The sequence below is a fragment of the Bacillus cereus group sp. BceL291 genome, from assembly GCF_051776705.1.
In the GTDB taxonomy this organism is placed as follows: domain Bacteria; phylum Bacillota; class Bacilli; order Bacillales; family Bacillaceae_G; genus Bacillus_A; species Bacillus_A cereus.
In genome coordinates this window covers 1-115343 of sequence record NZ_JBPWAP010000003.1, presented here as the reverse complement: position 1 = coordinate 115343, position 115343 = coordinate 1, and the positions used below count along the sequence as shown (strand labels likewise).

Here is a 115343-nt window from a genome sequence, read left to right as displayed (position 1 = left end):
CCCAATTCGCATTTCCTTCTTCTACTTCATCAAGGCTTTGCTCCATATTGGCAGTAAATTCAATGTTAATAATTTCTGGGAAAAACTCTAAAATAAGTTCAATTACTATTTCACCAAGTTCAGTCGGAACGAAGCGTTTATTATCCAAGCCTACATACCCACGCTTTTGAATCGTTTCAAGTGTAGGTACATATGTCGACGGTCTTCCAATTCCAAGTTCTTCAAGTGTTCTTACTAGGCGAGCCTCTGTATAGCGCGGAGGAGGTTGTGTAAAATGTTGCTTTGGTTCTAAATCCTTTGAAAATACAGTTTCCCCTACTTCTAAAGGCGGCAACATCTTATCCTTTTCTTCAGCACCATCATCTTTTGACTCTACATACACTTTCATAAATCCCGGGAACTTTACAACCGATCCACTTGCACGGAACTGAACATTGTTATTAATGAGTCTCGCTGTCACAGTATCCATTATAGCAGACGCCATTTGACTTGCAACAAATCGCTCCCAAATCAATTTATATAATCGAAGTTGATCACGACCTAAGAAACTTTTTAGTTCCTCTGGCTTTCTCATTACCGAAGTAGGACGAATTGCCTCATGCGCATCTTGTGCATTTGACTTTTTCGTTTCTTTCTTCTTTTCTGTTCCTATGTATTCCGTACCATACGCTTCAGTGATGTAAGTACGAGCCTCTGTTTGAGCTGTTTCTGAGATACGTGTTGAATCAGTTCTCATATACGTAATAAGACCTACAGTTCCTTGTTTTCCAAGATCTATCCCTTCATACAATTGCTGTGCAAGCATCATTGTTTTCTTTGCTCGCATGTTTAACTTACGGGCTGCTTCTTGTTGCAAGGAAGATGTTGTAAACGGTAATGCAGGGTTACGTTTTCGCTCTTTGCGCGTTACATTTTCAACTGAAAACGCATTGTCTTTCATCTGTTCAATTATTTCATTCACTTGCGTTTCATTTGTTAATTGAACTTTTTCACCATCTACACCGTAAAAGCTTGCTTCAAATGTGTCTTTTCCTTTTACAAATTCTGTTTTAATTGTCCAGAATTCTTCAGGTTCAAAGTTTTGAATTTCCCTTTCACGCTCGATGATTAAACGAACTGCTACAGATTGTACACGTCCTGCACTTAATCCTTTTTTTACTTTCTTCCATAATAAAGGACTAATATTGTAACCAACAAGACGATCAAGTATACGTCTTGCTTGTTGTGCATCCACTAAATCCATATTAATTGCACGAGGATGTTTAAATGATTCTTTGATCGCATCTTTCGTAATCTCATTAAACACAACCCGACAATCTGATTCAACGTCCACATTTAACGTATTCGCTAAATGCCAAGCAATCGCTTCCCCTTCACGGTCTGGATCGGCCGCGAGATAGACTTTCTTTGCTTTTTTGGCCGCTGATTTTAAATCTTTTAAGACGGGACCTTTACCACGAATGGTAATATACTTCGGGGTGAAGTTGTTCTTTACTTCTATCCCCATTTGACTTTTTGGCAAATCGCGAACATGTCCCATAGACGCGACAACTTTGTATTTTTTCCCTAAATATTTCTCAATGGTCTTCGCCTTAGAAGGCGACTCCACGATTACGAGGTAATCTGACATGCTAGTGCCTCCTTAAGAGGTGGATTCAAGTCTTCATTAATCTTATTGATTTCTCTTGTTTTTGTCAATCAAGAATGAATATACCATACAGTGCCAATCTACCATTTGTCAATAATTGTTTAATAAAAACATAAAAATATAAGGTTAATTTAAAATCTCTTCCAAGATATCTTCTGCATTTCTTACTAGTTTTGCTCCTTGCTGAATAAGATGATTCGTTCCCGATGCCCCCTCTATAAATATAGGTCCAGGAAGCGCAAATACCTCTCTACTTTGCTCTAACGCAAGGTCCGCAGTAATAAGTGTTCCACTTCTCGATTTCGCTTCTACAACTAAAACACCTTTACTTATACCACTAATAATCCGGTTTCTTTTTGGAAAATACCATTTTTTCGGTGCATAGTGCGGCGGATACTCTGTCAATAACAATATATATTCCTTCCACATTTCATATAAAGGTCTATTTTCTTTCGGATACATAAAAGACAATCCATGCCCTAATATCGCAATAGTCGGGCAATGATGCCTTACTGTAATCTCATGAGACATTGTATCTATCCCTTTTGCAAACCCACTGACAATAAGCCACTCTCTTTCTAATAAAGGGTGTAAAATAAACTTCAAACTCTCATGACCATATAATGATGGTTCTCTAGTTCCAACAACTGCTAATTTATTTACTTTATTCAGGAAATCTTTCTCTCCTTTTCCATATAAAACGAAGGGAGGGTCTTGTATTTCACGTAATAATTGCGGATAATTTTCATCCCATATCGTTATATAAAAAATACGATTTTTCTCTAAATAAGATATATATTGCGGAAGATTTGAACTTTGAAGAAATTTTACTAGTTCTGAAGATTTTTTCGAGGATATTCCAGTGTAGTGTTCCATTTGTTTTTCGTTAAAATTATATATGTTCTCTAATTCTGGATCGACATATAGTAGCCTCTCCATCGCTTTCCAATAATCTGCTAGCAAGTAATGAAGATGTAATAATCTCTCTCTTTTCATCTTGATTCTCCTTACCCATAATTTTTATTATGTAAACAGAAAAAGTCTAAAAAGACACCCTCAAGTAAGAAGGTGTCTTTCAACAGATTAATAGTTTTTACAAGTCTCAAATAAACCTTTTTCTTTTAAAACAGAGATTAGCGTTTCTCCCATAACTGCTGGAGTTTCAGCTACTTTAATGCCACAAGCTTCCATTGTTTTAATCTTTTCAGCAGCAGTTCCTTTACCGCCAGAAATGATTGCACCAGCATGGCCCATACGTTTGCCAGCAGGCGCTGTTTGACCACCAATGAAGCCTACAACAGGTTTTGTCATATTAGCTTTTACCCATTCAGCTGCCTCTTCTTCTGCTGTACCGCCGATTTCACCAATCATAATTACAGCATGTGTTTCTTCATCTTCATTAAATGCTTTTAAAGCATCAATAAAGTCTGTACCGTTAACAGGGTCTCCGCCGATACCTACAGCAGTAGATTGGCCAATACCTTCTTGTGTTAACTGATGTACAGCTTCATACGTTAATGTACCAGAGCGAGATACGATACCAACATGACCTTTTTTATGAATATATCCTGGCATAATACCAATCTTACATTCATCCGGTGTGATTACACCTGGGCAGTTTGGTCCAAGTAAACGTGTATGTTTACCCGCCATATATCTCTTTACGTTTACCATATCTAATACAGGAATCCCTTCAGTAATACATACTACTAAATCAATTTCTGCATCAACAGCTTCCATAATTGCATCTGCCGCAAAAGCGGGTGGAACGTATACAACTGAAGCGTTTGCGCCTGTTGCTTTCACTGCATCTTCTACTGTATCAAATACTGGTACACCTTCAATATCAGTGCCGCCCTTACCTGGTGTTACACCACCGACAATTTTCGTACCGTATTCAATCATTTGTTTTGTATGGAATAAACCTTGAGAACCTGTAATACCTTGAACAATAACTTTTGTATCTTTATTAACTAATACGCTCATTTTTCTCCCCCGCTTTCTATTAGCCCACTAGTGAAACAATTTTTTGTGCACCGTCTGCCATAGATTCTGCTGCAACAATATTTAAGCCAGACTCATTTAAAATTTTCTTACCTAGTTCTACGTTTGTACCTTCAAGACGTACAACTAAAGGTAACTCAAGACCTACTTGTTTCGTTGCTTCAATAACACCTTCTGCAATAACATCACACTTCATAATGCCACCAAAAATGTTAACAAAGATACCTTTTACATTTTTGTCAGAAAGGATAATTTTGAATGCTTCTGTAACTTTTTCTGCAGTTGCACCGCCACCAACATCTAAGAAGTTAGCTGGGTCACCGTGGTAATGTTTAATGATATCCATTGTAGCCATCGCTAAACCTGCACCATTAACCATACAACCGATATTTCCATCTAAAGGAATGTAGTTTAAGTCGTATTTTGAAGCTTCAATTTCTTTTGAATCCTCTTCATCAAGATCACGAAGCTCTAAAATGTCTTTATGGCGATATAATGCATTAGAATCAAAGTTTAATTTTGCATCTAATGCCATAACTTTACCTTCACCTGTTGTAACAAGTGGGTTAATCTCAGCAATAGAGCAATCTTTTTCGATAAACGCACGGTATAAGCCCATCATAAACTTCACAGCTTGTCCTACAAGCTCTTTTGGAATATTGATGTTAAATGCGATTCGGCGCGCTTGGAAACCTTGTAAGCCTACTGCTGGATCAATATATTCTTTAAAGATTTTTTCAGGTGTTTTTTCTGCTACTTCTTCAATTTCTGTTCCGCCTTCTTCAGACGCCATTAAAACAACTTGAGAAGTTGCACGATCTAAAACTAGACCTACATAATATTCTTTTTTAATATCGCAACCTTCTTCGATAAGTAAGCGTTTTACTTCCTTACCTTCAGGACCTGTTTGATGTGTCACAAGTGTAGTTCCTAAAATGCTTTCTGCATATGTACGAACTTCATCTAAATTTTTTGCAACTTTTACTCCGCCAGCTTTGCCGCGTCCACCAGCGTGAATTTGTGCTTTCACTACACATACATCTGTTCCTAATTCTTTCGCCGCTTCTACAGCTTCTTCTACTGTAAATGCAACCTTCCCGTTCGGAACGCTAACCCCATAGCTTCTAAGGACTGCCTTACCTTGGTACTCATGGATATTCATGGTCCCATCCTCCCCTGTTTTCCTGTTTTACTCGAAAAGTTTTTTAATGTTTAAAAAACATTACATTGCCATTGTATAAGATGATTGGCACGCTGTCTACAATAAAGTGTCAGAAAACTGAAATCGCTTTATTCTTTTTCGGAAATAGTAATGTTTATATGCCAAAATAAAAAAATAAGCTGTATATTTACAGCTTATTTTTGAATCATATCTTTAATTGGCGCGAATGACTTTCGGTGTTCATCTAATACTCCATGCACTTGAATTGCCTCTAAATGTTGCTTTGTGCCATATCCCATATGTTGCTCAAATCCATATTGAGGATACTTCTCTCCCAGTTCTTTCATCATACGATCTCTCGTTACTTTTGCGATAATGGATGCGGCTGAAATCGAAACACATTTCGCATCACCTTTAATAATTGATGTTTGCGGAATTGGTGTAGGAAGTTTCATCGCATCAATTAATAAATGTTGGGGTGTACAAGATAAATTCGCAACTGCATCTAACATCGCTTGTTTCGTTGCTTGGTAAATATTAATGTCATCAATAACTTGCGGCGATACAATTCCTACTCCAATTGCAATTGCTTGTACTTTTATTTCATCATAAAAACGCTCACGTTTCGCTTCACTCAACTTTTTCGAGTCATTTAACCCTGGAATATAAAAATCCTCAGGAAGAACGACAGCTGCCGTCACAACAGGCCCAGCCAATGGCCCGCGCCCTACTTCATCAATACCCGCGATATATGTGACCCCTTTTTCACGCAAAGCATTTTCATACTTGGACATTTCAAAAAACTTCTCTTTTTCTTTCTGTTCTAACTCTTTTTGTTTATACCACTTCAAAACGAGCTTTTGAACACCTTTTCGATCATCTTTCATTAACAGTTGAAAGCGATCATCTTCTTCATTCATAATTTCTTTCAATACATTTTCTGCTTCTTTTATCGTCATAGTTTGCATTTATACAAGCTCCTTTTTAAACATATCCAAAAAGAAAAGACGCACAAACGCACGTCTTATACTTCTTCTATTTTTTCCACATCTTCTACTTGCTCTGCAAACTCTTCCGGTGTTTCAAACGTCATTTTTCCAAGTTTGCCACCACGAAGCTCACGAAGCACAAGCTCAGATGTCTTATCATAATCAATCATTCCGCCGCCCATTAAGCAGCCTCTATTTTTTCCAATTGCATCGAATAATTCCACAATATCTTCTGGAATCTCATTTAAATTATAGCGTTCTTTCAAGCGTTCTGGATAATGTTTCTCCATAAAACGTAATGCGTAAACAGCTACATCTTGTAAATTTAAAATTGAATCTTTAATTGCACCCGTTGTCGCTAAGCGAAGACCCACTAATTGATCTTCAAATTTAGGCCACAGAATACCTGGTGTATCTAACAATTCCATTTCCTTCCCAACTTTAATCCATTGTTGAGCTGTTGTCACACCTGGACGATCTCCTGTTTTAGCAATATTTTTCTTTGCCAATTTATTAATCAATGTAGATTTACCAACATTTGGTATACCTACAATTAATGCACGAATCGCTCTCGGTCTAATACCTTTTGCAACCATTTTATCAAATTTTTCTTTAACAAGCACTTTACAAGCTACTGCAATTTCCTTCATACCTTGTCCAGCTTGCGCGTTAATCGAAATTGCCATATGGCCTTTTTCTTTAAAATATGCGATCCATTGTTTTGTTAAACGATCATCCGCCATATCCGCTTTATTTAAAACAACAAGCCTTGGCTTATGTGTAATGATTTCATCAATCATTGGGTTTCGAGATGATAATGGTAATCGAGCATCTACAAGTTCAATTACAACATCAATTAATTTTAATTTCTCCGTTACTTGGCGTCTAGCCTTCGCCATATGCCCTGGAAACCATTGAATTACCATGTTGCCACCTTCTTTTTCATTTATTTCACAATACGTGCGTCTTCTAACGGCCAATATAACATATTAGCTTTACCAATTACTTGATCCATTGAAATCGTACCGATTGAACGGCTATCTTTACTAAAACGACGATTATCACCTAAAACAAATAATTGATCTTTTGGAACGGTTTTCTTGCCTGTCATTTCTTCAAGATTAAAATCATATGTAAGCGGTCCGTCAGCAATTTGCTTTTTCTGCTTGTCTAAATACGGCTCCTCATAAGCCTTTCCGTTAATATACAGTTTATCATTACGATACTCTATTTCATCGCCTGGCAGGCCTATAATGCGCTTAATGTAATCTTTATCTTCTGTTGCTCGAAATACGATAATATCAAAGCGTTTTGGATCTCCAATGTGATAACCAATTTTATTCACAATCATTCGATCACGATCATGTAAAGTAGGTGCCATCGATACCCCGTCTACGAGAATTGGCGCAAAGAAAAACTGTCTAATAACACCAGCTAATACAACAGCAATCAAAATTGCTTTAATCCATTCCCAAAGTGAACTCTTCTCTTTTTTCATGCATTTCCCCTCCACGGTTATGTAAACTGCTCGTATTATACCAAAATTTCATATAGATTGGAAAAAGGGAGCTTGTGCATTTACAAGCTCCCATACATGTCTTATCGAATTTCTTTAATACGTGCTTTTTTACCGCGAAGGTTACGTAAGTAGTATAACTTAGCACGACGTACTTTACCACGGCGAAGTACTTCGATTTTCGCGATTCTTGGCGTGTGAACTGGGAATGTACGCTCAACACCTACACCGTAAGAAATCTTACGAACTGTGAATGTTTCACTGATTCCGCCACCACGACGTTTAATTACAACACCTTCGAAAAGCTGAATTCTTTCACGAGTTCCCTCAACAACTTTTACGTGTACACGTAAAGTGTCACCAGGACGGAATGAAGGAAGGTCAGTTTTTAATTGGCCTTTTGTAATTTCTGCGATTAATTGTTGCATATTAAATTCTCTCCTTTAAACAGATGCTCTTATAAAGTCTTAATAAATTACAGCGGAACATCGTTAATACGGCTACTGATTTCAGTAGCACAAATGTTATAATAGCATATTACTAGGCCTGTTGCAATAGCAAATATATGAAGTTATTACTGCTCTCGCTTTATTTCCTCAAGCCATTTTTTCTCTTGTTTAGATAGCTCTCTCTCATCTAATAAATCAGGTCTACGCGTATACGTTCGGCGCAAAGATTCCTTATGTCGCCATTCATCAATGTTTTTATGATTCCCTGACATTAATACATCCGGTACCTTCATACCACGAAAATCAGCTGGACGTGTATAATGAGGATGCTCTAATAAACCTGTACTAAACGAATCCTCTACTTGTGAAGCATGATTTCCTAGCACACCTGGCAAGAGACGTACCACACTATCAGTAATAACCATAGAGGCTAATTCTCCGCCCGTTAATACATAGTCACCAATAGAAATCTCATCCGTTACGAGATGCTCACGAATTCGTTCGTCATATCCTTCATAATGCCCACATACGAAGATTAAATGTTCTTCCCCTGCAAGCTCTTCCGCTTTCTTCTGCGTAAATCTTTCGCCCTGCGGACACATTAAGACAACTCTCGGCTTACGCTCTGTCTCTTTCGTCAAATCCTCTACAGCATCAAAAATAGGCTGAGGAGTAAGCACCATACCAGCTCCTCCGCCGTAAGGATAATCGTCTACGCTATTATGCTTACTTGTTGTATAATCACGAAAGTTAACAACACGAAGGTTTACCGCTTCTTTTTCTTGCGCCTTCTTTAATATAGAAGATCCAAATACACCGGTAAACATGTCTGGGAACAACGTTAAAATATCAATTTTCATTATAGCAGCCCTTCCATTACATGAATGGTTACTAATTTATTTTCAATATTAACTTGAAGTACAACATCATCGATATAAGGAATTAAGAGATCTTGACCCTTCGGGCGTTTAATTACCCAAACATCATTTGCACCAGGAGATAGAATCTCTTTGATTGTCCCTAGCGCTTCTCCTTCTTCCGTTACAACACTGCAACCAATAATTTCATGATAGTAGTATTCACCTTCAGCAAGTTCGCCTAACTGCTCTTCTGGTACTTTTATTAAAGAACCTTTAAACTTCTCTACTTCATCTACATTGTTATATCCTTCAAATGTTAATAAATCGAATGTCTTATGTTGGCGATGAGAAGTTACCTTCACCGGAAGATAGTCTGTGCCTTTCTCATTCGATATGTATAGCGTGTTTCCTACTTTATATCGCTCTTCTGGAAAATCAGTACGAGAAATAACACGGATTTCTCCTCTTACGCCATGAGTATTTACAATTTTCCCTACGTTAAACCATTTTGTCATAAATAGTATGTCACCCCTGGTTTCTATATAAATTAAGCATCTCCATTTCGCAGATGGAACATGCAATCTCTATTTAAATGTTAAAAAAGGGAGAGGAATAACTCCTCGCCCTTTTTACGTTTATTGAATCTCCAGTGTTACTTTTTCATCATTATGATGTCCCACTGAATACAAGAGCATTCGAATCGCTTTCGCAACTCTCCCTTGCTTTCCAATGACTTTTCCAACATCCTCAGGATGTACAGTTAATCGATACTTTATCTCTCCGTTGCAAAGTTCCTGTGTAACTTTTACATCTTCAGGATAATCGACAAGAGGCTTGACAATCGTCTCGACTAACTTCTTCATAGTCATTGCCTCAATTACTTACCTTGTTTAGATAAGTGGAATTTCTCCATGATACCTTGGTTAGAGAATAAGTTACGAACTGTATCAGATGGTTTAGCACCATTTCCTAACCATTTTAATGCTGCTTCTTCGTTGATCTTAACTTCAGCTGGTTGAGCAACTGGATTGTAAGTTCCGATTTCCTCAATGAAACGTCCGTCACGAGGAGAACGAGAATCTGCAACAACTACACGATAGAAAGGAGTTTTTTTAGCTCCCATACGTTTTAAACGAATTTTAACTGCCATTTATAAAGCACCTCCGAATTTATTTCACACAGATAATTATATTAGCAAAAAGACTATTGCTTTGTAAAGTATTTTTTCTTAACAGAGCCATCTTTTTTCCTTACATGAATGGAAACTTCAATCCACCTAGTCCTTTTTTCTTACCTTTTTGCATTCCCGTCATCGTCTTCATCATTTTTTTCATGTCATCGAATTGCTTAATTAGACGATTGATTTCTTGTACAGTTGTACCGCTACCTTTGGCAATGCGCTTTTTGCGACTAGCATTGATTATTTCCGGTTGTTCTCGTTCTAATTTAGTCATAGAACGAATAATTGCCTCAATATGCCCAATTTGTTTTTCATCAACTTGCGCATTTTTCAGCCCTTTAATTTTATTTGCACCAGGAAGCATTCCTAACAATTCATCAAGCGGCCCAAGTTGGCGCACTTGTCCAAGTTGTTCTAGGAAATCGTCAAGCGTAAACGAAAGCGTACGCATTTTTTGCTCAAGTTCTTTTGCTTTCTCTTCATCAACTGTAGCTTGCGCTTTTTCAATTAACGTTAAGACATCGCCCATCCCTAAAATACGGGATGCCATACGCTCTGGATGGAACGCTTCAATTGCATCTAGTTTTTCACCCATACCAGCAAATTTAATCGGCGTGTTTGTTACAGCCTTAATAGATAATGCAGCACCACCGCGCGTATCACCATCTAATTTCGTTAATACAACACCTGTTAAACCTAACTGTTCATGGAAACTTTGTGCAACATTTACCGCGTCTTGCCCCGTCATCGCATCGACAACAAGGAAAATTTCATCCGGTTTCGCAACTTCTTTCACTTTCGCTAATTCATCCATTAATTCTTCATCAATATGCAGGCGACCCGCTGTATCGATTAAAACATAATCGTGATGATCTTCTTTTGCTTTTGCAATCGCTTGTTTCGCAATTTCAACAGGACTTACTTGATCTCCTAAAGAAAATACAGGCATGTCCAATTGCTTCCCTAATGTTTCAAGCTGTTTAATCGCTGCTGGACGGTAAATATCCGCTGCAACAAGCATCGGTTTACGATTATGCTTTTTACGAAGCAAATTCGCAAGCTTACCTGTCGTCGTTGTTTTACCCGCACCTTGCAGACCAACCATCATAATAACAGTCGGTGGCTTATTAGCAACAGCAATTTTGCTTTGCTCTCCGCCCATAAGTTCTGTAAGTTCTTCCTGTACAACTTTAATTACTTGTTGTCCAGGTGTCAAACTTTTCATTACATCTTGTCCGACAGCACGTTCAGACACACGCTTCACAAAATCTTTTACTACTTTAAAGTTAACATCCGCTTCTAAAAGAGCTAGACGAACTTCTCTCATCATTTCTTTCACATCGGCTTCAGAAACTTTTCCTTTGCCGCGGATTTTTTGCATTGTCTGTTGAAGTCGGTCGGCTAATCCTTCAAATGCCATATTGCCGCCCTCCTAATCTAATTTTTCGATAGCTTCAACAACTTGTTTCATTTCTTCATTCACATGCTCTTCTTCGCTGATTAGCTGTTTTAGCTTTGCAACAAGTCGCTGTCGCTCTTGAAACTTTTGAAGTAATACTAATTTTTCTTCATATTCTTCAAGCATCGCTTCAGTCCGTTTAATGTTATCATACACGGCTTGGCGACTTACATCAAATTCTTCCGCAATTTCACCAAGAGATAAATCATCTAGATAATAAAGCGACATATAACTTCTTTGTTTTTGCGTTAACAACGATTGATAAAAATCAAATAAATAGTTCATTCTCGTTGTTTTTTCGAGCATGTTGGATCATCCTTTGTTAAGTGATTTCCCTTTACATGAATTAGTTTACATGTAGTCCAAAAGAGTGTCAAGTTTTTTTCTTAACATCATATATTTTTTATAGAAAAAGAAGCGGAAATACCGCTTCTTTCGCTTATACTTCTTCTGTTTCTACTAAGTCCGCAAATAAACCATACACATATTGTTCTGGATCAAACTGCTGCAAGTCATCCATTTGCTCTCCTAATCCAACAAACTTCACCGGTACATCCATTTCGTTACGAATCGCTAATACAATACCACCTTTAGCAGTTCCATCTAACTTCGTTAAAACAATACCAGTTACATTCGTTGCTTCACGGAATGTTTTCGCTTGGCTTAAACCGTTTTGTCCTGTTGTTGCATCAATAACAAGCAATACTTCATGAGGAGCACCTGGTACTTCACGCTCAATTACACGCTTCACCTTCTCTAACTCTTTCATTAAGTTCACTTTATTTTGCAAGCGTCCTGCTGTGTCACATAGTAATACATCTACCTTACGTGCTTTCGCTGCTTGTACAGCGTCATACATAACCGCCGCTGGATCAGATCCAGATCCTTGTTTAATCACTTCTACACCAACGCGATCGCCCCATACTTCTAATTGTTCAATCGCTCCAGCACGGAATGTGTCTCCTGCCGCCAATAGGACTGACTTACCTTCTGATTTAAACTTATGCGCCAGTTTACCAATTGTCGTCGTTTTTCCTACACCATTAACACCAACAAATAAAACGACCGTTAATTGGTCCTCTTGCATATTAATTTCGTTACTAAAATCGCTGTCACCTTTGTAAATTCCTACTAGTTTTTCTGAAATAACAGCTTGTACTTCTTTTGGATCTTGAATGTTACGACGTTGTACTTCTTCTTTCAATTGGTCAATTAATTCCATTACCGTCGCAACGCCAACGTCTGCACCGATTAAAATTTCTTCTAACTCTTCGAAGAAATCTTCGTCCACTTTACGGTAACGATACACTAAATCATTCACTTTATCCGCAAATGAATTTCTCGTTTTTTCTAATCCTTGTTTAAATTTCTCTGTAACTGTATCCGTTTGTTTTGAAATTTTTTCTTTTAGTTTTTTAAAAAAACTCATACTTTCCCATCCTTCCTATTCACTTGCAATAAGTTCTTCTCCGGCGTCTAAACGAACCGAAACAAGTTTAGATACCCCCGATTCTTGCATTGTTACACCGTACAACACATCAGACTCTTCCATTGTACCTTTTCTATGTGTAATTACAATAAACTGCGTCTCATCACTGAATTTCTTTAAATACTGTGCAAAACGAGCTACATTCGCCTCATCAAGGGCTGCCTCTACCTCATCTAGTACACAGAACGGTACTGGGCGTACTTTTAAAATACCAAATAAAAGCGCAATTGCTGTTAAAGCACGCTCTCCACCTGAAAGTAAACCTAAGTTCTGCAGTTTCTTCCCTGGCGGTTGTGCTACAATATCAATACCCGTATTTAGTAAATCCTCTGGATTAGTCATTACTAAATCCGCTCTACCGCCTCCAAATAATTCAGAGAATACCGATTGAAACTCCATTCTAATGCCTTCAAACGTAGTAGAAAAGCGTTTTTTCATTTCTTCATCCATTTCGGTAATAAGCTGGTGCAATGTCGCTTTCGCTTCTTCTAAGTCGTCTCTCTGCTCTAGTAAGAATGTATGACGCTCCGCTACACGTTCATATTCATCAATTGCCCCTAGGTTCACTGTACCTAACTCTTCTATGGATAATTTGATTAATTTTACTTTCTTACGCGCATCTTCTGCAGGCATTGTCATTGTATATTTTAGTTTTGCCGCTTCAAATGAAATCGTATATGTTTCACGTAAATGTTGTAATCTATTTTCCAACTCTACATCCAGTCGATTTATTCTCACTTCTTGATCTTTCAACATTTCAAGAACATATTTATGTTTACCTGTCGTTTCTTTCAAATTGCGCTCTAAATGTTCTACTCTCTCTTGCAACGATACACGTTGTTCACGACGAGAGCGAATTAATTCTGAAGTTTGATTACGATCATATGCTTTCTTCTCAATCATATTCGTAATTTGCTCTTCACCACTTGAATTAGATGTCATTTCTTGTTTTAAGAACGCTAAATCCTCTTTCGTTTTTACAAGTGTCGCATCCGTTTCTTCTTTTTCCTTCGTCAATCGTTCAACTTTTTCTTTTTGATTAGATAAGCGTTGTTGCTTTTCAGCTGCCAGCACTTTTAACTCAGTCATTTCTTTTTGAACTTTTTCTTTCGAAGAATGTTGCTCACTTTTTTGTTTTGTTAAAGCTACAATTTTACTATCTAACTTAGTGATTTCAGCTTGAAGATTCGTTAAAACCCCTTCTAACTCCTCTTTACGCCCTTGCATTTTTACTCGATCTTGTAAAAACCCTTCAATCTCTAAATCATAAATAGACAACCGATCATTAATACGATGTTCTTCTAATTCTAAACGATTAATCTCTTCTCTTAATTTCTGCTCATCTACACGATCTGCTTCTACAGTTTGCCTTAGTTCGCGTATTTTCACTTCTTTTTCTTGAATCTCTTGTTTTACTGCTTTAACAAAGTTTTCTAACTTCGTTGTTTTTTCTTCCATATCAGTTAACTTGCGAGTCCACTCTTCCAGTTCACGTTGGCGTCCTAATAAAGAAGATTTCGCTTGCTTTACCGCCCCACCAGTCATAGAACCGCCAGGATTCACTACGTCACCTTCGATTGTTACAATGCGATAACGGTATTGCAGTTGTTTCGCCAACTCATTTGCTCCACGTAAATCTTTCGCAACAATAACAGTACCTAATAAATTTGAAACTACATTTTCATATTTATTGTTGTACTGCACAAGTTCTGCCGCCACACCTACAAACGATGGGTGTTGATTTGCAATGCGTAATTGCTCAAATGATAACGATCTGCTTTTAATAACAGCTTGCGGTAAAAACGTTGCACGTCCATGTTTATTTTGCTTTAGAAATGCAATCGCATTACGAGCATGTTCCTCTGTTTGTACAACAATATGCTGCATCGCTGCACCTAGAGCGATTTCCATTGCAACTTCGTATTCTTTCGGTACCGTTAACAGTTCCGCAACAGCACCCTCGATACCTTGCAACCTATTTTCTCTAGCTTTCAATACTTCACGTACACCTTGATAGAATCCAGAATAATCTTCTTGCATCTCTTCAAGCATTTCTTTTCGAGAACGTGCCTGTTGCACAAATTGATATGCTTGATACAGTTTTGTTTCATTTTCACTATACTGCGTCTTACATTTCCCAAGCGCCGCCTCTGTCTTCTGTATATTTGAGAGAATGCCAGCTACTTTTTCTTTCGCTTGTTCGTAACTTTCTACAAGTTTCGTCTTTTTCGCTGTAATTTCCATACGCATTTCTACATATTTCGCATTCTCTTCATCTAGACGCTCGTTTTTAGACGTTTGCTGTTTCGATTGTTCTTCAATCATAGATAATTCATTACGATGACTAGCTTGTTGATTTAAAAGCTCAATATAGTCACCTTTTAAATTCTCAATCTGTTCCTCTAAATTGTCAGCAAAAGTAGCAAGCAGTTGCTCATTATCATGCAATTTTTGCTCCAACTCTTTTACTTCATTCACAAATTGCATTAAAGATTCTGTACTTGACTCAATCTCACCATCGTAACTTTTAGCTTTCTCAGTTAATTCAACAATTAACTGCTCAAGTTGCGCACAATGCGTCGTAGCATTTTGCTTTCTTTCTTTTAACAACTCACGCTGCCCTTCTAGTTTTTCTAGCTCTTTACTAGAAAGAAGAAGTACTTCTTGCAACGAGTCTACAGACTCGTCTACCGCTTGTAATTGTCCTCGTAATTCCTCAAGCTCTTCTTCACTTTTTTGTAAATCCGTTGACATTTTAGCTTCTTCGTTTTTATTATGCCCAAACTGATTTCGAAGCGCTTCCCATTTCTCATGCAATTCTTCAATTTCATGAACAATAAGCGCAGCTTCTACTTTCTCTAATTCTTCTTTATTCTCAAGATAATCTTTCGCAATAGAAGCTTGTCTTTCTAAAGGTTCTACTTGACTACTTAATTCATGAATTATATCTTGTACACGATTTAAGTTTTCTTGTGTTTCTGCTAGTTTCCCTTCAGCTTTCTTTTTGCGAAGTTTGTATTTTAGTACGCCTGCCGCTTCTTCAAATACACCTCGACGCTCTTCTGACTTACTACTTAAAATCTCTTCCACTTTCCCCTGGCTAATAATTGAAAAAGCTTCTCTTCCCATACCAGAGTCCATAAATAAATCGATAATATCTTTCAATCTACATGATTGTTTATTAATATAAAAATCACTATCACCTGAACGAGATACACGACGTGTTACACACACCTCATTGTATTCAATTGGTAAACGTTGATCTTCATTATTTAAAGTTATTGTTACTTCAGCAACATTAACCGCTCTCCTCGTATCACTGCCTGCAAAAATAATATCCTCCATCTTTGCACCACGTAATGATTTTGCAGATTGTTCACCAAGTACCCAGCGAATTGCATCAGTAATATTACTTTTCCCGCTTCCATTAGGTCCTACTACAGAAGTTACACCTGGGACAAAATCAACAGATACACGCTCAGCAAAAGACTTAAACCCTGCTATTTCTAATCTTTTTAAAAACACGAAAGGCCTTCCTCCTATTCTCCGTCGTTATAAATGTTCTCTATACAAAAACAAGTATTATACGGATTTACCTTCTTTTTCTTTATAAACAAAAAGAAAGTTTCATTCTATGCATAAGGAATCCCCCTCATTCAAAGGGGGATTCCTTATAGTTGTTCTTTTAATTTTTTCAATGCTTCTGCAGCAGCTTGTTGCTCTGCTTCTTTTTTCGACTTACCACTACCAAGACCTAAAGCTACGTTATTTAACGTAACACGTGACACAAATTCTCGATTGTGAGCTGGTCCTTTTTCTTGCAAAATTTGATACTCAACATTGCCACTGCCATCACGCTGAATCAATTCTTGCAACTGACTCTTATAATCCATCACATGAGAAAAAGCACCCTCATTAATTTTCGGATATACAATTTCTTTTAAGAATTCCCAAACTGTTTCTAGCCCTTGATCAAGATAAAGGGCACCAATAAACGCTTCAAAGACATCCGCTAATAAAGCTGGTCGTTCACGTCCACCTGTCATTTCTTCACCTTTTCCTAATAAAACGAGGCTGCCAAATGACAATTCGTTCGCAAAACGAACAAGAGATGGCTCACATACAATAGCTGCACGTAGTTTTGTTAACTCTCCTTCGCTCATTGTCGGATATTTTTGAAACAGATACTGTGATACAGTCAGTTCCAATACTGCATCTCCAAGAAATTCAAGACGCTCATTATCTTCATGCGGTTTTTTTCGATGCTCATTCACATACGATGAATGCGTAAATGCTTGAATCAATAATTTTTCATCTGTAAACGTAATACCTATCTTTTCTTGAAACACTTTAAATGCTTCACGATATTTTGTTTCGTATTTTTTTTCTCTATATTTTCGGTACGGCATAGGTCCCTCCAGATATAAGCCAGAAAGCCCCGCTAAAAAACGGGACTTCACTTAAGCATTATAGATGACTCTCTATGTAAGTCACAGCATCGCCAACAGTAGCAATCTTTTCAGCATCTTCATCAGAAATTTCCATTTCGAATTCATCTTCTAATTGCATTACAAGTTCTACTACATCTAGGGAGTCTGCTCCTAAATCTTCCTTGAAGCTTGCAGCTGGTACTACCTCAGTCTCTTCTACTCCTAAACGATCAACGATGATTTTTGTTACGCGCTCTAAAACATCTGCCATTCCATTCACCTCCCCTCAAATATTATATTAAATATTGACCAAAAAAACTAGGTGAAATCGATTCTTTTATTACATTACCATACCGCCATCAACATTTAACGTTTGACCTGTAACATATTTGCTTTGATCAGAAGCAAAAAACGTTACAGCATTCGCGATATCTTTCGCTTCACCAAATTGAGCAGCTGGAATAACTTTTAACATTTCAGCTTTAATATTCTCATCTAGTACATCCGTCATATCAGTCGCAATAAAGCCCGGCGCAATTGCATTCACAGTAATATTTCGACTTGCTAACTCTTTTGCAGATGTTTTTGTTAATCCAATAACACCCGCTTTAGCAGCAACATAATTAGCTTGCCCTGGGTTTCCTATAACACCCACAACAGAAGCGATATTTATAATTCTACCGTGACGTTGACGCATCATATAACGAGATACTGCTTTTGTACATAAGAATACACCTTTTAAGTTTGTATTAATAACTGTATCCCATTCTTCTTCTTTCATACGCATTAATAAATTATCTTTTGTTACACCAGCATTATTTACAAGAATATCAACTTGTCCAAATGTATCTACTGTTTGTTTCACCATATTTGTAACATCATCAGCATTTGCAACATCTGCTTTTACCGCAATTGCATCAGAACCTAATTTCTTAATTTCATCTACTACTTCATTTGCTTTTTGTTCATTACCTGCATAATTTACTACTACATTTGCCCCTTGTTTCGCTAAATCGATCGCAATCGCGCGACCAATTCCACGTGAAGCGCCAGTTACTAATGCTACCTTCCCTTTTAACATCAGTTTTCTCCTCTCAAATTTGAAATGGTATCTTTTAATGTCTCTTCATCATATATCGCATATGCTTTCACTGATGAATCAATTGACTTCATAAGTCCAGCAAGTACTTTTCCAGGCCCAATTTCAATAAATGTATCTACTCCCTGCTTCACCATACATTCAATAGACGGGTACCATAATACAGGCGAATAAAGCTGTTCGATTAACTTTTCTTGAATGTCGGCACCACGTGTAATAACATCCGCCGTAACATTTGCAATAACAGGAATGTTCGTATCATGAATTGTAATTTCATTCAAAACACTTTGAAACTTCTCAGCTGCCGGCTTCATGAGTGAAGAATGGAATGGCCCACTTACTTTTAGTGGAATTGCTCTCTTTGCACCATTTTCTTTCGCTCTTTGAGAAGCAACCTCTACGCCTTGCTTCGTTCCAGAAATTACAATTTGCTTCGTACTATTCATATTAGCGATTTGCACTGCATATCCTTCACTTGTTACTTCTTCTGTAACTTGTTTCAGCATATGTGGGTCAGCACCTAATATAGCTGCCATTGCACCTTCCCCGCCCGGAACAGCTTCTTCCATATATTCCCCGCGTTTCCTTACAGCATATACCGCATCTTCAAAAGTTAATGCACCAGCTGCTACAAGAGCGCTATATTCACCTAAACTATGACCAGCGACAAAGTCAGGTGTAATGTCATACTCTTTCAAAGCTGTCAAAATAGCAAAACTCGTTGTTAATAATGCAGGCTGAGCATTTGTTGTTAATGTAAGCTTTTCCTGCGGGCCTTCAAAAATCACTTCTGAAAGTGACTCTTGTAACACCTCATCTGCTTTTGCAAACACTTTTGCAACCTCTTTATTATTCTCTGCTAATTGTTTACCCATTCCAACTGCCTGTGAACCTTGGCCCGGAAAAAGAAATGCTATTTTTCCCATTTCAAATCCTCCTCTTATTGGAGTGACTCTTTCTCCATTACGCTTGAAATTGTAGGAATTACTTCTTTCGCTACCATTTCTCTCGTTTGACGAATCGCACTAAATATCGACTGGTCATTAGAAGAACCGTGAGCCTTAATGACAGGTGCTTTCAATCCAAATAATGCAGCTCCCCCATACTCCGAATAATCCATTTTATCTTTTAATACCATAAGTTTTGGCTTTAATACCGCCGCTGCTAATTTACTCGTAAATGAACTCATTAGTTGTTCTTTCAACATAGAGAATAGCGCAAGTGCTGTTCCTTCTAATGATTTCAACGCTACATTCCCTGTAAAACCATCACATACAACAACATCTGCTACACCTTGCAATAAATCTCTCGATTCAACGTTCCCAACGAAATTAATTGGCGCATCTTTAAGCATTGCAAATACTTGCTTTGAAAGCTCGTTTCCTTTTCCATCCTCTGTTCCAACGTTTAATAGTCCAACGCGAGGATTTTCAATTCCTCTTACCTTCTCAGCATAAACAGATCCCATTACTGCATATTGATATAAATGAATTGGTTTTGCATCAACATTTGCTCCAACATCTAACATAACAAAACCTTTTCCATCTACAGTCGGCATTGTAGGCGATAAAGCTGGTCGCTCAATTCCTTCCATACGACCGACAACAAATAATCCAGCTGCCATTAAAGCTCCTGTACTACCTGCGGATATACAAGCGTCTGCTTCTCCATCCTTTACTTGTTGTGCCGCAAGCACCATTGAAGCTTGTTTTTTTCGACGAACCGCTCTTACTGGTTCCTCCGTTGATTCTATTTTTTCGTCTGTATGAAGAATAGTAATTCGTTCATCACTCGTTAAGTATTGACGAATTTCCTCTTCTTTCCCTACTAACGTAATATGTAAATCAGAATATTCCTTAATAGCTTTCATTGCCCCTAATACTACAGCCTTTGGAGCGTGATCTCCGCCCATTGCATCTATTGCGATTTTCATAAGTTGTTACCTTCCTCACTATAATTACTAGATCGATACATTTCAAAAGTGCCTGTAAAAACAAGTTCTTCTCCAACGAAGCTACGCACTTTGACAACCGTCCGTCCCTTATCATTCTCTACATCTTCAACGCGCGCTTTTGCAACAACACGCTCTCCTAATTTTACAGGGCGAATGTATCGAATGGTAGACTTTGCAGTTAAAGCTAATTCTTCATCAATAACCGCAACAGCTAGTGAGTTTGCTTGCGCAAACAGATGATGCCCACGGGCAATTTGATTTCTTTTAAATACATGTTCTACCTTTACTTCAAAGATAGAGATTGCATGTCTATCTAATTCAATATCGATAATTTCTCCAACAACCTCTTCTAACGGTAAAGATTTCACATCTTCTTCATGTTGCTTTGTAGCTACATGTTTAATTCTCTCTCTTAATTCAGGAATAGACAATTCCATACGATCAAGTCGTACTGTCTGTATACTCACTTGAAATTTTTCCGCTAAATCTTCATCCGTAATAAAAGGATTTGATTCGATTGTTTGTTGTAATAACTCTTGTCTTTCTTTTTTACTTCTTCTTTTTTTCATACCGCACCATCCATTTTATGACTAGGTACTAACAGTAGTATATAATCATTAAAAGTAGAATGCAACAAAAACTTTTGTTGACTCCCTTTAATCGAGCTTCTCTCCTTGGAACACACCTGTCCCATCAAGATACGTACGCAAGGCAGCGTACTGATCATTGTGCCAAAACGCTTCTGAATCTACTAGTATCGCCGCATCTTGCCTTGCTGTTTCTAACGCTCGATAATCATGTACCATGTCAGCAACCTTAAATTCTGGTAAGCCACTTTGCTTACTCCCAAAGAAATCTCCAGGACCTCGTAATTCTAAATCTTTTTCTGACAATACAAATCCATCATTTGTTTCAGTCATTATGCGCATTCTTTCTTTCCCTGTTTCTGATTTAGGGTCTGCTATTAATAAACAATATGATTGCTCACTACCACGGCCGACACGCCCTCTAAGCTGATGAAGCTGCGATAAACCGAAACGTTCTGCATCATAAATAACCATTACAGTCGCATTCGGTACGTTCACACCTACTTCAACAACTGTTGTCGATACAAGAATTTGCACTTTATTTTCACTAAACTGTCCCATTATCTCTTCTTTTTCCTGAGACGATAATCTCCCATGCATCAATCCAACTTGGCATTTCCCTTGGTAATGATGCGTCAGCATACTATGTAAGTCGATAGCATTTTGCACATCAAGTTTCTCAGATTCTTCAATTAGAGGACAAATAACGTATGCCTGTCTTCCTTTTTTTATCTCCTTTTCAACAAAACCGAGAACGCGATCTAACATATCATGTTTTGCCCAATATGTTTCAATCACCTTTCTACCTGCTGGCATCTCATCGATTATCGAAACATCCACCTCTCCAAATGCAGTAATTGCAAGCGTACGCGGAATTGGTGTCGCTGTCATAAATAATACATCTGGACTTTCACCTTTCTCCCGTAAAACTCGGCGCTGCGCTACACCAAATCGATGCTGTTCATCTGTAATAACGAGACCCAACCTATGAAATATAACTTCATCTTGAATTAAGGCATGCGTTCCAACAAGAATATCTATTTCTCCTTGTTCTAACTTCGCTAAAATTTCTCGACGTCTCGCACCTTTAACAGAACTTGTTAATAGTTCCACCTTCATACCAAAATGCGAAAACGTTTCAGCAAGCGACTGATAATGTTGCTCAGCTAAAATTTCTGTAGGAACCATTAAAGCACCTTGATAATGAGCTAATTTCGATGCATAAAGGCCAATCGCAGCAACAACTGTTTTCCCAGAACCAACGTCACCTTGCAATAGTCGGTTCATCCGATAAGGAGATGTCATATCTTTCAAAATTTCATCTACAACTCGGCGCTGCGCACCCGTTAATGGAAACGGCAGTGCATCGATAAATTCTTGTAATTCTACTGACGGAATCTCTTTCTTCGTCCCTTTTGAATTTTCCCTCTCCATTTTCCGGAGCGTTTGCATTTTCAGCTGAAATAAGAAAAATTCTTCATATACAAAACGGCGACGCGCTTGCTTCAAATCTTCCTGTCCTACCGGAAAATGCAATGCCCTAAGCGCTTCATATCTTGGTAATAATTTATATCGCCCTAACAAACCATCCGGTAACACTTCGACTATAGAATCTCCATATTCCTTTAACGCTTGAGCAATAAAACGACGCATCTGTTTTACTGTAAGTTTCCCCTTTACTGAATAAACAGGTTCCACTTCTTGTTGACGTACAACCGGCCCAAAATGAAGTTCTGATACAGCAATTGTTTGACGATGTTGATCCCATTTACCAGTAATCGTTACCGTTTCATCTAACTTTAATTTTTGCTTATAGTAAGGCCTATTAAAACATACCGCCGTAATTAAATAACGACCGACGAGAACACGAACTGTTAAACGCGATTTCTTCTTACCATAATATTGCAGCAAAGGAGCACTATGAATCTTCCCTTCAACCGTTACACGTTCATCATGCTTTACTTCAGCAAGATCTTTCATCGCATAATCTTCATAACGGTATGGAAAATGTTCTAATAGATGAGAAACTGTATAAATACCCATCTCATGTAGTAACTCAGATGTTTCTCCTCCGATCCCCTTTACATCCGTAACAGGAACTTGTACAACATCATTCAAGATTCTCACACCCCGTCACATTATTTTCTTTATTGCATTTTATTTGAGTACCAATTAGCATCTGTAATCGCTCTCTTTCACCTTATATATTCTATCATAGGCATTCTAAGAGAAACTACTCAAATCCCTTATATAAAACAAGTAAAAAAGAGCCTCACTATTAGCAGCAAGGCTCTTTTCTCTCTTCAATATGCTAGCCTTTTGAATAAAAACTAGTAATAAACTTCATATTACTACTTCTTATCCATTAGCAAGTAAGTAATCCATTTATTTTCAAAACGAATCTTATCTTATTCTACAGAGAAGATGAAAGAATACACTGGCTGGTTTCCAGCATGCACTTCTACTTCTGCATCTTCAAATTTCTCTTCTACAAATTCAACTAACTCCGCTACTTCTTCGTCAGTTGCATCCTCACCTTGTAGAATCGTTACGATTTCAGAATCTTCATCAATAAGCGCTTCTAGTAATTGCTTCGCAGCTCCTACTTTTTCAGCATTTGTAGATACAATTTTCCCATCTGCAATACACATGAAGTCATCTTTTTGAATTGCTACACCATCAATTTCCGTATCACGTACAGCATACGTAATTTGACCTGTTTTCACATGAGATAAAGCTTCTTGCATGTTTTCTTCATTCTCTTCTAACGTTCCAACTGGGTTAAATGCTAACATTGCTGCCATACCTTGAGGAACTGTTTTCGAACGAACAACAATAACTTCTTGATCTACAACTGATGCCGCTTGTTCTGCTGCCATTACAATATTTCCGTTATTCGGTAAAATAATGATTTTTTCAGCATTTGCTTCTTCAATTGCCTTCACGATATCCTCCGTACTTGGATTCATCGTTTGACCACCTTCGATAACTTTCGTTGCGCCGATGCTCTCAAATAAAGTTTTAATACCAGACCCCATAGCTACAGTTACGATACCATATGGTTGTTTTTCTTTCGATTGAGCTGGTTGTTCAGGAACCATAGTAGGTTCATCTAATAAAGCAGTATGCTGTTCACGCATATTTTCTACTTTAATCTTAATTAAACTACCGTATTTTTGCCCGTAGTTCATAGCGTCTCCAGGATGTTCTGCATGGATATGAACTTTTACAATTTCATCATCAGACACAACTAGTAGAGAATCACCATATACACTAATATCTTCACGGAATTTTTGTTCAGAGAAATTATGCTCTTTCACCTTTTCAGCCTCTAATTTCACCATGAACTCCGTACAATATCCATACTTAATATCTTCTGTACTCAATTGGCTTTGTACACTACGGTGATGTTCTGCGCGTACCATTTCATTCATAGATGGTTGCGTCGGTGCATCAGAAGAAATCGTTTCTCCTTTTAAGTCAGCTAAAAATCCTTCGTATACCACTACAAGACCTTTACCACCGCTATCTACAACGCCAACTTGTTTTAATACAGGTAATAAATCTGGCGTACGATTTAACGATGCGTTTGCTTCTTTCACAACGTCTTCCATAAACAAAACAAAGTCGCGCTGTTTTTTCGCAACTGTTACTGCATATTTACCCGTTTCTCTTGCAACCGTTAAAATCGTTCCTTCAATCGGTTTCATAACCGCTTTATAAGCCGCCTCTACTCCAGCTTCTAGTGCTGCAGCAAAATCAACTGTTGTTAATTCTTCTTTTTGTTCAATGGATTTAGAGAAACCACGGAACAACTGAGATAAAATAACTCCAGAGTTACCACGAGCTCCCATTAATAATCCTTTGGCTAAACTTACGCCGACTTTACCAGCATGCTGTGAAGGGTTTGCTTTCACTTCACGCGCACCTGAAGTCATAGATAAGTTCATGTTTGTACCGGTATCGCCATCTGGAACTGGAAATACGTTTAATGCATCAACAAGCTGAACATTGTTTGTTAAATTATTCGCTCCTTGCATGATCATTTGTGATAAACGTTTTCCATCAATTTTTTGAATTGACACAGATTTTCCTCCTTAATGCACATTACAAGTTTATTACTTTAACTCCTTGTACGTAGATGTTTACAGAATCTACTGCTAGTCCTACAGTTTGATCTAATGTATATTTCACTTTCGTCTGCACATTATGTGCCACTTCTGAAATTTTCGTACCATAGCTCACAATAATATACATATCAATATGTACTTCATCTTCATCTTTACGAACAATAACACCTCTAGTGAAGTTTTCTTTTCGTAAAATGTCTGTTAATCCATCTTTTAACTGATTTTTTGATGCCATACCTACGATACCGTAGCAATCTACCGCGGCACCTCCAGCAATTGTTGCAATTACATCTGTACTAATATCAATTTGACCGTACTTCGTTTTAATTTCAATTGACATCTCGTTTCCCCCTTCATAAATGGTGAAAGTGAGCTAGACTACTTTAGTTACTATCATATAATCTTTTTAAAGAAAATTCCATCGTTCTTTCTTTTCACTCTCATATTTTATGTTTTAAATTACACTTTTTTATGATGAGCAAAATAGTCCATTGTTATTATACAACATGTACCACTATAATATGTCAAGCAATTTTTATGGATTTCAACTTTTCTTCATTGACATATAGTGTCAAGTAAATTTTCTTGATTTCTTTTTTCTACGGTGTTGCATTCTCTTTTTAGTTGTGTTAAATTATAGTAGTGTTTTTAGCATCGCATAAAAGACTAACATTGAAAAATTACGTATGGTAAGGTATCAAGGGAGGGAAATATAAATGGCTCGTGTTTGTGCTATTACTGGAAGAAAAGCTCGTTCTGGTAACTCTCGTTCTCACGCAATGAACGCTACAAAACGTAAGTGGGGCGCTAACCTTCAAAAAGTTCGCGTACGCATCGACGGAAAAGTTCAACGTGTTTACGTTTCTGCTAGAGCATTAAAATCTGGCAAAATCGAACGTGTTTAATAATAAAAAAAAGAGCCGATAGGCTCTTTTTTTACTATAACAATGGAAAAAGCACCGGTGATAGGTGCTTTTTTTAATCTTTTTTGAAGGTATTTAACATTGCACGAACTATTCCACCAAGAAATTTAGGTAACTTAATTGTATAAAATCTCATGGTTTCCCTCCTAATCCCCATTACTCCACTTGGTCACTATATGATGTAAGGAGCAAAATTGTTTCTTCAATCAGTGCTTCTTATCAACATTAATATGCCAGAAGTAAATGAAAAAGTACCTTTTTCCTCAACGAGTTCGTTACTAATACAAAGTGTTGATCCCCACTCTATTGTTTTATTAGTAAGAGGGTACTTAAAACCAAACAATGTAATCCCTTCCACTATTTCAGTAACTGGTACAAAAGATACATAAGGAAAATTTTTATTTTCTTCAATTATATGTGTACCCATTTTTTTAACTGTTATTTCATTTTTATTGTCCACAATACACATTTCTATCTCTACTTCTAACCCTTTTAAAAGCATCTGTATATTTGCCAAACCGTGATCAAGCCTTCCACCAGTAGCACCAAAAATACGAATTAGTGCCGGCTTCTGTTCTAATGCCCAGTTGATTGCAATTTCTAAATCCGTTTGATCTTTTTCCCGCGGAACAATATGTAATTCGTTCGTTTGCTGTCCCATCCATACTAATTCTTCTTCAGTAACTGAATCGTAATCTCCAAACGCAACAGCCGGGGTAATCCCTTTCTTTAATAGACGGTATACTCCCCTATCAACCGCTGCCCACACTACTTCCTCATTCTCGTATCGAGCAAAATCTGCGCAATATTCCGAAGGTCCTCCTGCCAAAATATGAATAATCATTTTTTCTTCTCCTTCCATTGTAAAAAGGCAATCTGCCATTCGGTAGATTGCCTTTTTACATATTTTTATCCTATCCTATAAATGCCTTACTAGGATAAAAGTTCATCACTACCCACGAATTACGCGAATTGCTTCACCGCGGTCTTTTTGATTGTATACTGCTGACCCAGCTACAAGTACATTTGCTCCTGCTTCCACACAAAGTCTTGCTGTTTCAGCATTTACACCACCATCAACTTCAATTTCCACTTCTAGATTGTGCTCTTTCACCATGTCTGCAACTTGTTTAATTTTCGGTAATACAGAATGGATAAACTTCTGTCCACCAAATCCAGGGTTTACTGTCATAAGTAATACCATATCTATATCTTCTAATACATGCTCAATCACTGAAACTGGCGTATGTGGATTTAATACAACGCCCGCTTTAATACCATGAGATTTAATTAACTGAATTGTACGATGTAGATGCGGACACGCCTCTACGTGAACAGTAATAATATCCGCTCCCGCTTGTGCGAAAGTCGGGATATAGTTATCAGGATTTTCAATCATTAAATGTACATCTAATGGTAATGATGTAATCGGACGGATTGCTTCTACAATTAACGGTCCAATCGTAATATTTGGTACGAAATGTCCATCCATTACGTCAACGTGAATGTAATCCGCTCCGCCCTTTTCTACATCTTTAATCTCTTCCCCTAATTTTGAAAAATCTGCTGATAAAATCGATGGTGCAATTTTAATCATAACTAATACCTCGGCTTTCTCTCTCTAATTTCTTCTACGAATTGTTTATAGTTCTTATAGCGATATTCTGTAATCTTCCCTTCTTCAACCGCAGCTTTCACCGCACATTTCGGTTCAGAAAGATGTGTACACCCTCTAAATTTACAGTATTGGCTCGCTTCTTTCAACTCTGGAAAACAATATGTAAGATCTTCTACTTCTATATCAATGAAATCTAGTGAACTAAAACCCGGTGTATCTGCTACTAGTCCACTCCCAATTGCAATTAATTCTACGTGTCTTGTCGTATGCTTCCCGCGTCCTAAATGGGAAGAAATATCATTTGTTTTCAGCTCTAATTCTGGACGTAGCACATTAAGCATTGAAGATTTCCCAACACCAGATTGGCCCGCAACGACAGAAACACAATTTTCTAAGTATGGTTTTAATATATCAATACTTTCTGAAGTATTAATAGAAGTAAATAAAACATCATAACCCATCTCACGATAATCATTCGCATAAGCTTCAACAGTTGCTTTCATCTTTTCATCTACTAAATCCATCTTGCTAATACAAATAATTGGCTTAATGTTATGATATTCAATCAGCACTAAAAATCGATCTAACAGTCCAGGATTAAAATCTGGTTCTACTGCAGAGAACACAAGGATCGCTTGATCGACATTAGCAATAGGAGGTCTAACAAGTTCATTTTTTCGATCAAACACTTCAAGCACATAACCTTCAGTTGGATTATCTGCCTGAAAAACAACTTGGTCTCCTACAAGTGGTGTAATTTTATTTTTTCTAAATACACCTCGCCCACGACATTGCGTAACCCCTTCTTCATGCTGCACGTAATAAAACCCACTTAAAGCTTTTATAATTTTTCCTTCTGGCATAGAATTCTCCTTTTTTGTATAAGGTGATGCTGAATTTAAAAATGAATGGATTTAAATTTTCCAAATAACGATTTCAAAACCTACCATATATACTTTCGCTAATATACATTGAATTTCCCATTAAATGCAAAAAAATATTTACAGCTGCATCACTTTACTAGCTTTTTGAATCATATATTTTTGCCTGCTATACCGTCCACTTTGTAGACAGCATAACAGGCAATAATAATAAGTAGACTTTCACTATTATTGAGTTGGATATGGTACTTCTTTATCAATAATCGTTACTCCATCCCGTACAATTTTATAGTGTCCCTTTGAACCTTCTTGAATTACAAATTCTAAAGAAATAGTCGCTGATTCAGTAATTGTTCTCGTTTCAACCGGTCTATCCATTTTTTGCTGCATGTCTTCTTTATAAATTTCTATTGTTTGCGGCTTTTTTTCACCTGTTACAGCAGGCTCATATGGGATAGAGATATTGTCCACTTTTACCGTTTTAGTCACTTTAGGCTTTTGACCATCAGAGATAATAATAGTTACTTTATCTCCCTCTTTTAATGGTGTACCTGGTTTTGGAAATTGCGAAATTACAAGTCCTTTTTCGACTGTATCTGAATACTCTCGTTTTATATCTGACGTTAGTTTTCTCTCATTCAAATAACCAGTTACACTATTTTCAGTCCACCCCGAAAAGTCACCTGGTCTAATTTGATAAGGCCCTTTACTTACCCAGATTTTCAGTTCTTGCTCCGCTTCTATAACCATCTGATCAGGCGTCGGAATTTGTTCTACAATTTCACCTTTCGGCTTATCATTTTCAATATAATTTACCGTAACTTGTTTATATTTTTCTTCTAACTCAGCTTTTACACTCTCAAAGTTTTGACCTGTGAAATTTGCCATCTTACTTTTCTTTTTTCCACCTGATTGATAGATAGTAATTTTAGCGTTTTCTTTTACGACTCTTCCTGCTACAGGGTCCGTTTTTATTACATCCCCAACTTCAACATCATCTGTATATACAATATTAGGCTCCGTCACCTCAAAGCCCTTTTCTACTAATGTATTTACAGCTGTCGTGTATTTCATACCAGCCACATCAGGAACTTTCACATCTTTCGGAATAAATAATCCTGGAATAACCGTAAGTGCTAATGTTATTCCTATTGCTAAAAATAAAAATGTTGAAATTAAAACTTTAAGCCACTTGTTACTCCGTTTTTTCTTCTTATCTAACTCAGCTGCTTCTGCTCTTATCGGTTCTTCCACCTTACTCCCTTTTAAAACAATCGTTTCATCACTTACATTTTCAAATAATTGTTCTTGTTGAATAATCGGAATCGCTTTCGTCGCTTCCATATCTTCCGGTATGTAAAATGGTTGCTCATTTATCCTCTCTGGATATAGCGCAGTTTCAATATCTCGCTTCATCGCATTGGCAGATTGATATCGGTGAAACGGATCTTTTGCAGTTGCCTTTAATATAATATTTTCAACACTTTGCGGAATATTTTCATTCCATCTTTTTGGTGATGGGATTTCACTTTGTAAATGTTTTAAAGCTATAGCAACAGCAGATTCGCCAGAAAACGGTTGTCTTCCTGTTAACAATTCAAACATAACTATTCCAAGAGAATAGATATCTGATTGTTTATTTGCTATCCCGCCACGTGCCTGTTCTGGTGATAAATAATGGACTGAACCGAGCACTGAATTTGTATGTGTAATTGTTGTTGCACTTGTAGCTGTCGCAATTCCAAAATCTGTTACTTTTATTATTCCATCAGCTCGAATTAAAATATTGTGCGGCTTTATATCACGATGCACAATTTCAAAATGATGGGCATGTGCCATAGCGGATGTTAACTGCTCCATAATATCAAGAGCTTCTCCTATAGGTAACATCCCTCGCTCAATTATGTATTGCTTCAATGTTTGCCCTGGTACATATTCCATGACAAGATAGTATATACCATCTTCTTCTCCGACATCATACATATTCACAATATTTGGATGCGACAACGTTGTAACAGACTGCGCTTCTCGATGGAAACGTTTAATAAACTCTTCGTTATTTGAGTAGTCGAGTCTTAATATTTTTACCGCTACATCTCGGCCAAGTATATCATCATGAGCTAAATATACATTGGCCATTCCGCCACCACCAATCATTTTCAGCAGCTTATAACGGTCATTTAAGCGTTTTCCAATCAGCACGTTGCACTTCACCTACTTTCGTTTGTCGAACCCGCATAATCAATAAGAACAAGTGTGATATTATCTTCTCCACCGCGATCATTTGCCAATTGAATGAGACACTGCCCTTTACCTTCAAGCTGTTCATTTAACTGTAAAATTTGTCGCATATCATCAATAGAAACTTTGTTTGATAACCCATCAGAGCAAAGAAGTAATTGATCATCTTCCTCAATCACCAACGTTTTAACATCTAACCCAACTTTTTCTTCTGTTCCTAATGCTCTTAATAACACATTCTTTTTCGGATGATACTCTGCGTCTTCCTTTGAAATTTCACCATGTTTCACAAGCTCATTTACAAGTGAATGATCTTCCGTTACTAGCGTCATTTCTCCTTCTGATACCATATAGCAACGACTATCTCCTATATGCCCTATTGTCACAAAGCTTGGTGTACAAACAGCTATTATAAGCGTTGTTCCCATACCATTACATTCTGCATTTTGCTGAGCGTATTCATATATACGCTCATTAATAATCCCAACACTAGTATGTAACCATTGTTCTACTTTTTTCGGCTCATTCATATTATGTGTTTGCTTCCAATAATCATGGAATAATTGAATGGCCATCGAGCTAGCTACATCACCAGCTCGATGACCTCCCATTCCATCTGCTACTACCGCTAATACATTTCCATCTAAATTGTGAAAAACTCCTGCACTATCTTCATTATGTTGACGAACTTTTCCTTTATCCGATAGAAATACGGCTTTCATCTCGTCACCTCGTCTCTTCTTTGCGCTCCTTCGCACGCAACTGACCGCAGGCTGCATCAATATCATGACCTTGTTCACGGCGAATCGTTACATTCACTCCACGATCTTTTAACGTTTTCTCGAACAAGAAAATTTGTTCACGTGGCGTACGTACATAATCACGTTCAGGTACGTAGTTTACCGGAATCAAGTTCACATGACATTTTACACCTTTTAAGAGCGCAGCAAGCTCTTCAGCATGCTCTACTTGGTCATTTTCTCCTCCAAATAATCCATATTCAAAAGTAATACGACGCCCTGTTCTATTTACATAGTATTTAATAGCTTCCATTAAATCTGGTAATTTATAAGCACGGTTAATCGGCATTAATTTTGAACGTAATTCTGAGTTTGGAGCATGCAATGAAATCGCAAAATTAATTTGTAGATCTTCTTCAGCAAACTTATAAATTTTCGGGATAATTCCACTCGTCGAAACAGTCATATGTCTCGCACCAATATGAAGTCCTTTTTCATGGTTAATGATGCGTAAGAATCCCATTAAATTATCATAGTTATCAAATGGTTCTCCAATCCCCATAACAACAAGAGAACTTACACGTTCTTCCGTTTCATCAAGCGCACGCTGAACTTCTACTACTTGCGCTACGATTTCTCCAGCTTCTAGGTTTCGCTTTAATCCACCAAGTGTCGAAGCACAGAACGTACACCCAATACGACAACCAACTTGCGTTGTTACACAAATGGAATTTCCATATTCGTGTCGCATTAATACCGTTTCAATAGAATATCCGTCATATAATTGGAATAAGAATTTAATTGTTCCATCCGAAGACGTTTGTTTTACTAACGTGTTTAAAGTAGTAATATCAAAGGAATTCGACAATTTATCACGCAATCCTTTAGAAAGGTTTGACATATCCTCATAATTTTTTACACGTTTTTTATATAACCAATCAAAAATTTGTCCAGCACGGAACTTCGGTTCTCCTTGTTCCTTTAACCAATCTTGCATTTCATGAAGTTGTAAAGAGTAAATTGATGGTTTCTTCGTTTCTAAATTTTTCTTTTGTTTTCTTACAGTCGTTTCCATGATGCTACACCTTCTTCCTTAAACAAGCAATATAAAAGCCATCCGTCGCAAAATAATGCGGTAAAATTTGTACTTGACCTTCATCAATATACGGAGTTAATTTTTCTGGCATACGCTCTTTAAGCGTAGTATCCCATTCAAATTCAGGATGTTCTTGTAAAAATTTCTCTATTACTTGTTCATTTTCTATTTTCTCAATTGTGCACGTACTATAAACAAGACGACCGCCTTGTTTTAATAATGGTGCTATTTTTTCTAGTATTGCAATTTGAATCGTCGATAATCTTTCACTATCGCCTTTATCTTTTCCTAACTTAATATCAGGCTTACGTCTAATTACACCAAATCCAGAACACGGTGCATCTACCAATATTTTATCAAACGTTTCATTTGCAAAGTGCTCTTGCACTTTTCTAGCATCTAGCGCTTTAGTTTCGACATTTTCTAGACCAAGTCGCTCTGCTTGCTGTTTAATTAAACGTACTTTGTGTGCATGTAAATCAAGGGACATGACCTTACCAGTTCCCTTTAATCGTTCCGCGATATGCGTTGTTTTTCCGCCTGGAGCAGCACAACTATCAAGAACTGCATCTCCCGTATTCGGTTCTAAAGCGCGTGCTACAAGCATAGAACTTTCATCTTGAATAGAAAGAAATCCTTTTTTAAACGCTTCTGTATGCGCTACATTTCCTCTTTCAATCTGAATTGCATCATCTGATAAGTCACCACTTTTTGCTTCTATACCTTCACTTGCCAACAACTCAATCGCTTCTTCTACCGTTACCTTATCAACATTCACACGCGCTGTTGGTACAGGGGGTAACATGTTTACTTCGCACATTTTTTCTGCAGTTTCTAAACCGTATTCTGAAGTCCACTCTTGGACAAGCCAAACTGGATGACTTGTTGTAATTGCAAGACGTTCTACTGGATCCTTGATTTCATCTACAGAAGGTACACCTTCTCTCTGAATCGAACGTAATACACCGTTCACCATACCAGCAATTCCTTTATGCCCGCGACGCTTTGCAATCTCAACCGCTTCATGAATAGCCGCTCTTTCTGGCACTCGGTCTAAATAAATCATTTGATATAAAGATAAGCGAAGCAATACTCTTACCCACGCCTCAACCTTCTTTTTTAAAAAAGGCTGTAAATAATAATCTAATGTGTCACGACGTTGAATCGTTCCATATACAATTTCAGTTAATAAACCAATATCTTTTCTATCAATTGCACTTTTTTCAATTAGGTTATTTAAAAGTAAGTTGCTATATGCACCACTTTTTTCCACTTGAATTAAACCATCAAGAGCTAATTCACGAACATTTTGTCTCATGCATTTTCTCCTAACTTCGTTCCAATTTCAGGTTTTGTTCCACGTAAAAATTGTGAACAACTCATACGCTTTTTACCAGAAGGTTGCAATTCAGTAATTTTAACACCTGTTTCATTACTCGTTGCTACAACAAAACCATCTTCTTCGATTGCAACAATCGTACCTGCTTCAGCCGGTTCAGTTATAGGCACTTTTTCTCCCCACCATACTTTAACAACTTGTCCCGCTAAAGTTGTATAAGCAACTGGCCATGGATTCAATCCGCGAATGTGATTGTATACTTCTTCACCTGTTTTTGTCCAATCAATTTTCTCTTGCTCACGTTTTATATTGTACGCAAACGTTACTTCTTCTTCGTTTTGTTTAATCGGTTCTAACTTACCTTGGATTAATAAAGGTACTGTTTTAGATAGAAGGTGTGCTCCTGCTTCACTTAATTTATCAAATAATGAGCCTGTCGTTTCACGCTCTTCAATTTCAACTTCCACTTGCGTTAAGATATCACCAGCATCCAATTTTTCTACCATATACATAATTGTAATACCTGTTTTTTCTTTACCTTCCATAATTGCATAATGAATTGGTGCACCACCACGAAGTTCAGGAAGTAAAGAAGCGTGAACATTAATACATCCATACTTCGGTGCTTCTAAAATTTCATTTGGTACAATCTGCCCAAATGCAGCTGTTACAATTAAATCTGGCTCTAATGCCAATACTTTTTCATATTCATCTTTTTCACGAATTTTTAACGGCTGTAACACAGGGATACCATGTTTTTCCGCTTCAACTTTAACAGGTGTAGGTGTTAATACTTTTTTTCTACCTACTGGACGATCAGGTTGCGTCACAACACCTACTACCTCATAGCCATCTTCAATAAGACGACGAAGCACCGGCACTGAAAAGTCCGGTGTTCCCATAAACACTACTTTTATCATTTAAAAACCGCTCCTTTTAACACCTATTCTAGTTCGTTTTCTTCATAATATCTTGTCACTTTCGATGTAAATAAAACACCGTGTAAATGATCAATTTCATGTTGAATTGCACGCGCTAAAAATCCTTCCGCTTCTAATAAGAATACTTTCCCACGGCGATTTTGCGCTCTTACTTTAATATAATCGGCACGTTCTACTTCACCATAAAGTCCCGGGAAGCTTAAACAGCCTTCGGGACCTACTTGTTCACCACGTTTTTCTAATATCGATGGATTGATTAACTCGATTTTCCCAGTATCATCATCGACATCAACAACCGCTACTTGCAAGCTTACACCTACTTGAGGCGCAGCTAAACCGACTCCGTCCGCAATTAACATTGTTTCATGCATATCTTTCAACAATTTCACTAACTTTTTATCAAAGTTAATTACTCTTTCGCATGGTGTTTCTAACACTTCATTTGGATGCTTTATTATTTCTAAAACTGCCATATTTCCCTCCGCTACATTAACATTGTTGGATTAAAATCAATTGAGATTTGTAGCTCTTTTTGCATTTCTGCTTGATAATGTTCATTTACCATTTTGAGCACGTTCTTTAAGTTTGGTTCCCGTTTGTATTTTATCATGCATTGATAACGATATCTATCTTTTATCCTTGGAATCGCTGAAGCAACTGGTCCTAGCACCATTGTTTGCTGTGAGCAATGCGTTCGTAAATACGAGGCAATTTTTTCCGTCACTTGTACCGCTTTTAATAATTCAGGATGAGATACAGTTACGAGTACAACATAGTAATATGGGGGATATTGTCTTGTTCGTCTCATTTGCATTTCTTGGTCAAAAAACACATCATATTGTTGGTTCTTCGCTAACTCTATACTGTAATGTTCTGGCGTATACGTTTGAATCACAACTTCCCCTGGCAATTCATGTCTACCCGCTCGTCCACTTACTTGCGTCAATAGCTGATATGTCTTTTCACTCGCCCAAAAATCAGGTAAGTGAAGCATCGTATCTGCAGTTAACACCCCAACGAGCGTTACTTTCGGAAAATCTAATCCTTTAGCAATCATTTGTGTTCCGAGTAATATATCTGCTTTTTCTTCCCCGAACGCCTTTAATAATTTTTCATGCATTCCTTTTCGACTTGTCGTATCTACATCCATTCGAATGACTCGTGCCTCTGGAAATAGTTTTGTAATTTCTTCTTCTACCTTTTGTGTACCTGTACCAAAGAAACGAATGTATGTACTTTGACAAGCTGGACACTCAGTTGGCATATTCTCTTCGTAACTACAATAATGACATTTTAAACGATGATTCATTTTATGATATGTCAATGAAATATCACAATGCGGACATTGAACAACATACCCACAATCACGGCACATAACAAATGTAGAATGACCTCTTCTATTTAAAAAGAGTACCATTTGTTCTTTCTTTTCTAATCGATCTGCTATTTTTTCATGCAGCGCCTTAGAAAACATTGATCGATTCCCGTCACGAAGTTCTTCTCGCATGTCAACAATCTCTACCGTTGGTAAAGCTTGTTCATTCATACGTTTTTCCATTGTTAATAGTTCATAAACACCTTTTTTCGCCCTTGCAAACGATTCAAGTGTTGGTGTCGCACTACCAAGAACGATAGGACATTTATGATATTGTCCTCTCCAGACAGCTACATCTCTTGCATGATACCTCGGATTATCTTCTTGTTTGTAACTTGATTCATGCTCTTCATCAATAATAATAATCCCTAAATTCTCAAAAGGCGCAAAAACAGCTGAACGCGCACCAACTACAACTTTCACTTCTTTTCTTAAAATCTTACGCCACTCGTCATACTTTTCTCCAACAGACAACGCACTATGAAGAACTGCAACTTGTGAGCCAAACCTACCTTTAAAACGATCCACCATTTGGGGCGTTAGTGCAATTTCAGGAACAAGAACGATAGCTTCTTTTCCTTTCTTGAGCACTGCTGCTATAGATTGTAAATATACTTCTGTCTTTCCACTTCCTGTAACACCATATAGTAAAAATGGATTATAAGTTTCATTTGTAATTGATGATAAAATCGGTGTAATAACTTGTTTTTGTTCCTCCGTAAGTGGAAATGGTTTTGTTTGTTCAAAATCATCATCGTCATACGGATTTCGGTATACTTCCACATACTTTTCTGAAATGAATCCCTTTTTAACAAGTGCTTTTATTGGAGCATCTGTTATTTGTAACTCTTCTGTAATTACTTTCAACGGTGCACTTTTATAATTTTCCACAAAATAATAAAGTACATCTTGTTGTTTTTTACTTTTCAGTTCAAATGCCGCTAATTCCAATTTATCTTCTGGCAACTCCGGCTGAACCACTCTTTGCTTCTTCTTTTGTACTTTATCTTTCACTTGATAAACGACTTCAACCGTACCATTTTTAATTTCTTGTTGAATAGTTCGGTATAAATGTGGCTGTTGCTCGATTACTTCAAAATCAATTGCTTCTTTATCCTGAAATAAATATAGTATTTCAGGTGCTATTTCTTCCTGTTTACAAAGTTGTAGACGTTTTTTATACGTTGCTTTTATCGCAGTTGGAAGCATCACTTGAAAAGCTGAAATCATGTAGCATAACGTTTCACTTGTAAGCCAATATCCAAGCTTTAATAATTCATCATTTAAAACCGGTGTTACATCTAATATTTCATGGATTGTCTTTAACTTCTTACTTTCTACATCCACCGAATCTTTAATCCCAATAATAAAACCTTGCAATTTTCTTGGGCCAAACGGAACTACTACACGCATTCCTGTCTGTACAATATCTTCCCATTTTTTAGGGATAATGTAATCAAATGGTCGATCTGTCTGACGGGCAGGTACATCAACAATTACACTTGCAAATTTCATAAACGATCATCTTCTAACATCATTTCAATTTGCTTCAATATTTCACGAGCTACCTCTTTTTTCATTAAAATTGGCAACTCAATAACTTTTCCATCTTTTCTATACATTGTTACAATATTCGTATCCGTGCCAAATCCAGCTCCTTGCGCTTTTACATCATTCGCGACAATCATATCTGCATTTTTCTCACGTAGTTTTTTCGTTGCATATTCCTCTACATTTGTCGTTTCAGCAGCAAAACCGATAAGTAACTGTTTATCCTTTTTCTGACCTAACGTTTTTAAAATATCCACCGTTCTTTCAAGTTCAATGACAGCATCACCATTTTGCTTTTTCATTTTATTCTCATGAACATATTTCGGACGATAATCTGCAACTGCTGCTGTTTTAATGACAACGTCTACGTTTTGATAATGTTGAAGAACCGCTTCTAACATATCTTGTGCAGATTCCACTTGCACTGTCGTTACATGTAACGGTGTATTTAATGCTGTCGGTCCTGAAACGAGTATAACATCAGCGCCTAAATTCGCTGCCACTTCCGCAATCGCATACCCCATTTTTCCAGAAGAAAAATTTGTCATAAAACGAACTGGATCAACCTTTTCACGTGTTGGGCCAGCAGTTATTAATATTCTTTTTCCCTGCAATGGTTTGTGTTCTGAGAAAGCTTCCTCTAACCGTGCAATAATTGCTTCAGGTTCTTCTAGTCGTCCCTTCGCCACATATCCACATGCTAAAAAGCCTTCCCCAGGCTCAATAAATGTATATCCTAGCGTTTTCAATGTCATCATATTTTTTTGAACTATTTTATTTTCATACATATGCACATTCATAGCAGGCGCAATCCATACCGGAGCTGTAGTAGCTAACAAAGTAGTTGTAATCATATCATCTGCAATACCACCAGCTAACTTTCCAATACAATTGGCAGTAGCAGGTGCGACAAGTACAACATCCGCCCAATCTGCTAAATCAATATGAGCAATAACAGCTGAGTCTTTCTCATCAAATGTATCCGTATATACATCATGGCGAGAAAGCGCTTGGAATGTAAGAGGCGTAACAAACTTCATTGCCGACTCACTCATCATTACTTTTACAATCGCGCCAGATTGTGTCAATTTACTCGTTAACGCAGCTGCTTTAAAAACCGCAATGCCTCCTGTTACACATAGAAGTATCTTTTTCCCTTTTAGCATATGACTCGTCCTCTTTCTTTTTCAAACTTATAATACTGAAATAGAATCCTCAGCTCGTCAGTACCAATATTTCATTCCTTTCGTAAAAAAATAACAACCTACTTGTAAATAGGTTGTTACCGTTACATAGAAAATTATAAAGTCTATGTTTTATTTTGTCGAAGGCAAAGGCTTATTCAGCTACTTTATCTTCACTTGGTACGTAGCTTAATGCTTCTGCATCGATTTCTTCTAATGCTTTACCTACACATTTATGAGAAACAGGTTTTTCTACAACACAGTTATTAGCAAGTTGCATTTCACGCGCGCGTTTTGCAGCTACTGTTACTAATGTGTACTTAGAATCGATTTTTTGTAGTAATGAGTCAATTGATGGATTTAACATAATTATAGACCCTCCGTCATTTCTTTATAATATTTTGCTACCCTTTCGCGGCGGCAATGTTCGCCAACCACAATTGCTTTAATTCTATCACAAGCTAATTCAACTTGATCGTTTTCTACTACATAGTCGTAAGCGTCCATCATCTCGATTTCTTCTTTCGCTACAGTTAAACGATTTTCAATAACATCTTCAGTCTCTGTACCACGTCCGACAATACGGCTCTTTAGTTCAGATAAACTTGGAGGTGCTAAGAAAATAAATACACCTTCTGGGAAAGCTTTCTTAACTTGAATTGCTCCTTGCACTTCAATTTCTAAGAATACATCTTTTCCTTCTTGTAATGTTTTTTCAACATAGTCAATCGGTGTTCCGTAATAATTACCTACGAACTCAGCCCACTCAAGTAATTTTTCATTACGAATCATTTCCTCGAATTCTTCTCTTTCTTTAAAGAAATAATCCACACCATCTACTTCACCTTCACGCGGCTTACGTGTCGTTACTGAAATAGAGTACTGAAAACGTGTATCCTCATGGCTAAACAGCTCTTTACGAACCGTCCCTTTTCCAACCCCAGAAGGCCCTGAAAGAACGATGAGCAATCCTCTTCTACTTCTCATAAATATGTAAAACCTACCCTTCCTCACTTAAATCTTCTTTATTATTCAAACGATGTGCAATCGTCTCTGGTTGAATTGGACTTAATACAACATGCCCATCATCCATAACAATAACCGCCCTTGTTTTTCTCCCATACGTAGCATCAAGCAAAGCATTATGTTCGCGTGCTTCCTGTACTGTTCGTTTAATAGGAGCTGACTCCGGACTTACAATAGCAATAATTCGATGAGCAGATACAATATTTCCGTATCCAATATTTAAAAACCGCATGGCCATAGTTTGCGCCTCCTAGTAAGTCTATCCGATTTCTCCACCACGTATAACTTTATATATTTTTTGAAAGCTACTCAATATTTTGTACTTGTTCACGAATTTTTTCAAGGTTATTTTTCATTTCTACAACATATTTTGAAATTGTTAAGTCATTTGCCTTAGAACCAATCGTATTAATTTCTCTATGCATCTCTTGCACGATGAAATCCATTTTCCTTCCAACAGGCTCTTCAATCTGCAATGTTTCACGAAATTGCTCTAAATGACTTTGCAAACGAACTAACTCTTCATGAATATCACAACGCTCTGCAAAGATTGCGACTTCTGTTAGCAATCTTTGTTCATCTAGATCTTGATTATGTAATTCTTTTAAGCGATTTTCTAATCGTTCACGATATTTTTGTGTAACAATTGGTGCATGTGGAATAATTGCATTTACACAATTGCTAATCTCTTGTAAACGATACGCTATATCTTTATGTAATCGTTCTCCTTCGCCATCTCTCATCGTTTTCAACATATGAGCAGCTTGACGAACAGCCTCATATAAACTGTTCTCAAAATGCTCATTTACATTTTCTATTTCTTCAATTGCTGTTACTTCTGGCATTGCCATTAATTGCTGAAGTGTAATAGAATCTTGTAATTGAAATTTCCCTTTTATATCTTCCATCATCGATTGGTACTGCTCAAGAAGTGACCAATTCACACTTAATTTTCTTTCAACAAGTCCTTCACCCGCTATACTAATAGACACTTCAATGCGTCCACGTCGAACTTGCTGTGCAATTATTTTACGAATTTTGTCCTCAAATACCATCATTTGCTTAGGAAGTCGAATACTCATCTCTAAAAAACGGTGGTTCACCGATTTCATTTCTACTGTAATTTGAAAAGTATCACTTTCTACTTTCGATCTTCCAAACCCTGTCATACTAGAAATCATTTTTATCACATCCAAGCCATAAAATAACTCAATGAAAAAGGTAATAGAGACAAGGCTCTACTACCTTCTGTAAATTATATCACATTTTCATAACATTGACTATTTCAAGTTTAATCCCTTCTTATATAATATCGGCTTTTTCTTCTTAGCCTTTTTCCCTGTTAATAAAGAACCTACTAGTAAGAAAGTCGGAATTGATGACAAACCTCCAATTAATAACCAATCTCTTGCTTGTATCGGCATTGTGCTAAAGATTGGTTGTAACGGTGGATAATATATAACCACTAGCATGAGTAGTAACGAAATAATAACCGCCCCTACTAAATACACGTTCCCAAATGGATTACGGTGAAAGACAGAATGCTCACTACGACAATCAAATACATGAATAAGCTGAGCAAGTACCAACGTCGCGAACGCTACAGTTTGTGCATATTTCAGTTCATTTGGATGTTGGTTATACGCAATAATAAACGCCACTAACGTCACTGCTCCAATTAAAAACCCTCGACTTATTATTTTCCACGCAAGCCCTCTAGCGAATACCCCTTCTTTCGGGTGACGCGGTGTTCTCTTCATCACATCTCCTTCAGCCTTATCCAAACCTAATGCCATCGCTGGTAAACCATCAGTAACTAAGTTCACCCATAAAATTTGAATAGGAACCATCGGCAGTGGTAATGCAAGTAACATCGCAAATAACATAACTAAAATTTCTCCAACATTTGACGCCAATAAGTAGCGAATGAACTTACGTATGTTCTCATATATATTTCTTCCTTCTTTAATTGCTGATTTAATTGTAGCAAAATTATCGTCTAGTAAAACAAGTGAAGAGGCTTCTTTCGCAACATCTGTCCCTGTAATTCCCATCGCTATCCCAATATCCGCTGTTTTTATCGCTGGAGCATCGTTCACTCCATCACCTGTCATCGCTACTATATGTCCTTGATTTTGCAGTGCCTTAACAATTTTCAATTTATGCTCAGGTGATACACGAGCGAATACATACGTATCTTCTACAACATTTTCTAATTCCTCCACATCCATATTCGCGAGTTCTACTCCTTCAACAACGCGTCCATCTGGTGGTAAAACTCCTAATTGTTCAGCAATCGCCATTGCTGTCACTTTATGATCACCTGTAATCATTACTGTTCGAATACCAGCTTCTTTACACTCTTTTACCGCCTGCGCCACTTCTGGCCTTGGCGGGTCAATCATACCTTGTATTCCAACCAACATAAAATCTTTTTCAACGTCTCTTTCATGTTCAATAGAATCCGTGACTTTTAAAGGTTTAAACGCAACTGCAATTGTTCGAAGCGCTTGACTACCTAAGCTATGAATAGCCGCCTGTACTTCTTTTCTATATAGCTCACTTAACGGCTGCTGCTTATCCCCCCATAAGATTGTTTGACTCAGTTGCAAAAGAACATCCGGTGCTCCTTTCGTAACAATAAACTTTTTCCCCTCTCGATCTCGTACAATAACACTCATCATTTTTCGAGTTGAATCAAAGGGGAATTCACGAATAATTTCAAATTTCCCTTTTAATGCCTCACGTGTTATCCCAGCTTTCATTGCTGCAGCTACAAGCGCTCCCTCTGTCGGATCTCCATCTAATACGTACGCCTTTTTCTTTTGAATAATATTTGCATTGTTACATAGTGAACCAAATGTAAGTAGCTGATAAAGTGATTTTGTCTTAGCTGGATTCACTTCTTTTTCACCTTTCATAAAAGAGCCATTAGGTTCATATCCTTGCCCTGTCACTTTCCACAATTCTCCGCCTGACCACATATGTGTTACCATCATTTTGTTTTGCGTCATTGTTCCCGTTTTATCAGAGCATATAACAGAAGCGCAGCCTAACGTTTCTACGGCCGGTAACTTCCTTACAATTGCTCTCTTTTTTATCATACGCTGTACACCAAGTGATAAAGCTACTGTAACAATTGCTGGCAATCCTTCTGGAATAGCCGCAACAGCTAGCGATACGCCAGCTAAAAACATATGATATACTTCATTCCCTTGATACACACCAGCCAATACAACGAGCGCTGTCAAAATAAGAGCTACAATAATTAATATTTTTCCGAGCTGTTCTAACCTTCTTTGCAGTGGCGTTTCCATTTGCTCTGCATTTTGCAACATATTTGCAATTTGCCCCATCGCTGTATTCATACCAGTTGCTACAACAACTCCTGTACCAGATCCTCGCGTAATCATTGTCCCCATAAAAGCCATATTTTTTTGATCCCCAATTGCAACATCTTGCCCTTGCAATGCTTCTACCTTCTTTTGTACAGGTACGGACTCCCCTGTCAAAGCAGACTCTTCAATATATAAACTTGATGCCTCAACAAGACGCACATCAGCCCCAATACGATCACCACTGGAAAACTTAATAATATCTCCTAAAACAAGTGCTTTAGATGGTGCTTTTACCCACTTTCCATTCCGCATTACAGTAACTTGTGGAGCGGCTAGTTCCTTTAAAGCTTCCAATGATTTTTCAGCTTTTCTTTCTTGAAAAAAGCCGAGAATACCATTGATAATAACAATGGCAACAATAGCAATAGAATCAATGTATTCACCTAAAAACGCAGAAACAATTGTTGCTCCAAACAAAACGAGTACCATGAAATCTTTAAACTGTGCTAAAAATACCATTAGTGCAGAAGGCCTTTTTGCTTCTTCTAATTCATTAGTACCAAATTTCTTTACTCGCCCTTCTGCTTCTTTCTCTGTAAGTCCAACCTTTACATTCGTATTCGTTCTTTCTTCCACTTCATGTGCTCGCATTCCATACCAGTTCATCCTGCTATCGACCTCCTGATTCCAGACATACTCTATTGAAAGCTTATTCAGCCTCGTCCAAAAAAATGCTATAATTAACATTTAGTTAGAAAGGAGTGTTCATTTATGGCATTCGATGGATTATTTACAAGAGCGATTACACATGAAATTGAAAATTCTCTTTACACAGGAAGAATTTCCAAAATATATCAACCTTCAAAATACGAGATTTTATTACATATTCGAGCGAATGGAAAGAACCAAAAACTAATTCTTTCATCTCATCCTACATATGCGCGTATGCACTTAACGAATCAAAACTACGATTCGCCAGCAATACCGCCGATGTTCTGTATGCTTCTTCGCAAACATTTAGAAGGTGGATTTATTGAAAAAATTGAACAAATCAACTTAGAACGCATTATTCAAATTACAGTTCGCAGTCGTAATGAAATCGGAGACGAATCATTAAAAACATTAGTAATTGAAATAATGGGACGACATAGTAACATTATCTTATTAGATACGAAAACAAACGTGATTTTAGATAGCTTAAAACACGTTTCATTAGCAGTAAACCGTCACCGAACTGTATATGCTGGTGCTGAGTACGTCGCGCCACCAGCCCAACATAAAATCAATCCTCTGCAAATTGAAACCGCAGATGATTTTATTAGACCGCTAGACTTTCTATCTGGAAATATGGATAAACAACTCGTCGGTGCTTTCATGGGAATATCCCCATTATTTGCAAAAGAAGTAGTAAAGAAAGCCGGTATGGCAAACGAGAAAGCATTATCAGAAGCATTTTTCTCTATACAAACACCATTACTATCTCATGCATATACACCTACAATGATTACTGCAAATGGAAAAGAATTCTTTTATCTTTTCCCTCTTACACACTTGCAAGGAGAAGAAAAAACATTCTCATCAGTGAGCGAATTGTTAGATCGTTTCTTCTTTGGCAAAGCAGAACGTGATCGTGTAAAACAACAAGCTCATGATTTAGAACGCTTTATGCAAAACGAAAAAAATAAAAACGAGAAAAAACTCATTAAACTCGAAAAAACACTGCAAGATGCTGGAAAAGCAGATAAATATCAACTATTTGGAGAGCTACTTACAGCCAATATGTACGCTTTAAAAAAGGGCGATAAAGATATTGAGGTCGTTAATTATTACGATGAGAATGGTGGAACTGTAAAAATTACATTAGATCCTTTAAAAACACCATCTGAAAATGCACAACGCTATTTCCAAAAGTATCAAAAAGCAAAAAATTCAGTTGTTGTTGTAGAAGAACAAATCGAAAAAACAAATGAAGAAATTCTTTATTTTGATAGCTTACTTCAACAAATGGAAGCTGCTTCTTCAAAAGATATTGAAGAAATTCGTGAGGAATTAGCTGAAGAAGGTTATGTGCGCAATCGCAAAACGAAAAACGCAAAGAAAAAGCCTACTAAACCAGTATTAGATAAATATGTAGCAAGTGATGGCACAGAGATTTTCGTTGGTAAAAACAATAAACAAAATGATTATTTAACAACGAAGTTTGCCCGCCGTGATGAAATTTGGTTACATACGAAAGACATACCTGGCTCTCACGTTGTCATTCGTTCTTTAGAGCCTGCTGAAGAAACTTTACTAGAAGCTGCCAAAATTGCTGCCTATTACAGTAAAGCGAAAGAGTCTAGCTCTGTACCTGTTGATTTCACCAAAATACGCCATGTCAAAAAACCGAGTGGTGCAAAACTTGGTTTTGTTACGTACGACAATCAGCAAACCGTATATGTAACACCAGATGCTGATATTGTAATGAAATTAAAAGCGTAAATAAAAAATGCGTTGCTTGTATGCAGCGCATTTTTTATATGTTTTCAATTTCGTTGCTATATTCATTCAATATTGTCAAAAAAATTGACAGTATCATTTCACATTTGTATAAAATTTTTTACAGCATGTAAATAAAGTACAAGTGTAACTCCAATCATTATTTTTCCCCATCCCCCTGCTATTCATTGAAGCAATCTAGATTTTATGAACAAACCGCCTCCCACAAATTACGGGCTATTTTTTTATCTCCCCTAAAATATATGTTGTCCCTACTATCCTTTCTTCAAATATACATTTTGGCACGCTATTTGCTTTATTCAATACTGTGAATAGGAGGAATTAACATGACTTTAAAAATTAATAAAATCCAAAATCAATTACAAAACTATGAAATTGACGGGTTACTTATTACCAAAAAAGAAAACCGCCAATATGCAACAGGCTTTACAGGTAGTGCTGGCGTCGTCTTAATCTCTGCCGATCAAGCTGTTTTTATCACTGATTTCCGCTATGTAGATCAAGCGAAATCACAAATAAAAGATGCTGAAATTATTATGCATAAAGGAAATTTAGAAAAAGAAATTGCACATCAAGTATCGAAATTAAACATTCAAAAACTTGGAATTGAAGAAAACAACATGACATTGCAACAATATAAAAACTTGCAAAAATACGTACAGGCGGAAATGATTCAAGTGTGCGAAATTATCGAAAATATTCGTATCATTAAAGACACGCCTGAAATAGAAACAATGAAAATTGCAGCTAATATCGCGGACGAAGCATTTCACCACATTCTTACGTTTCTAAAACCAGGAATAAGTGAAAATGCTGTACGAGATGAATTAGAATTTTTCATGCGAAAAAAAGGGGCTACATCTTCTTCATTCCAAATCATTGTAGCCTCAGGCGTTCGTTCTTCACTTCCCCATGGAGTTGCATCAAATAAAATAATCGAACGAGGGGATATCGTTACATTAGACTTCGGTGCACTTTACGACGGATATTGTTCCGATATAACACGTACTGTAGCAATAGGGGAACCATCGGAAGAATTCAAAAAAATATACAATGTTGTACGAGAAGCGTTAAAACGTGGGACTGAAGCGATTAAGCCTGGAGAAACTGCGAAAAGTATCGATGATATAACGAGGGATTACATTACAGAACATGGATACGGTCAATACTTTGGCCACTCTACTGGGCACGGTCTTGGGTTAGAAATACATGAACCGCTTCGCCTATCCCAAGAAAGTAAGGTAACTTTACAAGAAGGTATGGTTGTTACAGTTGAGCCGGGCATTTACATACCGAACTGGGGCGGTTGTAGAATTGAAGACGATATCGTCATTACAAAAGAAGGCTATGAAGTTATTACAAAATCAAATCGGGAACTAATTGTTATTCCTTGTTGAAATCATAGAAAAAAATGCCACCGAATAAGGTGGCATTTTCTTTTATTCATTAACGAATAACTTTTCGTTTACTTTTTTAACGATTACCACTACCGACATTAATATACATATTAAATACAGCATTTTCGCAATAAATAACCACCCTTGAAACATTACAATTCCATCTATTATCTCATTTCCTTTCAATAGAAAAAACGGAATTGTGCTAATAATAATGACAAACTCGATACTGAAAACAAATTTCTTTTTTCGGCTATATGCTTTCCATTCATTCCAACGATACATAGATGCAAAAATCAATACTCCTATACATAATATAGCTGGTACCCAGTCACTGTTAAGGAATTGTCCTGAAATAACTGATAATAGTAAACAAACGAGCACACCATAATATCCTATTTTCTCTCTCATTCGTACTCCCCCATTCTACTTCTCCTTTAATACGTAACTTGCTATGCTTATAATAATTCTTAGAAAAATAACAGCTATAATTACAATATAAAGACCTTTTGCAGACGACATCCATTCTTGAAAAATAGACGTTTTCTCTATTTGTTTCTGCCCTTCTATTAAAATAAACCCTACGAAAAATGAGCAAACAACAATGACACCTATCATAATTCCGATACTTTTCTTACTATATTGTTTCATATCATCCCAGTTATATAACAGTATAAAAACAAAGCCGAAAACAGGTATGATACTGATCCATTCATTGTTTGTAAACAAATTTAAAGTGATTAATAGACTACAAGATATGGTAAATCCCCAAAACCCAATTTTTTTGCGCATAAGTTCTCCTTAAATTCCATTTTTAGGATTATTTGTATTGTAACATCCATTTATCTTTCTTACCATTACAGTACATGAAATTTCATTTTTTCTTTTTCCTATACTCACATACTTTCACTGCTTTCATACAATACACTACACGAATGCCTAAAGGATGTGAATGTTATGGGAGTTGAATTAACGCTATTACACGCTCTCTACATTATTTGTTTACTCACTATTATTACCTTTTTTATTCTCCGAAAAGATACGACTATCATTTGTATCGTTTTTATCTTTTTATTAGCATTAACTGCAACAAGTTCTATCCCTCTTGCCATTAGCGGAATTTTTCAAAGTTTCATTTACGCCATTACTGAGCTATTACCAACTATATTAATCATCTCCATTATCGTATCAATGAGCAATTTACTCGTTCATACTGGCATAAATGATACGATGATTTCACCATTTACAAAAATGATTCGTACACCTACACTCGCCTACTGGATTATCGGCCTTTTAATGATGACCATTTCTTTCTTCTTTTGGCCTTCTCCAGCTGTCGCCTTAATGGGAGCTATTTTATTACCGGTTGCTGTACGTGTCGGCCTTCCTCCAATTGGGGTTGCAATTGCTATGAACTTATTTGGACACGGCATCGCCTTATCTGGAGACTTCGTTATTCAAGGTGCACCGAAATTAACTGCAGACGCGGCTGGTCTCCCTGTTTCCAGCATCGTATCTGCAAGTGTTCCACTCGTTATCGTTATGGGCATTGTGACAACTTCTGTCGCTTTTTTCTTCTTACGAAAAGAGTTTCATACAGGCTTATCTATACAAGAAGCTATTCCATCAACTGAGTCTTCTAAAACGCTCACTTCATTATCTTCTCGCATAAAAAAATGGCTCGCTATTTGTATCCCTATCATATATATCATTGATATCCTTTGCATGATTCAATTTAAATTACAAGGAAGCGACGCAACTGCACTTATCGGCGGAACGACTGTTATTATGATTATCATCATTTCCCTCATCGCCTACAAAGGAAATGGACTGAATAAAACGACCGATTATTTCATAGAAGGGCTCCAATTTGGCTTTAAAATTTTCGGACCAGTTATTCCTATCGCTGCACTCTTTTATTTAGGAGATAGTGGATTTGTAAAAATTATCGGGGACTATTTACCGAAAGGTTCACACGGAATCATTAACGACTTAGGCATCGCTTTATCTCAAACTGTTCCTTTAAATCAATATGTATCGGCAGGGACATTAACCATCGTTGGTGTCATTACCGGCTTAGATGGATCAGGTTTTTCAGGTATATCACTTGCTGGTTCCATTGCCAATCTTTTTGGAACAGCACTTGGCCATGGAACAGCTACATTAACAGCACTCGGGCAAATTGCAGCTATATGGACCGGGGGCGGGACGTTAATTCCTTGGGCACTTATTCCTGCTGCTGCGATTTGTAAAGTCGATCCATTTGAACTTGCACGCCGAAACTTTTTACCGGTTGTTATCGGTTTAATTGTCACCACGATCGTTGCGATGTTTATCCTATAACGTAAGCAAGTGTTCTCTTGCTTACGTTTTTTGCTTGTAAAATTCATCATGAATTATCAGTTTTCAAGAGGGATTCGTTATTACTTAGCGAAATTATATTAGGAGAGTAATTATTTCAAAACGTTTACGAGAAACAGATTACTGCAATTAGAAAAGGGGACATACCTATGAATGAATTGATTTTCGTCTTATTAATTTGTCCATTACTTATCTTTATCGTTTCTGTTATTGGAACGCGCAAGACGAAAACGTATTACGTAATGCCGATTGTAACGTTTGCTAGTTTTTTAATAATAGGTGTTATCGCCTTTACTCCAAAATTTTTCTTTTGGGTTGGCATGTACAGCATCTTCTCATTTATTGTTTCTTATATGACTTTATTGTTTTTAAGAGGATATGAGCTTGCAGAAAGCGCTAAGTAGTTAAGGAGATTGTAATATGATTTTCTTTGATATTGATGGAACTTTACTTGAAGTTTTAACAATGATATAAAAAACGACCGCGTTCCCCCGCGGTCGTCTTTTTTCGTGTTACGCTGTGATCCAAGCTTCGTTAGCTGGATTTTTACGCCACTCTTGTAATTTCTTCGTTTCAGCTTGTCCAATCATACCTTTTTCTGCTGCAACTTCAGTTAATGTACTGTAATCACTTAAAGAATATGATGCTACGTTAGCTGCTTCTAGTTTTTCTTTTCCTGCTTCAAGCTCGTATGTGAAGATTGATACGATCCCTAATACTTCACATCCAGCTTCGCGAAGTGCTTCTACACATGTAATTGCACTACCGCCAGTTGAAATTAAGTCTTCTACTACTACGACTTTTTGACCTTTTTCAGCTTTTCCTTCGATTTGGTTCCCTTTACCGTGACCTTTTGCTTTACTACGTACGTAGCACATTGGTAAATCCATACGATCGCTTACCCATGCAGCGTGCGCAATACCAGCAGTTGCAGTTCCTGCAATAATTTCTACAGTTGGGAAGTGCTCTTTAATTAACTCTTCTAATCCAGCTGCAATCGCTTGACGTACTTTTGGATAAGATAAAGTTAAACGGTTATCACAATAAATTGGCGATTTCATACCTGAAGACCAAGTGAATGGATCATTCGGTTGTAAAAATACTGCTCCAATTTCTAATAAATGCGATGCGATTTCTTTTTTCATACTGTTACACCTTCCCACTGTTGTTTTACTGTTTTATACGCTTCAAGCGGATTTTCTGCTTTTGTAATACTACGTCCAACTACAATGTAGCTTGAGCCAAGTTCCCTCGCACGTTTCGGTGTCGCTACGCGCACTTGGTCATTTACATCATCGCTTGCAAGACGAATCCCCGGTGTTACCGTTACAAATTCATTTCCGCATACTTCACGTAATTTTGGAACTTCAAGTGTTGAACAAACAACGCCATCAAGTCCACTTTCTTTCGTTAGTTTTGCATAATGAGCAACCGCTTCTTCTAACGTTTTCTCAATGCCGATCTCTTTTTTCATCATAGCTTCCGAAGTGCTTGTTAGTTGTGTAACTGCAATACAAATCGGTCTCTCTTTTCCTTCTTGCTTACCTTCCTCTAATCCCTCAATCGCAGCTTTCATCATACTGCTTCCCCCAGCAGCATGAACATTTACCATATCAACATCTAGACTAGCTAGGCTACGCATAGCGCTTTTTACCGTATTTGGAATATCATGAAGTTTTAAATCTAGAAAGATCTTATGCCCTTTTTCTTTTAAGTACGTAATAATCGCAGGGCCTTCTTTGTAAAATAACTCCATACCAACTTTGACAAATAACTCTTCCCCTTCAAAGTGGCGCAAGAATTGTTCTACATCTTGTTTCCCTGGAAAATCTAATGCAACGATTAACGACTGTGACATGTTTGCTTCCAGCTCCTTCCTTGACATTCCGAAATGTGATCAAATCCTAATTCATCTAGTAATGCTGGTAACTCTTCAATAATTGTCGGACATACGAACGGATCAATAAAGTTCGCTGTACCTACTGCAACTGCGCTTGCGCCAGCATAGAAGAATTCAATTACATCTTCCGCTGTCTCAATACCACCCATTCCGATAATCGGAATGTTTACCGCTTGGCTTACTTCATGTACCATACGAATTGCTACTGGCTTAATCGCAGGACCTGATAATCCACCTGTACGGTTTGCTAAAATTGGTTTAGCTGTTTTTAAATCTAGACGCATACCAAGCAATGTATTAATCATCGTTAAACCATCTGCACCTGCATTTTCAATCGCTTTTGCAATTTCCACAATGTTTGCCACGTTCGGTGACAACTTCACGTATACAGGTACTTCAGAAACCTCTTTTACTCGCTTCGTTAAATCAGCAGCAATTTCAGGATTTGTACCAAAGGCGATACCACCTGTTTTTACGTTCGGACAAGAAATATTTAATTCGAGTGCATGGACATTAGGCGCTTTAGAAATTTCCTTCGCAACCGCTACGTAATCCTCAGCTTGTGAGCCTGCAACGTTCGCAATAATTGGAAGGTCAAATTGTTCTAACCATGGTAATTCCGAATTCATTACTTTGTCTAATCCCGGGTTTTGAAGTCCGATTGCATTTAGCATGCCGCCTGGTGTTTCAGCAACACGAGGCGTCGGATTTCCATAACGTGGTTGTTCTGTCGTCGCTTTAATCATGATTGATCCTAGTACACTTAAATCGTAAAACTGTGCATATTCACGACCAAACCCAAAGCATCCAGATGCCGGTATAATTGGATTTTTTAATGATAATCCTGGTAATTCAACTTGCAATCTGTTCATAGTACAACCTCCCCGATTGGAAATACTGGTCCGTCGCTACACACCTTCTTGTAAGAATGTCCACTTGGATCTTCTTGTAAGTGGCATACACATGCGAAACAAGCTCCAATACCACAGCCCATACGTTCTTCTAATGAAATATAGGCTTTTTTCTCTTTGTAACGTCCTTCTAATGCACGAAGCATCGCTAACGGACCACATGAATAAAGAATATCAAAGTCAATTCCGTAATTATCAATTACATCTGTGACAAATCCTTTTGTACCGTGTGTACCGTCTACTGTTGCAACGTACGTATCACCAAGTTCTGCAAATTTTTCTTCATAGAAAACTACATCTTTCGTTTGAAAGCCTAAGATGTGAATAACACGTACACCTTTTGCAACGAGGCGCTGTGATAATTCATAAAGTGGTGGTACACCAATTCCCCCGCCTACTAGTAAAGCTGTTTGACCAGCTTCTGCTTCTTCTACAGGAAAACCGTGTCCTAATGGTCCTAGTACATCTACCATTTCACCTTGTTTTCTAGTTGCTAATGTTTTTGTCCCTTGTCCTTCGGCACGATATAGCATTGTAAATTCGTTCTTCTCTTGATCTACATTACAAATACTAATTGGGCGGCGCAGAAGGGGCGCAATGCCCTCTGCTACCTTAATGTGTACAAACTGCCCTGGTTCGTTCATTTGCTGTACTAACGTTCCTTGAAGCACTAATTCGTAAATATTTTTTGCGATTTCTTTTTGATTAACGACGATCATATTTTGCTTTTGCATCATGCATGTACCACCTCGTGACGCTTTGTTTGCGTAATTTCTTTCATTGAATGAGCTGAGAATGTCATAGATTCTAATACTCGTAAGATTGCTCTCGTTGTATCAAGTGATGTTAAGCAAGCCACACCATTTTCTACTGATTCACGGCGAATGCGGAAACCATCACGCGCTGGTTGTTTACCTTTTGTTAATGTGTTAATTACAAACTGTGCTTTTCCTTGACGGATAATATCTAGTAAGTTGTAGTCTTCAGAATCAATTTTGTTTACAACTTGTACTGGGATATTTTGCTCTTCTAATGATTGTGCTGTTCCAGCTGTTGCTAATAAGTTATAGCCGATTTCGTGGAAACGTTTTGCAATTTCCATCGCTTCTTCTTTATCTTTATCAGCTACAGTAATGATTACTGAGCCGTGCGTTGGGATGTTAATTCCAGAAGCAACTAATCCTTTATATAATGCTTTTTCAAGCGTTAAGTCTTTACCCATTACTTCCCCTGTTGATTTCATTTCAGGTCCTAATGTTGTATCAACTGAGCGTAGTTTCGCGAATGAGAATACCGGAGCTTTTACATATACTTCTTTCTCTTCTGGGTGATAGCCAGTTCCGTATCCTTGCTCTACTAGGTCTTGCCCTAAAATAACTTTCGTTGCAACATTCGCCATCGGTACGCCTGTAATTTTACTTAAGAACGGTACTGTACGGCTTGCACGTGGATTTACTTCAATTACGTACACTTGATCTTTGAATACTACAAACTGGATATTTAGTAATCCAACAATGTTTAATCCTTTTCCAAGTGCAATTGTATGTTCAATGATTTGTTCTTTTAGTTTTTCAGATAAACTTTGTGGTGGATATACTCCAATTGAGTCACCAGAGTGAACTCCAGCGCGTTCAATATGTTCCATAATACCTGGAATGAATACATTCTCACCATCCGAAATTGCATCTACTTCAATTTCTTTACCAACCATGTAACGGTCGATTAATACTGGGTGATCTGCATGAACTTTAACTGCATTTTTCATGTAGTGCAGCAGTTCTTCTTGACGATATACGATTTCCATTGCACGTCCACCTAGTACGTAAGATGGTCTTACTAATACTGGGTAACCAATTTCTTCTGCGATTGCTACCGCTTGTTCTACAGTCGTTGCTGTTTTACCAACTGGTTGCGGGATGCCAAGTTTTGTTAAAGCAGCTTCGAATTTATCACGATCTTCTGCACGGTCTAAGTCTTCAAGTGATGTTCCTAAAATTTTCACACCGTGTTCTTCTAGTTTCGCTGCTAAGTTAATTGCCGTTTGTCCACCGAACTGAACGATAACACCTTCTGGTTTTTCTAAATCGATAATGTGCATTACATCTTCAATCGTTAATGGTTCAAAGTATAATTTGTCAGAAATACTGAAGTCTGTTGAAACTGTTTCTGGGTTGTTGTTAATGATAATTGCTTCATATCCAGCTTCTTTAATTGCCCATACTGAGTGAACTGTTGCGTAATCAAACTCAACACCTTGACCAATTCGGATCGGACCAGATCCTAGAACTACTACACTCTTACGATCTGTTACAATCGATTCATTTTCGTCCGCATATGTGCTGTAGTAATATGGCGTTGCAGATTCAAACTCTGCCGCACAAGTATCTACCATTTTGAATACTGGCATCATATTATTTTCTTTACGCATATCGTAAATTTCACGCTCCGTTTTGTTCCAAGCTGCTGCAATGTAGTGATCGCTGAAGCCCATTTCTTTTGCAGTTTGTAGTACTTCTATATTTCCTACATTCGCTTTTACTTCACATTCCATATTTACGATGTTTTCAACTTTTTGTAAGAAGAAGAAGTCCATTTCACACCATTCATTGATTTCTTCTTTCGTTACACCTTGGCGAATTGCTTCTGCTACAATAAACAGTCGTTCATCATCCGCTTTAATGATACGTTTTTTCATCGTTTCTTTATCAAGTTCTTTTAAGTGGTCTAATTCTAAGTGATAAATGCCAAGCTCTAAAGAACGAACTGCTTTTAGTAATGATTCTTCTAAGTTACGTCCGATTGACATAACTTCACCAGTTGCTTTCATTTGTGTTCCAAGCGTTCTGTTCGCTGATTCAAACTTATCAAACGGCCAACGTGGAATTTTTGAAACAACATAGTCTAACGCTGGCTCGAAGCAAGCGTAAGTTTTTTGTGTTACTGGGTTTACAATTTCATCTAACGTTAAGCCGACTGCAATTTTTGCTGCTAATTTCGCAATTGGATATCCAGTTGCTTTAGATGCTAGTGCAGATGAACGACTTACACGTGGATTTACTTCGATTACATAGTATTGGAAGCTATATGGATCAAGCGCAAGCTGAACGTTACATCCACCTTCAATTCCTAGTGCACGAATAATTCGTAATGAAGTGTTACGTAACATTTGATATTCACGGTCGCTTAGCGTTTGGCTCGGTGCTACTACAATCGAATCACCTGTGTGAACACCAACTGGATCGATGTTTTCCATGTTACATACTACAATCGCGTTATCATTTGAATCACGCATTACTTCATATTCAATTTCCTTACAGCCAGCAATACTTTTCTCTAATAAACATTGTGTTACTGGACTATGTTTTAAACCACTTGTTACGATTTCAATTAGCTCTTCTTCGTTATGGCAAATTCCCCCGCCCGTTCCTCCTAATGTGAACGCTGGTCGAACGATTACTGGATAACCAATTTCATTTACAAATCCATATGCTTCATCAAGGTTATGAATAATTTCACTTGGTGGTGTTGGTTCATTTAAATCTTGCATTAATGTACGGAATAAATCACGATCTTCCGCTTGCTCGATTGCTGATAATTTTGTTCCTAAAATTTCAACTCCGCACTCGTCAAGTACGCCTGATTTTGCAAGTTCAACAGCCATGTTTAAACCTGTTTGACCACCTAATGTTGGTAGGATTGCATCAGGACGTTCTTTACGAATAATACGGCTTACGAATTCTAATGTTAATGGCTCGATGTATACTTTATCTGCTGTTGCAGTATCCGTCATAATTGTTGCTGGGTTAGAGTTAACAAGGATTACTTTGTAACCTTCCTCTTTAAGAGATTGACAAGCTTGTGTACCAGAGTAGTCAAACTCCGCTGCTTGCCCAATTACAATTGGTCCTGATCCGATTACTAAAATTGTGTTAATGTCTAGGCGTTTTGGCATAACTCTTCCCCTTCTTTCTTGAAGTTTTCAATCATTGTTAAGAAATCTTCGAATAAATCATTTGCATCTTCTGGTCCCGCTGAAGCTTCTGGATGGTATTGTACTGTAAATGCTGGGAACTTCTTATGACGAAGACCTTCTACCGTTCCATCGTTTAAAGCAACATGTGTAATTTCAAGATCTGTATTTTCAACTGATTCTTCTTCTACTGCGTATCCGTGATTTTGAGATGTAATTGCTACTTTTCCAGTTGCAAGATTTTTTACTGGATGGTTTAAACCACGGTGACCAAATTTCAACTTACTTGTATTTGCACCTGATGCTAGAGCGAACAATTGATGTCCTAGGCAAATTCCGAATAAAGGAACTTTACCGATAATGTCTTTTAACATTTCAATTGCTTCTGATACATCTTTCGGATCTCCAGGTCCATTACTTAACATAATTCCATCTGGGCTAAGGCGTAAAATTTCTTCTGCTGTTGTGTTGTAAGGAACTACAATTACATCACAGTCACGCTTATTTAATTCTCGTAAAATACCATGTTTCATACCGAAGTCTACTAGTACAACTCGGTGACCACGACCTGGGCTTGGGTATGGATCTTTCGTTGATACGCGTTTTACATGATCTGTAAATACTGTCGCTTTTAATTGACTTACAATGTACTCTACATCTGCATCCATATTACAAAGGCGTCCGCGTAATGTACCGTATTGACGAATTTTTCTCGTTAATTTTCTCGTATCAATCCCTGCTAATCCTGGGATATTTCTTTCTTTCAAGTAATCATTTAACGAAATTTCATTACGGAAGTTTGATGGATGATCACAAATTTCGTTTACGATTAAACCATTTACAGATGGGTGAATGGATTCAAAATCGTCACGGTTAATGCCGTAGTTTCCGATTAATGGGTACGTGAATGTTACGATTTGACCGCAATATGATGGATCAGATAATGTTTCTTGATATCCAGTCATTCCTGTTGTAAATACAACCTCACCTGACTTTTCGATTTCGCCTCCGAAACCTGTTCCAATTAATACTGTTCCATCTTCTAAGATAAGTTGTCTTTTCATACTAATGCACTCTCCTTTTGCCATGCGATCTTACCACCAACGATTGTCATTACCGGCCATCCTTGGCATTTCCAACCTGCGAATGGTGTATTTTTTCCTTTTGATAAGAATGTTGTTGGGTCAATCTCTTCTTCTTGTTCTAAATCAATGATTGTAATATCAGCTGCTCTACCTTCTTTTAGGCGACCTGCTTCTAAGCCGAATGTATCAGCTGGCTTTTCTGTTAAGAATTGAATTAACTGTTCTAGCGTAATAACTCCCTTTTTCGCAAGGTTTGTGTATAGAAGCGGGAATGCTGTTTCAAAACCAGTAATTCCAAACGGTGCTCTTTCAATTCCTTGTGCTTTCTCTTCCGCTGTATGCGGTGCATGGTCAGTTGCAATCATATCGATCGTTCCATCTAATAAACCTTCAATTAATGCTGCATGGTCTTCTTTTCCACGAAGCGGTGGGTTCATTTTAAAGTTAGGATCAGCTGATGGGATATCATCTTCACATAACACTAGGTGATGCGGTGTTACTTCTGCTGTTACTTTAATTCCAGCGCGTTTCGCATCACGGATTACACGTACCGAACCTTTCGTACTTACATGACATACGTGATAGTGGCAATCTGCTGCTTCAGCAAGCAGTATATCCCTTGCAATATGTACAGATTCACATACTGATGGGATACCGTTTAATGCGTGTTTCTCAGAAAACTTCCCTTCATGTACACAACCTTTATTAATAAGCGTATTCTCTTCACAGTGCGCAACTACTGCCATATCTAATTTTGCTGCACGTTTCATAGCCGCTAACATCATGCTCGCATCTTGTACGCCTACGCCGTCATCTGTGAAAGCAAATGCTCCAAGTTCTTTTAATGTTTCGAAATCTGTCATTTCAGAACCAGCTTGACGTACTGTAATTGCTCCGTATGGTAGTACGTTAACATGAGCTTTTTCTTCAATACGTTTTTGCAAGTCTTCCATATGTTCTCTGCAATCTGGTACCGGGCGTGTATTTGGCATTGCGCAAATTGTAGTGAATCCACCTTTTGCCGCTGCTAGTGTACCTGTTTCAATTGTTTCTTTATGTTCACCACCTGGTTCACGAAGATGTACGTGTACATCTACTAATCCAGGTGCGATTAACTTTCCGTTCACATCGATTACTTCAGCATTATCTGCCGTAATATTTTCTGCTACCTTAGCGATTTTACCGTCTTGTACGAGAAGATCCGTTGCTACGATTTTTCCTTCTTCATTCATATAACGACCATTTTTAAACAAATAATTCATGTTTCATTCCTCCTAATACATTTGGTAAGGCGCGTTTTAGTACAGCCATTCTTACGTAAACTCCATTTTCCATTTGTTTAAATATGCGTGAACGCTCACACTCAACAAGTTCACTTGCAATTTCAACATCACGGTTTACAGGAGCTGGATGCATAATAATGCTTCCTTCTTTCATACGCTTTTCTCTTTCTACTGTTAATCCGTGTTTCTCATGATATTCTTTCATAATGTCTGTTTCATAATGATCATGACGCTCATGTTGTACACGGAGTAACATCATTACATCAACTTCTGGAACAAGTTCATCTAATGGTTTGTATGTTCCAAATGTGTTGTCTTCATCTTTCCACTCTTCTGGACTTGCAAAGTAAATTGTTGCACCAAGCTTCGTTAATGCTTCTGCATTAGAACGTGCTACTCGGCTATGACGAACATCTCCTACTATTGCAATCTTCAAACCTTCAAATCTTCCAAACTCTTGTTTAATTGTAAGAAGATCGAGTAGGCACTGCGTTGGGTGGTTTCCGCATCCATCTCCAGCGTTTAAGATTGGAATATTCACCTGATCTTTTAGTTCATCGAAGTAGCGATCTTGCTCGTGGCGGATGACCACTGCTTTTGTTCCGATTGATTCTAGTGTTCTTATCGTATCGTATAAAGTTTCTCCTTTTTGTACGCTAGATGCATCAGCTGAAAAGTTTAAAACATCAAGTCCTAATCTCTTCTCAGCAACTTCAAAGCTAAATCTCGTTCTCGTACTATTCTCAAAGAACAAGTTCGCAACAAAAGTTTGCTCTGTCGTTTTGCTCTCTTTTCCATTCGCAAAATCTTCTGCATCTTTTAGGATTTCTGAAATTTCTACTTCCGATAATTCACTCATCGTTAACAAATGGCTCATCGTCATCCCTCATCTTTCTGATTTTTATGTTACCACTTTTGAATTTTTATAACAACCTTTGCATAAAAATACCCTAGTCATGTGAGACTAGGGTGCAAGAAAGAAGCCACCCTTTCCGGTCTCACAGGACTGAATTAAAAGGTTATTATTATGAAGCAATCTGCTTAGATTGTTTTATTTGTTTCGTTTCCGGTAGTAGTAGATTTAACAGTACACCTACAATTGCTGCTAGTGCCATTCCTTCTACTTGGAATGATTCTCCTACGTGAAGTACCGCTCCACCAATACCGATTACTAATATTACTGATGCAATCATTAAGTTTCGTTTGTCACTTAAATCTGTTTTATCATCTACCATCATGCGTAATCCGCTTGATGCGATTACACCGAATAGTAAGATTGATACACCACCCATAACTGGTGTTGGGATCGAATGAATCAGTGCAGAAATCTTACCGATAAACCCGAACATGATTGCGAATACTGCTGAACCGATGAATAAGTATACACTGTATGCTCTCGTAATTGCTAGCACACCGATGTTTTCACCATACGTTGTATTCGGTGGCCCACCGATTAGTGACGCAATTAATGTTGCTACTCCGTCACCGAAGATTGAACGGTGTAAACCTGGTTTTTCAATTAAATCTCTTTTAATAACATTTCCAAGAACAATTTGATGTCCGATATGTTCTGATATTGTTACTAGTGCAACTGGTACCATCAAGAGTACAATCTTCCATGAAAACTCTGGTGTATATGTTACAAATGGTACTGTGAAATCTGGTACAACAAACCATTTTGCCTCAGCTACCGGCTTTAAGTCTACTAGCCCTTGGAAGTAAGCGAAGATATATCCGCCGATAATGCCAAGTAACACTGGTATTATACTGAAAAATCCTTTTCCAAATATCGAGCATATAATTGTAATTGCTAATGTTACTAATGCTACTGAAAAGTGTGTAAAGCTATATTTGCCATCCGCACCGTTCATCGCCATGTTAACTGCTGTATGTGCTAAAGCTAGACCGATTACCATTACTACTGGACCAACTACGATTGGTGGTAGTAATTTCATAATCCACTCTGATCCTGATTTCTTAATTCCGAGTGAGATTAAGATGTACACAAGTCCTGCTAGCAAACCACCAAGCATTGCTGCTCCCGGTCCACCTGCCGTTTTCGCTGTTATAATCGGTGCGATAAAGGCGAATGATGATCCTAGATAGGCAGGTACTTGACCTTTCGTTATAAGAAGGAACGCTAACGTTCCTAATCCACTTGATATTAATGCTACTGATGGATTCAATCCTGTTAAAAACGGAACAAGCACTGTTGATCCAAACATCGCGAACAAATGTTGTATACTTAAAAATAACCATTTTCCCGGTTTCGGTACTTCATTAACGTCTAACACTGGCTTTTGTTCCATTGTTACATCCTCCTTCAGTTTAAATCTTTGCAATAAAAAAACTCTTTGTGCCTGTGCACAAAGAGTCCTACACTTTCGTATGCCAAATTTGACATATGAAAGCCAAGACCCTTTGGCAGCCTCACAGGACTACATTTAAAAGGGCTTTACTTATCGTATATGCTTACTCGATCTTGTTGATCTGTCTCTTGCAAATCAACTTCGATACGCTCTTCACTTGATGTTGGAATGTTCTTCCCTACATAATCAGCGCGAATTGGTAATTCGCGATGACCTCTATCAACAAGAACCGCCAATTGGATTTGAGATGGTCTACCTAAATCCATAAGAGCATCCATTGCTGCTCGAACTGTTCTTCCTGTATATAATACGTCATCCACAAGGATAACTTTCTTCTTCGTAATATCTACAGGGATATCAGAACCTTTTACAAGTGGTTCTTTATTTTTCGATTGTAGTGTTAAATCATCACGATATAACGTAATGTCTAACTCTCCAACTTCCATTTCTTTTCCTTCAATTTGACCAATTCGTTCTGCCAAACGTTGTGCAATAAAAATTCCACGAGTTTTAATTCCGACAAGAACACAATTATCGACACCTTTATTTCGTTCCACGATTTCATGACTAATTCGTGTTAAAGCGCGGCGAATCATTTGGTCATCTAAAACGACAGCTTTCTCTTGCATGCTCTACACCTCCAAGCTTTTTTCTTGCGTGAGAGTAATGGTATAAAAAAAGTCCTCTCAGCGTGTGCGAGAGGACTTTTGAAAAAAGGGTACAACATACCCTAAGTATTTCAAACCGTTACCTTCTCAACCTCACTGGGCTGTGTTAAAGGATCATTATTTAACTGTTGTCAGTATCTCAGTTTTCTTATGATTTGTCAATACTATTTTCGTAAAATATTTAATACGTCTTCAAACACTTCTGGAATCGGTGCCTCAAACTGAATATATTCACCAGTACGAGGATGATCAAAGCCTAAAATACCCGCATGAAGTGCTTGTCCATTCATATCTAACGTTTTCTTCGGACCATACTTCGGATCTCCTGCAAGTGGATAGCCAATATATTTCATATGAACACGAATTTGGTGCGTACGTCCCGTTTCTAAGCGACATTCTACAAGCGTAAAGTCTTTAAAGCGTTCTAACACTTGGAAGTGCGTAACAGCGTTCTTACCATTTTCATCAACTGTCATACTTTGACGCTCTTTCTTATCACGAGCAATCGGAGCATCAATCGTTCCCTTATCATGCGGAATCACACCGTATACAATCGCTTTGTAACGTCTCGTTACTGTTTTTGCTACAAGCTGATTTACAAGCGATTCATGTGCCATATCATTTTTAGCAACCATTAATAGTCCAGATGTATCTTTATCAATACGATGCACGATACCTGGACGCATTACACCGTTAATGCCTGATAAGTCTGTACAATGGTGCATAAGGCCGTTTACAAGTGTACCACTTGTATGCCCTGGTGCTGGATGTACAACCATACCACGTGGCTTATTTACAACAAGCACATCTGCATCTTCATAATAAATTTCTAAATTTAAATCCTCTGGTTGAATATCTAACTCTTCTGGTTCAGGAATTGTTACTGTAATTTCATCTTCTTCTTTTACTTTATAATTCCCTTTTACCGCTTTTCCGTTTACTGTCACAACGTCATCTTTAATCCATTGCTGCACTTGCGTACGTGACCATTCGTTATTTATCCCTGCAACGAATTTATCAATTCGCTCGTTTTTTTGCTCTGCTGCAACTGTTACTTGTACTACTTCACTCATTCAATTACTCCTTCGCTTTCTTGCCTTCTAATAATGTTTGAATAATAATTAATACAACACCAATACATAATGCTGAATCAGCTATATTGAATACTGGATAGTTGTACGAGAAAATATACACGTGAATGAAATCCACTACTTCTTGTCTAAATACACGATCAATAAAGTTACCAATTGCCCCGCCCAAAATTAGGCTTAACGAAATACCTAGAAGCTTGTCTGTTTTCGCATACTTTTTCATATAAAATACAATAAACACTACAAAAACAACTGTAATAATGTAGAAGAACCACATTTTATTTTCTAAAATACCCCAAGCAGCGCCTCTATTTCGATGTGATGTTATGTATAATACATTGTCGATAATCGGAATACTCGTACCCAATTCCATGTTCTTTACAATTAACCACTTCGATATTTGATCGATAGCAATGACGAATAACGCTATTACATAATATATCATTTTCATTTCCCCCACAAAGACAGTGTACCTCAAAATTTTAGCATAGCTGCTACCTTTTCACAATGAACCTTTATAGAAGAATAAAATAAATTAAAAAAAGGTAATATAATATCGTTGTGCGTATTCATACATTTACCTTTTCGTAGAAGAATTCATGAATCGTACGGGCAGTCGGCATTGTCTTCATTTGCTTTGTGGAAATTAATCTCCCCGTCTCTTCACAAATACCATACATGTCTATTTCCATTTTAAATAATGCGCGTTCTACATCCTTTAAATCCTCTTTTATATCATGTAATAGCAATTTTTTCTTTATCTCTTCCTTAATTTCATATCCAAGCTCTTGGCTGAACTCGACATCATATTTGTGCATTACTTCTTTAGCTAGTCTCTCTTGCAACTCTTTTCTCATCAATTGCAATTCTTCTTTTATTTCCATGTAAATTTCATTCACGTGTACATTCCTCCTAGCTGTAATGTACAGTTAGTGTGTCCGAAATTTATTTGCTTACCTCACACACATTTTTCCTTCACAGGAAAGAGTCTGAAAGTGATCTTGATATACCATCAACAAAAAAACTGACCGCATCAATAGCAGTCAGTTTTTTATTATTTTACATAGTTTTCTTTAACAACTGTTGCACAACGCTCACATAATGTTTCATGTTCAGCATCTTTACCAATTGTTTCTGAAACTACCCAACAACGTTCACATGTTTCACCAGTTGCTTGAACAACAACAACCGCTGTATGTTCATACTTCGGTGCATCTGCTGGCGCTTCATCCATCATACCACCAAGTTTATACTCAGAAACGATGAATAATTGCTTTAAGTCTTCGCTAATAGACTCTAACATAGCTTTCATTTCTGCAGTTGGATATAGCGTAATGCTTGCATTTAATGACTTACCGATTACTTTTTCATTACGAGCTACTTCTAGTGCTTTTAACACGTCATCACGTAATGTCATAAATGCATCCCATTTTGTTTTTAACGCTTCCGCGTCATCTAATTGTACAGCTTCTGGCATATCAGTTAATTGTACACTTTCTTCTGTTACGCCTGGAATATATGGCCATACTTCATCAGCTGTGTGCGGTAAGATTGGTGTTACAAGTTTCGTTAACGCAACAAGAACATCATATAATACAGTTTGAATTGCACGACGATCTTCGTGGTTTGCACCTTCAATGTATAAGATGTCTTTTGCAAAGTCTAAGTAGAATGAACTTAAATCAATTGTACAGAAGTTATGAATTGCATGATACACAGCAGCGAAATCGTATGTCTCATATGCTTCTTTAACTTTTGTAATTAAGTCATTTAATTTTACTAACATGTAACGATCTACTTCACGAAGTTCAGCTACAGCTACTGCATTTTCACTTGGCTTAAAGTCGTCTAAGTTTCCTAATAAGAAACGGAATGTGTTACGGATTTTACGATACACTTCTGCTACTTGTTTTAAAATATCATCTGAAATACGTACGTCAGATTGATAGTCAACAGAAGATACCCATAAGCGTAAAATGTCTCCGCCTAATTGATCCATGATTTTCTTCGGTACGACGATGTTTCCAATCGACTTACTCATTTTACGTCCTTCACCATCTAGTACGAAACCGTGGCTTAGTACGCCTTTATATGGAGCTTTACCTGTTACAGCAACTGCTGTTGATAATGAAGAGTTAAACCAACCACGATACTGGTCAGATCCTTCTAAATATAAATCAGCTGGACGCTGTAAATCTTCGCGCTCTTCTAATACCGCTTGGTGAGAAGAACCTGAATCGAACCATACATCCATGATGTCTGTTTCTTTACGGAATTCACCATTTGGACTACCTGGATGTGTAAATCCTTCTGGTAATAGATCTTTCGCTTCACGCTCGAACCATACGTTAGAACCGTGTTCACGGAATAAATCTGCTACATGGTTAATTGTTTCATCCGTAATAATTGGATCACCATTCTCAGCATAGAATACCGGAATTGGCACACCCCATGCACGCTGACGAGAAATACACCAGTCACCACGGTCACGAACCATATTATGAAGACGAGTTTCTCCCCATGCTGGTACCCATTTTGTTTCTGCTACAGCTTCTATTAATTCTTTACGGAATGCTTCAATAGATGCAAACCACTGTGCTGTCGCACGGAAAATAATTGGTTTTTTCGTTCTCCAATCATGTGGGTATGAATGTGTAATGAATGTTAGTTTCAGTAACGCGCCTACTTCTTCTAATTTTTCTGTAATTGGTTTGTTAGCTTTATCATAGAATAAGCCTTCAAATCCAGGTGCCTCATTTGTTAATACACCTTTATCATCGACTGGGCAAAGTACTTCTAATCCATACTTTTTACCAACAACGAAGTCATCTTCCCCGTGTCCTGGTGCTGTATGAACACAACCTGTACCTGCATCTGTTGTTACGTGATCTCCTAGCATAACTAATGAATCACGATCGTAGAATGGATGTTTTGCAACTGTATACTCAAGTTCGCTACCTTTTACTGTTTTCACAACTTCAGCATTTTCCCACTCTAACGTTTTTGCAACTGTCTCAAACAGCTCAGAAGCAATGATATATTTCTCATCATTTACTTTTACAATGCTATATTCAAGCTCTGGATGAACAGAAATACCTAAGTTTGCAGGTAATGTCCAAGGTGTTGTTGTCCAAATGATGTACTTTTCATCACCTTCTAATACGTTCTTTCCATCTTTTACAGGGAATGCTACGTAAATAGATGCTGATTTTTTATCTTGATATTCAATTTCAGCTTCTGCTAAAGCAGATTCACTCGTTGGAGACCAGTAAACTGGTTTTTGACCTTTATAGATATAACCTTTTTTCGCCATGTCACCAAACACTTTAATTTGTTGTGCTTCATAAGCTGGCTCTAAAGTAATATATGGATTATCCCAATCTGCACGTACACCTAGACGCTTAAATTGCTCACGTTGACGTTCTACTTGTTCATATGCATACTCTGCACATAACTTACGGAACTCAGCAACTGTCATTTCTTTACGTTTTACACCTTTATTTGTTAAAGCTTGTTCAATTGGTAAACCGTGCGTATCCCATCCCGGAACATATGGCGCACTAAAACCAGTCATTGATTTATAACGAACAATAAAGTCTTTTAATACTTTATTTAATGCATGTCCCATATGAATGTCACCATTCGCATATGGAGGTCCATCATGCAATACAAATAAAGGACGACCTTTTGTATGTTCTTGTACTTTTTCGTAAATATTCATTTCAGCCCATTTTTCTTGCATTGCAGGCTCACGTTTTGGTAAATTCCCACGCATTGGGAACTCTGTTTTTGGCATCAGTAATGTATTTTTGTACTCCATGCTCAATTCCTCCTTACATGTATAAAAGAAATACTTAAAAAACGGAATAAAAAAGAGACCTTCTCATCCCCAAAAGGGACGAGAAAGTCTCCCGCGGTACCACCCTAGTAGATTCTATACATATGTATAGAATCCTCTTTATATTCTTAACGCGAATACACGCCTACGCTTACTCTATTTGTTCAGCGCGGAACTCCAGGGTGATATTCCCACTATCTCCTTATCCTGAGCTTACACCATCCTCAGTTCGCTATATAAGGTTTGAAAAGGTACTTATCCCTATCTTCGTTTTTCTTAATAAATATGTTGTTTAAAATTATATGTAATAATGAGAAAAACGTCAAGCTTACACTGTTTCTTCTTTTTTCAACAGTTCATCTACTTCGTCTTCTAATTCAATTAGTTTATCCCAATCATCGTTGTTTAACATCTCAAGCTGTGTTTCTAATAACATACGGAAACGAGTTCGGAATACTTTCGCTTGTTTCTTTAGCTCTTCAATATCAAAAGCAACTTTTCTTGATTTTACTAATGCTTCGTTAATAATACGATCAGCATTCTTTTCAGCTTCACGCACAATTAATTTCGCTTCTTTTTGCGCATTACGTTTTACTTCTTCCGCTGCTTCTTGTGCAACAACGATAGATTTGTTTAACGTATCTTCAATATTAGAGAAATGATCTAACTTCCCTTCTAACTGCGCAACTTTTTCTTCTAAAGCTTTTTTCTCACGAATGACCAATTCATAATCTTTGATAATTTGATCAAGAAACTCATTTACTTGATCTTCATCATAGCCACGGAATCCGCGACCAAATTCTTTGTTATGAATATCTAATGGTGTTAACGGCACAACGCCACCTCCAAGTAGTTATCTAAATTTCCTCTTTCAATTATATCTTTTCTTCGACAAAATAGGAGGATTTCCTTCTAAAAAACCAATCATTTTAGTATACCATACAAAATTCTCCATTTGTCGCGTTTTGTTCTACCTTCTACAGAAAATAATTTACTTCGGCCATATCCTCTAACAGAAAAAACATCTCCTGGATAACATTCATAAGAAGTTTGCTCCACTGTTTTCCAATTGACTTTTACTAAACCATTTTTTATGAAAGGTTGTACTTTCTGTCTAGATAAATGTAACATTTCAGCTAACATAACATCTAAACGAAGTGAAGAAACCGTTCCAGATTTCTCTCCCCACGTTTCATGTATCTGTAGAATTTGTTCTCCTTGCACTGACGCTAAAGAGACTTTTACTTTCCCTATTGATTGTAAGTTCATCTCAATATACGATACAATTTCTTTCGCAACTACAATTTGGGCACGATTTTCTTGCAGCAAAATATCACCACATTTTTCTCTTGTTAAACCAAGAGACATAAATGTACCTAATATTTGCCTATGTTCTAGCGTATAAAACTTGGAAGGATAGTCAATTTCTAATACTTCTACTTGAAATTCTTCTTCATTTAATTCTAGATAGTCTGGATAAATAAGTGCTCTTTTACGCTCTGCATTAGGCGTTGCACCACCAAATTGCACAGCAACATCACCTTGTCCTATTACCATAGAAACAATTTGTTGTTGCCTAGGATCAAGAAAATCCATTAACTTCACTTGATGGTACTCCGCCGCTCGCTTCCACTCTAGCACTTTATCCACAAAGACCTCCTCATCAGGCCTAAAATGTTCGTAGATGCTCATGTATTTACCTTCTTACTATAAGAAATAGCTTAATAAACTGAACAAACCAGTTTTAGCAAGTTTCAACGCAAAGATTGCAACGATTGGAGAAATATCAATCATTCCAAGCGGCGGAATAAAGCGGCGGAATGGTTCTAAATACGGTTCACAAATACGTGCCAGGAACTCTCCAAAAGATGATTCCTTTGCACCAGGAAACCATGATAGGAGAATGTAAATAATAAGTGCCCACGAGTAAATCTCGATAGCATAACTTAACACTATAAAAACTGTTGTCATGGCGTATTACCACCTCTTTATATTTGTTTCTTCTTCTTCACCGAATAACTCTGAAATCGCACCAACAATATCTACATTTTCAGGTGTACACATAAATGTTTTCGGCCCTATTTTTTGAATGTCCCCGCCTATAGCGTATACAGTACCACTTAAAAAGTCAACGATACGTACCGCTTGATCAGTAGACATTCTCTGCAAATTAATTACAACAGCTCGTCTACCTTTTAAGTGGTCCGCAATCCCTTGTGCTTCCGAATATGTGCGTGGTTCTAATAAAACAACTTTTGAAGATTGTTTTGCTGTTTCAATACTCACAACATTTTGCTTCGGTTGCGCTTTCGGAAACGTAACGTCTTGTTGTTCTGGTGGATCTTGCTGCTTTTTCATGTCTGTTTGCTCCTTTTCATAACCATATTGAGCTGCTTCTTTTTCTTCCGGTGTATCAAAAAAGAAGTATTTTACTTTTGACCAACTCATAATAAGATTCTCCTTCCTTTTACGCTTTTCCTACTAAAATCGTTCCCAAACGAATATATGTAGCCCCTTCTTCAATTGCAATCTTGTAATCGTTGGACATTCCCATTGATAATTCTTTACATGGCGCATGTAATAACTCTAGCTCCTGCACCTCTGTTTGCAGCATACGTAATTCCTTAAAACAGCGTCTGATTTCTTCCTCTTCTTCTGTAAATGGAGCCATCGTCATTAGTCCAACCACTTCAATTTTATCGAATTCTTGCAAACTTTGAATAAAAGAAACAACCTCTTCTATTGCCAATCCTTGCTTCGATTCTTCAGATGAGGTTTTCACTTGAATAAAGCATTTCACTTTCTTATCAGCACGTTTCTGAATTTCTTTCGCCAGTGAAAGACGATCTAACGAATGTAAATAATCAATTTCATTAATGATTTCTTTTACTTTTCTCGTTTGTAATGAGCCAATAAAGTGCCAATTAACTTTTGAACCGAAATGCTCGTATTTCTGTAAGAAACCTTCATTTCTATTTTCACCTAAATCGATAACTCCAGCTTCAATTACTTCATTTGTTTTTTCAATCCCTACAGTTTTTGTAACTGCAACAAGTTTAATATCTTGCAACGAACGTCCAGCTCGAGCGCAAGATTCTTTAATAGCTTCGTTTACAATTTCTAAATTTTCTTGTACTGTCACTTGCTTTCTTCCTCCTTAAAACCTATGAAACTCAACATTCTTCCTGTCTTACCTTGATCACGACGATGAGAGAAAAATAGTTGCTCTTCACAGCTTGTACAAAGAGATGACATTACAATATGCTCTTCTTTTATGCCTGCTTGTACACATAATATACGATTAATTTCTTTTAAATTAATTGCGTACTGCCCGTCAGAAATTTTTTGATGAGGAACAGCACCCCTAACTACTTCCTGTGCTGCTGTTAATACACGATCATCCACAACATAACAACAAGATCCGATCGACGGCCCAATTGCAACATGAATTTCATCACTTGAAATACCTTCTGCATTCCACTTTTGAATCATTTCCTTTGCAATCTCTTGTACAGTGCCTTTCCATCCAGCATGCGCAAGTCCTATCATACCATGTGATGGTGCATAAAAATAGAGCGGAACACAATCCGCGTAACAAGACGTTAACAGAACATCTTCATTACTCGTATAAATGCCATCTGTTTTTGAAATGCCGTCCTCATATGAATAGACACCACTTCCCTTTTCCTGTTGCCCTACTTTTTCAACATGATGAGCATGAACTTGTTCAGAGCAAATCCAATTTTCTAATGGTTTTTGTAACTTATTTGCTAAAATGCGTCTGTTTTCATGAACGTTCTCCACGATATCATTCACATGTAATCCTAAATTCATCGCATGAAAGGAGCCCGTACTTATCCCACCATCTTTTGTCGTAAATCCAGCAGTAATGTTTCCAAGTTCTTTCCACGCTTGTAAATACAGTATACCGTCCACATATTTAAATGGTTCTCTCATAATAAAGCGGCTCCTTTTAATTAAAATAACAGAAAAAAGCATGGTACTTCCTGTCTATTTTACCATACTTTTATTTTTTCATAATCCTAACAGAAAAAAAAGAGGAATTTGTAATATTCTTTATGAAATTGTCGGTGTTTGTATTGATTCTGTTACAGAATTAACAGGATTTACTCTTACAAGTATGACATCTTCCCCAATTTTCACAATTTCCTTCCAAGGAATTACAATCTCAACATCTTTTCCAAAAATACCTAGCATACGTGTCTGTTTTGAAATAATAACAGAACAAATTTTCCCTGTGTTCATATCAATTTCAATATCTCCAATATTCCCAATCCTTTTTCCATCTGAAATATTTATAACATCCTTCATCTGTAACTCTGAAATTCGTATCACCATTTTTATCCTCTCCCTTATATGACAAATTGGAAACTGTTTCTCATATTTACAGGAAGCCACCTACACGAAACACCATGCTAGTTTCATTATATGAACACAAATCCCCTACTATGAGCACAAACCATATTACATATAAAAAGGTCTCACCATAATTGGTGAGACCTTATCCTTGAATCGTTTTATTCATTTGTTTAATGGCTGACTTCTCTAAACGTGATACTTGCGCTTGGGAAATCCCAATTTCTTCTGCAACTTCCATCTGTGTCTTTCCTTGGAAGAAACGTTTTCTAATAATCATTTTCTCTCTATCATTTAAACGCTTCATTCCTTCTTTCAATGCTAATTCTTCAACCCACTGCTCGTCCTTTTGTTTTTCATCACTTAACTGATCCATAACAAAGATAGGATCTCCCCCATCATTATAAATCGGTTCAAATAATGAAACTGGATCTTGAATTGCATCTAAAGCAAATACTATCTCTTCATGAGTTACTTCTAGCACTTTTGCAATATCCATTGCTGTTGGTTCTTTTGAATTTTCTGCAATCAACTTTTCTCTTACTTGCAAAGCTTTATACGCAATATCTCGCAATGAGCGCGATACGCGAATCGGATTATTATCACGCAAATATCTGCGTATTTCCCCAATAATCATCGGCACAGCATACGTTGAAAATTTTACATTTTGGCCTAAATCAAAATTATCAATTGATTTCATAAGTCCGATGCAACCAACTTGAAATAAATCGTCAACATATTCTCCTCTGTTATTAAATCTTTGGATGACGCTCAGTACAAGACGTAAGTTTCCATTCACTAATTTTTCTCTTGCGCTTATCTCTCCACTTTGCATTTCACGAAATAATTTACGCATCTCTTCATTTTTTAATACTGGAAGTTTAGCTGTATCAACACCGCAAATTTCTACTTTGTTTCTCGTCAAAGTGTTCCCTCCTATCGGGAGTTGCTGTACAGTGTAAAGTATTTCCTTTGAAGGGGATTTTATGCATGTGGTTTTTTCACGATTTGTTATTTAAATTATCTTTCCTAATACAACTAAATAGAATAAGACCAGCCTACATAACGGCTGGTCTTATTCTTTACACCATTTTATTAAATTCTTTTCGTAATCTTTTTATAATTCTTTTTTCTAAACGCGAAATGTATGACTGTGAAATCCCAAGCATATCAGCCACATCTTTTTGCGTCTTTTCCTCTCCTCCAGCAAGCCCAAACCGAAGTTCCATAATTTGTTTTTCACGATCATTTAATTGGTGTAATGCTTTCATTAAAAGGTGACGATCTACAGTAGCTTCTAAATCTTTTGTAATAATATCATCATCTGTACCTAACACGTCAGACAATAACAGTTCATTCCCATCCCAATCAATGTTTAGTGGTTCATCAAAAGAAACTTCCGAACGATTTTTGTTATTTCGACGTAAATGCATTAAAATTTCATTTTCTATACAACGCGATGCATATGTTGCTAATTTTATTTTCTTTTCTGGATTAAATGTATTTACCGCTTTAATAAGGCCGATTGTTCCTATACTAATCAAATCTTCAATATTTATCCCTGTATTTTCAAACTTTCTTGCTATATATACAACGAGCCTTAAGTTACGTTCAATAAGTAATGACCTTGCTGCCTGATCTCCTTTTGGCAATTTATTCAAAAGAACTTCCTCTTCTTCTTTTGTTAACGGTGGTGGCAACGCTTCACTTCCACCAATATAATAAATTTCATCGGTCTTAATTCCTAATTTCAGCAATACTTTATACCAAAGGTATACTAAATAAAATTTTAATTTCATCATATTATCCCGCCTCTCATTATTAAGCAATTACCATTTTTTGTGAAATCAACATTTTTGGATGCACAATACATTGATACTCCCCATTAGTAGAAAGCTGTTGTGTATTTAATCCAATTAATACTTTGTTTACAACAATAGAACTACCTTCATGGTCAACTTGCACACTGTCAGGCTTAATTGCCCACAAAAATTGACTCTCTACCCCTACTGCACGGAAAGGAATTAAGCGTAATTTTGTCGCCCAACCAGAATCATTTTCTGGTATTTGAGGAATTTCTGTTTTGGAATAAATTTGTTCTGTTAACCAAGATGGTAAGCAATGTTCTAATGATGAAACATGCATAATCATAACGGGTGTTTTTGTTAATGGGTCATAAAGTTGGTTCCCACTGTCAATAAGACCTGCCAGTTCTAGTTCTTCTTCTGCTAATTGAATTTTTACTTTCACAATTTGATCATAGTGTATTTTCGTGACCTCTACACTTTCAATACGCTTTTTAGAAAAATAATAAATTACTGGAAAACCAAAAATAACAAATAACCAACTAATTGGATCACCGTAAGAAATTGACTGAGATTGAACCAATCCATTTACCATTTCATTCGTTTGCAAAAAGAAATGAGTTCCAATTAATCCTCCGCCAACCATAAAGGTTACAAAGTAAAAAGTAAAAACAGTTTGTGCATAATTTCTAAATGTTGTAAACCCAAATGCTGTATACACAATAAGTAACGAGTACAGTAGTTTCATAATTGGATGTGTCATCATAGAAGCAAAAGGAGTAAAGGCAAAAATAACAATAGTTGAACCTATAAATGCCCCTAACACAAGCCTCCATTTTTTGATTTTCTTTTTTAACACGGTAGCTGTTAATAAAAGCAAAAGAAAATCAATGCAGGCGTTTAACAACCAAACAACGTCGGCGTAAACAACCAAACAATTCACCTCTTTTTTCAAGTTGAGACTAGTATAATGCATATCCAATAGGAAAGTGTGTCAATTTGCGGAGGTGTTTTTTTGTTATTTTGTGATTTCTAGACATAATCTGTCGGTAAAAAATAAAAGTACAAATTCATAGAATGATATACTCTTATTTTCACCAACAAAATATACCAAATAAAAAAAAGACCTGCTTAGCAGGTCTTTTCCATTTAAAAAACAAAAAAGGAGCATGAAAGCTCCTTTTTTTATCGTCTACGACGGTTACGTAAAAATGCTGGAATATCGATATCATCTGAATCTGAATGACGCTCATGTACAACTGGCTCTTCACGCTTCATTTCACGTTTTACTTCACGTTGTTTTGAAGGTTGAGCTACTGGTTGTTGCTGTTGTTGCGTGTGGTTCGCATTCGGGCGAATAATTGGTTTTGGTGGTTGAGTTGCAATGCTATCATCAAAACCAGTTGCAATTACAGTTACAACGATATCATCTTTTAATCCTTCGTTAATAACAGAACCGAAGATCATATTTACTTCTGGATCTGAAGCTGAAGCTACGATATCTGCCGCTTCTTGTACTTCATATAAGCTTAAGTTAGCGCCACCCGTAATGTTCATGATAACACCTTGAGCTCCATCAATAGATGTTTCTAGTAATGGACTAGAAATCGCTTTTTTCGCAGCTTCTGCAGCACGATTTTCCCCGTTACCAGAACCAATACCCATTAAAGCAGAACCTCTATTAGACATAATTGTCTTTACGTCTGCAAAGTCTAAGTTAATTAAACCTGGCGTTGCAATTAAATCCGAAATACCTTGAACACCTTGACGTAATACGTTATCAGCTTCACGGAATGCTTCTAACATTGGCGTATTTTTATCAACAATCTCTAATAAGCGATCGTTTGGAATTACAATAAGAGTATCTACATTTTCTTTAAATGCTGCAATACCAGATGCTGCTTGCGTCGCACGCTTACGTCCTTCAAAAGTAAATGGACGTGTTACAACACCAACTGTTAAAGCACCTAATTCTTTTGCAACTTGAGCAACAACTGGAGCTGCACCAGTTCCAGTTCCACCGCCCATACCGGCAGTTACGAAGACCATATCCGCACCACGAAGTGCTTCTTGGATCTGTTCTTTACTTTCTTCTGCAGCTTTTTTCCCTACTTCAGGGTTTGCGCCTGCACCAAGTCCACGCGTTAATTTTCCACCAATTTGCATTTTTGTTTCAGCTTTTGATAGATTTAATGCTTGTGCATCAGTGTTCACAGCGATAAAGTCTACACCTTGTACACCGTGTTCAATCATACGGTTTACAGCATTGTTTCCGCCACCGCCGACACCGATAACTTTTATATTCGCTAATTGATCTTGAGTAGTATCAAACTCTAACATGTCGAAATCCCCCTAGAACCTCATTTTTCGTGTCCAATTTTAATCCCATAAATAACGGAATACACGTTTTACTTTTGACATCATGCGGTCATCATTTTGATTATTATTGTTTTGATTACGAGTTTTTTGTTTCGCGGGTTGCTGTTGTACCGGCGTTGGTGCTGGTGCTGGTACTGGTTCAAAATGCTCTTGCTTTTCCTGCACATTTTTCCCACGTAATTTAGCTTTTTGATAAGAATGTTTAATTAATCCAACTCCACTTGTATATTGGGGCTCACGCACACCAATATAATCAGGAGTTGCTACACGAACATTTTCATGTAAAATATCATATGCAAGATCAAGAACACCTGGCATAGAAGCAATTCCGCCAGTTAGTACATAACCAGAAGCCACTTGCTTTACTCCTAACTTACGCACTTCATCTTGAACAAACATTAAAATTTCCTCTACACGAGCCTCTATTATATCCGATAATTCCAACTGAGAATATTGTTCTGTTTGATCACTTCCCATAATAGGAACCGTAAACATCTCTTCTTCAGATGCTGTATCATAAAAAGCATGTCCATATTTCAACTTAATTTGATCTGCATTTTCTGTTGAAGTTTTCAACCCAATCGCAATATCTTTCGTTATATGGTCTCCACCTAATGGTAATACGCTCGTCGCTTGTAACTCTCCATCTTTAAAAATAGATAAAGTTGTAGATCCTCCCCCCATATCAACAAGGGCTACTCCTCTATTTTTTTCATCTGAAGATATAGCAACTGTTGCAGCCGCTAAAGGTTGAAGACAAATATCAACAATTTCAAGACCTGCTTTTTCTACACAACGAAGTAGGTTATGTAGTAAAGTTCTCGAGCCTGTAATAAGTGTACCTTCCATTTCTAATCTTACACCGATCATCCCGCGTGGATCGTTAATCTCGTCAAGACCGTCTACGATGAACTGTCGAGGTACCACATCAATAAACTCACGCTCTGGAGCAATTGACACAACTTGTGCTGCATCTAGAACGCGTAAGACATCTTCATTCCCGATTTCACGATCTTCATTTGAAACAGCGACTACTCCGTGACAAGGAAGTAGCTGTACCTGGTTTGCATTGACACCTACTACAACTTGCTCAATGTGGATTCCCACCATGCGCTCAGCTTGTTCAATTGCTTTTTTAATTGATCGAACAGTCTCGTCTATATCAACTATCGATCCCTTCTTTAAACCATTTGATTTTACATTTCCAACACCAATAATGTTTAAGCTGTCATTAACCATTTCACCAATGATGACTTTAACATTGGATGTACCGATGTCAAGACTAACATATATTTCATTGCTGTTCATTCTTTGGCACCTCCTTCTTTATTTATACCATACAACTCAATATATGGAACAACAATCGCAACTTTACTATTTATAAGAAAAATATTCAACGTCTTTATACGTTTCCCTTTTTTAACCCTATATTTTTCTTATTTTTATTTAGCATTCAATTAAGAATATCGCAGTAAACTATGAATAACTGCTTATCTTGAAATAATTCTATTTCCAGTGTAAAGTTTACCGCCAAGTATAAGTCTACACTAAGATGTACTCATAGAAAAGTGAAACTTGTACCAATACTAGTATGAATCTAAGAATTTTTACATATTTTTCATCAAATGAACCATTCTTCTAAATTCGTATACATATAATAGAACATTCGTTTCGTTTTTTCTGCTATAAGCAACGAAAACTACCATTCTATTCTTTTTTGTCTTCCGCACCTAATTCTTTCGTATATGCACCTACTTCTAAGTCAATTAATACCTTCTTACCTGGCTCAATTGTTTTTAAAATAAGTGGATAGGCTTCCATACGTTTTGCGAAATTTTGAATCGTAGTGCTCACTTCATAACCTTCATTCATATATAAAGTAAGATGATCTTCATTCGCATTCGTTGGTGAATAGCGAATCTCCGAAATAGATTTTAAAATAGCTGGTGTTAATTTTTCTAATTCAGCGATTAACTCCTTCATTTTCTCTTCTTTAAAAGGTTCGAAAATCGGTGCTGCAACAGGAAGTTTTCCATTAGGTAGTACATCAAGCGTTTTTCCATTTTCTAATAACGGTTGTAGTTTTCCCTCTTTATTTATATAACCAATCGTTAAATATTCTTCGATATGAATATCAATCTTGTTTGGAAAACGTTTTTTTACATTTACTGCTTTAATTTCTTTTCGCTTCGTTAAGTTTTCTTCAGCTTTATGTGCTGTCACTCGGAAATAACTTGTATCATATGTCACGCCTGAATCCTTCATTACTTGCTCATCCGTCATATAGTGATTTCCAAACACACTAATCTTTTTTATATTACTAAGCGGAGACCGAAAATAAATTAAAAAGAGCACTAATAAAAATAAAATTGATATGTATAAAATCAATCGATGATTAACATTTTTTTTGTTTTTTTTCTTTTGATTTTTCAATTTTGGTACACGATCTTGTAGTTTAATCACTTTACTATTATTCATGTACGATCCCCCTATGTAACATAAAGAACGGCATGTTCCTCATGCCGTTCTTATCTTCTTATTATAACATAAATGATAATGAGCGGAACGAATAACCGTTATCTTCCAATGATTTCTACTTCTGTGTGCATATCTACATCAAATTTATCCTTAATTGTATGTTTTATTAATTCAATTAAAGACAATACATCTTGCGCTGAAGCTCCCCCGGTATTAACAATAAAATTGCCATGCATTTCAGAAATTTGAGCTCCACCAATCCTATAACCACGAAGCCCTGCTTTTTCTACTAAATCTCCTGCAAAATGTGGGATTGGATTCCGAAATATACTTCCTGCACACGGATGATTCCATGGTTGCGTTTCACGGCGGTAGTCTTTATTATTTTGCATGCTACGTACAATTTCTTCACGTTTTCCCGCCTGTAATTGAAACTCCGCCTCTAAAACAATACCAGGACGTTTCGTTTGCAATACAGATGACCGATAAGAAAACTCCAGTTCTTTATTCGTTAACCAGGCAATTGTACCGTCTTCAAACAGAATGAGAGCCTTCGATAATACACTCGATATATCCGATTTATGTGCACCTGCATTCATATATACTGCACCACCGACACTTCCTGGAATACCGCTCGCAAACTCCAATCCAGCTAACCCTTGACGACTAAGTAAAGTTGACAATTTAATAAGAGGATATCCACTACCAACTCTTACCTTATGTTTTTCGACCTCTAAGTGATCTAATCCTTCTCCTAAACGAATAACAACACCTTCTATGCCTTGATCAGATACAAGAAGGTTTGAACCGCGACCAATTACAGTCCACTTCGTTTTGTATTGCTTTACTAACTGTAATGTTTTTTCAATACCGGCTACATGCTTTGGCACAATTAAAATATCCGCTGGTCCACCTATTTTCATAGTTGTATAACGTGCTAACGGCTCGTTAACTAAAACACGACCAACGTCTGCTTCTATAAGCTCATTTACTAATTGTTCCATAGACAATCTCCCCCATATTAAGTCTCCTTATGACAATAATATGCAGGGCGTTCACCTAACGTTATCCCTCTATTTACGGGCAGTACAGCTCCTAAATCAAAATTCGGCGATAACAAAGAAATTAGGCGGAATCAGGATGTCAGTAAACATCCGATTAGTGAAAGATAATAATCAACGAGAGAGAATCACTCCCCACTAATTAAAGCCTCACTTTATTTTTTTACAAGCTTATTCATTACTTCATACAGCTTATTTGCTGCATCTGGAATACCTAGTTGCTTAGCCGCTAGCTTCATATTTTGTAATGTTTGTGCATTCAATAAAATCTCATCAATATCACGAATAAGCGTTTCAGCTGTTAAATCTTTTTCAAGTAACATTTTTGCCGCTCCTTTATCAACAACTGAACGTGCATTCTTTTCCTGATGATTATTTGTTACATACGGACTCGGTATTAACACACTTGGTTTTCCTAACGCTGTTAATTCTGCAAGTGTTGTTGCCCCAGCCCTTGAAACAACAAGGTCTACACCAGTTAGTACCTCTGGCATATTATGAATGAACGGCTTAATAATAACATTGCTTGGGTTCCCTTTTTGCTTCACGGCTTCCATCACTTTATCATAATGTACTTCACCCGTTACATATAGTATTTCGTAGCTTTTGTTCCCAAACTGTTCAATTGCTTCAACGAAGGCATCGTTAATCGGTCTAGCCCCACGACTTCCACCAAATATAAGTACAGACTTTTTAGGAAGAGAAAGCCCAACTGAACGTTTCCCCTTCATTCCATTTTGATCCATTACCTCTGATGCTCGTGGATTACCTGTCATTACCACTTTTGACTCTGGAAAATGCTCTATAGCTGCTTCAAAACAAACAGCAACTTTATCAACATAACGGCTTAAAAACTTGTTCGTTACACCTGGTACACTATTTTGTTCATGTACAATAGTTGGAATACCTAATTTGGCTGCAGCGTATACAACTGGTCCACATACATATCCACCCGTTCCAATTACGATATCCGGATTAAAACGACGAATGTATCGTTTACTATCCTGTACACCTTTTAGAAAACGCATTACTGTTTTCACATTATCTAATGATATTTTTCGTTTAAATCCACTTATAACAATAGATTGAAATGGTATACCTGCTTTTGGAACGATTGTACTCTCTAGTCCATTTTCCGTACCAATATATAAAAATCTCGCTTCTGGATTTAACTTTTTTATTTCTCTAATTAAAGCAAGAGCTGGATAAATATGACCACCAGTACCCCCACCACTCACTAATACACGCACTACTAACTCCTCCGCTTCTCTTTTCTTATTTCCATTATACTTATTTCTATATACATATTGCATTTTTACACACATACGAAAAACCCTGTCTTATAAACAGGGTTTAGTAGCGAGAATGGCGACTTATATTTAATAATACACCTACTGCCATTAACATTAATGTCAAACTTGATCCACCATAACTTAAAAACGGCAAGGTAATACCCGTAACAGGCATCAGTCCTGTTACAACACCAACATTAATCATTACTTGAATCGCAATCATCGCCACAATACCTACTGCTAAAAACGTACCATATAAATCTGGCGCTCCTAATGCGATACGAATCCCGCGCCATAATAATAGACTAAATAATAATAACACAAATGAACCACCAATAAAACCTAATTCCTCGGATAAGATCGCAAATATAAAGTCAGTTTGTGGTTCAGGTAAATAAAGAAATTTTTGTCTACTTTGTCCAAGTCCAAGCCCAAATAATCCACCAGGTCCAATTGCAAGTAATGATTGGATAATTTGAAATCCACTCCCGAGCGGATCTGACCACGGATCTAAATATGATGTAATGCGTTTCATTCGATACGGTGCTGATGCAATTAACCCTACAAATCCTGCTACACCAATCAAACCAAACATTGCAAAGTGAAAGACCCTCGCTCCCGAAATGAATATCATAATGATACATGTCCCAACCATTACCGTTCCTGTCCCAAGGTCTGGCTGTAACATAATCATCCCAAAAGCAAGAAACACAAAACTAAGGGCCGGTAATAAACCACGTTTAAAAGATGTAATCAATTTTTGCCGTTCTGCTAAAAACTTTGCCAAGAAAATAATCATCGCAAACTTCATAAATTCTGACGGTTGAATCGAAAATGCTCCGATTCCAATCCAACTTCGTGCTCCTCCTCGAACAAGACCTACTCCAGGAATAAGAACGAGAATAAGAAGAATGAAGCAAACTAGCAAAATCACTTTTGAATACGTACGCCACACCCAATAATCAATTTTCATAATAAAAAACATAGCTACTACACCAAGACCCGCAAACAGTAATTGTCTTTTTGCAAAAAAGAATGAGTCCCCCATTTTATAAGAGGCCCAAACTGCACTCGCACTATAAACCATAATCATTCCGATTGTCAACAATGAAAGTGTTACGATGATGAGAATAAAATCAGGCGTTTTCTTCATTACCCACAAACACCACCTCTTTAGGCAGAAACTTTTGCCCTATGTAACAAAACATCAGTAGGTGTTAGCCTACTGATGTTTTGATTTACTTTATATAAGTTTATGCACAGCTTGTATAAAAATGTCTCCTCTTTCTTCAAATGTTTTAAATTGATCCCAGCTTGCACACGCTGGAGAAAGAAGAACGACATCGCCATCTTTAGAATGAGCATAAGCTTTCACCACTGCTTCATCTAAAGTATCGACACTTTCAATTATATCTAATCCCGCTTTTTCTGCCGCTCTTACTAGTTTAGGAGCTGTTTGTCCAAATGTTACAATCGCTTTTACATTTTTGAAATACGGAATTAAATCATCGAATTCATTTCCGCGATCAAGCCCACCTGCTAGTAACACAATCGGTTGTGTAAACGCAGATAGTGCTTTCTCAGTCGCTAACATATTCGTTGCTTTTGAATCATTATAAAACTTACGGTTGTTAATCGTTGTTACATATTCTAAACGATGTTTTACACCCGTAAAACGTTTTAACACGACCGTAATTGCTTCATTAGAAGTACCTAATAATTTCGCAATACTCATCGCAGCTAAAATATTTTCTAAATTATGTTGACCAGGTAAAACGATATCGCTTACTTCAACAACTTTTTCACCTTTGAAATAAAGAGCGTTATCTTTTATACACGCGCCATCTTCAATTTCTTTCGTTGTCGAAAACAGGATTTTTTGACCTTTAGAATACGCAGACAAAGCCATCACATCTGCATCATCTGCATTTATTACACTATAATCATTTTCTGTTTGGTTTTTAAAAATATTTGCTTTCGCTAAACCATATTCTTTCTTCGTCCCATGATAATCTAAGTGGGCCTCAAATAAATTTAAAAACGCAGCAATTTTAGGTTGGAACAATTCTACTCCCATCAATTGAAATGATGAAAGTTCTGTAACTACAACTTCATTTTCTTTTGCATCCTGTGCTACTTCACACGCTACAGTGCCAATGTTCCCTGCAATTACAGGATGCTTTTGTCCTTCTTTTAGCATTTCAAATGTCAGCATTGTCGTCGTCGTTTTACCGTTAGACCCCGTAATCCCAACAAATGGTGCTTCTGAAATACGATATGCTAATTCAACTTCCGTAACAATCGGAATTTGCTTTTCTTTCGCAGCAACTAATATTGGATTAGAATACGGGATTCCTGGATTTTTTACTACAAGAGAAATATTTCTCTCTAATAATTCTAAAGGATGACCACCGCATACAACGTCCATTCCTTTTGCTTGTAATTCTGCAGCAAGTACATTCTCTGCTAAAGGCTTTCCGTCATTTACAATAACATTTGCCCCTAACTTTTGTAACAATGTAGCTGCTGCATAACCACTTTTTGCAATGCCTAATACAAGAATATTCTTATTTTGAAATTCAGTTACAGTTTTCAATTACATCCACACCCCGATATAAATTCCTAACACAGCTAATAAAAATCCTGCAGACCAAAACGTCACAACAACACGCCACTCTGACCAACCACATAATTCATAATGATGGTGTAATGGACTCATTTTAAAGACACGTTTTCCTGTTGTTTTAAATGAAATGACCTGAATGATAACCGATAAAGTTTCCATTACGAATACTCCGCCGATAATTACAAGTAGCAATTCTTGTTTTAATAAAATCGCTACAGCTGCAATGGCTCCACCTAAAGCTAATGAACCTGTATCTCCCATAAACACTTTTGCTGGATTCGCATTGAATACTAAAAATCCAAGTACAGCTCCTACAACTGCCATACAGAATATCGCCACTCCAAATTGCTCTTGTGCCACAGCAATAATACTAAATGCTCCAAATGCAATAGCAGCTGTTCCTGATAATAAACCATCTAAACCGTCAGTTAAGTTAACTGCATTTGATCCACCAATAAGCATAAATAGTACAAGTACGAAATACGCCCAACCTAATTCAAACTTAACATCCGTTCCCGGAATCATGATGTATGTGTGGAACGCTTGCCCTTTTCCAATTAAAAAGAATGCAATAGCAATAACAAGCTGACCTACTAATTTTTGTTTTGATGTTAAACCAAGATTTCTCTTCTTAACCACCTTTATGTAGTCATCTAAAAATCCAATCAAGCCGTAACCAAACGTCACTAATAGTAATAACGAAACCTCTGCACCTAAATAATTAAACTTAATCGCCATAATAAGTGAAGTTACCATCATAGATACGTATATGACGATACCACCCATTGTCGGTGTCCCTGATTTTTTTTGATGTGACTTTGGTCCCTCATCACGAATACTCTGTCCGAACTTTAATTTTCTTAAAAATGGAATAAACAATGGCGAAAGGGCAACAGAAATTAAGAATGCTACCCCAGCCGTTACTAATAAACCTTGCTCAAGCACATGTAGTCCTCCTCTCACGTTGTTACTCTTCGTTGCTTAAACGCCCTTTAATTGCTTCTTTAGCAACTTCACGATCATCAAAATGATGAACTTCTTTACCAATAATTTGATACGTTTCATGACCCTTACCAGCAATAATAATGATATCATCTGCTTTCGCTTTAGTGATTGCATGGTGTATCGCTTCTTTTCTATCAATAATCACTTCATAATTTTTCCCACTTGCACCATGTACCATATCATCTAAAATAGCCGCTGGATCTTCACTTCTTGGATTATCTGATGTGTAAATTGCATGAGTTGCATATTTTGTTGCAACACTTGCCATTATCGGTCTCTTCGTTCGGTCCCTATCGCCGCCACAACCAACGATACAATACACATCACCTTTTGCAAATTGTTTTGCAGTTTTTAATACATTTTCTAAACTATCCGGCGTATGTGCGTAATCAACAATAACTGTATAATTTTGTCCTCCATCAACAACTTCAAAACGCCCTGGAACCCCAGCTAGTTCTTTTATAACAGCAATGATTGTTTCTAATTTCACACCCGAAACAAGTCCTGCTGCTGTTGCTGCAAGTACGTTATATACATTAAATTTACCTATTAATTTCATCGTAACATTTACACTTTCATATGGTGTGACAAGCGTAAATGTAGTCCCGCCACTCGTCATAACGATATTTTTTGCCATAATGTCACTTGTTGTATCAATACCATATGTTACAACTGTTGCTGCAGTACTTCTCATATACTCTTCTGTTACATTATCATCGCTATTCAGCACAGCGTACTTTTCACGATTATGATTATAACTATTGCCAAGCTGTGCAAATAGTAACCCTTTTGCATGTTTATATTCTTCCATCGTTTTATGATAGTCTAAATGATCTTGTGTTAAATTCGTAAACACCGCTACATCGTAATCACATCCGTGTACACGACCAAGATCTAACGCATGTGACGAAACTTCCATTACCGTGCTGTCCACACCTTGTTCAACCATTTTTGAAAACGTCTGTTGAAGTGTTAGTGCATCTGGTGTTGTATTTTTCACCTCAAATGTTTCATCACCGATTTTCATATTAATCGTTCCAATTAGCCCTGTTTTATGACCATGTGCTCGCATAATCTCATCCATAATATGCGATGTTGTTGTCTTTCCATTTGTACCTGTAATTCCGATTAAATGTAACTTGTGTGTCGGTTGACCATAAAAATAATCAGCTAAAACCGCTAACGAACGAAAAGTATTTTTCACAAGTACAACTGGAACGTCAACATCAATTGGTCTTTCCGCAACAATAGCAGCCGCTCCTTGTGCCGCTGCTTGCTTAGCAAAATCATGGCTATCAACCGTATATCCTTTCATACATACAAATAAGCTTCCCTCTTTCACTTTACGTGAATCAGCTTCTATAGATGTGATTTCTGGATTTTCTTTTGGAACAACTGGAAAATCATGCAAACATGATACAAGTGTATGCAACTTCATTTCACTAAACCCTCTCTACATTGTTTATTTATCTTTTTTCAGTAAGCAACACATTACCTCCTATATAAGGAGGTAAGTGCTACTGACCTATTTATGAATGAGACACTTACTGTCTCAAATTAAGTAACTGTTCTATAAAGAACTCACTTCCACCAATTGTACCATAAAACGTACTATGTTACCTTTAATTCCCGAAGTAAATTCTAATTTTTGAGCCTTCTTTTACTTTAGCTCCCGCTTCTGGTGATTGTTTAATTACTTTCTCTCCATCTCCACTTATATCAAGCTTCAAATCGACGAGTTGTGTTTGTAAGTCTTTCTTTTTCATTCCAATTAAATTCGGAACTTCCACAGTTGGTGTATCGCCCCATTTATATTCTTTCTCAACTTGTTCTTTTCTCGGTTTCACTCCCATAACAGGAAGCGCATCTCGAAGGATATTCCCGACAATCGGAGCTGCTACCACTCCACCAAACTGTGTAACCCCTTTTGGATTATCAACAGCTACATACACAACAATCTCTGGATCATCCGCTGGAGCAAATCCGATAAAAGATACTATATAATTATTCTCTAAATATTTACCATCCTTCACCTTTTGAGCAGTACCCGTTTTTCCACCTACGCGATATCCATCAATATAAGCACCTTTACCAGAACCTTTCGCTACAACATTCTCTAATGCATAACGAACTTTTTCTGAAGTTTCCTTGGAAATAACTTTTCTTTTCTCAACAGGTGTCTTTTTACTAACAACTTGATTATTTTTCGGATCAATAAACTCCTTAGCTATATACGGCTGATACAATGTTCCACCATTTACAGCCGCCGCTACAGCTGCTACTTGTTGAATCGGCGTAACAGAAACTCCTTGGCCGAATGAAGTTGTTGCTTGCTCTACTGGACCAACTTTATCTAAATTAAATAAAATCCCACTGCCTTCACCTTGCAAGTCAATTCCAGTCTTCTGCCCAAAACCAAAATTACGAATGTATTTAAATAATCGGTCTTTACCAAGGCGATCACCAAGTTCAATAAATCCCGGGTTACATGAGTTTTGAACGACTTCTAAAAACGTTTGACTGCCATGACCTCCTGCTTTCCAGCATTTCAATCTAGCTCCACCTACTTCAGCTGCTCCATCATCATAAAACGTATCCTTCTCTAAGTCTACTAAATTTTCATTCAATGCTGCAGCTAATGTAATGATCTTAAATGTTGAACCAGGCTCATACGTACTCCATACAGGTAGATTTCTGTTATACACTTCTGGAGAGACACTTTGAAAATCCGCTGGGTCAAAACTCGGTCGACTAGACATCCCTAAAACTTCACCATTTTTAGGGTTCATTGCAATCGCAATCATACCGTCAGGATTATAAGTTGACTCCGCAATATTCATTTCTCTTTCCATAATCCTTGTAATACGCGCATCGATTGTTAATCCTAAATTTAAACCGGCTTCTGGCTTTTTGAAATCATCACCAACATTAGGCATCCTTTGTCCTTTCGCATCTGCAAAAAAACGCACATGACCTTTGTCCCCATTTAGCTCTTTATCATAATATTTTTCTAGTCCCATAAGACCTTGGTTATCGCTACCTGCAAAACCTAATACATGTGATAAAAAGTTTCCAAACGGATAGTACCGGATAGAATCCTCTGCGATATACACGCCCTTCAGACTTAATCCTCGTACTTCTTTCGCTTTGTCATGTGATATTTTCCTTCCGCCTTTATCTAACCTTACAATCGATTCTTTTTTTGTAATCCTTTTATAAATCTCATCTTTTTCCACACCTAATACTGCAGCTAACTTCTCTGCAGTCTCCGCTGGTTTTTCAATTTGCCTCGGTACAACAAAGACAGTTGGAGCACTTTTATTCGTGGCAAGTTCCACACCATTTCGGTCTAAAATTTTCCCACGTTCGGGTTCAAAAGTAATATTACGACTCCATGAATCTTTCGCACGATCCGTTAACATATTCCCAAGAAAAAATTGCACATATCCAAGACGAATATCGATAATCGTGAAAATAAGTATACCTGATATAAGTATAAAAATAAGTCGTTTTCTAACTGTTACATTTGATACACGCATATTGGAACAAGCCTCCCTTACGCCTAGCTTGTTCCAATATATGCTTGTACTTATTTAATTAGAACTTATTCTCTTTTACCATTACGGCTTTTCTGCTTCTTGCTGTGGTTCGAGTGGCGGTACGAGTGTGACACCTAATTCTGTACCAGGTTGTAATAATGTTCCTTCCGCCACACTTTGTTCTGTTACGTATCCTGTACCAGAAGGTTTCAAGTTAAGCTGTAATGTCTTCGCTAAATTCATAACATCACGCAGTGCCCATCCTTGTATATTTGGCATTGTAGGCTTATCTCCTACCAAGAAGACTCGGTCGCCTTTTAATGTTTGTTCAGTCGCTTTTGGTACTTGTTGCTGTACTTTCCCTTCACCTAGTACGATTGGACGAAGTTTTGCTTTATCAATCGCTTTCCCCGCTTCAGCCATCGTTTTACCATTTACATCCGGAACAGTAGTTTGTTGTTCTTTCAGATGTTTTTTCGGATCTTTAACTTCATTTGGCTTAATCTTTAAATACTCTAAACTATTTTTTGTTACATATTTAAAAATATCAGCTAACGGTTGTGCACCGTTCTCATCATCTTTTAATTTAGGCTGTTTAACAGCTACATACACAACAAGTTGTGGATCGTCCATTGGTGCCATACCTAAGAATGAGAATATATAATTCTGTCTCCCTGTCATATAGCCGCCTTTTCCATCCGGAATTTGCGCTGTACCTGTTTTACCACCAACTGAATATCCATCAATTTTATAAGCTGTCCCTGTACCTTTCGGAGATGTAACAACACTTTCTAATAATTGTCTTACTTGCGCTGCTGTTTCCTTTGTAACAGGTTTTCCTACTTCTTCTGGCTTATGTTCTAATTTTACTTTGTCTGTTATCGGATCTACAATTTTATCAATTGCATAAGGTTTCATCATTTTCCCATCATTTGCAATGGCCGTTGCAGCTTGTACAAGCTGAATTGGTGTTACAGTGGAACCTTGTCCAAAAGCTGTTGTCACTTGTTGTATTTGCTGATCAAATAAAATTGTATTCGATCCTTCACCTGATAAATCAATGTTCGTTTTTTCATCTAATCCAAAACTATGAATATATTTTCGGAAACGTTCTGGACCAAGTTTTTGATCTCCTAAAATTGCAAACGCTACGTTTGAAGAACGCTCTACCCCTTCATCAAACGTGATAGAGCCCCAACCAGCACCACCGTTATGATCTTTTATTTTCCTATTTCCGACTTGATATGTCCCGGACTGATAATAATCTTGGCCTTTGTACACACCTTCATTAATAGCTGCCGCTAACGTGAAAATTTTCATTGTTGATCCAGGTTCAAATGCATTGGCAATTGCGTCATTGAAGAAATATTTAATTTGACGATCATTAGGGTCATAACTAGGTTTAGTAGACATCGCTAATATTTTCCCAGTTTTCGGATCTGCAACAATCCCTATTAAACTTTCTGGCTCATATTGCTTACTTGCTGCTTTCATCGCGTCTTCTAAATAACTTTGGACACGTTGATCGATTGTTAAATAAGCGTTATCTCCATTTTTAGGTGCCTTTACATTAACTTTTCCCCCATCAAGGGACACACCTTTACGATCACCTGTATATGCTACTTCTCCGTTCGAGGCACTTAAGTATTTATCCAAGCTTTTCTCTATGCCAAATTGACCTACCGAGGTTCCATTCTCATTTGGTTTTGCATGACCTATAACGTAAGATGCAAAATCACCGTTTGGATACACCCTTGCATTTTCTGTAATAAAAGATATTCCCGGCAACTTCAACGCTTCTATTTGTTCCTTCTTTTCTTTCGTCAAATCCTTGCCTAACGTTCCAAATTCGACTTGACTTCTACCTTCCTTATTTAAAGAAGCTAAAATATCCTCTTCGCCTTTTCCAAGTACTCCTGCAATTTTCTTTGCAGTATCTTCTTTATTCTCAACTGAGTTAGCACCTTTTAGTGCAGCTACCATTTTGTAAGAGTTTGCGTCTTGCGCTAACACATGACCGTTTTGATCATAAATGGTTCCTCGGTTCGCTTCAAGAACTCCTTTTTTACTATGCTTTTGTTTAGCAAGTGCATCTAAATCCTGATTATGAACTGTTCCTGTTGATTGTATGTAAAAAAATCGGGCTAATAACAGCAAAAAGAGCAGGAGGAAAAATATCATAAAATAACCTGCTCCCTTATTGGTATGAAATTTAGTCATATTCTTCTTCATCGTTCCTTCACACCTATTGCCTTATTTGAGGCCTTTCACATTATTCGCATTAATTTCTAGCCCGTGTTTTTTTGCAACTTCAGCGATTCGTTCATAGCGACTTAACTTCTCTACTTCAGCTTGTAATTCTTGATTTTCTTTTTGCTGCTGTACAATTTTTTCTTCTATCGTCGCTGCTTCTACATTAACTTGATAAAGGCCTGCTTTATTTCCAATAAACGCGACACAGGCATACAATAAAAAGCCAATAAACGCTACATACAACAGTTTTTCGATTCTTGTAATTTTCGCTTTAACCTTCGGCTTAGCCATCTGCTGTGGGGGCGTTTGAATTTGCACCTCTTCTTGCGCTTGTTGTTTGTACTTTACAGCTAAATTAGTCATACCTCTCTCTCCCTTTTATCGTTTTTCAGCGATTCTCAACTTCGCAGAACGCGCACGATTATTTTCTTCTAGCTCTATATCAGAAGGTAAAATCGGTTTTCTTGTAATAAGCTTTAATTTCGGCTTAAATTCATCAGGAATAATCGGTAATCCTGGCGGCAATTGTGGCGTTGTACTATTTCGCTTAAACGTTGTTTTACAAATACGATCTTCTAATGAATGGAATGTTATAACACTAACTCTTCCACCTGGCTTAACCATCTCAATAGCAGATTCCAATGCTTCTTCAAATACTTTTAATTCATCATTTACAGCTATACGAATTGCCTGAAACACTCGCTTAGCAGGATGCCCACCCGTTCTACGAGCTGGAGCCGGAATACCTTCTTTAATTAGCTCTACTAATTCTCCTGTCGTTTCAATAGCTTTATTCTCACGATAAGCTTCAATTTTTCTTGCAATTTGTTTTGAAAATTTCTCTTCACCGTATTGGAAGAAAATCCTTACAAGTTGTTCATATGACCAGCTATTTACAACATCATACGCTGTTAATGGGGCATCTTGATCCATCCGCATATCTAGCGGTGCATCATGATGATAACTAAAGCCTCGTTCTGGTGTATCTAATTGTGGGGATGAAACACCTAAATCAAATAAAATACCATCTACTTCTGTTATACCTATTTCCTGCAGTTTTTCAGCTAAATAACGGAAGTTACTCTTTACTGTTATAAACTGTTCACCGTATGAAGAGAACTTTTCTTTCGCGTTTTGAATCGCTATCTCATCTTGATCAAACGCTATTAATTTTCCACCTTCAGTTAATTGGGATAATAAATAAGAACTATGTCCTCCTCCCCCCAGTGTACAATCTACATATGTACCATCTGGCTTTATATCTAAGCCGTCTACTGTTTCCTTTAAAAGCACTGTTACGTGTTTAAACATTGTTGCACCTACTCTTTTTCCAATTAATTATGTTGAATGTATCCCTTCCTCTAAACAGATATTTCACGCTTAGAGAATGAAATAATACGAAAGAACGACTCATTTAACTTACCAACAAAGGCAACATACTATACAAATCGCTATTTTCTTTTATTATATACTAAATTTTATCATCTTTTGCGGGAATTTAAATAAAAAACTGTCGAAAAAGCGAATAATACGTTTACATTTTGTGCTATTTTGTCATATATTTAAGTATCCAACACAATTGCCATATCTAACATTTTTTGATTGATAATTCAGAAAAAAATCACTTCACAGTAAATTCAACGGAATAAAAATAAAATCCTGCTCCAAAGAGCAAGATTTTATAGTTTTATAACATGATGTTTTCCGTCCCAAGAAAAAGGGTTTTCCATTACACAATCAACGAAATCCAAACCAAACTGATTTAAATAATAACATACATTCCACACACGTTCTTGCGGCGCACCTAATGGACGAAGTGCGAATTGTATACGGCGGAATTTATTTAGCTGAACCTCATACTTTTTCTCAACATTTCTTTTCAACATTCTTTCCAACAGTTCAATTTGTTCATTAATTTTCAATTCGTTTTTCCCTGCAAACGCACCTAACCCTGGCTCTATTTTCTTTACAAATTGCTGTAAAGATGTATGAATATCGGCAATTTCTTTTTTCGCCTTTTCAAAATGATCATCAATCGGTTCCTCTATTTGATTAGACAACCAGTTTTCACGCAGTTTATCGACATCATTTAAAAACGGATCAATTTCTCTCAATTGCAGATCGAATAAATCTGTCGCTATATCTCTCTCCACATAAGTAATTGTAAGACGAGGAACGACAGGTGGCATTTGAAAACCGACAGTATGGAATACTTGCTGTAATTCACTCCAATAAGCTAATTCCCCTGGACCTCCAATAAATGCGAGCGTAGGAAATACATACTCTTGCATAAGAGGACGTGTTACAACATTATTACTAAAACGTGCCGGATTTCTCTCCATCTCTTCAATCAACTCTTCGTATGAAAAGGAATGCGCCCCATCCTTTCCAACAAACTTACCTTGATGCTCTTCAAGCAATACTCGTTCATTATCTATTTCCATGAATATATGCACTGCATGAGACTTCGTTTCAATAATCGGTTTGTATCCTAGTTCTTTAATTACTTCCTGCTGATTACGAAGGCCCTCTTGTACCTCTTTATACTTACTTATAATTCGCTTGAAAAATGGAATTTCTAACTTTCTTAATTCAGGATGATGTGAATCAACAAGGATTAAACCAGAATTAGCAAAGATTTTCGTAATAAGATGAGCAAAGAAATCTACATACGTATTCGATTTTTTCAAAGCATCATCAACAAATTTTAATACATCTTTTGTAAAATTTGTTTCTGGGTATGTTTTAAAAATCTCTTCAATCCAATTTCTACAATCTTCAACAGAAAGTTCAGACTCAGAAGCACTTGCCTTTTTCGGATTACGGTCATAAAAAATAGTTTTTTTCATCTTTTTATTTTTCGCTACAAAAGTATGATTAATCTCATCCATATCATGGTCTTCACCCGCAATCCAGAAGACAGGGACAACTTTAACTCCTAAACTTTCTTCCTTTTCCTTTGCAAGCTGTAAAATTGAAATAACTTTATGAATTGTATAAAGCGGTCCAGTTAATAACCCCGCTTGTTGTCCAGCTATAACAACATATGTATTTTCATCTCCAAGCGCTTTTACATTTTGAAGTGTAGATTCTCCCGCTTGTAATTTTGTATTATATTCTAATAAATGCGCTACTAAATCTTGGCGGAAAAACTCCCTTTCACGCAAATCATGTAAACGTTGTTTAAAAGCATCTTCTGTTAACATATAATCAAAACATGACTGTATCTCTTTTTTACCGTTCATATAGTCCGCTACAATACCTTGTTGCGGAACAGAGATTTCTTTTATCTCCATATAATTCTTCCTTTCGTATCCAGTTCTCTCACCAATCCACATTGTAGTCAATGTTTCACGTAAAAGCAAAGAATAACACTTATACTCTTGTTTCTAAACCTTTTATTGCATCGAACAAAAATTGAAGTGTCGGAACTGGTCGTTGCTGTTTCTTAGCTTCTTCTAATACATATCCAACAATCGCATTAATTTCCGTCTGTCTACTCGCTCTTACATCCGCTAGCATAGAAGATGTATTACGAGACGTTCCTTCACACACATTTCGTACCATTTGCCATACCATTTCTTTTTCTCCTCTAATAAGAAATGCTGCCTCCTGAAACACTTGCTCCATCATTTGATAAAAAAAACGATTCGTGATTAATTCACCATTCTTAACTCCCAATAGTGCTGTCAACGGATTGATACATACATTTACTACTAATTTTTTATGCATAATCTCTTCCCAATCCGTTTCTATTTGAACTGGAAAATAAGCAACAGGAAAATAATTGAATATTTTTTTAAAATGTATAGATTGACCACAAACCACTCCAAATTTTGTTACCCCTATCCCAGTATGATGAACGATATGCCCTCCCTCTTTTTTCGCACCATGTTCTACAATACCAACAGCTATATTTTTACTCCCTATGTTCAGCATCTTTTGAAGATGCGACATTCCGTTTTGCAAAAAGATTAATGATGATGCCCCTTCCACAAACGGTAGTACGTCATCTATATGATATTGCTTCACAGCAATAAATATATAATCTAAATTTTGCGCTACCATACTTTCTATCGGTAAAACAGATGGATATACTGTTTCACATCTTCCATCTCTAATACAAGTTACACCTGTTTCATTTAATTCTTCAGCTTGCTTAGCTGTTCTTGTAAACAACGTAACATCTTGGTTATTTTTTTGTAAATAAAATGTATACAATAGACCAATAGCACCTGGTCCGACAATTCCAATTTTCATTTTCACACAAGGAATTCACACTAAGTGCCCTTGCCTTCCCCCCTTTATATCTTTTTAAAGCACCTGAGCACGCCCTATAATTCCGCTGTCCTCTGCCCAACAAATATACTCTCATTTTTCACTATGTATGTACCACCTATTAATACGCTTCTACTCTTAGTTTAGCAAATCCTCAAAAAAATAAAAAAAGAAATATACTATCTTCTTCATAAAAATAAAAAAATGAGTTATACTATTATTATAAATATTTTTACTTTTCTGCATTCAACGAGACAAGAAAAGGATGTGATGTAATGGGATTCCCAAAAGTTGAGCGCTTGCTCATCAATTATAAAACGTTAGATGAATTCAAAAAATTTAAAGGGTGCGGAGCCCAGGAACTATCTATGCTGGAAGAATTACAAGCAAACATTATTGAAAACGACAGTGAATCTCCATTTTACGGTATTTATTATGGCGGATCACTAATCGCACGTATGAGTCTATATATGAAAAGAAACGGCGGAGAACCATTCGAAATTACAGGTCCCTACCTAGAACTTTATAAACTTGAAGTATTACCAACTTTTCAAAAACAAGGATTCGGGCAAATGCTTGTAAATCATGCGAAACAAATGCAATTTCCTATTAAAACGATAGCACGTATTCATTCAGCTGGTTTTTGGGATAAATTAAATTTCAACCCCGTATCAGTAACTGATGGAGATTTTTATATTTGGCATCCAGAAGCAAATTTGAATGCGGTTACAAACGAAGAATCGGCTTAAGAAATAAAAAACAGCTGTATAACAGCTGTTTTTTATTTCTTAAGCTTCTCTAACTTCTCATTCGAGCGAGCATTGTTTCTTTCCGCTACCATTACACTTCTTTTTTGATCGATATAATCAAGTAGTGTTCTATACTCTTCTTCATATACTGATAATCGCTCCAGAAGACGCTCTCTTTCTGTTTGTAATGATTCAACTTGTTGTTGCAACACCGTTAAAGAGTTTTCATCTTTATAATTTTGCAAGAAATCAATAACATCATTCAACGTAATTGACGTAGGTTCTAACACCTTTGTCTCTTTCACTTCATAATTTTCTACTTTACGAAGTTGCTTTGCTTCCTCAATACGTTCTTTATATTGCTTTCTTACGTAAGAATTCCATCTAAACCCACATGCTGCTGGTGTACGAGATAAATTTTTCCCCACTTCCTTAAAGGCAGAAAGTTGTGTTCCACCTTCTCGAATATGCCGGAGTACTACTTCTGCCAGAAGCAAATCTTCATCATCAGTCCAAGCATCTTGTCTTGTTGTCGCCATCTCTCTAGTCCTCCCTATGCATTTTTTATTAAGCATATGCAGTTACTAGAAAAGATAGAATACAACAACTAAAGATTAAGACAAAAAAATAAACGCAGAAGATATCTTCTGCGTTTATTTTCCCGCAATTACTTGCTGATTACTTCTTTACCTTTGTAAGTACCGCATGCTTTACATACACGGTGAGCTAATTTCGCTTCACCACAGCTTGGGCACTCTACCATACCAGGTACTGATAATTTGAAATGCGTACGACGCTTTCTTTTTACTGTTTTAGAAGTTCTTCTAAAAGGTACAGCCATTCTTCCCACCTCCTTAAAAGAAATAGTTATTTTCATATGAAGGCCTGAACCAGTCTTCCGATTATTTGTCAAAAAACTTTGCAAGTCCTGCCAATCTTGGATCAACAGTCTTTTCTTTGTCTTCTTCCGAAATCACTTGCCAGTCTTGACCTTGCGTCGGTGCTCCACCAGAAACATCATCACTGAAAATTTGCATTGGAATCTCCAAAAGTATATTTTCCTTGATTACGGGCAGTAAGTCAAGTACTTCTCCTTCTAAAGAATGAATTTCAGCTTCAGTTTCAAATTCTTCTTGTGAAGTTTGGAACACCTCAGTTGTTTTAATGTCAAATGGTAATGTCACATCTACTAAAGAGCGAGAACATGGTAAAACCATGCTTCCAGTTATATGTAGATGAAACGTAAACTTACCGGAGCCAAAATCAACTCTTCCCGTTACATGAACAGGATTAATTTCACGAATATCTTTCTCGACCTCTTTTAGCTCACTTACATCTACCATCTCATCCAATGTCAATCCTTTATTTCTCAATTTATTCAATTGATGGATGGACCATTTCATATCATATCACCTCAAGGCAACAAACAAAATTATAGCTAGCCATTTTATATTTGTCAATGTTTTTTCTTTACACCTCTAAAGAAGCATTGTGTCCATTATGTGTTAAAACGTGTGTTTTTGTCCAGCTATATTTTCTATTTTAGACAAAATGGACATAAAGTAAATAATAAATGTGGTACAGGTTGTGGTCAATGTGGTCTGCGTGGTCAAAAGAGAGTGGTCGTTTGCGATCACTCTCTTCTTATATATATTCCCATTTACTATCCCCGTTAACTCCTACAGAATTAAATTTCTTGAATTACATATACTTTTACAAAGACATCATATTTCGCTGCCAGTTGTTCCAATTTCTTTTCTCTATATTTGGTTATGGTGAAGAAATGAATAACTGGCACTTTTCCGTTATATTTTTGTTTATATATTCTAGTAAGCTCCTCATAACATTTCAATTTTTCATCATTGACCACCATCTTTTGGGTACGATCTATTTCTACAGCATGAAGTATTCTGTCCTCGTCACGAAATTTCACATCAGGAATTATCTTCTTCTTTTTATTATCTTTTATATATCTAATTTCTGTTTCTATTTGCCAGTCATCTGGGCAAAACAAATGTAGCCAAGCTTCATTGCGTAAAATAGCATGTGCTACTCTACTATGATGAACTACTTTCCCTTCACCAAATAGCTTGTGCCCTGATTGATTTAAATAATAAACATATTCTTTATTGTGAGTTAATTTACTCGTGTAAGAAGAGAGATCCTTCATAATTCGATTTGCATTTCTTATCCCGCCCATATCATGCACACTCATTAAATGCCTTCTTGTCGCAAACTGTAGCTTCCTAATCGTCGCAAGTATCGCCATTTGACGGTTGATTTGCATATGCGTTTGCATCCTCATGTTTCTCCACCTCAAATTGTTTTAAATAATTCCACATCACTTCATTGCTAATATAAGGCACCTGTATTTCAGTAAGTCTATCGGTTTTGAAAATTGCACGACCAGGAATGCTTTTTATTGATTCTAATCCTGGTTCATCTATTACAACATTTGAAGCTGTTTGAGTTGGTAGCCTAAAACCTAATTTCGCATCACTATTTTGTTTCACTTGGCGTGGCAATGTATCTCCTGTAGGATACTGTGTACAGAAAATTAATCTAAATCCTAAGGCACCACCTATACGAGCTATGTGGGACAGCATTTGTTGACACGCTCCCAATAGTCTTTGTTGTTCTTTTTTCATACTTTTATCAGGACAAAGTTCGGCTCCTTCGTCTACTATAATGAAGTACCGCTCTTTGATATTTGTTTCTACAACGTTTGTATAATGTCTATCTTTCATGTATTGCATTTTCTCTTCCATCTTCTCAAGAATGTCCTTTAATATCATAAAGGCTTCTACGGGCTTCTCAGCAATGGAAACTATTTGTTTTAAGTTCTTATATGGTCCGAACTCCAAACCGCCTTTTAAATCAATAATGTATAAACTAATATGCTCTGGTTGCGCTATAGTAAGTGATGTAACTACATTCTTTAGAAACACCGTCTTACCCATTCGGGTGAGACCACCTAGTGTCATATGTGGAGTTTTATCAAAATCATGGTAGATAAGTTTTTCTAAACTTTGGCCCATTGGTACACGCCATTTCCCTTGTGTCACTAAATCCGTAGACCATGCCCATTTTTTCGGTATACCTCTATGAAAAACACGAATATTTAATTTGTAATTGTCGTAATCAATTCGAACGGGTTTGTTCAATCCTTCAGAAACAACATCCTCAACCTTTTGTATTAATTTAGATGGCATCCCTACCGGTAATCGATATACATAAGTTGTGCTTCGATCATCATTTTTTTGCTCAAGAAAAACCGGATACTGTAATCTCTCCCCAATCCGGATAGCAATTCCACTTACCTCAAAAAATACTTGTATCTTTTTACGGTCATCATCTTTACTTTTAAGTTTATCACCAAGTATAGCGAATAATAATCCAGCGATCGGTACCGATAATAGCTCCAACATAAAATCACTCCCTATATCCCTCTTATAGAGGGTATATATCCCTGTTTCAAGGAATACGTGCATACAAGCTAAACTCCTTATGACATAAAGAATAATAAGATTCCACATCGCATTCCTTCATAGAAACATAACTAGAACATAACGTAGAAGGTATAGAAACGAGCCTGTAAGCGTTGTGTACAAAGTAATACGTGGAAGCCAATGTGGAACACTCTTCCCCATTTTTTCTGCCACCTTCATTGCAACTACTGACAAACCTGTCGCCGTCCAAATAACTACCGCTTCTCCTGCGAGTGTCATACCTATTCCTCCTCTTCTTTTTCACGGAATATAATACCTTTTCTTGAAAGGACTACATCATAACAGTCCATTAGGATTTCCCAATTTAAAATGTCTTCTTCCTCACCGTATAGATCTTCTTCGATAACCTGGGATAAACTGAAATATCTTTTATATTCCTTGTTATTAAACACTTCATGATTTTTCATATGATTCATAATCGATTCTGTTTCTGATCTTGATTTTGATTCGTTATACATTTGACGTAATTCTTTTGAAGGATGTAGATATGGAGTTGTATTCAAGTGGTTATACTGCCAACGCATGTAATCTTCTCCCCTCTTGATGTCCTTAATTCCACTTGGTATTCCTCGTGGTCTTGATATAGGTATATGAACTAGAAAATAAAAACTTGTTTGTCCATCTTAAAAAAAGTAAATAGGAATTTTCACTTTGTTATCGAATATACGAAGATGAGGTGAATAGATATGAAATGTAGGCTCAAAGAAATTTTAGATGATCGGATGATAAAACAAGGAGCGTTAGCAAAAAGAGTGCAAATTACACCACAGCAACTAAGTCAAATCGTACATGGTAAAAGTGAGCCTTCTTTACGAAATGCTATTAAAATCGCAAAAACATTAAATTTACATGTAGAAGATATTTGGATTGAAGAAGAATCAAATATTAAATAAATTTCAAGGTGGAGATTATATGAAAGCCATAAGATCTATTTTTAACGCATATCGTATATTCGGTAAAATATTAAGACCTATATTACGCGCATTAAATAAGAAGTAAATTTTAAAAATCGTAGAAATAAAAAAAGAGCCGTCAACTGACGGCTCTTTTTGTTCACAAAATTATTCTTTTGTATAGTAATACTTTAATCCTTTAGCATCCAACCACGCTGTTGCTTTATCTAGCTCGCTACCTTGACGATAATCCGACTCGAAATAAACAAGCCCCTGACGATCTCCGCGGGAAACAATTTTTGAAGTGTATCCAAGCTTATCCATCATTTGAATCATTTCAGGAATTAAATTTACACCAAATTCATAAGTAACCACCTTATTATGTTTGTTCACGATAATCTCCACTCCTTCTTCTTTATACGATTTATTTGTAAACCAATCTAACGACTTGCTTCCAATTAATTCATTCAAATCACACTTTCCAATACCAGGTACATTTCCTGTTTCAGTGTATTGCCAGATATCACATGGATAAGCTGGCCTATTTCCGCCATAACGAGGAATCCATACAAAGTCAGATTTTACATTTGCCATTCCGAATGGAGCATACATATGGTGGCCAACATATAAACCAACTTTCTTAGCACCCAATCGACGTAATTCATCGATAAAAGCCTGTGTACCTGCTCGCATATCATCCATTGTTTTCACTTCTACATCAGCCACCCAGACTGTTGCGCTCTTATCTCCGCGATTCCAGAAGTCTCGAGCTTCTACACGTGCGTCATTCTCAGAAACGAAACGACAGAATGCGTAGTTACCAAAAGGAATACCATGTTGCTTCATGGATTGTACATATCCTTTATATAATGGATCTACATAATTCGAACCATCTTGTACACGAGCTATGATGAAATCAATGTATTGTTTTGCCACAGGCCAGTTAATATCACCATTCCATTTTGAAATATCTACAATGTGTCTCATTATTGAACATCTCCTTTTTTCTCTTCTTGTTTTTGTTTGCCACCTAAAATTTCAACTGCATTTGTTAATGGTTGCGGGAGTGGGATACCCATTCGTCCAGCGTTTTCTAAAAGTGAAAGCAATTCATTCCCCATGAAAAAAAAGATTGTCGCTTCACGAATTGCATTGTTACTTCCAAGTACTGTATCGAGCTGGGCGGCCGCACCGACCAAAATAAAAAGCACCACCTTTTTGGCGATGCCTTTGAAACCAACTTTGCTTTTTAATTCTCCGTTATAACCTGCTGCAATCATGCCAGTTAAATAATCAATAACTGCCATCGTCACTAAGACTTTCAATGTTGCATCCCATCCTCCCAAGAAATACCCACAGAAGCCACCAAATGTAGCTATAAATGTTTTCAATAGTACATCAATACGATCCATCTTTCCCTCTCCTTTTTAAGCTGCAAAGCAACTTGGGTCCATTCCAAATATCTCTGCAATATCTTCCTCACTTCTATCTTTTAAATAAGATTCAGTTGTGGAAATATCAGAATGGTTAGCGAGTGATTTTAGTTTTTCAAGTGGCACTCCTTGTACTTTCAAATTATCTAATCTGCTATGTCGGAAACAGTGAGGATTCATTTTAAATTCCTTCCCTTCCTTTTCGTTCAGCATCTTAGCAAATATGTCACACCAATAATTAAATACACTCTTGTTCAATCTTTTTCTCTCACCATTCTTATAAACACGCACAAACAAATCTGGAATAGTATCCTTACCTCGCTGATTTATATATAAACGAATGCATTTCTGCACCCGGTGATTGTAATATAATCTAAACTTCTTACCGCGTTTTCCTCGTACCACATTTGTATAATATTGTTCTGTCAGCCCTTCTTTTTGAACCTGGTATACCTCATTCTTTCTAGCTGCACTGTAATAAGAAAGTGCTAAATACGTTGCTAACATATATTTTTCTTGCTCAAGTAATTCATCGATTAACCAATTAATCTGATCCTCAGTAATAAATGTAATTTCTCTAATCGGGTTCTTAGGTAAACCACGTACCCGTGAACCTACATTAAATTCATAATCATAGTCATCATCATCTGCACAAAACTCAAGTGCTGAACGTAAAGCACTCATCAATCCATTTACACGCGCATTAGACATTCCCATCTCTTGAAAAATAATAGATAAGTTTCGAATGTCTTTACGTGTTAATTCAACCAGATTTTTATTTTCAAAGTGTTGATGTATTAGAAACAAAATAATTCGCAAATCCCAATTGTATTGCTGTAAAGTGCTTGCCGCTTTCCCTTGTGATTTCTTTTCAATGAGAAAATCTTTGACTAGGCTTTTATTTTCTTGGCTAACATGCTTTTCATAAATTACTTGGTCTACTATTCGTTTCACACTGATCATCTCCTCAAAATAAAAAGAGAAGTGAAATCACTCCTCTTGATTGATGAATTGAATCAAAGCCCTATTTTATACAAAATAAAAAAGCCTGCTTATGCACGCTTAATCTGTAATAACTAAATTAAAAAGTTCATCGCAATATGAATTGTATTACCACTCTGAACACCATTTACGAAAATCCCACCATCACTTTTAACTGTAACTTCACAAACTGTTGGTCCATTGCCATAAGCAAGTGCTGGGAAAGCAATATTTTGGACAGGGCGAAATCCAGCCGGAAGGGTTGCGAATACTGTTGTATTTGTCGGATTTCTAACTGATCCAATGACAGATATCTGCTCACCACTTTTTTTATATTTCATATTTCTATCAGCGACACTTTCCGCTCCAGTTATTGAAAGGTTAATCCACCCTGTATCAGTTGCTTGTTTAATTGTTCCATCAGTTCGAAATTCTACTCTTTTGGACCAATCCCAAGTATCCCCCTGTTCCTTTGTAGAAGGAGCAAAAATCAGCTCTCCCTGCGCCCCTTTGCGAATGACTGTCTTATAAGAACGACTTCCCAGCACAATTGCGTTATCGATCTTAAATTCAAGTAATCCATTTATAATGTCGCCAGCTTTCTTAACAAGGTTTGTATTAGCGGAAACATTAAAGGTTTTATTGTTACGATTATAATCCCAAACACCTTGATTTCCTTTAACATCCCTAATCCCGTAATAACCATCCCCTGTTTGGTAGAAGTTGAGCTCTTCAATTCCTGCCGTAGAGAATGCTATTTTGTTAGTATTAGCTGTGCCTGCCCTGTCAAACAAGAGGTTGCCAGGCATGGTGTCTCCGCTTTTCCTAACAACATCCATAGCATTTAATTTCTGCTGCAACTCGTCTAATGTTTTCTTAATAATCTCAAACTCAGAAATATAGTTTTCGATTTTAATATTACCTTCTTTTACATCTCGCCTTAATGTAATCCGAATGTCTGGTGTACTCATTCGTTCTGTACTTTTTTCCATAACAAAATAAGCTGTCCAATCATCCGATGTGGAAACAGCTTGTGAGGACAACGTATATGAAAATACACCATTCTTTGCATCGACTATTTGGGCATCATCTCGAACGAATAGTCCGACTTGATTAATCGCTTCGTACTTCACTGCATACCCTGTTAAATCAACAAGTTGCCCCTTTTCTCTTACATTTACAGTAATCTTCAATCCGTTTTTATCATTTTGCCTCGAACGAATTGTTTTGGTAAACACAGGATCTGCTAAATCTATAATAATTTCCTCATTTCGCATGACTACACCTCTCTCTAACTATTCCTTTTCACGCGTCTAGGCGGTCTTCTTTGACGTTTTACTTTGTTCCTGTGTTTTACATTCCCTTTAGGCTTTATTGGCTCTAATTCTTCGATTCTAGCATCTGTTTTGGTTACATACTCCTGAAATGCTTTAACAGTCTGCGAAATCATTCCATAGATGCCAACACCATTTTCTTTTGATTCATCCGGAAGTACAAGTCCATAATGAGTTGTAATATCATTTGTTGTAAGGATTGGATCTCCTTCTTTACGTTTCATACGCATATCATACAACTCGGCTACTTCTGTCTTAAGGTTGTACTGTTTAATTTCCCAGCCCATTACCTTCTCTAACGCATCAAATTTAATATCACGTATATTTGTTTTATATTTCTTTTTAGAAGATACTTTAAAATCTGCTGCTAAAACACCGTTGAAATAAGTTCCCCCTGCACTTTTCACTTGCACATAAGTACTATCATAATTTCTGTTGTTCCGTAATAAAATGTTCTGAAATACGATGTCGCTATCTCCACCAGGTGTCAACTTCAAATCCACAACTCGATCTCCATTTTGGCGGAAATTAAACCCTTCTTTTGCAGTGAAATAAGCACCACCTGTTCTACTTTCTAGAAAAAGATTATTTTGGCTTCTCAAAGAAGCATAGGATTGTTTTGACTCTAGTTCTAGGCTTTGATCCGCCCTTAGTTCTGCATGTCCATTTTGATTAAACGCAAGGCCCGCTGAAAAATAGACTCTGTTTGGATCACCATTTAGGTATCCATTTGAGATTCCGATTCCTCCTGACTTTGGAGAACTTTCGAGTTGGTAAACTAACACTGCACCCTGCGTTGCTGTTATATCATTGTTGCCACCTAATACAATAGTGGGTTGCATGACATTACTTTGATTTATATAATAGCCCATGAAAATCCGAGTGATATACGATTCCATTAACCTAATAAACTGTTTGGAAATAGAGACATAATTAGAATCATTGGCAGTTCTAAGAGTAGTTCCTGTTATTTCTCCACCTCTAATCACATTTCCAGTCAATACTCCCGTAGTAATGAAATCCGCAACAATACGCCCATCTTTTGTTATTGCTATTTCATAAGGACCATTTACCCCGTTTGATGAATACCCTAATCCATTTATGTTCCACTGCCACACTTTTGAAGCTGTCATTTCATTTTTTGTATCCATAATTAGAATTCGGTCTGGATATACACGAACATTTCCACCAAATCCTGAATTGATTAGTTTTGTTGCATTTTCTTTCGCTGCATCCAGTAAAGATCCTGGCATATTGGATAAATCTTGTTGAATTTGATCTACCTTACCAGCCATATCTGTAAAAGATTCTTTAAAGTTACCAATGGTTACATTGATATATTCCTTTTTAATCGGATCATATTTATACGCAATGACTTTTGCTTGAATATCAATACCATCTTCCTCATGTTTAACTGTAACAATATCGCCCATCCAGACACGCTGCAAAATTTTATATTCTTTATACTCCTCTGTTTGAGACAACTCTTGAAATTCAACCTTATATGTCGCTTTCGGTTGATCTATCATCTGAATATCAAACATTGCTTTAGCGGCTTGACGTAACCTTTTATATGCTTCTTCTACAGGTAATGCGTCTTCATCATTTGCATTTTTACCAATAGCTGCTTTTATATGATTAAATTCAATAACTCGTATTCTCGGATGTGGATACTTATTAATCAGTGGACTATCTACATATTTTTCTGGTAATAACAATCCGTCAAACCCTTGTGGCATAATTCTGGTAGTAGGGCTTTTCCAGTCCACACTTCCCTCATACCCTAACAAATCTTTTTTATGCCTGATAACTACTCCACGGTTAGATCCTCGGCTTTTCAACATCTTTACATCAAAGTTATCTCTTTTTAATTCGCCACCCCATCGATTTACGAATGAGTTATCTTGGCTCGTATCCAACATTGCTTCAACTGGATTCTTTCGAACAATACGTGCGGTGGATATATTTGTTACATCAGAATAAAAAGTAAAAGGATGCTTATATTGACAACCTGATGATAACCTAGCCATAGCCGCACTACCATTTGTGGGTTGAATAAATATGTCTTCAATCAAGTTTTCCGTTAAATCATAAAAAATATGGTAACAAACCGCTTTGATTTCTCCCATACTCACTTTAGGAGTCACCACGCGAAATAACTGATCCCCATCAGGAGTAGGAACTTTTATGATGCTCATTCCGTCAATCTTCGTTCCATATGGAGCAAATAAAGGATAATTAAAATTAAAAACAAATAAACCGTTGAGTTCTTCCTCAACAGTTGCACTATAAATATGTTTATCTAAAACACCAATTCCGTTATGCGTAAAATCTGTTTCATTTGGTTTATATAAAGTAATCATTATTTATATCTCCATCTTGGTTGAATTGAAATAAATTGAATAGCACCTGACCACTCTATTTTATTTTCTCCTATTTGGAATTCTGGAAAACCACCAATCATCTTATCATTCATTGATACTGTGCCACTGTATGCCTCTAATAATTCTGAATCTATTACAACAGAACCATTTACATCTTTAATCTGAAAAGAAACATCATTAATAAAAATTCGAATTGTACCATTCCCAGCAACAAACAACATTGGAGTTGATTCCATTGTACCTGGATTATAAATAGATCCAGGAGTACTCAACATTATGTTTGCATCTTCTGTATACTCAAACGGATCAAGCTTAAAGTCGACTTCAAACTCACCGTGTTCTTCAATTTCATTTGCAATATCACCTACTACAACATGTTTAATTTTTCGATACACATCATCATCTGTAAAATATAGTGTCTTGCCATTCATCAACCAAGCCTTCATGCGCCGAACTAATGGCTTAATATTCTCATCTTCAAGCATATTGAACTTTATTTTTAAAGGGACGTCTTTAAACGCCCCTTTTTTTGTAAGTGAACCATGTCTACCCGGCACTTCAATATGTTCTACTTCCTGTTCTGCTGTAGGAATAACAGGGCGTTCTACCATACATATTCCATAGTCACTTGCTAACTGATTATCGATACCTATGTCTAGCAATTTAAGTCCTCCCTATTCCTATTTTTACATTACGGCCACGCTCAGCAAACCAATCATTTGCTTTTTCAAACATGCGATCAACATCACGTTCATTATTAATTGTGTTATAAAAATTAATTTCTACAGGACCGCTATCAATTTGTTGAACAATCGGTTGAACTGCTCCTGTCGCTAATGCTGACAGATTAGAAGCGATGTTATCTTGTTTGTTTATCCCATATAAATTCAACTTTTTAAAAGTATCATCAACCATGTTTGAAATATTATTAAGTGCGGATTGTAACCCATTACTTTTGTTTGTCTTTTGGTTTGGAGCATTATAAAAGTCTCTAAAAATTTGCTCTCTGAAACTAGATATTTTTTTACCAATTTCTAGCCACTTATTCGAATTGTTAAATTCTTTTAGTATATCTTGAGCTGGGTCTCCCCCCTCTAGTATGCTACGAATATACCGCGCAATAGGACTATCGTCTTCTACTCCATCAAGAGTGAACTGTTCTAATTCTTTCCCAACTGCTTTTAATGCATCTCTCATATCCATTGGTAAATGAGTAATCCAATCATTAAGATAATCTCCATCATATAAAATTGCTTCAAAATAACTCCGAAGAGGATTGTTATTCATCATGTCATTTACAGTGGAGCTATTGAAAGTATTTAATGTTGTTTCTAATACTGAATATACTGAATTCGCTAAGTTTTTAGCTGCTGCAAGAACTGTTGAAATTGATTGTTCCATACCAACAGCAAGCCCCGCACCAACTTGTTTACCAACCTGATCCCTCATTTTTCGAGATGGACTATGGATGTCGAAGAAGGAAGTAAAACCATCAAGAATATCGTTACCTATAGACTTCACCTTACTTAACACTTTACCAGCCATGCTACCTAGACCATCTATCAATCCACTTATGATATCTTTACCTATCTTAAATAGATCGATTTTTCTTAATGTGTCAACGATTTTCGGTACAATATCTGTTACAATTGTCGAACCTAATTGCCCTACCATGCTGACAATCCCTTTTATTAAAGCCCAAATTAGTTGAACACCAGCTTCAAGGATTTTAGGTAGATTCTTAATTAACTCTCCTGCTAAAGTAACAATTAGCTTTAATGCGGCTGCAATTAATTCCGGTATCACCTTTACAATCCCAGCAATCAACATAAGCAAAATCTTTACGCCTGCTTCCAGTATCTTCGGCAAGTTCGCAATTAATGTAGATGCTATTTTGACAATTAAATCTAATGCTGCATTTATAAGCTGTGGTAACACTTTTACAATTCCATCAATAATGGCCATTAAAATCTTTACACCGGATTCAATTATTTTAGGTAAGTTTGTTAATAAAGTATCCGCCACTTTGGTGATAAGATTTATCGCTAAATCAATAAGTTGCGGTAGCATTTTAATGATTCCGTCTATCAAGCTAGTTAAAACCTTAACACCAGCTTCAATTATCATAGGTAAATTCGCTGTAATGGCTTCAATTAAAGTTGTAATGACTGTAATAATCGCTAAAGCAATCATAGGTAAAGCTTGTGTGATTCCTGTGATTAATGAAACTAATAAATTTATTCCCATTTCAATTAGCTGGGGTAAAAATGACATAATTCCATTAATAATAGTTTGAATAATCGTTACAGCTATTTGGATTAACTGTGGAAGCATCTGCATAATTCCGTTTATTAAAGTTAGAATCAATTGAAGTCCTGTTTCTATCAGAGTAGGTAAGACTTGTACAATCCCAGAAATTAAAGTTTGAATGATTTGTATTCCCATTTGAACAATCATGGGGAGATAGGTAGCAATCATCTGCGAAATTGTATTTATAATCCCAACGATAGCTTCGAGCATAATTGGAGCCGCTACAACCAAACCGTTTACAAGGTTTGAAATCATTTGTGATCCTGCTTCAAGAAATTGCGGTAATACCGTTGTTACGAAATTAGCTATATTGGTAAAAATATTTGTTATGGTTTCAATTATAATTCCGGAGTTTGCATTCAAATACTCTGCAATGGCTGGCAAATAACGAGATACAGAGATGAGAACACCAGGAAGCCCACCAATAATTGCTCCCGCTATAGTAGGGCCAATCGTCTTGAAAATTTCACCTAACTGGCTAAAATCTCCCGAAAAAACAGCTTTTACTGCATCAAAAAGATGAAGGCACGCTTCACGTATCTTGCTGACTGCCAGCCCTATTATTTCAGCCGCCTTTTGAAATCCTTCTGGTAAATTAGTAATCCATACATTTAGATAATCTCCGGTTTTTGCCGTCTGAAATAGATAATTACTTAATGAAGCCATCGTATCTATAAATCTTTGTGTACTTGCAATTACACCATTTATGCTATTCTTGAAACCTTCATTGGTCTGCCATAAATTTCGCATCCAAATGACCAATCCAGCAATAGCTGCCGATGCGGCTATCACTCCACCTGCTACTAATGCAACTGGACCAGCAACAGCCCCAATACTTACACCCAATATACCAGCTATACTGGATAAGGTGACAAATACTGGGGCTAACGCCATACATGCTCCAACAAGAATTCCGAGCGCAGTTACAATTGTTGTTATAGCTGCCGCTAATGCTGGATGTTCTGAAACAAATCCCGCAAAAGCACTAATTACATCCGCGATGACGCCCAGAACAGGTTCAAGTGCCATTTTTAAGTCATTCATAGCTTTTTGAAACTTTACAGCTGGGCTGGCATCCATTTTCTTAATCATTTCATTTAGCTGTTCTTGATTCTTGTTTAAATCTATAACTTTATCTTGAGCGCCAATAAGTGTATTGGTGATATTCTGGCCTTGATCTTCATACATCGTTCCGAAAAGCTTAACACCAATCTCATTTCGCTTTGTTTCATCTTCAATACTAGCCAATGCTTTAGCAATATCTGTCATAGCTGCTGAACCTTCTTTACCGCCTTTAGCGACAGATTTGCCCCACTTTTCTAACTGATCAGCCGATATTTTAGTACCTTCAAGAGCTTCTTTCATAGACTTGTCGACACCTTGACCAAATTCAGCCGCTTTAACACGGCCTTCTTTTAATCCATCTAAGAGATTATCAATCATTTGTAGTCAACGTGATTCGCAACATCACGCCCGTTCTCTTATGAACTGCTATACGTCACCGCATAGATTAGACTATATCTTCAACTACTTGAGTTGCTCCCCGTTTCGAGTGTCGTTTGCTTACACCCTACGTCTCTCGACTAGTCGTTGCACGTTCCTTAATTAAAAGGCTTCGCTCAGTATTGTCTCATTTGAGAGTTCCACTGAATTAAAGGAGTTTTTCATTGTATGTCGCCATACAAGGGAACTATAATCTAATTCCAGGTACCTGTATCAACACCAGCCTCCATAATCGCTTGTACTTCTTCAGCATTGTAACCCGCTCGTGTTAGCTGCCCACCATATTCAGCAATAATGTCTAATTGCTCAGGAGGAAAGCCAATTTTCAACAGACGATTCGTTAGCCCTAAAGCCGTATCACTAGTTATCCCTAATTCATTACCAATTTCATTCGCTTCTTGAATTAACTCAGTAAAATCTATACCTGCATAAGCACTTGCAATGGCTCCTGCTCCTTTTACAATGGAAGCATTAGCTTTATCACTGACAGTTTGATTTAACGCCCATTGTCTACGTGTACCCTCCAGTGCTTCCTCTACATCAACACCATAGGCTTCTACACCACGAACTGCTTCTTCTACCGATTTTTTAGAAGATGCTGGAACTTCAAAAGAAACGTCAATTTTTGTTTTTAATTTAGAAGTATCAAGCGCTTGCTCAATGGCTCCTGAAATACCACCACCAGCCATTAATCCACCAAGAATATTTTCTAAACCGATATCTAATTCTTTAAAGCTGTGCGATGCTCTTTCTGCTTCTCGTGAAATGTCTCTCAAGTCATTTCGAACTTGTTGTAATGAGTTTCCATCATCTATTGAACGAAGAGATCGCTGTAATTTCTCAATATCTGCTTCTGAACCTAATGCTTCACGGCCGATGATTTGGATCGCTTGTTCTAACTGCCTAGCTGTCGCTGTACCGTTTCGTATTGCGTTTGTAAGGTTATTTCCTAATGCATTTGCAAAATGATCTACACTCGTTTCAGTCGCATCAAAGAATGTCTTTAACTGTTTCGTTGCGTTTTCTTGTTCCTGCAAACTTTTATTTGTCGCACTTAATTGATTCTGCAACTGCTGTTCTGCTGTCCGAGCTTGTATTAGCTGCGTTTCATATCTTTGGATTTCACTAGCATTTTCACCATACTGCTGTTTGGCTTGATCTAACTGTTTCTGATAGTTTTGTACTTTACTAGCTGCAACAGTATGTTGCTCTCCAAGGTTATCTATTTTTAAACGTAACTTTTCTATTTCTGAAGCATTCTCACCAAGCGTTGCTTTTTGCAACTCGTATTGAGCATTTAACTTAGAAAGAGAAGATTGTAACTGTTCTTCCTGTCCTTTTAGCTCTTTCAGTTTTTGAGCTGCTTTAGCTGTTTCACTTGTTCTTTCCTGCTCAGCATCTCTCGCCTGTTTTAAACTTTCAGAAGTTTGTTTAATACTATTCGCTAACTGTTGTTCTGTTATTTGTTGACTTCGTAATTTCGATTCCAGCTTTGCTACAACAGTAGAATTTTCTCCGTACAGTTCTTTAGCACGTTGTAAATGTTCAGCCGTTGCTTGCGTAGCCTTTTGTGCAACTGCATATTGTTGGGAAAGATTTTGAAGTTTTGCTTGTAGTTTTTCTGAATCAGTAGCATTTAACTTCATCTGCTCTTCTTGTAATTTCATTTCTTGACGAAGTTTTTTAGTTTCCTGATTCATGCCCTTCATAGCATCATTAAAATCTTTATTTTGCGCTTTAAATATAACTTCAACTTCCGAATTATTTCTTGCCATTTTCTCACCTACCTTTACTTGGGATTGTTACGCCATGCTTCAAACGCTGTAATCCCCGCGTAAATACGCTCAACAGACGAAATTGGCTCATGCCAAAAAGTCTCTGGATCTATTCCAGAGACTAGACAATACAAGACGTATTTATCTTCCACACATTCGATTTTAATGTCTGGATTTTTTACTTTTTTTCACCGTTACCGCCGCTATTTGTACTTTTTTTCAATGCTGCGGCAAATTGATTTGGATCTTGACTAATTACATCAACAACCAGCTTCGTATATAGTTCCATAGATTCTGCTAATGAATCATGATACTTCTGTAAGAAATCATCAAATGTTAACTTTTCTTTTGGGTTTGCGCCTTTAAACGCCATATAAATCACTTTATGAATACTTGTTTGATCGATTTGTTCTAAAGCTGATAAATCTTTATTATCCTCATTTCTTAATCCATCTAATGCTTGGAATTTCACGATATCAGCAATAATTGAACTAGTAATAAGCCCTTCTTCTTGTCCCTTTTTTAAAGCGTAATTGGTTAAAAACGCCGGATAGTTCTGTTTATTAATAAAACGTTTTTCATACTCACCTTCTACTTCTACAAATTCGACTTCTTTTAATGTTATTTTTTGTACTTTCATCTGCTATTTCCTCACTTTCATTTTCTTCTCATTTAAATCCAAAAGAAAAAGCCCTGTATGAAGCTAGGGCTTTAAGCTGAAGCTGTTCCTTTAACAAGAGCTGAATTAAATTGTGTATGCCACTTTTGAGCGACTGTTGCATCTGCTAATTCATCCACAAACGCTTCATAATAGAATTTATTTAAATCATCTGGTAAAGCCGAGAATTCTAATTCCATCATTGCCAATTCTTCCTCACCATTTGCAATAGCAAATTTAAAACCAGTGGAGTTTGAGCAATTTGGAAACGCAATAAGTTTTACAACATCTTCAAACTCATCTACTACGTCAGCCGTAAATACAAAATCATATCCCTTTGAATCACTACCGAACGCCCATACACCCGGCTTTAATCCAGTTGTATTAAAACCAAAATAATCTCTTGCTACTTTAACAGGAATATACGCTGAAACAGTAACTTTAAGTTCCGTGGTTTTCGCTTTCTTTTTCAACGTCACGCCACCACATACCTTTTTCATTTCCTTATTTTCTGGTTCCCCTTCAATTGATCCTACACATCCAAATTTTGTTCCTAGCTCTTGCGTTCCTTTCTTCTTAAATTGAATACTTGCATTCGCAATCGACACGGAATCAAATTCTTCAATTACTTTAACCATTTAAAATTCCTCCTCCAATACTGTATCTACACCTTTGTGTAGCTCTCCTAAAATTCTTGGCCTAGCGTTTACAATCCCACGCTCCGCAAATCGCTGTTCTAAAGGATTATGCGAACCTCTTCCTTCGTTTGGAAAGACTAGATAACCAAACGATCCTTTTTTATTAGCTGCTCCACCACGGGCCAATATCCTAAAACCTAAATTCATCTTTTCGCTTTTGGACCAGTTGCTATCTTTTGCATGGGTTTTATTTCGAACACTCCATTTAGAACGAGATACCGGAATCAGCTTTGTAATCTCTTCTATTGCAATTCGTATACCTTCCGTGTGGAGGATGGTATTGATTGTAGGTTCCATCTTATTTGGTAATAACCGCATTTTTTCTTCAAGCTTTTCTATCGCTTCATAATCAAGCTCAAATGCACTCAATTGGAATCACCCTCTTAAACGTAAAAACAACACGATCAATAAAACGATCTGTATCTTTCACTTGAAGGCGATCGCTTTTAGAAACTACAAAGGATACCATTTTCACCTTGCCAACCCATGAAATAATATCAATGACCTGCTCATCTAAATTCGATTGATTTTCCGATAAATAACTAACATATATGCTTTGAGAAATTGTACGCTCATTAGAAGACGGTCGAAACTCACCATATTCCAAAATAAAACAGTTGTATCCCTCTTCTGTTAACTGCGATTCCTCATCTTCTGCTAGTTCATCCTCAACCACTAAAAGCTTAAATCCGTCTTCAAGGGCTTTTTTAATGCCACTTCTCTGCTCCTTCATAAGCCTTTTAGATTTTTCATTCACGAGATTTCACCGCCTGCTGCAAATAAAAGAAAAGGTATTGTTTGTTAGAATCATGATCCACTTTAATCACGTCATATTCGATTCCATCCATTAATACCTTAAGTTTATTTTTATTTATCTTTCTAAAGGAAGGTGGATACAGTGTTTTAACTTTTAAGTCTAATCCCGTTGTTAAAACGCCCACCATTTTGTAATCACTGTCCCGTAAAGACATCACTTTATAGGCAAGCTTTCCTTCTTCACGAAACTTCTCACCTATTCTTTTCCCCTCTTCTGAACGCTCTGTTTTTTTATATCCGTATTGTAGAAATCCATCATTTAAAGTTTCTCTATACGATTTTAGAGCCATTGATTACACCAACTTTTCCTAAAGCCACATCTAAAATAAGCCTGGATAATTCTTTTTTATAATTTTTTTCAAACTCATCACCTGCATTGTTATAAACATACCTGCAACGCTCTAATAGCAAATCTTTCGGGGTTAGCTCCTTTGAAAAATCAAAAGACGCATTTGTTAATCCTGACAAATACGCCTCTCCTTTTTCCAAAAGTTTTATTAAACTAGCATCCTCTTCATTCCATGTGATTTTAAGAACGTCTTTTAATTCTTGCAAAAGATTATCCATTTGTATCACCTTCTAACCATTAAGCCGTTGGAGTACTTGCTTTCTCTCCTAATTTACTAATATCAAACACAAGGAACGATTTATTATCCTTCGGACGACCATTTGCATATTGTTTTCCAATATATACACGCTCGTCTTCGATGAATTTCACTTCATCTGAGAATTCAATTTTTTGTGTAGATCCCACTCCTAGAAAGTAATCTTTCGCCATCCCAGTTACTGATTTTCCATTAGGAACTTCTGTTGATTGGATAAACTGAATAGGAATAGCTGTATTTTGAACGTATTCCCCATTTGCATTTTGGAAAGTAATGGCTGGGAAAATACGTGCCCAATAATCCATAGGATTTACAACCATAATTACATTTGCTACATTTCGTTTTCCGTTGTTTGTTAGAGGGGCCATAATTTCTTTACCTAATGTTTTGGGCGATAAATCATTTAATGCAACTGCTGTTTTATCTGGATAAATACCACCAACTACAGCCCCGTCTAAATTTTTCATCATGCCAATAGGTTGCTCTTTACCTGTACCACTAATGACAGCTTGTTCAAGAGCAATATACATAGATTCCATCAAAACCGTACGAACATAACGATCTAGCCACTCTGGACCTAGATCTAACATTGCTTTACAAACAGGGATATATGCGCTTAATTTATAAAGGTTTAATTGAACTTTCTCAAATCCTTCATCAATGACCTGTTTAATGTCATCGCATAATTTCCCCCACCATGCTGCTGGGATTTCACCTTTCTTCATAATCCATTCTGTTAATCCTGTTACATTAATAAAATCAATTGCTTGAAGTAAAGGACGATTTCTTACTAACTCTTCAAACACGCGATCAATAACTGTCGCTGGAATTAATTTTTCGACTCCTGCAAATGCTTCACCACTTGCAATTACTTCATTGTAGTATGAGCGCTCTTCGTTAGTTAGAGCATGTAACCCACGGGAGTTTAATACCGCTTGATTATTTAAATTACTTGCAATTTCAGTTTGAACCGCTGGCGTAACTTCATTCAAAATGTTTGTTTGAATTACATTCGCCATTTTCGTCATGGCTTTTGCATATGCTTCATTATCATTCTTTTCAATTGCTGCTTTAAATTCGTCTTTCACGTCTTCCATACTGTTATCTACACGATCTAGATTTTTAATCGTCATAAATGATTCTCCCTCCAAAATAAAAGAACTACTTATTATTTTCTAAGTAGTTCATCATCATATTAGTTATTGGTTTTTTAGGCTCTTCAACGCCCTCAACTTGATTTGACGTTTTTTGCCCTGCCTTTGCTGTGTATTTCTGAAGTAAATTATTTTTCACATCTTCTGGACTTGGTTCTTCGTTAGGCTCTTCTGTTTCATCCGCAATTTCATCACACAAACCAAACGCCTTACACTCTTCTGCGGTTAACCATGTTTCATTTTTTAATAAGTCTTCCATTTCAGAACGTTCACCTACAAAACGTTTCATGTAAGTATTTGTAACGGACTGATCGATCTTATCAAGTGCATTTAATTGTTGTTCAAATACTTCTCTATTACCCCATGCAAATGTAGACGCCCGATGGACCATTAGCATTGCATTCGCTGGCATAATAATTTCATCCCCAGCCATAGCAATTAATGATGCTGCCGACGCTGCAATACCATCAACATGAACAATGACTTTTGAGGAATGCCTTTTTAATTGGTTGTAAATTGATATACCATCAAATACGCTACCGCCAAATGAATTAATATATAAATGAATGTCGCCATCTTTGACATTATTTAATTTACGTTTAATCGCATTAGCCGAAACGGATTCTTCCCACCAACTTTCACCGATTGTACCGTAAACATAAATATCATTTTCTCCTTCATTCTTTGGTTTTTCCAAGTTTAAGTACTTTTTAAATGCATCATTTTTATACATCTTAGTTACCTCCATTCTCCTCACCTCCTCGTATGATTAAGTTAGGTTTTTTAGGGACGGGATGTACCTATAAACCCAAGAGTATCTATTTTTATGAGATACTTAAATTTGTAGATAGAGTGTTGCCGACCACC

113 protein-coding genes and 1 other annotated feature (1 of these 114 running past the window's edge) are annotated in these 115343 nt (G+C 36.9%); of the genes, 7 read left to right on the top strand and 106 right to left on the bottom strand.

Annotation, left to right across the window (positions count from 1 at the left end; all coding sequences use genetic code 11):
* The 25 genes from topA to ACS2CR_RS03850 all read right to left on the bottom strand — a co-directional run.
* A protein-coding gene (gene topA / locus ACS2CR_RS03970) for a type I DNA topoisomerase (RefSeq protein ID WP_001286963.1) crosses the window boundary here: on the bottom strand, positions 1 to 1630 show its 5' portion. It extends 449 nt beyond the left edge of the window; only the first 1630 of its 2079 coding nucleotides appear in the window; it begins with the start codon at positions 1628 to 1630; its stop codon lies off the left edge, out of view.
* Between the two features lie 144 nt (positions 1631 to 1774).
* Positions 1775 to 2644 (bottom strand): DNA-processing protein DprA, encoded by an 870-nt coding sequence (dprA, locus tag ACS2CR_RS03965; protein WP_000818039.1) that lies wholly within the window; start codon positions 2642 to 2644, stop codon positions 1775 to 1777.
* 87 nt (positions 2645 to 2731) lie between these two features.
* Positions 2732 to 3634, bottom strand: a complete 903-nt coding sequence (gene sucD, locus ACS2CR_RS03960; RefSeq protein ID WP_000115178.1) for a succinate--CoA ligase subunit alpha — start codon at positions 3632 to 3634, stop codon at positions 2732 to 2734.
* Between the two features lie 19 nt (positions 3635 to 3653).
* A complete protein-coding gene (sucC, locus tag ACS2CR_RS03955; RefSeq protein WP_001020791.1) occupies positions 3654 to 4814 on the bottom strand; it encodes an ADP-forming succinate--CoA ligase subunit beta in 1161 nt (386 codons plus the stop codon).
* A 194-nt stretch (positions 4815 to 5008) separates the two neighbouring features.
* Positions 5009 to 5782, bottom strand: coding sequence for a ribonuclease HII (locus ACS2CR_RS03950; RefSeq protein WP_053512441.1), 774 nt, complete (start codon positions 5780 to 5782; stop codon positions 5009 to 5011).
* A gap of 56 nt (positions 5783 to 5838) precedes the next feature.
* A complete protein-coding gene (gene ylqF / locus ACS2CR_RS03945) occupies positions 5839 to 6729 on the bottom strand; it encodes a ribosome biogenesis GTPase YlqF (protein ID WP_053512440.1) in 891 nt (296 codons plus the stop codon).
* A gap of 20 nt (positions 6730 to 6749) precedes the next feature.
* A complete protein-coding gene (gene lepB / locus ACS2CR_RS03940; protein ID WP_000711851.1) occupies positions 6750 to 7301 on the bottom strand; it encodes a signal peptidase I in 552 nt (183 codons plus the stop codon).
* 101 nt (positions 7302 to 7402) lie between these two features.
* Complete coding sequence (gene rplS, locus ACS2CR_RS03935; protein ID WP_001186516.1) at positions 7403 to 7747, bottom strand: 50S ribosomal protein L19; 345 nt, start codon at positions 7745 to 7747, stop codon at positions 7403 to 7405.
* Positions 7748 to 7893: 146 nt separating this feature from the next.
* A complete protein-coding gene (gene trmD, locus ACS2CR_RS03930; protein ID WP_000686903.1) occupies positions 7894 to 8628 on the bottom strand; it encodes a tRNA (guanosine(37)-N1)-methyltransferase TrmD in 735 nt (244 codons plus the stop codon).
* Entirely contained in the window at positions 8628 to 9143 is a 516-nt protein-coding gene (gene rimM, locus ACS2CR_RS03925; RefSeq protein ID WP_000170278.1) for a ribosome maturation factor RimM, read from the bottom strand. The genes trmD and rimM overlap by 1 nt, the downstream gene beginning before the upstream one ends.
* A gap of 120 nt (positions 9144 to 9263) precedes the next feature.
* Entirely contained in the window at positions 9264 to 9491 is a 228-nt protein-coding gene (locus tag ACS2CR_RS03920; protein ID WP_000737401.1) for a KH domain-containing protein, read from the bottom strand.
* A 14-nt stretch (positions 9492 to 9505) separates the two neighbouring features.
* A complete protein-coding gene (gene rpsP / locus ACS2CR_RS03915) occupies positions 9506 to 9778 on the bottom strand; it encodes a 30S ribosomal protein S16 (protein ID WP_000268750.1) in 273 nt (90 codons plus the stop codon).
* A gap of 100 nt (positions 9779 to 9878) precedes the next feature.
* Complete coding sequence (ffh, locus tag ACS2CR_RS03910; RefSeq protein ID WP_000863460.1) at positions 9879 to 11228, bottom strand: signal recognition particle protein; 1350 nt, start codon at positions 11226 to 11228, stop codon at positions 9879 to 9881.
* A 12-nt stretch (positions 11229 to 11240) separates the two neighbouring features.
* A complete protein-coding gene (locus ACS2CR_RS03905) occupies positions 11241 to 11573 on the bottom strand; it encodes a putative DNA-binding protein (protein WP_000891062.1) in 333 nt (110 codons plus the stop codon).
* A gap of 133 nt (positions 11574 to 11706) precedes the next feature.
* Positions 11707 to 12696, bottom strand: a complete 990-nt coding sequence (gene ftsY / locus ACS2CR_RS03900) for a signal recognition particle-docking protein FtsY (protein ID WP_053512439.1) — start codon at positions 12694 to 12696, stop codon at positions 11707 to 11709.
* A 15-nt stretch (positions 12697 to 12711) separates the two neighbouring features.
* Positions 12712 to 16281, bottom strand: coding sequence for a chromosome segregation protein SMC (smc, locus tag ACS2CR_RS03895; protein WP_053512438.1), 3570 nt, complete (start codon positions 16279 to 16281; stop codon positions 12712 to 12714).
* A 146-nt stretch (positions 16282 to 16427) separates the two neighbouring features.
* On the bottom strand, positions 16428 to 17165 hold the full coding sequence (gene rncS, locus ACS2CR_RS03890; protein ID WP_001146875.1) for a ribonuclease III: 738 nt from the start codon (positions 17163 to 17165) through the stop codon (positions 16428 to 16430).
* Between the two features lie 58 nt (positions 17166 to 17223).
* On the bottom strand, positions 17224 to 17457 hold the full coding sequence (gene acpP, locus ACS2CR_RS03885) for an acyl carrier protein (protein ID WP_000786062.1): 234 nt from the start codon (positions 17455 to 17457) through the stop codon (positions 17224 to 17226).
* Positions 17458 to 17526: 69 nt separating this feature from the next.
* Positions 17527 to 18267 carry a 3-oxoacyl-[acyl-carrier-protein] reductase gene (fabG, locus tag ACS2CR_RS03880; RefSeq protein WP_000911768.1) on the bottom strand — a complete coding sequence of 247 codons (741 nt, stop codon included), beginning with the start codon at positions 18265 to 18267 and terminating at the stop codon, positions 17527 to 17529.
* A complete protein-coding gene (gene fabD, locus ACS2CR_RS03875; protein WP_000515910.1) occupies positions 18267 to 19211 on the bottom strand; it encodes an ACP S-malonyltransferase in 945 nt (314 codons plus the stop codon). Before fabD ends, fabG begins: the two co-directional genes overlap by 1 nt.
* Positions 19212 to 19225: 14 nt before the next feature.
* Entirely contained in the window at positions 19226 to 20218 is a 993-nt protein-coding gene (plsX, locus tag ACS2CR_RS03870) for a phosphate acyltransferase PlsX (RefSeq protein ID WP_000684100.1), read from the bottom strand.
* Positions 20215 to 20808, bottom strand: a complete 594-nt coding sequence (fapR, locus tag ACS2CR_RS03865; RefSeq protein ID WP_000747349.1) for a transcription factor FapR — start codon at positions 20806 to 20808, stop codon at positions 20215 to 20217. The genes plsX and fapR overlap by 4 nt, the downstream gene beginning before the upstream one ends.
* A gap of 87 nt (positions 20809 to 20895) precedes the next feature.
* On the bottom strand, positions 20896 to 22944 hold the full coding sequence (gene recG, locus ACS2CR_RS03860) for an ATP-dependent DNA helicase RecG (protein ID WP_153602390.1): 2049 nt from the start codon (positions 22942 to 22944) through the stop codon (positions 20896 to 20898).
* A gap of 290 nt (positions 22945 to 23234) precedes the next feature.
* Entirely contained in the window at positions 23235 to 24911 is a 1677-nt protein-coding gene (locus ACS2CR_RS03855; protein WP_000027129.1) for a DAK2 domain-containing protein, read from the bottom strand.
* Positions 24912 to 24933: 22 nt separating this feature from the next.
* Complete coding sequence (locus tag ACS2CR_RS03850; protein ID WP_000021109.1) at positions 24934 to 25296, bottom strand: Asp23/Gls24 family envelope stress response protein; 363 nt, start codon at positions 25294 to 25296, stop codon at positions 24934 to 24936.
* Between the two features lie 376 nt (positions 25297 to 25672).
* Here ACS2CR_RS03850 and rpmB point away from each other — a divergent pair, with 376 nt between their 5' ends.
* Positions 25673 to 25861, top strand: a complete 189-nt coding sequence (gene rpmB / locus ACS2CR_RS03845) for a 50S ribosomal protein L28 (protein ID WP_000124776.1) — start codon at positions 25673 to 25675, stop codon at positions 25859 to 25861.
* 73 nt (positions 25862 to 25934) lie between these two features.
* On the opposite strand, the gene spoVM is transcribed toward rpmB, so the two are convergent.
* The 17 genes from spoVM to ACS2CR_RS03760 all read right to left on the bottom strand — a co-directional run bounded on the left by spoVM (position 25935) and on the right by ACS2CR_RS03760 (position 43875).
* A complete protein-coding gene (gene spoVM / locus ACS2CR_RS03840; protein WP_001213599.1) occupies positions 25935 to 26015 on the bottom strand; it encodes a stage V sporulation protein SpoVM in 81 nt (26 codons plus the stop codon).
* A gap of 66 nt (positions 26016 to 26081) precedes the next feature.
* Positions 26082 to 26762 carry a thiamine diphosphokinase gene (locus ACS2CR_RS03835; RefSeq protein ID WP_000752663.1) on the bottom strand — a complete coding sequence of 227 codons (681 nt, stop codon included), beginning with the start codon at positions 26760 to 26762 and terminating at the stop codon, positions 26082 to 26084.
* A 69-nt stretch (positions 26763 to 26831) separates the two neighbouring features.
* On the bottom strand, positions 26832 to 27476 hold the full coding sequence (gene rpe, locus ACS2CR_RS03830) for a ribulose-phosphate 3-epimerase (protein ID WP_153602391.1): 645 nt from the start codon (positions 27474 to 27476) through the stop codon (positions 26832 to 26834).
* 2 nt (positions 27477 to 27478) lie between these two features.
* Positions 27479 to 28360 carry a ribosome small subunit-dependent GTPase A gene (gene rsgA, locus ACS2CR_RS03825; RefSeq protein WP_001113932.1) on the bottom strand — a complete coding sequence of 294 codons (882 nt, stop codon included), beginning with the start codon at positions 28358 to 28360 and terminating at the stop codon, positions 27479 to 27481.
* A gap of 246 nt (positions 28361 to 28606) precedes the next feature.
* Entirely contained in the window at positions 28607 to 30580 is a 1974-nt protein-coding gene (gene pknB / locus ACS2CR_RS03820) for a Stk1 family PASTA domain-containing Ser/Thr kinase (RefSeq protein WP_000904748.1), read from the bottom strand.
* An 8-nt stretch (positions 30581 to 30588) separates the two neighbouring features.
* Positions 30589 to 31341, bottom strand: coding sequence for a Stp1/IreP family PP2C-type Ser/Thr phosphatase (locus tag ACS2CR_RS03815; RefSeq protein ID WP_000648703.1), 753 nt, complete (start codon positions 31339 to 31341; stop codon positions 30589 to 30591).
* Between the two features lie 4 nt (positions 31342 to 31345).
* A complete protein-coding gene (gene rlmN, locus ACS2CR_RS03810) occupies positions 31346 to 32434 on the bottom strand; it encodes a 23S rRNA (adenine(2503)-C(2))-methyltransferase RlmN (RefSeq protein ID WP_000450541.1) in 1089 nt (362 codons plus the stop codon).
* Positions 32435 to 32438: 4 nt separating this feature from the next.
* Entirely contained in the window at positions 32439 to 33773 is a 1335-nt protein-coding gene (gene rsmB, locus ACS2CR_RS03805) for a 16S rRNA (cytosine(967)-C(5))-methyltransferase RsmB (protein ID WP_001249668.1), read from the bottom strand.
* Complete coding sequence (gene fmt / locus ACS2CR_RS03800) at positions 33770 to 34714, bottom strand: methionyl-tRNA formyltransferase (protein WP_000598804.1); 945 nt, start codon at positions 34712 to 34714, stop codon at positions 33770 to 33772. Before fmt ends, rsmB begins: the two co-directional genes overlap by 4 nt.
* 23 nt (positions 34715 to 34737) lie before the next feature.
* Positions 34738 to 35208 (bottom strand): peptide deformylase, encoded by a 471-nt coding sequence (gene def, locus ACS2CR_RS03795; protein ID WP_000279455.1) that lies wholly within the window; start codon positions 35206 to 35208, stop codon positions 34738 to 34740.
* 11 nt (positions 35209 to 35219) lie between these two features.
* The gene (priA, locus tag ACS2CR_RS03790; RefSeq protein WP_153602392.1) at positions 35220 to 37625 is read right to left on the bottom strand and encodes a primosomal protein N'; all 2406 of its coding nucleotides are present in this window, start codon (positions 37623 to 37625) and stop codon (positions 35220 to 35222) included.
* Positions 37622 to 38827: a bifunctional phosphopantothenoylcysteine decarboxylase/phosphopantothenate--cysteine ligase CoaBC gene (gene coaBC / locus ACS2CR_RS03785; RefSeq protein ID WP_000911753.1), complete on the bottom strand. Its 1206-nt coding sequence runs from the start codon at positions 38825 to 38827 to the stop codon at positions 37622 to 37624. The genes priA and coaBC overlap by 4 nt, the downstream gene beginning before the upstream one ends.
* Positions 38828 to 38999: 172 nt before the next feature.
* Positions 39000 to 39212 carry a DNA-directed RNA polymerase subunit omega gene (gene rpoZ, locus ACS2CR_RS03780; RefSeq protein WP_000933960.1) on the bottom strand — a complete coding sequence of 71 codons (213 nt, stop codon included), beginning with the start codon at positions 39210 to 39212 and terminating at the stop codon, positions 39000 to 39002.
* A 2-nt stretch (positions 39213 to 39214) separates the two neighbouring features.
* Positions 39215 to 39832, bottom strand: coding sequence for a guanylate kinase (gmk, locus tag ACS2CR_RS03775; protein WP_001257741.1), 618 nt, complete (start codon positions 39830 to 39832; stop codon positions 39215 to 39217).
* Between the two features lie 13 nt (positions 39833 to 39845).
* Complete coding sequence (gene remA, locus ACS2CR_RS03770; RefSeq protein WP_001251456.1) at positions 39846 to 40109, bottom strand: extracellular matrix/biofilm regulator RemA; 264 nt, start codon at positions 40107 to 40109, stop codon at positions 39846 to 39848.
* 67 nt (positions 40110 to 40176) lie between these two features.
* Positions 40177 to 41052, bottom strand: coding sequence for a YicC/YloC family endoribonuclease (locus ACS2CR_RS03765; protein WP_000625869.1), 876 nt, complete (start codon positions 41050 to 41052; stop codon positions 40177 to 40179).
* 99 nt (positions 41053 to 41151) lie between these two features.
* On the bottom strand, positions 41152 to 43875 hold the full coding sequence (locus tag ACS2CR_RS03760; protein ID WP_001104775.1) for a calcium-translocating P-type ATPase, SERCA-type: 2724 nt from the start codon (positions 43873 to 43875) through the stop codon (positions 41152 to 41154).
* A gap of 105 nt (positions 43876 to 43980) precedes the next feature.
* Between ACS2CR_RS03760 and ACS2CR_RS03755 the strand changes: the two genes are divergently transcribed.
* Positions 43981 to 45690: an Rqc2 family fibronectin-binding protein gene (locus ACS2CR_RS03755; protein WP_053512435.1), complete on the top strand. Its 1710-nt coding sequence runs from the start codon at positions 43981 to 43983 to the stop codon at positions 45688 to 45690.
* A 344-nt stretch (positions 45691 to 46034) separates the two neighbouring features.
* Entirely contained in the window at positions 46035 to 47105 is a 1071-nt protein-coding gene (locus ACS2CR_RS03750; RefSeq protein ID WP_000172803.1) for a M24 family metallopeptidase, read from the top strand.
* A gap of 42 nt (positions 47106 to 47147) precedes the next feature.
* On the opposite strand, the gene ACS2CR_RS03745 is transcribed toward ACS2CR_RS03750, so the two are convergent.
* Positions 47148 to 47516 (bottom strand): YoqO family protein, encoded by a 369-nt coding sequence (locus ACS2CR_RS03745; RefSeq protein ID WP_001208270.1) that lies wholly within the window; start codon positions 47514 to 47516, stop codon positions 47148 to 47150.
* A 15-nt stretch (positions 47517 to 47531) separates the two neighbouring features.
* On the bottom strand, positions 47532 to 47897 hold the full coding sequence (locus ACS2CR_RS03740) for a YoqO family protein (RefSeq protein ID WP_001227565.1): 366 nt from the start codon (positions 47895 to 47897) through the stop codon (positions 47532 to 47534).
* Positions 47898 to 48062: 165 nt separating this feature from the next.
* Here ACS2CR_RS03740 and ACS2CR_RS03735 point away from each other — a divergent pair, with 165 nt between their 5' ends.
* Both ACS2CR_RS03735 and ACS2CR_RS03730 read left to right on the top strand, forming a co-directional pair.
* Positions 48063 to 49448: a hypothetical protein gene (locus ACS2CR_RS03735; protein ID WP_000537865.1), complete on the top strand. Its 1386-nt coding sequence runs from the start codon at positions 48063 to 48065 to the stop codon at positions 49446 to 49448.
* Positions 49449 to 49615: 167 nt separating this feature from the next.
* Entirely contained in the window at positions 49616 to 49870 is a 255-nt protein-coding gene (locus tag ACS2CR_RS03730; protein WP_001003932.1) for a YbeF family protein, read from the top strand.
* Positions 49871 to 49978: 108 nt separating this feature from the next.
* Here the strand turns inward: ACS2CR_RS03730 and pyrE are convergent, their stop codons facing one another.
* From pyrE to panE, 39 genes are all read right to left on the bottom strand, one after another.
* On the bottom strand, positions 49979 to 50611 hold the full coding sequence (gene pyrE, locus ACS2CR_RS03725) for an orotate phosphoribosyltransferase (protein WP_000711441.1): 633 nt from the start codon (positions 50609 to 50611) through the stop codon (positions 49979 to 49981).
* Complete coding sequence (gene pyrF / locus ACS2CR_RS03720; RefSeq protein WP_000083496.1) at positions 50608 to 51324, bottom strand: orotidine-5'-phosphate decarboxylase; 717 nt, start codon at positions 51322 to 51324, stop codon at positions 50608 to 50610. The genes pyrE and pyrF overlap by 4 nt, the downstream gene beginning before the upstream one ends.
* The gene (pyrD, locus tag ACS2CR_RS03715; protein ID WP_001081049.1) at positions 51309 to 52238 is read right to left on the bottom strand and encodes a dihydroorotate oxidase B catalytic subunit; all 930 of its coding nucleotides are present in this window, start codon (positions 52236 to 52238) and stop codon (positions 51309 to 51311) included. The genes pyrF and pyrD overlap by 16 nt, the downstream gene beginning before the upstream one ends.
* A complete protein-coding gene (gene pyrK / locus ACS2CR_RS03710; RefSeq protein WP_000983359.1) occupies positions 52235 to 53014 on the bottom strand; it encodes a dihydroorotate oxidase B electron transfer subunit in 780 nt (259 codons plus the stop codon). The genes pyrD and pyrK overlap by 4 nt, the downstream gene beginning before the upstream one ends.
* The gene (carB, locus tag ACS2CR_RS03705) at positions 53011 to 56229 is read right to left on the bottom strand and encodes a carbamoyl-phosphate synthase large subunit (RefSeq protein ID WP_001126096.1); all 3219 of its coding nucleotides are present in this window, start codon (positions 56227 to 56229) and stop codon (positions 53011 to 53013) included. Before carB ends, pyrK begins: the two co-directional genes overlap by 4 nt.
* Complete coding sequence (locus tag ACS2CR_RS03700; protein WP_000828684.1) at positions 56214 to 57311, bottom strand: carbamoyl phosphate synthase small subunit; 1098 nt, start codon at positions 57309 to 57311, stop codon at positions 56214 to 56216. The genes carB and ACS2CR_RS03700 overlap by 16 nt, the downstream gene beginning before the upstream one ends.
* Entirely contained in the window at positions 57308 to 58594 is a 1287-nt protein-coding gene (gene pyrC / locus ACS2CR_RS03695) for a dihydroorotase (RefSeq protein WP_053512457.1), read from the bottom strand. The genes ACS2CR_RS03700 and pyrC overlap by 4 nt, the downstream gene beginning before the upstream one ends.
* A complete protein-coding gene (pyrB, locus tag ACS2CR_RS03690) occupies positions 58578 to 59492 on the bottom strand; it encodes an aspartate carbamoyltransferase (RefSeq protein WP_000018849.1) in 915 nt (304 codons plus the stop codon). Before pyrB ends, pyrC begins: the two co-directional genes overlap by 17 nt.
* Before the next feature lie 148 nt (positions 59493 to 59640).
* The gene (gene uraA / locus ACS2CR_RS03685) at positions 59641 to 60924 is read right to left on the bottom strand and encodes a uracil permease (RefSeq protein WP_000435926.1); all 1284 of its coding nucleotides are present in this window, start codon (positions 60922 to 60924) and stop codon (positions 59641 to 59643) included.
* A 146-nt stretch (positions 60925 to 61070) separates the two neighbouring features.
* Positions 61071 to 61613, bottom strand: a complete 543-nt coding sequence (gene pyrR, locus ACS2CR_RS03680) for a bifunctional pyrimidine operon transcriptional regulator/uracil phosphoribosyltransferase (protein WP_001156491.1) — start codon at positions 61611 to 61613, stop codon at positions 61071 to 61073.
* A gap of 203 nt (positions 61614 to 61816) precedes the next feature.
* Positions 61817 to 62725, bottom strand: a complete 909-nt coding sequence (locus ACS2CR_RS03675; protein ID WP_153602393.1) for an RluA family pseudouridine synthase — start codon at positions 62723 to 62725, stop codon at positions 61817 to 61819.
* A 4-nt stretch (positions 62726 to 62729) separates the two neighbouring features.
* Positions 62730 to 63188, bottom strand: coding sequence for a lipoprotein signal peptidase LspA (gene lspA, locus ACS2CR_RS03670; protein WP_000642184.1), 459 nt, complete (start codon positions 63186 to 63188; stop codon positions 62730 to 62732).
* A 124-nt stretch (positions 63189 to 63312) separates the two neighbouring features.
* Positions 63313 to 63642 (bottom strand): molecular chaperone DnaK, encoded by a 330-nt coding sequence (locus tag ACS2CR_RS03665; RefSeq protein WP_001002956.1) that lies wholly within the window; start codon positions 63640 to 63642, stop codon positions 63313 to 63315.
* Between the two features lie 155 nt (positions 63643 to 63797).
* Positions 63798 to 66563: an isoleucine--tRNA ligase gene (ileS2, locus tag ACS2CR_RS03660; protein WP_000455952.1), complete on the bottom strand. Its 2766-nt coding sequence runs from the start codon at positions 66561 to 66563 to the stop codon at positions 63798 to 63800.
* A 71-nt stretch (positions 66564 to 66634) separates the two neighbouring features.
* Positions 66635 to 66858, bottom strand: a binding site (T-box leader).
* Between the two features lie 51 nt (positions 66859 to 66909).
* The gene (gene divIVA, locus ACS2CR_RS03655; protein WP_001131611.1) at positions 66910 to 67416 is read right to left on the bottom strand and encodes a septum site-determining protein DivIVA; all 507 of its coding nucleotides are present in this window, start codon (positions 67414 to 67416) and stop codon (positions 66910 to 66912) included.
* 89 nt (positions 67417 to 67505) lie between these two features.
* Entirely contained in the window at positions 67506 to 68273 is a 768-nt protein-coding gene (locus tag ACS2CR_RS03650; RefSeq protein ID WP_153602394.1) for an RNA-binding protein, read from the bottom strand.
* 15 nt (positions 68274 to 68288) lie between these two features.
* Positions 68289 to 68552: a YggT family protein gene (locus tag ACS2CR_RS03645; protein ID WP_000214233.1), complete on the bottom strand. Its 264-nt coding sequence runs from the start codon at positions 68550 to 68552 to the stop codon at positions 68289 to 68291.
* A gap of 6 nt (positions 68553 to 68558) precedes the next feature.
* A complete protein-coding gene (locus ACS2CR_RS03640; RefSeq protein ID WP_000119129.1) occupies positions 68559 to 69029 on the bottom strand; it encodes a cell division protein SepF in 471 nt (156 codons plus the stop codon).
* A 19-nt stretch (positions 69030 to 69048) separates the two neighbouring features.
* The gene (locus ACS2CR_RS03635) at positions 69049 to 69723 is read right to left on the bottom strand and encodes a YggS family pyridoxal phosphate-dependent enzyme (RefSeq protein ID WP_000218000.1); all 675 of its coding nucleotides are present in this window, start codon (positions 69721 to 69723) and stop codon (positions 69049 to 69051) included.
* Positions 69720 to 70538, bottom strand: coding sequence for a peptidoglycan editing factor PgeF (gene pgeF, locus ACS2CR_RS03630; RefSeq protein ID WP_001209006.1), 819 nt, complete (start codon positions 70536 to 70538; stop codon positions 69720 to 69722). The genes ACS2CR_RS03635 and pgeF overlap by 4 nt, the downstream gene beginning before the upstream one ends.
* Before the next feature lie 120 nt (positions 70539 to 70658).
* Entirely contained in the window at positions 70659 to 70940 is a 282-nt protein-coding gene (locus tag ACS2CR_RS03625; protein WP_000236745.1) for a YlmC/YmxH family sporulation protein, read from the bottom strand.
* Between the two features lie 163 nt (positions 70941 to 71103).
* A complete protein-coding gene (gene sigG, locus ACS2CR_RS03620; RefSeq protein WP_000197755.1) occupies positions 71104 to 71883 on the bottom strand; it encodes an RNA polymerase sporulation sigma factor SigG in 780 nt (259 codons plus the stop codon).
* A 157-nt stretch (positions 71884 to 72040) separates the two neighbouring features.
* Positions 72041 to 72760 (bottom strand): RNA polymerase sporulation sigma factor SigE, encoded by a 720-nt coding sequence (gene sigE / locus ACS2CR_RS03615; protein ID WP_000976948.1) that lies wholly within the window; start codon positions 72758 to 72760, stop codon positions 72041 to 72043.
* Between the two features lie 19 nt (positions 72761 to 72779).
* A complete protein-coding gene (spoIIGA, locus tag ACS2CR_RS03610; protein ID WP_000261970.1) occupies positions 72780 to 73697 on the bottom strand; it encodes a sigma-E processing peptidase SpoIIGA in 918 nt (305 codons plus the stop codon).
* A gap of 251 nt (positions 73698 to 73948) precedes the next feature.
* A complete protein-coding gene (ftsZ, locus tag ACS2CR_RS03605) occupies positions 73949 to 75103 on the bottom strand; it encodes a cell division protein FtsZ (protein ID WP_000888984.1) in 1155 nt (384 codons plus the stop codon).
* A gap of 39 nt (positions 75104 to 75142) precedes the next feature.
* A complete protein-coding gene (gene ftsA, locus ACS2CR_RS03600) occupies positions 75143 to 76450 on the bottom strand; it encodes a cell division protein FtsA (RefSeq protein WP_001087557.1) in 1308 nt (435 codons plus the stop codon).
* A 399-nt stretch (positions 76451 to 76849) separates the two neighbouring features.
* Positions 76850 to 77620, bottom strand: coding sequence for a cell division protein DivIB (gene divIB, locus ACS2CR_RS03595; RefSeq protein WP_001065788.1), 771 nt, complete (start codon positions 77618 to 77620; stop codon positions 76850 to 76852).
* Between the two features lie 98 nt (positions 77621 to 77718).
* Complete coding sequence (gene murB, locus ACS2CR_RS03590; RefSeq protein WP_000437021.1) at positions 77719 to 78624, bottom strand: UDP-N-acetylmuramate dehydrogenase; 906 nt, start codon at positions 78622 to 78624, stop codon at positions 77719 to 77721.
* A 212-nt stretch (positions 78625 to 78836) separates the two neighbouring features.
* Entirely contained in the window at positions 78837 to 79931 is a 1095-nt protein-coding gene (murG, locus tag ACS2CR_RS03585) for an undecaprenyldiphospho-muramoylpentapeptide beta-N-acetylglucosaminyltransferase (protein ID WP_021728036.1), read from the bottom strand.
* 103 nt (positions 79932 to 80034) lie between these two features.
* Positions 80035 to 81126, bottom strand: a complete 1092-nt coding sequence (spoVE, locus tag ACS2CR_RS03580; RefSeq protein WP_000753520.1) for a stage V sporulation protein E — start codon at positions 81124 to 81126, stop codon at positions 80035 to 80037.
* Between the two features lie 90 nt (positions 81127 to 81216).
* A complete protein-coding gene (gene murD / locus ACS2CR_RS03575; protein ID WP_000860116.1) occupies positions 81217 to 82569 on the bottom strand; it encodes a UDP-N-acetylmuramoyl-L-alanine--D-glutamate ligase in 1353 nt (450 codons plus the stop codon).
* Positions 82570 to 83544 (bottom strand): phospho-N-acetylmuramoyl-pentapeptide-transferase, encoded by a 975-nt coding sequence (gene mraY / locus ACS2CR_RS03570; protein ID WP_000893060.1) that lies wholly within the window; start codon positions 83542 to 83544, stop codon positions 82570 to 82572.
* A 22-nt stretch (positions 83545 to 83566) separates the two neighbouring features.
* Positions 83567 to 85042, bottom strand: coding sequence for a UDP-N-acetylmuramoyl-L-alanyl-D-glutamate--2,6-diaminopimelate ligase (murE, locus tag ACS2CR_RS03565; RefSeq protein ID WP_000766316.1), 1476 nt, complete (start codon positions 85040 to 85042; stop codon positions 83567 to 83569).
* 184 nt (positions 85043 to 85226) lie between these two features.
* Positions 85227 to 87143: a stage V sporulation protein D gene (locus tag ACS2CR_RS03560; RefSeq protein ID WP_001266237.1), complete on the bottom strand. Its 1917-nt coding sequence runs from the start codon at positions 87141 to 87143 to the stop codon at positions 85227 to 85229.
* Positions 87144 to 87224: 81 nt separating this feature from the next.
* On the bottom strand, positions 87225 to 89375 hold the full coding sequence (locus tag ACS2CR_RS03555) for a penicillin-binding protein (RefSeq protein WP_074642643.1): 2151 nt from the start codon (positions 89373 to 89375) through the stop codon (positions 87225 to 87227).
* Positions 89376 to 89396: 21 nt separating this feature from the next.
* On the bottom strand, positions 89397 to 89759 hold the full coding sequence (ftsL, locus tag ACS2CR_RS03550; RefSeq protein ID WP_000182804.1) for a cell division protein FtsL: 363 nt from the start codon (positions 89757 to 89759) through the stop codon (positions 89397 to 89399).
* A 15-nt stretch (positions 89760 to 89774) separates the two neighbouring features.
* Positions 89775 to 90707 carry a 16S rRNA (cytosine(1402)-N(4))-methyltransferase RsmH gene (rsmH, locus tag ACS2CR_RS03545; protein ID WP_000472508.1) on the bottom strand — a complete coding sequence of 311 codons (933 nt, stop codon included), beginning with the start codon at positions 90705 to 90707 and terminating at the stop codon, positions 89775 to 89777.
* Between the two features lie 368 nt (positions 90708 to 91075).
* Entirely contained in the window at positions 91076 to 92692 is a 1617-nt protein-coding gene (bshC, locus tag ACS2CR_RS03540; protein WP_053512459.1) for a bacillithiol biosynthesis cysteine-adding enzyme BshC, read from the bottom strand.
* Between the two features lie 79 nt (positions 92693 to 92771).
* Positions 92772 to 93656, bottom strand: coding sequence for a 2-dehydropantoate 2-reductase (gene panE, locus ACS2CR_RS03535; RefSeq protein ID WP_053512465.1), 885 nt, complete (start codon positions 93654 to 93656; stop codon positions 92772 to 92774).
* Positions 93657 to 93949: 293 nt separating this feature from the next.
* Between panE and ACS2CR_RS03530 the strand changes: the two genes are divergently transcribed.
* Positions 93950 to 94423: an N-acetyltransferase gene (locus ACS2CR_RS03530; protein ID WP_000506692.1), complete on the top strand. Its 474-nt coding sequence runs from the start codon at positions 93950 to 93952 to the stop codon at positions 94421 to 94423.
* A gap of 32 nt (positions 94424 to 94455) precedes the next feature.
* Here the strand turns inward: ACS2CR_RS03530 and ACS2CR_RS03525 are convergent, their stop codons facing one another.
* From ACS2CR_RS03525 to ACS2CR_RS03495, 7 genes are all read right to left on the bottom strand, one after another.
* A complete protein-coding gene (locus tag ACS2CR_RS03525) occupies positions 94456 to 94962 on the bottom strand; it encodes an RsfA family transcriptional regulator (protein ID WP_000246468.1) in 507 nt (168 codons plus the stop codon).
* Positions 94963 to 95090: 128 nt separating this feature from the next.
* Complete coding sequence (gene rpmF / locus ACS2CR_RS03520) at positions 95091 to 95264, bottom strand: 50S ribosomal protein L32 (RefSeq protein ID WP_001984764.1); 174 nt, start codon at positions 95262 to 95264, stop codon at positions 95091 to 95093.
* A gap of 61 nt (positions 95265 to 95325) precedes the next feature.
* A complete protein-coding gene (locus ACS2CR_RS03515) occupies positions 95326 to 95826 on the bottom strand; it encodes a YceD family protein (protein WP_000872149.1) in 501 nt (166 codons plus the stop codon).
* Positions 95827 to 96110: 284 nt separating this feature from the next.
* A complete protein-coding gene (locus ACS2CR_RS03510; protein ID WP_002178874.1) occupies positions 96111 to 96728 on the bottom strand; it encodes a replication-relaxation family protein in 618 nt (205 codons plus the stop codon).
* Entirely contained in the window at positions 96670 to 97851 is a 1182-nt protein-coding gene (locus tag ACS2CR_RS03505) for an FtsK/SpoIIIE domain-containing protein (protein WP_153602395.1), read from the bottom strand. The genes ACS2CR_RS03510 and ACS2CR_RS03505 overlap by 59 nt, the downstream gene beginning before the upstream one ends.
* A gap of 117 nt (positions 97852 to 97968) precedes the next feature.
* A complete protein-coding gene (locus ACS2CR_RS03500) occupies positions 97969 to 98151 on the bottom strand; it encodes a hypothetical protein (RefSeq protein ID WP_016099698.1) in 183 nt (60 codons plus the stop codon).
* A gap of 2 nt (positions 98152 to 98153) precedes the next feature.
* A complete protein-coding gene (locus ACS2CR_RS03495) occupies positions 98154 to 98456 on the bottom strand; it encodes a hypothetical protein (RefSeq protein WP_078186699.1) in 303 nt (100 codons plus the stop codon).
* Positions 98457 to 98618: 162 nt separating this feature from the next.
* Between ACS2CR_RS03495 and ACS2CR_RS03490 the strand changes: the two genes are divergently transcribed.
* Complete coding sequence (locus ACS2CR_RS03490; RefSeq protein ID WP_021728012.1) at positions 98619 to 98825, top strand: helix-turn-helix transcriptional regulator; 207 nt, start codon at positions 98619 to 98621, stop codon at positions 98823 to 98825.
* A gap of 168 nt (positions 98826 to 98993) precedes the next feature.
* Here ACS2CR_RS03490 and ACS2CR_RS03485 read toward each other — a convergent pair whose 3' ends face one another.
* From ACS2CR_RS03485 to ACS2CR_RS03410, 16 genes are all read right to left on the bottom strand, one after another.
* The gene (locus tag ACS2CR_RS03485) at positions 98994 to 99812 is read right to left on the bottom strand and encodes a GH25 family lysozyme (protein WP_086402928.1); all 819 of its coding nucleotides are present in this window, start codon (positions 99810 to 99812) and stop codon (positions 98994 to 98996) included.
* Entirely contained in the window at positions 99812 to 100237 is a 426-nt protein-coding gene (locus ACS2CR_RS03480; RefSeq protein WP_000373895.1) for a phage holin family protein, read from the bottom strand. The genes ACS2CR_RS03485 and ACS2CR_RS03480 overlap by 1 nt, the downstream gene beginning before the upstream one ends.
* Before the next feature lie 15 nt (positions 100238 to 100252).
* On the bottom strand, positions 100253 to 101212 hold the full coding sequence (locus ACS2CR_RS03475) for a tyrosine-type recombinase/integrase (protein ID WP_140159426.1): 960 nt from the start codon (positions 101210 to 101212) through the stop codon (positions 100253 to 100255).
* Between the two features lie 122 nt (positions 101213 to 101334).
* Positions 101335 to 102516 (bottom strand): BppU family phage baseplate upper protein, encoded by a 1182-nt coding sequence (locus tag ACS2CR_RS03470; protein ID WP_153602396.1) that lies wholly within the window; start codon positions 102514 to 102516, stop codon positions 101335 to 101337.
* A 14-nt stretch (positions 102517 to 102530) separates the two neighbouring features.
* Positions 102531 to 104936 carry a phage tail spike protein gene (locus tag ACS2CR_RS03465; protein WP_153602397.1) on the bottom strand — a complete coding sequence of 802 codons (2406 nt, stop codon included), beginning with the start codon at positions 104934 to 104936 and terminating at the stop codon, positions 102531 to 102533.
* Positions 104936 to 105619 (bottom strand): phage tail domain-containing protein, encoded by a 684-nt coding sequence (locus ACS2CR_RS03460; protein ID WP_153602398.1) that lies wholly within the window; start codon positions 105617 to 105619, stop codon positions 104936 to 104938. Before ACS2CR_RS03460 ends, ACS2CR_RS03465 begins: the two co-directional genes overlap by 1 nt.
* A 1-nt stretch (position 105620) precedes the next feature.
* Positions 105621 to 108455: a phage tail protein gene (locus ACS2CR_RS03455; protein ID WP_309567877.1), complete on the bottom strand. Its 2835-nt coding sequence runs from the start codon at positions 108453 to 108455 to the stop codon at positions 105621 to 105623.
* A gap of 509 nt (positions 108456 to 108964) precedes the next feature.
* Positions 108965 to 110545, bottom strand: a complete 1581-nt coding sequence (locus tag ACS2CR_RS03450) for a hypothetical protein (RefSeq protein WP_153602400.1) — start codon at positions 110543 to 110545, stop codon at positions 108965 to 108967.
* A gap of 178 nt (positions 110546 to 110723) precedes the next feature.
* A complete protein-coding gene (locus tag ACS2CR_RS03445) occupies positions 110724 to 111185 on the bottom strand; it encodes a hypothetical protein (RefSeq protein WP_000867964.1) in 462 nt (153 codons plus the stop codon).
* 71 nt (positions 111186 to 111256) lie between these two features.
* Complete coding sequence (locus ACS2CR_RS03440) at positions 111257 to 111841, bottom strand: phage tail protein (protein ID WP_153602401.1); 585 nt, start codon at positions 111839 to 111841, stop codon at positions 111257 to 111259.
* Positions 111842 to 112270 carry a hypothetical protein gene (locus tag ACS2CR_RS03435; protein ID WP_153602402.1) on the bottom strand — a complete coding sequence of 143 codons (429 nt, stop codon included), beginning with the start codon at positions 112268 to 112270 and terminating at the stop codon, positions 111842 to 111844.
* A complete protein-coding gene (locus tag ACS2CR_RS03430) occupies positions 112257 to 112658 on the bottom strand; it encodes a hypothetical protein (protein WP_306692831.1) in 402 nt (133 codons plus the stop codon). Before ACS2CR_RS03430 ends, ACS2CR_RS03435 begins: the two co-directional genes overlap by 14 nt.
* The gene (locus tag ACS2CR_RS03425; protein ID WP_153602403.1) at positions 112651 to 113007 is read right to left on the bottom strand and encodes a phage head closure protein; all 357 of its coding nucleotides are present in this window, start codon (positions 113005 to 113007) and stop codon (positions 112651 to 112653) included. The genes ACS2CR_RS03430 and ACS2CR_RS03425 overlap by 8 nt, the downstream gene beginning before the upstream one ends.
* On the bottom strand, positions 112988 to 113284 hold the full coding sequence (locus tag ACS2CR_RS03420) for a hypothetical protein (RefSeq protein WP_153602404.1): 297 nt from the start codon (positions 113282 to 113284) through the stop codon (positions 112988 to 112990). Before ACS2CR_RS03420 ends, ACS2CR_RS03425 begins: the two co-directional genes overlap by 20 nt.
* A 19-nt stretch (positions 113285 to 113303) precedes the next feature.
* On the bottom strand, positions 113304 to 114455 hold the full coding sequence (locus tag ACS2CR_RS03415; RefSeq protein ID WP_137070507.1) for a phage major capsid protein: 1152 nt from the start codon (positions 114453 to 114455) through the stop codon (positions 113304 to 113306).
* Between the two features lie 28 nt (positions 114456 to 114483).
* A complete protein-coding gene (locus ACS2CR_RS03410) occupies positions 114484 to 115224 on the bottom strand; it encodes a head maturation protease, ClpP-related (protein ID WP_309567871.1) in 741 nt (246 codons plus the stop codon).
* Positions 115225 to 115343: the final 119 nt, after the last annotated feature.

Coding starts and splice junctions, on each gene's coding strand:
- dprA (WP_000818039.1), bottom strand. CDS start 2,644: ATGAAAAGAGAGAGATTATTACATCTTCATTACTTGCTAGCAGATTAT.
- sucD (WP_000115178.1), bottom strand. CDS start 3,634: ATGAGCGTATTAGTTAATAAAGATACAAAAGTTATTGTTCAAGGTATT.
- sucC (WP_001020791.1), bottom strand. CDS start 4,814: ATGAATATCCATGAGTACCAAGGTAAGGCAGTCCTTAGAAGCTATGGG.
- ACS2CR_RS03950 (WP_053512441.1), bottom strand. CDS start 5,782: ATGCAAACTATGACGATAAAAGAAGCAGAAAATGTATTGAAAGAAATT.
- ylqF (WP_053512440.1), bottom strand. CDS start 6,729: ATGGTAATTCAATGGTTTCCAGGGCATATGGCGAAGGCTAGACGCCAA.
- lepB (WP_000711851.1), bottom strand. CDS start 7,301: ATGAAAAAAGAGAAGAGTTCACTTTGGGAATGGATTAAAGCAATTTTG.
- rplS (WP_001186516.1), bottom strand. CDS start 7,747: ATGCAACAATTAATCGCAGAAATTACAAAAGGCCAATTAAAAACTGAC.
- trmD (WP_000686903.1), bottom strand. CDS start 8,628: ATGAAAATTGATATTTTAACGTTGTTCCCAGACATGTTTACCGGTGTA.
- rimM (WP_000170278.1), bottom strand. CDS start 9,143: ATGACAAAATGGTTTAACGTAGGGAAAATTGTAAATACTCATGGCGTA.
- ACS2CR_RS03920 (WP_000737401.1), bottom strand. CDS start 9,491: ATGAAGAAGTTAGTCGAGACGATTGTCAAGCCTCTTGTCGATTATCCT.
- rpsP (WP_000268750.1), bottom strand. CDS start 9,778: ATGGCAGTTAAAATTCGTTTAAAACGTATGGGAGCTAAAAAAACTCCT.
- ffh (WP_000863460.1), bottom strand. CDS start 11,228: ATGGCATTTGAAGGATTAGCCGACCGACTTCAACAGACAATGCAAAAA.
- ACS2CR_RS03905 (WP_000891062.1), bottom strand. CDS start 11,573: ATGCTCGAAAAAACAACGAGAATGAACTATTTATTTGATTTTTATCAA.
- ftsY (WP_053512439.1), bottom strand. CDS start 12,696: ATGAGTTTTTTTAAAAAACTAAAAGAAAAAATTTCAAAACAAACGGAT.
- rncS (WP_001146875.1), bottom strand. CDS start 17,165: ATGCCGTACCGAAAATATAGAGAAAAAAAATACGAAACAAAATATCGT.
- acpP (WP_000786062.1), bottom strand. CDS start 17,457: ATGGCAGATGTTTTAGAGCGCGTAACAAAAATCATCGTTGATCGTTTA.
- fabG (WP_000911768.1), bottom strand. CDS start 18,267: ATGTTAAAAGGGAAGGTAGCATTAGTAACTGGCGCTTCACGTGGAATT.
- fabD (WP_000515910.1), bottom strand. CDS start 19,211: ATGGGAAAAATAGCATTTCTTTTTCCGGGCCAAGGTTCACAGGCAGTT.
- plsX (WP_000684100.1), bottom strand. CDS start 20,218: ATGAAAATCGCAATAGATGCAATGGGCGGAGATCACGCTCCAAAGGCT.
- fapR (WP_000747349.1), bottom strand. CDS start 20,808: ATGAAAAAAAGAAGAAGTAAAAAAGAAAGACAAGAGTTATTACAACAA.
- ACS2CR_RS03850 (WP_000021109.1), bottom strand. CDS start 25,296: ATGTCAATTGAAATTAAAACGAAGTACGGTCAAATTGATATTAGTACA.
- rpmB (WP_000124776.1), top strand. CDS start 25,673: ATGGCTCGTGTTTGTGCTATTACTGGAAGAAAAGCTCGTTCTGGTAAC.
- spoVM (WP_001213599.1), bottom strand. CDS start 26,015: ATGAGATTTTATACAATTAAGTTACCTAAATTTCTTGGTGGAATAGTT.
- ACS2CR_RS03835 (WP_000752663.1), bottom strand. CDS start 26,762: ATGGCAGATTGCCTTTTTACAATGGAAGGAGAAGAAAAAATGATTATT.
- rpe (WP_153602391.1), bottom strand. CDS start 27,476: ATGATTAAAATTGCACCATCGATTTTATCAGCAGATTTTTCAAAATTA.
- rsgA (WP_001113932.1), bottom strand. CDS start 28,360: ATGCCAGAAGGAAAAATTATAAAAGCTTTAAGTGGGTTTTATTACGTG.
- ACS2CR_RS03815 (WP_000648703.1), bottom strand. CDS start 31,341: ATGAAAGCCGTATTTCTATCGGATAAAGGAAAAGTTCGTCAACATAAT.
- rlmN (WP_000450541.1), bottom strand. CDS start 32,434: ATGGAAACGACTGTAAGAAAACAAAAGAAAAATTTAGAAACGAAGAAA.
- rsmB (WP_001249668.1), bottom strand. CDS start 33,773: ATGAGACAAAATGTTCGTGAATTAGCTCTTGATGGTTTAATTCAAGTG.
- fmt (WP_000598804.1), bottom strand. CDS start 34,714: ATGATAAAAGTAGTGTTTATGGGAACACCGGACTTTTCAGTGCCGGTG.
- def (WP_000279455.1), bottom strand. CDS start 35,208: ATGGCAGTTTTAGAAATAATAAAGCATCCAAATGAAGTGTTAGAAACA.
- priA (WP_153602392.1), bottom strand. CDS start 37,625: ATGAAATTTGCAAGTGTAATTGTTGATGTACCTGCCCGTCAGACAGAT.
- coaBC (WP_000911753.1), bottom strand. CDS start 38,827: ATGCTAAAAGGGAAAAAGATACTTCTATGTGTAACAGGAGGCATTGCG.
- rpoZ (WP_000933960.1), bottom strand. CDS start 39,212: ATGTTAAATCCATCAATTGACTCATTACTACAAAAAATCGATTCTAAG.
- gmk (WP_001257741.1), bottom strand. CDS start 39,832: ATGAGAAGTAGAAGAGGATTGCTCATCGTTCTTTCAGGGCCTTCTGGG.
- remA (WP_001251456.1), bottom strand. CDS start 40,109: ATGGCCATGCGGTTTTTAAATATTGGATACGGAAATATTGTATCTGCT.
- ACS2CR_RS03765 (WP_000625869.1), bottom strand. CDS start 41,052: ATGATTTCTAGTATGACAGGGTTTGGAAGATCGAAAGTAGAAAGTGAT.
- ACS2CR_RS03760 (WP_001104775.1), bottom strand. CDS start 43,875: ATGAACTGGTATGGAATGCGAGCACATGAAGTGGAAGAAAGAACGAAT.
- ACS2CR_RS03755 (WP_053512435.1), top strand. CDS start 43,981: ATGGCATTCGATGGATTATTTACAAGAGCGATTACACATGAAATTGAA.
- ACS2CR_RS03750 (WP_000172803.1), top strand. CDS start 46,035: ATGACTTTAAAAATTAATAAAATCCAAAATCAATTACAAAACTATGAA.
- ACS2CR_RS03745 (WP_001208270.1), bottom strand. CDS start 47,516: ATGAGAGAGAAAATAGGATATTATGGTGTGCTCGTTTGTTTACTATTA.
- ACS2CR_RS03740 (WP_001227565.1), bottom strand. CDS start 47,897: ATGCGCAAAAAAATTGGGTTTTGGGGATTTACCATATCTTGTAGTCTA.
- ACS2CR_RS03735 (WP_000537865.1), top strand. CDS start 48,063: ATGGGAGTTGAATTAACGCTATTACACGCTCTCTACATTATTTGTTTA.
- ACS2CR_RS03730 (WP_001003932.1), top strand. CDS start 49,616: ATGAATGAATTGATTTTCGTCTTATTAATTTGTCCATTACTTATCTTT.
- pyrE (WP_000711441.1), bottom strand. CDS start 50,611: ATGAAAAAAGAAATCGCATCGCATTTATTAGAAATTGGAGCAGTATTT.
- pyrF (WP_000083496.1), bottom strand. CDS start 51,324: ATGTCACAGTCGTTAATCGTTGCATTAGATTTTCCAGGGAAACAAGAT.
- pyrD (WP_001081049.1), bottom strand. CDS start 52,238: ATGAACAGATTGCAAGTTGAATTACCAGGATTATCATTAAAAAATCCA.
- pyrK (WP_000983359.1), bottom strand. CDS start 53,014: ATGATGCAAAAGCAAAATATGATCGTCGTTAATCAAAAAGAAATCGCA.
- carB (WP_001126096.1), bottom strand. CDS start 56,229: ATGCCAAAACGCCTAGACATTAACACAATTTTAGTAATCGGATCAGGA.
- ACS2CR_RS03700 (WP_000828684.1), bottom strand. CDS start 57,311: ATGAAAAGACAACTTATCTTAGAAGATGGAACAGTATTAATTGGAACA.
- pyrC (WP_053512457.1), bottom strand. CDS start 58,594: ATGAATTATTTGTTTAAAAATGGTCGTTATATGAATGAAGAAGGAAAA.
- pyrB (WP_000018849.1), bottom strand. CDS start 59,492: ATGAGCCATTTGTTAACGATGAGTGAATTATCGGAAGTAGAAATTTCA.
- uraA (WP_000435926.1), bottom strand. CDS start 60,924: ATGGAACAAAAGCCAGTGTTAGACGTTAATGAAGTACCGAAACCGGGA.
- pyrR (WP_001156491.1), bottom strand. CDS start 61,613: ATGCAAGAGAAAGCTGTCGTTTTAGATGACCAAATGATTCGCCGCGCT.
- ACS2CR_RS03675 (WP_153602393.1), bottom strand. CDS start 62,725: ATGAGTGAAGTAGTACAAGTAACAGTTGCAGCAGAGCAAAAAAACGAG.
- lspA (WP_000642184.1), bottom strand. CDS start 63,188: ATGATATATTATGTAATAGCGTTATTCGTCATTGCTATCGATCAAATA.
- ileS2 (WP_000455952.1), bottom strand. CDS start 66,563: ATGGAGTACAAAAATACATTACTGATGCCAAAAACAGAGTTCCCAATG.
- ACS2CR_RS03650 (WP_153602394.1), bottom strand. CDS start 68,273: ATGAGCATCTACGAACATTTTAGGCCTGATGAGGAGGTCTTTGTGGAT.
- ACS2CR_RS03645 (WP_000214233.1), bottom strand. CDS start 68,552: ATGACAACAGTTTTTATAGTGTTAAGTTATGCTATCGAGATTTACTCG.
- ACS2CR_RS03640 (WP_000119129.1), bottom strand. CDS start 69,029: ATGAGTTGGTCAAAAGTAAAATACTTCTTTTTTGATACACCGGAAGAA.
- pgeF (WP_001209006.1), bottom strand. CDS start 70,538: ATGAGAGAACCATTTAAATATGTGGACGGTATACTGTATTTACAAGCG.
- ACS2CR_RS03625 (WP_000236745.1), bottom strand. CDS start 70,940: ATGGTGATACGAATTTCAGAGTTACAGATGAAGGATGTTATAAATATT.
- sigE (WP_000976948.1), bottom strand. CDS start 72,760: ATGATGAAATTAAAATTTTATTTAGTATACCTTTGGTATAAAGTATTG.
- ftsZ (WP_000888984.1), bottom strand. CDS start 75,103: ATGTTAGAGTTTGATACTACTCAAGATCAATTAGCGAATATAAAAGTT.
- ftsA (WP_001087557.1), bottom strand. CDS start 76,450: ATGAACAGCAATGAAATATATGTTAGTCTTGACATCGGTACATCCAAT.
- divIB (WP_001065788.1), bottom strand. CDS start 77,620: ATGAATAATAGTAAAGTGATTAAACTACAAGATCGTGTACCAAAATTG.
- murB (WP_000437021.1), bottom strand. CDS start 78,624: ATGGAACAATTAGTAAATGAGCTTATAGAAGCAGACGTTGGTCGTGTT.
- spoVE (WP_000753520.1), bottom strand. CDS start 81,126: ATGAAGAAAACGCCTGATTTTATTCTCATCATCGTAACACTTTCATTG.
- murE (WP_000766316.1), bottom strand. CDS start 85,042: ATGAAGTTGCATACACTTGTATCATGTTTGCATGATTTTCCAGTTGTT.
- ACS2CR_RS03560 (WP_001266237.1), bottom strand. CDS start 87,143: ATGCGTGTATCAAATGTAACAGTTAGAAAACGACTTATTTTTATACTT.
- ACS2CR_RS03555 (WP_074642643.1), bottom strand. CDS start 89,375: ATGAAGAAGAATATGACTAAATTTCATACCAATAAGGGAGCAGGTTAT.
- ftsL (WP_000182804.1), bottom strand. CDS start 89,759: ATGACTAATTTAGCTGTAAAGTACAAACAACAAGCGCAAGAAGAGGTG.
- rsmH (WP_000472508.1), bottom strand. CDS start 90,707: ATGTTTAAACACGTAACAGTGCTTTTAAAGGAAACAGTAGACGGCTTA.
- bshC (WP_053512459.1), bottom strand. CDS start 92,692: ATGGAGATAAAAGAAATCTCTGTTCCGCAACAAGGTATTGTAGCGGAC.
- panE (WP_053512465.1), bottom strand. CDS start 93,656: ATGAAAATTGGAATTGTCGGACCAGGTGCTATTGGTCTATTGTATACA.
- ACS2CR_RS03530 (WP_000506692.1), top strand. CDS start 93,950: ATGGGATTCCCAAAAGTTGAGCGCTTGCTCATCAATTATAAAACGTTA.
- ACS2CR_RS03525 (WP_000246468.1), bottom strand. CDS start 94,962: ATGGCGACAACAAGACAAGATGCTTGGACTGATGATGAAGATTTGCTT.
- rpmF (WP_001984764.1), bottom strand. CDS start 95,264: ATGGCTGTACCTTTTAGAAGAACTTCTAAAACAGTAAAAAGAAAGCGT.
- ACS2CR_RS03515 (WP_000872149.1), bottom strand. CDS start 95,826: ATGAAATGGTCCATCCATCAATTGAATAAATTGAGAAATAAAGGATTG.
- ACS2CR_RS03510 (WP_002178874.1), bottom strand. CDS start 96,728: ATGAGGATGCAAACGCATATGCAAATCAACCGTCAAATGGCGATACTT.
- ACS2CR_RS03505 (WP_153602395.1), bottom strand. CDS start 97,851: ATGTTGGAGCTATTATCGGTACCGATCGCTGGATTATTATTCGCTATA.
- ACS2CR_RS03500 (WP_016099698.1), bottom strand. CDS start 98,151: ATGACACTCGCAGGAGAAGCGGTAGTTATTTGGACGGCGACAGGTTTG.
- ACS2CR_RS03495 (WP_078186699.1), bottom strand. CDS start 98,456: ATGCGTTGGCAGTATAACCACTTGAATACAACTCCATATCTACATCCT.
- ACS2CR_RS03490 (WP_021728012.1), top strand. CDS start 98,619: ATGAAATGTAGGCTCAAAGAAATTTTAGATGATCGGATGATAAAACAA.
- ACS2CR_RS03485 (WP_086402928.1), bottom strand. CDS start 99,812: ATGAGACACATTGTAGATATTTCAAAATGGAATGGTGATATTAACTGG.
- ACS2CR_RS03480 (WP_000373895.1), bottom strand. CDS start 100,237: ATGGATCGTATTGATGTACTATTGAAAACATTTATAGCTACATTTGGT.
- ACS2CR_RS03470 (WP_153602396.1), bottom strand. CDS start 102,516: ATGCGAAATGAGGAAATTATTATAGATTTAGCAGATCCTGTGTTTACC.
- ACS2CR_RS03465 (WP_153602397.1), bottom strand. CDS start 104,936: ATGATTACTTTATATAAACCAAATGAAACAGATTTTACGCATAACGGA.
- ACS2CR_RS03455 (WP_309567877.1), bottom strand. CDS start 108,455: ATGTATGAAGATCAAGGCCAGAATATCACCAATACACTTATTGGCGCT.
- ACS2CR_RS03450 (WP_153602400.1), bottom strand. CDS start 110,545: ATGGCAAGAAATAATTCGGAAGTTGAAGTTATATTTAAAGCGCAAAAT.
- ACS2CR_RS03445 (WP_000867964.1), bottom strand. CDS start 111,185: ATGAAAGTACAAAAAATAACATTAAAAGAAGTCGAATTTGTAGAAGTA.
- ACS2CR_RS03440 (WP_153602401.1), bottom strand. CDS start 111,841: ATGGTTAAAGTAATTGAAGAATTTGATTCCGTGTCGATTGCGAATGCA.
- ACS2CR_RS03425 (WP_153602403.1), bottom strand. CDS start 113,007: ATGGCTCTAAAATCGTATAGAGAAACTTTAAATGATGGATTTCTACAA.
- ACS2CR_RS03420 (WP_153602404.1), bottom strand. CDS start 113,284: ATGGATAATCTTTTGCAAGAATTAAAAGACGTTCTTAAAATCACATGG.
- ACS2CR_RS03415 (WP_137070507.1), bottom strand. CDS start 114,455: ATGACGATTAAAAATCTAGATCGTGTAGATAACAGTATGGAAGACGTG.
- ACS2CR_RS03410 (WP_309567871.1), bottom strand. CDS start 115,224: ATGGAGGTAACTAAGATGTATAAAAATGATGCATTTAAAAAGTACTTA.